Here is a 115,343-nt window from a genome sequence, read left to right as displayed (position 1 = left end):
ATGCTACTCTTCCTTTGGATGCTAAGGATAAAGAAAAATTCAAAAACATTACGGCTTATCAGATTGACTTTTTGAACAAAGGTGGACTGGTCATGCCAATTATCCTTGAATTTACTTTTGAAGATGGTTCAAAATTATATGATAAATCATCTGCACAGATCTGGAGACTGAATGAACAAAAAGTTTCCAAGACGTATTATTTTGACAAAAAATTGAAATCAATTCAGCTAGATCCAATGAGAGAAACCGCTGATATTGATACAAACAATAACTTATGGACCAGCAATGGTGCAGGTGGTGAGACTTCAAAATTCCAGCTCTTCAAACAGAAACAGGAAGGAGGTTCTGTAAGAGGAAGCTCTAATGGAAAAGTAAATCCTATGCAGGCAGCAGGAAAAATCTAAAAGGCATAGTTGTAAGCAATCAATAATTGAAAAGCTCACTGAATCAGTGAGCTTTTTATTTTTTACGTTAGGAATCTTTTAAAGTTTAATTTCTACATTTTAACCTAAATATTCTTTCAGATGTTTTTTGTAAGTTCTTCCCAATGGGAGCTGCTCTCCTCCTTTCAGATAAATCGTATTTGAATCATATGAACTGATATGAGAAGAAAGGACAATATAAGATTTATGAATTCTGATAAATCCTAAATTATGAAAATTTTCTTCAAAATTGGACATCCGTTCCAGGATCATATATTTTTTCAAATGGGTGATCAAAATGATATATTCCCCAAACCCTTGAATCCACTTGATATCCTGAAGAAGGACTTTATTCATGATATAATTAGATTTAAACATAATGAAATCTTCCTGTTTTCTATCTTCCGCAGATTGCTTAAACTGTAAAAAGTCTTTTGCTTTATAGACTGCTCTTTTAAATGTTTCAAAATCTACAGGTTTCACCAGATAATGCACAACATCCAACTCAAAAGCTTTTACAGCATACTGAGTTTCCAATGTAAGAAATATACATAATGGTTTATAGGGAAGCTTAAGTAAAAGGTCAATCCCATTCATATAAGGCATATTAATATCCAGAATAACAAGATCTACTCTATTCCTCTGTAAATATTGCAGTGCCTCTTCCGGGTTCTGAAATATCTCCAGCAAGTCTACATCTTCTATCTGATCACAATAGTGCCGGATAAGTTCTAACGCGGGATATTCATCATCCACTCCTACGATAGTCAGGTTAGCCATTATAGTTTTATTTTTAAAGTAGTTTCGTATGTATTATTCTCAGCCGCTTCCGATATAAAAGTAAATCTTTCAGGATAATATTTTTCCAGAATGCTGATGACTGCTTCATTTCCAAATCCATTATCATTAAAGTTATTCACTAGCTCCCGGTTCTTGGCTACAGAATTTTCAATTTCAAATAATAATTCCTGATCCTGTATTTTGTAAGACACCTTAATAAAGCTATCCTCTTCAATCCCTACTGCTGAATGTTTTAAAGCATTTTCAAATAAAGTAAGACAAACGGATGGCGGTACTTCAATAAGTTCCAGGGTTTCTTCATCTTTTATTTCAAAATTAATATCCAATAGGTTATTATACTTTAGCTGGTAAAGTCCAATCAATGATTTAATCGTTGAAAACTCCTGCATAAGCGTAACTTTCTCCTTATTGGTATCATAAATAACGTACTGCAGCAAGCGGCTTAACTGAAGGATAGATTCAGATGTTTTCTCAGACGGATTAAAACTTTTGGAATAAATATTATTAAGAGTATTCAACAAAAAATGAGGGTTTAGTTTCGATTTTAAAAGATCAAGATACAGCTGCTCTTTTTCTTCCCCTAAGTTTTTAAAGTCCTGCTCGATCAGAAATTTATCCTTCGTGATTCCCAGAAATGACGCCACCAGTATTACAATTCCCTGGGCGGTATAGACATTATAAAGGAATTTTGTATTGGAAAGGGTTTCATTAAATTTCATATGAAACACAGCAGGTTCCAGCAAAATTCTAAAAAGACTTGATACTAAAAAACAAATGAATGCATACAGAATAAATTCAGGATACTTATTGGAAAGATAAAACCTGGGGACAAGATAAAAATAGACCAGATAGTAAATCCCAACATTAAAAATAATCACAAATAATACAGACCAGATGAGCTCCGGAACATCCAAAAAGTAATTTTCGGTGAAAAAAGTGATGATAAAGAAGAAGAAAAAGAAGAAAATATGCTGAAACTTCAGCAAAAACCCCCAATGATATTCCATCAGTCTCTTTAAAATCTTACCACTAAGTAAAACCCTAAAAATCAATAATATAAATACAATATTTATAATAAAAAACATCTAAAATATCCAATTTTCAATCTTCCAAATATAAGACCTTTTTCTCCCCGGATTGCAGTTTACTGATAAAAACTGCTATTGATTGAAAAATAATTTCACGGCTCCTTCTTATAAATATATTTGAAAAAGCAGGATATTAATTCAGTTTTACATGAAAGTTAAATTATCATTAATCACCTTTTTTCTACTAGGTGCAAGTCAATTTGTTATGGCTCAAAGCCGGGACAGTTATAATATGTGGTTCCAGTACCTCATGTCTGCAAAACTTACAGACAAAAGTACATTGACAGCCCTTTCCCAATACAGGTCTTTTGACCTCGCCTATGATACCAGGCTCTTTCTGGTTTCGGCTTATGTAGACTACGAGGTAGCTCCTGAAGTAAGACCTGCTGTAGGAGCCATGTTTCTTATTCTGGACTCTTACAAATCTGATAACTCCAAAAAAGAAAGGTATGAAAAAAGACCTTTCCAGCAGGTAAGCCTGGGTGGTAATATCGGAAGAACTTCTATTTCTCATCGGTTTCGTGTGGAGGAACGGTTCATCAGTAATCCGAATGAATTTATCGTAAGGCTGCGCTATCTTATTTCTTTAAGAATCCCCTTCAATAAAGCCGGGGAGAAAGAAAGGCTTTATGGTATTCTGAAAAATGAAATCAGAATGAATGCCAGCAAAGAAGAAACATTTGACAGCAACCGTTTAACAGCTGGGATAGGAATAAAAACAGGGAAAAACTCAGCCATAGAAGTTGCTTTTATCAACCAGCTGGAAACCGGATCTACCAGTAACTATGCCTATATCGGCTATCGAAACAATTTTGACTGGAGAAAAAATAAAAATAAATAACCTCAAATACAACCACCTATGCTTACATTCCTTGGATTTTTGATGATCATCATCTTTATGGTGCTTATCATGAATAAAAAGATGACTCCTCTTACCGCATTAGTTATTATCCCTGTAGCCATCGCATTTTTAGCTGGTTTCGGACCTCAGTTAGGAGAAATGATGAAGAATGGAGTCAAGGAAATAGCCCTTACAGGGGTTATGCTTATCTTTGCCATTCTTTATTTCAGTTTAATGATAGACACGGGGCTTTTTGAGCCTTTAGTCAACCTTATTCTAAAAGCAGTTGGAGACAATCCTGTCAAAACAACCATCGGAACCGCTATTCTTACCACATTGGTTTCTCTGGACGGTGATGGCTCTTCCACATATATTATTGTTGTAGCAGCCATGCTTCCTTTATATAAAAAGCAGGGAATGAATCCTCTTACCCTTACTTGTATTATCATGCTTGCTGGAGGAATTATGAACATCTTACCTTGGGGAGGCCCTACAGCAAGGGTTATGAGTTCCTTAAAACTAGGACACACCGAAATTTTTGTGCCTATGATTCCTATTATGGCTTTAGGCATCATCTGGGTCATATTTGTGGCCTACATCCTGGGGAAAAAAGAAAAAAAAAGCATCGCAAAATATGGGAAGTATACAAAATACAGTACCGGAGACATTGCCGGAGAATCTGATCCTCAGCTTCTCCGTCCAAAACTGATCTGGGTGAATTTAATTTTGACTCTAGTTCTGTTAACGGTGATGATATTAGATATTGTTCCATTAGGTATAGCTTTTATGATTGCCTTTTGTATCGCCTCTGTCATCAATTACCCTAAACTTAAAGATCAGCAGAAAATTATTTCAAAACATGCCGGAAACGCATTGTCTGTGGCAGGAATGATCTTTGGAGCAGGAATCTTTACCGGGATTCTTAATGGAACCGGCATCATGCAGGCTATGGGAAATAGCATGATAGATATTGTTCCCAAAAGCTGGGGCAGTTATCTGAATATTATTACAGCCATTTTCAGTGTTCCTCTTACTTTCTTTCTCACAAATGATGCCTATTATTTTGGAATACTTCCAATTATTGAGGCAACAGGACGTCAGCTGGATATTGCTCCTGAAATATTAGGACGGGCAAGTCTTGTTGGTCAGGCATCGCACTTATTAAGCCCATTGGTTCCTTCCACGTATCTGTTGGTATCATTAGCAGGCGTAGAATATTCCGATCACCTGAAATATACTTTAAAATGGGCAATTGGATCATCAATTATCATGCTTTTAGGAGCATTACTTCTCGGAACCATATGATAAGAATTTAATGAATAATGAGTATCTTCAACTTCAGAAATAATAATACAGCTTAAAACTTGTTTTGTAAAAAAAACAGCTTATTTTTCCCGATGAACCCTTTACAACCTCAGAAAACATTTACCGGAAAATATCTTAAAAATCTTACATTGTATGTATTTACAGCAATGATAGGAGGAGTATTGGCCGGCCATTACCTTCCTGAGGAAAGTATAAGACTGGGAGTGGTGAGCCGGTATTTTTTCATGATCCTGGAAACCCTGATCCTTCCTGTTATATTTATGGCAGTTGCCTATGGAATCAGCCAGCTGTCTGAGCTCAAAAATGCCCGTAATATTGTATGGCAGACTATTTTATATTTTTTGGTGATCACTTCAGCCGCCATTATAGTAGGTTTTGCGTTTGGATTAATTATGCAGCCCGGCTCAGACACAGGAATTGACATTACCAGGATCAATACATCTTTACCCAAGACATTTGAAATCAAAAATGATAATCTCCCCAATCTTATCTATCTCAACAGGCATGGTATTTTTCTTTTCCTCTCAATAGTGATTGGTATTGCCATGAATCTTTCATCAAAAAAAGAAAAATTTCTGAATATATTGGATCAGGGAGTGAATATATTTTATACGATCATTAAGTACCTTTACATCATTCTTCCCCTCATTATTTTCTGCAATATCGCCTATGGTGTTGCCGTATATGGCATCAATACCCTTCTCCCTTTGAGTAAGGTAGTTGCCACGGTATATATTGCCGATATTGTTTTCATTTTTGGAATTCTTGGGGTTGTTTCTTGGCTCTTCAAATTTAATCTTTGGAAATTTTTACTGAACATCAAAGAAGAAATTATCCTGGTGGTCAGCACCTCATCTTCTAAAACAGCCTTTCCTCTCATTTTTGAGAAAATGGAATCTGAAGGATACAGCAGGAAAATCTTAAGGTTTATTATTCCTTTAGGATATAATTTTAACCTTGCCGGAGCATGTATCTATCTTTCTGTGACCTGTTGCTTTCTGGTTCAGTTTTATACGATCTCTTTAAACTTCAACGATTATCTGTGGCTTTTCATCATCATATCTATTACTTCAAAAACTGCTTCCGGTGTTCCAGGATCCGGATTTTTGGCACTTATTTTCACACTGAACAGATTCGGAAAAATTCCGTTGACAGATATTGCACTTCTTTATAGTGTGGATCGTTTTATGAATGAAGCCAGATCGGTAACCAACTTTATAGGAATTGCCGTTTCCGGAGCTATTATTTCAAAGATTAATCAACAGCAGAAAAGTAAAAAGGTTTCTGTCTAATGGTGTTTAAAAATTATTTTTCAAAATTCACCCAATCTTGTAACTTTTTGAATTTCAGAACAACTAACTAATAAAAAGATCATGAAAACATTCTTATTCCTTTTATTAGTAAGCAGCTTGAATCTTTTTTCACAGCAGCTTCTTACCCCAGAAAATGTACAGATCAATTCTAAATGGGTCAAAGATGAAACATCAGAATCTGTATGGTATGCAGAAAATGCCGGTACAAAAATAGAAATCGGAAGTATTATTACAGAAATCAAAAAGCTGAACAAAACAGATCTTCTTATCAAAACAACAGTGAAAATGAAACAAGCTCCTGATGCTCAATGGACAGATTCTACGATTGTAAAAACCTCAAACTTCACCCCGGAATATCATTCTTCTTACAACTCTATGCGAGATATGGTTCTAAAATCCGGTAAAGATAAAGTGACTGGATATTATCTGGATAAAAAGTCGCAGGAAAAAGATAATATTGATATACCTGCAACCCTATATTTTGACAGCAGCAGTTATGCGATGCTAATAAGATTTCTTCCATTAAAAGAACACTATTCTGCCGAAATTTCTATTTTTGACTACAACCCAAAATCCGAGAAAAAAGGAATGATGAAAGCTTATATTCTGGATACCCAAAAGTCAGAATATAAAGGAAAACCGGTCTGGATTGTGAAAACAAATGATGATATCAGTAACAAAACCACTACCACCACCTACTATATTGATGCTGTAACAAGAAAAATTGTGAAACAGGAAATGGATATGAGTGGTAGAAAAATGTTTATAGAAACAACCTCATAAAAAGCAGATATTCAAAATATCAATAACATTTCCCTGTCTACAAACAACTTAACAATCTGTATTAAAAACATTTACCTTTGAATCAAATAAAACACCAATTGTCAAAAAGCCTGATTGACATTAAATGTTCAGGAACCAGAAAAACAAAGGTATTATTTATGAAAAATGCAAAATTATTAAACAGAGATGCTCAGAAATCCATTCATGGAGGATCATTGGCAGCCAAACTTGTTTGTTGTGATTACGATGACAATATGAAATGTATCCGTTGGATCGGGCCGGGGCAATTTTGTCCATAGAATAAAAATATTTTCTTAGTACAATGAAAAGACTTGGAGATCGTATAAATTAAACATCATGATCAATGAAAAATGCAAAACCATTAAACAGAGATGCCCAAAAAGTTTTTTGCGGAGGAATTGTTACAGCCAAAATCAAATGCTGTGAAAAAGACAGAAATGGTAATTTTATCTTGTGGATTGGACCTGGACAATATTGTCCATAGATCAGTTTTAAGATAACCAATAATATTAAAGCCGGAAAATTTCCGGCTTTTGCTCTTTTATATTCTAAGGTATCAACAAGGCTTATCATTTAGCACTATAAAAAAATGACTAAAAGAACACCTATCAACTGATAACCAACTTATTAATTCAAAAAATACTTTTAAAATATATCACATATTGTAGAAAAAACTTATCTTTGATCTACTTTTTAACACCAAATGTCAAAATCCTGATTGACTTTAAACGTTCAGGAAGTAAACAAATTAAATATTATTAACTATGAAAAATGCAAAATTACTAAGCAGAGATGCTCAGAAATCAATCAACGGCGGTGCAGCAGGACGCTTTTGCTGCGAGTACAATTACAAAGGACAATGTATTTTATGGATCGGACCAGGACAATATTGCCCATAAAACAGGATCCATAAAAATTAAACACCAAAAATAAAAGCCGGAAATTTCCGGCTTTCTGTTTTTTATTTTTCTGCCAAATTTTCACATTCCGGCATAAAAGTCTGCCATTTCAGCCACCACCCTCTCATGGCATACATTTAGAGAATTACTAGTCAGAAATAATTAAAAAATAAATATATTATGTCAGTAAACTTTAAACCATTGGCAGACAGAGTTCTGGTAGAGCCAATCGCAGCAGAAACTAAAACAGCTTCAGGTATTATCATCCCGGACACTGCAAAGGAAAAGCCGCAAGAAGGTACTGTAGTGGCAGTAGGTCCTGGTAAAAAAGACGAACCTACAACTGTTCAGGTAGGTGACAAAGTTCTTTATGGAAAATATTCAGGTTCTGAATTGAAGTTAGAAGGTAAAGATTACTTAATTGTAAAAGAAGCTGATTTATTGGGAATCATCGGGTAAAATGCAGTAGGCATCAAGCTGTAAGCAGTAAGCAATGAGAGACTACAAAAAATATGACACTTGGAAAATTGCCCATCAATTGCTAAAAGAAATTTATATTATTTCTGAAAATTTTCCAAAATCAGAACTTTTTGGCCTTACTTCTCAAATAAGAAGAGCGGCAGTTTCTATTCCTACAAATATCGCAGAAGGTTGTGGAAGATCCACAGACAAAGAATTTGCAAGATTTTTAGAAATAAGTATAGGTTCAACCAATGAAACTGAATATCTTCTTTTACTTTCTTGTGATTTAGGTTTTACTTCTGAAGATAAAATAACAGACCTTAATGCTACACTGAATTTAACCAGACAAAAACTTATACAACTTAGAAAAAAATTATTAAATAATAATTAATTGCTAAAGGTAAAAAGCTTATTGCTTAAAGCCTATAGCCTAAAGCTAAAAAATTATGGCAAAAGAAATAAAATTCGATATTGAATCAAGAGACGCTCTAAAGAGAGGTGTAGATGCATTGGCAAATGCAGTAAAAGTAACTTTGGGTCCTAAAGGAAGAAATGTGGTAATCGAAAAATCTTTCGGTGCTCCACACGTAACTAAGGATGGTGTTTCTGTAGCAAAAGAAATCGAACTTGAAGATAAAGTAGAAAACATGGGAGCTCAAATGGTAAAAGAAGTAGCTTCCAAAACTAATGATATCGCAGGAGATGGTACTACTACCGCTACTGTTTTAGCACAGGCTATCGTAAGAGAAGGTCTTAAGAACGTAGCGGCAGGTGCTAACCCAATGGATCTTAAAAGAGGGATCGACAAGGCAGTAACTGCAGTTGTTGAAAACCTTAAAACACAGTCTCAGGCTGTTGGAGATTCTACAGATAAAGTAAAGCAAGTTGCTTCTGTATCTGCTAACAACGACGAAACTATCGGTGCTTTAATCGCTGAAGCTTTCGGAAAAGTTGGAAAAGAAGGGGTAATCACTGTAGAAGAAGCTAAAGGTATCGATACAACTGTAGATGTTGTAGAAGGTATGCAGTTCGACAGAGGATACCAGTCACCATACTTCGTGACTAACCCTGAGAAAATGTTAGCTGAACTAGAAAACCCATATATCCTTTTAGTAGAGAAGAAAATTTCTTCAATGAAAGAATTATTGCCAGTTCTTGAGCCAATTGCACAAGGTGGTAAGTCTCTATTAATTATTTCTGAAGAAGTTGAAGGTGAAGCTTTAGCTACTTTGGTAGTAAACAAACTAAGAGGTTCTCTTAAAATTGCTGCTGTAAAAGCTCCAGGATTCGGAGACAGAAGAAAAGCAATGTTAGAAGATATCGCGATCCTTACAGGTGGACAGGTGATTTCTGAAGAGCAAGGTTTCACTATGGAAAACATCTCTTTAGATATGCTTGGAACTGCTGAGAAAGTAACGATCGACAAAGACAACACAACGGTTGTAAACGGTGGTGGTGACGAAGCGAAAATCAAAGGAAGAGTAGCTCAGATCAAAGCTCAGATGGAAACTACAACTTCTGACTACGACAGAGAAAAACTTCAGGAAAGATTAGCTAAGTTAGCTGGTGGTGTTGCTGTACTTTACGTAGGTGCTGCTTCTGAAGTAGAAATGAAAGAGAAAAAAGACAGAGTAGATGATGCATTACACGCAACTAGAGCTGCTGTTGAAGAAGGTATCGTTGCAGGTGGTGGTGTTGCTTTAGTAAGAGCAATTTCAGCTTTAGATAACCTTACAGGAATCAATTCTGATGAAACTACAGGGATCAAAATCGTTAAGAGAGCGATCGAGGAGCCATTAAGACAAATCGTTGCTAACGCAGGTGGTGAAGGTTCTGTAATCGTTGCTAAGGTAGCAGAAGGAACAGGAGACTTCGGATACAATGCTAAAACTGACGAGTATGTAAACATGCTTGAAGCAGGAATCATTGACCCAACTAAAGTAACAAGAGTTGCTCTTGAAAATGCAGCTTCTGTATCTGGAATGCTTTTAACAACTGAATGTGTGATCACTGAAGTAAAGAGCGCTGAACCAGCTATGCCAATGGGTGGTGGAATGCCAGGAATGATGTAGTAGCAAGCCGCTAAGACAAATTTAATATATAAACCGCTCTGCTTTTGTGGAGCGGTTTTTTTATTATATTTGATGAGTAACTATGATATATGAAAATAATCAAATGAAAAGAATTATACTTTTATTATTGACCTTCTTTAATTTAGCATTAAGCTATGCCCAACATCTTTATCCTGAAAAATATAAAAATTGCAATTTAGGCTCCTTTTGTCTTGACTGTGGTGAAACTAAAGCCAAACCTGAAAACTCAATAATAAATGAACTGCTGAATAAATTTGATAAAAATAGTTTGAGTAAAATAGCAGGAAAAATTGAAGTACAAATTTTAATTGACAAAGATGGAAAACCTTGCCTTCTAAGTTCATTAAACCAAACTAATATCTCCTCAAAAAAATTAGGTTTACAGGATGCTATAAACTCAATATCAAATTGGGAACCTGCGATTTCAGAAAATAAAAAAACAAATAGCTCAGTTTCATTAATTTTTGAATTTGAAAACGGCAACTTTTCGGCAAAGCGTAGAGTCTTTGATTTTAAAAATCAATCCAATGCAAAATCTATTGGAACTCCTGATATAAAAGGAACAGATAAAGAAAAACTGTCAAAAGACTGGACTGTATTCACTCAGCAAAACTCAGAGCTACCCTGGGATATGACAAGAGCTGTTGCCAATGATTTGGATAATAATATTTGGATTGGAACAGATAATGGAATTGTAAAAATTAATAATGGAAAATGGGAACATTTTAACTCAAAAAACACATTAATCTCCTCTCCTCCTTATAATAAAAATGAAACTGTATCAGTACGGGATTTAGAAGTTGACAAAAATAACAATAAGTGGTTTGTTGCTGGTTACGATGTTTACAAATATGACAATAAAAACTGGACAAAATACGACTCAATAAATTCTCCTATCAATTGGGCAAGAAAAATATTTGTTGACCACTCCAATAATGTCTGGTTTACTTCTTGGGATGGCATAGCAAAGTTTGACGGAAAGAATTGGGCCGTAATTAATAAGCAAAATTCAAATCTGCCAACTGACAAAACCCTTGGTGTTTATGTAGACAAAAAAGATAGAATCTGGATTGGAACATTTGAAGGAAACGTAATGATTGAAAACGGTATAACGAAATTATTAAACGATAAAAATTCACCTTTATCAAAAGCGTACATCTCAAAAATCTATGAAGATAAAAAGGGAAATTTATGGTTTGACTTATACAACGATAAATCAGATGATGCTGGGATTTATGTATTAGATTTACAACAAAGATGGACAAGAATAAATCATTCAAATCCTAAAATGTTCAGTAAAAATTCAATCAATGATTTTTATTTAGATGAAGAAAGCAATTTGTTATGGATCACATTAAATGGAGTTGGTGTTTTAAGTTATGACACAAACTCAAAAAAATGGGAAACTTACACCAATGAAAACTCAAATATTCCAAGTGTTCATTGCGAAAGAATAACAAAAGACAAAGATGGTTCAATCTGGATTGCAACTTATGCCGGAGTAATCAAACTTAATAAATAAACATCTGCGAACAAAAAATCATTGCCCAACTAAAGTAACAAGAGTTGCCCTTGAAAACGCAGCTTCTGTATCTGGAATGCTTCTTACAACTGAATGTGTAATCACTGAAGTGAAGAGCGCTGAACCAGCTATGCCAATGGGTGGTGGAATGCCAGGAATGATGTAATAGCGAGTCGCTAAGACAAATTTAATATATAAACCGTTCTGCTTTTTATAGGGCGGTTTTTTTGTTTTTATGGTTTCCCGTAAGGAAGAATTAATAAAGTATTTTAACTTAGTATAAAACATTGCAAATATAAAAGGAACAGATAGATAACTCATTGATTATGACAAAAAAACAACCATATCATTATTCCGTTAGCTTTTATTATAAAGTTTCTTATATTTGAGACTTATGTGGTATCATTCCATAACTATTAATAACTATGAATCTAGAAGAACTTTATCACTTAAGAAAAGATTTTACAATAATTGGACTGACTGGAAGAATTGCTTCAGGTTGTTCTACTGTAGCTAAAACATTAACAAGTAATGATTACCAACTTGAATTCCCTTCTAATATAAATAGAGATAATTTAGTTGATCCTGAACAAATAAAAATCAATATTTGTGATAACTATCTAAAACTTAATTGGAAAGGATTTAAGATTATAAACTATGAACATGTTTTATTTCTTCATTTAATTTTTGAGTCACTATTAAATGAAAATCCTTCTAAGAAATTTTTAGAATTTTTCTTCCAAAATGGAAGTTCCACTGAAATTGGGAAACATGTTGGCTATGAAAATAGATTTGACCCCCAAGAGGACTCATCAATTAGTTCGGATATAATTAAGATATTTAAAAAACATACTTTAGTTATTGAAAGATTAAAAAAAGACATTTCAGATTCACAAATAACAAATCTTCATGATTTGCTTGATGCTAATAGAGCTAATGAAGATTACTGTAAATTATTATTTGATTCTTTTGAAAATTTTGCTTTTGAGTTTTACGGTTTCCTCCACTTATATAATATAACAAAAAAAACACGTCTAATCCATGACATAGCAAATCATTTAAGAAGCTATAAGACAGTAAAAAATTTAATTTTAGATGAGACAACAACAAGTTTAGATAATATTTATACAGTTGCAATAACTATAAATAAAATTATTAAAATTTGGAGATATAAAAATCCTAAACAATGCAAAATAGTTATTGACTCATTGAAGAATTCGCTTGAATTATCTTTTTTTAAAGAAAAATTTGCAGCTTTCTATATGTTAGCAGTTAAGAAAAATCTATCAGAAAGAAATCAAGAGTTAAAAACTATAATAGAAAAATTTGGATACTCAAAGACTGAAGCAAAAGAACATTTAAAAAAAATATTACTATTAGATGATAGTGAATATAAAGGTAATGATGTTAATAAAGGATTGTTTGTTTATCCCGATATTGAAAACTGCATCCAAAAAAGTGATTATCATATCTTTTTTTCTAATCATAGAAAAGGTAGTTATGAAGAATGTAAAGAATGTGACAATATAACACATGATTCTAGATATAAATATTTAAATTTAGATGTCCAATTGATGAAATTAATTGCACTTATTCATCAACCTGGTATTGTTACACCAACTGCAATTGAAAGAACCATGCAAATTGCATATAATGCTAAATATAATTCAGGATGTATATCCCGTCAAGTAGGAGCAGTTATAACCGATGAAAATTATTCTGTTAAATCAATTGGTTGGAATGATGTTGCACAAGGACAAATTCCTTGCTCTCTAAGGAATATAAAAGATTTAGTAGAAAATAAAAATCAACACCACTTTAGTGACTTTGAAATTGGAAATTATAGAACTAACAGAGAAGATGGATTAGAAGCGAGTATTAATGATTTAACATACCGTGATGGCGAAACTTTTAAACAAAAAACAAGTAAAATTACATCTTCCGCTACATTTAATAATCTTAATGGAAGAAACTGTTCTTTTTGTTTTAAAACATTTCACAATAGTTTTGAAAATGAAAAAAATCAAGTACATACTAGATCTTTACATGCAGAAGAGAATGCAATGATGCAAATCTCTAAATATGGTGGTAACAAATTAAAAAATGGATATTTATTTACCACAGCAAGCCCTTGTGAGCTGTGTAGTAAAAAAGCTTTTCAACTTGGAATTAAAAATATTTATTTTATTGATCCATATCCAGGAATAGCTTCAAAACATACATTAAAAAATGGGGCAAAAAAAGAAAACAACCCAAATCTAATTATGTTTCAAGGTGCATTGGGAAAAACATTTCACAAATTGTACGAACCTTTTATGTCTCAAAAAGATGAATTATCTATTTTAACCTTAATTAATCCTAAACCAGATGTAATAGAATCTATTAAAAAATTAAATATTGAGAAAGAAAAGTTTGAACAAATAAAAAAAATACTAGAATCTAAATGAAGTAAATTTTTATAATTTCTTCTAACCTTGCTGTATAAAATCTCCTGACTTTGAGACTTTGAATTAAGAAAAAAGCTAAAATCCAATAAAATTCAACATTAAAAAATGAGATTACTAAACATACAAAAAAATGAGCTTTTCAAAATAATTGAAAATAATAATCATTTTCAACCCAATCAATTTCAAATAGAAGAAAATGAATTAAAGGGTAACTGGAAAACAAAAATAAGTTTTGATAACAATTATTATTTCAAAATTTTTGAAGATTCTGAATATTACAATTCTTGTTACGCTAATTATTCACCAGGTGATAATAAATTTTTAGAAGTGACAAACAATATATCTTTTGAGACGATTAAAATACATTTTGCCAAGTGGTTATTATTTTTACATCAAGAAATATCAGAGTCAAACTTATGGGAAGCATTTAATTCACAAATAATTAAGTTTAAGGAGTCTGCAATTGCCGATAATTCAAAATTTTCAGCTCGTGAATATCTTGAATTGCAAGATAAGATGTCAATTTTATTTGAAAACATTTCTCATATCCCAATGCTGATTGAACAACGAAATGAAATTAGAAATGAACTAAAGAGAATTACTGATTTGGCTATTGATTTAGGTAAATTTGATTGGACGAATCTATTTGTTGGAACAATTATTAGTATAATCATACAATTGAAAGTTACTCCAGAAAATGCTAATCTTTTATTTCAATATATTAAAAATTTATTTTCAAATTTTTTATTCTATTATATAATAGGTTATACAAATCCTCACTTTCGGCAGGATTTCTACTCAATTTTAAAATCCAATAAATCTTTAGGTGATACATTTAGACCTCTAGCCAAATCAATTAATGTAGTAAATGCAAAGTTTCTTTTTCCATTTTCTATATCGCTTACTGTACCTTTAGTAATTTTGGAACTATTTAGAACGACATCATCTTGGGTAAGCCCAGATTTAAGTCTTAAATCTTTGACGTGTTCTCCAAATTTTTTTAGTATTTCATCTTGTAAAATGTCCATTTAGTAGCACTTTATACAAAGGGCGTAATTTTTTTTACAAATTTTGTTACAAGATCTTATAACAAAATGAAAATTTCTTATATTTGGAAAAGATTACTCATTAGAGTAATTTTGCGATACTTCAAAGAAATATAGAAGCTATTGCTTAGAATCTTGTAATAGAAAACTGGTAATTTTAAGAGACAAGAAGATAAGCAGGAAGCTCACGACCTAGGCGTGAGCTCTCCTTATCTGTCTCAAGGTATACCAGTGCCCCTATTACAGATATTGTAGAGTCTCATGCCATTTTTATTTTCATGTTGTTCTGCTTTTCTACAATCATCTTTTTCTAAGCCTGCTTTACCAAATAAAGTATCATGATACGGTACAATGGGGTGTACAATCCATTGCGGCTTTCGGGCTTTTAGAAAAACACAAATTCTACGGCTTGTATAGAAAGGAAGTTCAGGACTTCTCCTATACGGCCAGTAAAATCGTACAATAAAAAACAAAAAATTAAGACCATTAAGAAAAATGAAGAGAATAAGATAAGTTAAGATCCCTCAAAGATGGATGAAGCAGCCTGCTGAATATATAGTTTCAGCTATGATCTTAACTATTCTTAATGGCTTAAAAACTCTTAATGGTTTAAAAAAGGTAATTACATACAATCTTGCACTAACGCGGTTATCTTATTATTATGACTCTGTCATTCTGAATGTAACGAAGTGAAATGAAGAATCTAAGCCCTATTATGAGATTCCTCCTTCGTCAGAATGACAGTAATGTAAAATTGTATATAGCCATTAAAAAAAATTATTAAAAAACATCACCCATAAAATACATACTCATGAAAAAAAACAGAACAGACTTTCAATTCCGGCTTGGGAAAGGCCGGAAGAAGCTTTGTGGCTTACAGCAGATGGAAACATTTTTTCAACTCAATGATCTAACAGCCACCAAAGAGCTTTTAAACACCATTATGAGCTATGCCCTTAAAAGAAATAGCTGGATAAAAGAAGAACCTTCTGTCATTTATCACTTTCATCAGGCAATGCAGTCATTTATCCGTGCAGGCTACTGTTTAATGCTGAAGGAAAAGAAATTGTTTATCAATACTCAGTTGGAAGATGTTTCATCATTGGTTCTTGGCTTACTTACAGAGAAAGAATATCAAAATCCGCTGCTGGCCTTTAAAAAAGCTTTCAAAGAATACAGTGTTAAGTAATTTGATTATTTTATTTCCGGGATGGTCTATTTCTCAATGGGCATCTATGATAAGCTTCCGGAAAGGAATATGATAAACCCATATATTCATCTGATTAAAATGCTGGATGCAGCTTACCTTATTGTTGAAAGAAAAGGGAAAATATAAGGAATGTCCTTTTACATAAAACCTTCTAGTTTTGCACCCATAAAATAAAATCATCCGAAGCCTACCAACTTCGGATTTCTTATGACTGCATATTATCTTTTTCAATTGACCACCACCAAGCTTTAGCCAATATTACCGCCAGCACACCAATCGTTACAAAAAAACATGATGTTTTATGAAAAATTAACACATAAATAGCAATAAAATCAAAAATATATGTAAATTTGATACCTTTTAGTAAAAAAAAAATAAATAACCATATAAAACTTAAATAAACCATGAAGAAAATCATTCTAATGACTTTTTTAACATTCTCGTTGGCAAGTAAGGCCCAGGATTTAAAAAAAATTGAAAAGGAAAAAGCAAAGCTTCAACTTTTTGAGGAAGAAAAATTACCTGAAGCCTTCAATGAAATCTACAAAAAGAATGTTGGAAAAGTTTTGTTTTCCAATACTAAAACTGAACGAACACTTCCCGCTTCAGCATATATAACAACATTTACCTTAGGTGACAAATTATTTCTCCGAGGATTCTATGAGCACTCTATTTCAAACAGTATATTATTGCAATTGGTAGAAAGCGGCATGAAGACCAAGGACATGAATGGATGGAAAGATTCTTTTGATTCCCAGACCAGATTAATATCAAACCTTTATTTTGATGGTCAGTTCATAGCGTCTTCAGGGAGAGATGAATATTTAAATGGAGAGGATGTAACAAAGAAAACCTTATCAATGAAACATAGCCTCAACGACGGCACGGAAACCCTATGGGTGGGAGAAATTCCTTTTCAGGAATTGTTGGGTAGACAAGACTTATTGACCCCAGGGAAGCATACACTAAAGATAGTACAGATTCCTTTAAAGACCTTTGGGAGTGGTTCCGAATTTCAGTATAAACCGGTAGCTACAGGTGAAATTGAAGTCATTGTACCCAAAGAAATAAAATTCAATGAATCCGATTGTTTTCCAAAAGCAGCCATCAAGGATGGAAAGATGGAAGCAGAAACACTTAAGGCTATAAAAAAATTCTATAAGGACGGTGCCCCTAATGCATTCAAAGTAATCTTGACCAGCAATGAAATGAAGATCATCAGACAAGAACACACTGGTGTGATCCTTAGAAAAGCTTATGATGCAGCTGTGGTTTCGAAAAAAGGAGACGAGGTATGGTATAATTATTACACATTCCACAAAGAATATAATGGTTCAAAATATGAAGAGGCAGTTGTAAACGATGATGTAGCGACCTCCATACGAGGCGGTGGAAAAGCAGTGAATAAAGGTTGTCTTAAATTCTTGAAATAAGATAAACCAGTATTATATCGCGCTATATTTTAGACGGCATAAGCACCTTCAAACATACTCCAACACCAGATCTTGATGGAGCAGTTGATCCAGAAATAATGGGATGCCTGAAAATGATATATTGACTGGCAACCCAACGAATACCAAAACCGTTCTGAAAAGAGTGGTTTTGGTTTTTCAATACCTAGGAATCCCCGCTACGCACAGTCTCCCGACTTTGCGCCGATAACATAAAAATAGACCATAAAAAAAGGCTCCAAAGTCAGGAGACTTCGGAGAGCAAAGTCGTCTACGTGATTACATGTTGTGTTGTAAATTCGGATTGAACTGAATATTAAAATACTTTAAATAATCCTCTATTGGTTCCAATCCCATTTCTTTTCTTCTTTCGTTTACCGTTTCAGGATTTTCTAATTGATACAATTTACCATTTTCTATTTGTGAACCATATATTTGGGGTTTTCCTTCGTCCATTAACATCCTATCTTTCATCAATGCATATTGCTGTTTAGATAAGTCTCCATTTTTTACCACTTTCTCTATTTGTGGAAAATACTTTTTTCTGATTTCTTTAGTACTATGTTGCAGACCCAACCAGATTGCATCCATGTGTTTTTGATCCACCTCCTTTAATGTCGGCATACCACACTTTTCAATAATGCTAATCACTAATTCCTGATTCCTGTGATCTTCTTTAGCGTATTTGATGAGTTCATTTGATTTTCTAATCCTTTGGTCACTTTCTAAAACTTCGCTCAAGATTTGTTTTTTTTTGCTGCAATCGACTTCAATAATATCTACTGAACCTACATAGACAAATTTATCCCTATTCATATAAAGGAATATTGATATCATTACAACAAGAGCGGTTAATATGCTAAATAATATTTTTTTTATTTTCATTTCTATTTTTGTGTCATAATTCAAAATAGATTGACCATTTTTGGTTAAAAATTAATTGTAAAAATAAGAAAAAATAGAGCCATCAAAATCAAAAAAAATGATCTGATATAAACTCAGCTTCTTAATGATATAAAAATCACTTCTCCTTTATTTTCTTTCTATGCTTCAACCCAAAATTAATTAAAGCATTGACAACCTCTTCAGTTTCTTTGGCGTGTGTGGTAAGTGCATACGAAACGGTAACAGGTTTGGTGTTATTAACCGTTCGGGTGATCAGTAAATTATCTTCCAGCTCCTGCAGCACTTTGGATAAAACTTTTGGACTTATTCCCTGAGCTATTTCCTGCAAATCTTTGAACCGCATTGTTTTGTGATGATATAAATTATGCAGAATACAGAATTTCCACTTGCCGCCCAACAATTCAATGGCATCTTTAAGGGCCAATATTTGTTCTTTACTGATGTCATTTTTTTTAGTACTCATACATACAATAGTTACTTTCCAAAAGGTAACGGATAGTAAAGGTAAAGTTTCTTTCAGATAATTTTACACGGTAAAAAAATTAAAAATGAAAGTAACAGTAATTGCCAACATTTCAGCTAATGGTAAAGTATTATTATCCGACAATCCACACCATCAGCTACCATCAGAAGCGATGGAGTTTTATTTAACATTCGCAAAAAAAGTGGGAAACCTCGTCATAGGCTTTAAAACCTTTGAAAATTTTCTAACCTTCCCACAGGATGTCAAAGACCATTTCAACGGAATAGAAATCGTCATACTCTCTGAAAAATCTTACCCATCAAAAGACTATAAGACTGTGAAAAGTCCCGAAGAAGCTATTGAATATATGTCAGAAAAAGGCTGGCACGAAATGGCAGTTGGCGGTGGAACAAGTGCCTTTAATGCTTTTATAGACAAAGATTTGGTAACGGACATTTATTTTAATATTCATCCACTCATCACAGGAGTTGGAGGTGTTTTAGGAAACAACAGTGAACTGAACTCAAAATTTAAACATAAAGAATATACACTTAAAGATGGTTTCATTCAACTGCATCTAAGCAAAGAAGACTGAATAACAATAAGCTAAAAAGGTGAATACATTCTAGATGATTCTGGATGAAAAAATATGAATAGCAAAACCAATAAAGCCCCTACCAAGTAACAAACAGGACTAAAATAAATTTTACACAATTGTATATTGACACAATGCGTAAATTTGGATGTTAGCATTATCATAAAGCCAACCGCAACTATAGACAAACAAGAATTTATGACAGAGAAATTTCCGACTATAAACAGTACCCTTTCCCCCAATGAACTTGGCCAACTTATTCAACAAAAATATAAACTAAGCGACAAAACCGAATGCAGCATTTTCCGATTGGCGATGAATCATTTGTATATCGTTCAGGATGGCGAACAGAAATATGTTTTCAGAGTTTACACCCACAATTGGCGGACAAAATTAGAAATTGAAGAAGAATTAAGATTATTGGTTTACTTAAAAGAAAATGACAGACAGATTGCTTATCCAATTACCAACAAATCGAGCGAATATGTACAAGAAATTGAAGCACCTGAAGGAAAAAGATTTGGTGTTTTGTTTTCATTTGCTAAAGGAGCAAAGACTGCAAAATTTTCACCTCAAACAAGTTTTCTCATTGGACAGGCATTAGCCAAAGTTCATCAATCGACAAAAGGTTTTGAACTCAAAAGAATGTCTTACAATAGTCAGAACCTTCTTACAAAACCTGTTTTAAGAATAAAAGAATTCTTTAATAGAAACACCAGCGAAATTGAATTTTTAGAAAAACTATCTGCTTTTTTAACTCTGAAAATTGACAATATTGACCAACAGAACATGAGATATGGAAGTGTACATCTAGATGTTTGGTTTGACAATCTGCACATTGACGGTGAAAATGAAGTAACATTTTTTGATTTTGATTTTTGTGGCAACGGCTATTTATGTTTTGATATTTCTTATTTTCTGTTTCAGTTACTGACAACCCATTTAAACGAAGAAGAGTATCAAGAAAAAGCAGAAAGTTTTTTGAAAGGTTACGAAACGATAACTGAAATAAGTACTGAAGAAAAACAGTTTTTACCTTTTGCCTGTTTAGCCATTATGACCTATTATATCAGTGTACAGTGCGATAGATTTGATTATTGGACCAATATTTTTATGAACGAAGACCATTTTAAAAGAATGGTTGGAAACTTGAAACGATGGATTATTTGCAACAAAATTGAGATTGGATAATAAACCTACAATGAGAAAATAACAAACGGCTAACAAAAGTCGTGAAACCAAATATAAATTATATCTTTTACCCAAACACATCCTATGCATTTCAGAGGTATTTTAAAATTTTATTTATTATTTTTTTTCGTGGCTTGTTTTGAAAATAAATCTAAAACTGAATATTCAAAATCAGTTACAGAAACCATTTCGCAGCAAGATAATAGAAAATTTGAAAAATATCCCGCGCAATATGAATTACAAGACAGCATACACCTCACTTATATTAAAAATGAGTTTTATAGAAACCAATTTGGATTTCTCTATGAAAAAACGACTGCACAAAGAGATATTAACGGAAAATTAAAAGATGTGGAATATTTTAATGGTGTTATTTCACAGGAAATTGATCCGGATTCATTTCAACAGATCGGAAACTCCTGGTTTGCAAAAGACTATAAAAATGTATACTATTCCAGACCTACAAGTGGGGGAAGAGAGATTACAAAAGTAGAGCATGCAGATGTCAATACCTTTAAAATTATTGATGGAAACTATAAATATGCTGTTGACAAAGGTAATTTCTTTAATGCCACTGAAAAAATTGAAGGTTTCATTCCTTTAAAAACTGAACAGATAAAAAACAAAGAAGGAAAAGTGATTGAGTTAAAAATGAAAAATAAAAAACTCGATCTTGAACCTTAAAAAGTTCACACAACAAGAGATAAATAATACAGATTGAAACTATAATAGAGTTTAATCCGGTTAAAAAAGAGTTATAGTGCGAAACCTGAGCTGATCACAGATACTTTTTCAGAGGCAATATTCCTTTTACACTCAAACGCAGCTATTTTATATTGATACAAATGAGTACATATCACGCGATTATATTAATTCTTTTTTAGTAATATTACCATGGAAACTAATTTTATTTAATGAGTTACAGATTTTATGTTTTTAACAACAGACCTATTAGATCCTGACAGACAAAATACCATTCAAAATATTGATCAGAACCTTGTAGACTTTTTACCCAAAGACTATCTGCATTTTCTACTTGAATATGGAACAGGAACCTATTGTGACGAAGTTTATATAACTTACCCTGATGATAAAAATATTTCTTTGACCTTCAGCAGCTATACAGACCTATGGAAATTGAATGATTTATACAATGAAAATGATTTACTACAATCTGTTCAGATCGGCTCAACGGCCAACGGAGATATTATTTGCGTAACACAAAACAAAAAAGGTAAAATATTTGTTCTGCCCAGGCATTCCATGGAGATTATATCATTTATGGCTTTTGATGAAACCATACAATACTTTGTTCCAAAAATTTCAAAAACTTATTTTGACCCGATATTTGACAGCAAAACGGAATGCATAAGCCTAATAAAATCTGAGAAGGAGTTAATTGACATTTTTCCCATCCATGAAGAGTTTTTACGAACATTCACTTATGATTTTGTAATAAACGAAACAACCCAGCCCAAATACTTTTTTAAAAGTTTCGGCGGTTGGATTACTTTTGATCTCATTTACAAAAACGGAATTTATATCAAATTTCAAAACCGCTTTATTGAAAATATTCTTTCTATTCTGAACTTTTTCAAAAATTATTGAAAAGTATTTTACAGCTTCAAAGTCTCTACTTTGCACTAATAAAATAGATCATCCAAAGTCATCAGATTTCAGGAGTAAAGTTTCTACCCTCTTCAACTTTTTTCTATCTTTAAACCACGATTATTATATTCAAGCCTGGTATTAAGAAATAAACCTGAATTACTGAAGAAAATCAAATAGAAACAAACACTAAATCTCTTACCATTGAAGACAAAATTATTATTCCTTTCATTCTTGGGCACACTACTAGCCCACGCACAAACCCTTGATTTTAAAAATCTCGTCAATATGTCTGTAGGCAGAGGTGCTGCAACCAGTGTAATCGTAGATGATAATATCTATGTGAGCAACGGATATCAGGATAAGGGAGGTAACGCCAACTATATTGAAAAATATAATATTACTGACAACAAATGGAGTGTTCTCAATACTGCTCTACTCACAAAAAAATTTGCTAATTCTGAGACTTACGATAATAAAATCTATATTTTTAACGGTTGGGGAAACAGTCATCTTGAAATTGTAGATCTTGCAACCAATACCATAACGAAGGGAGCCGTTAATCGTTCCTATACAGGAAATGCAGGGTCTGCTATCCATAATGGCAAAATATATGTATTTGGCGGCAGCGGATTAAACGGAGTCAAAAGCACTGTATTCTCTGATAAATTCCAGTATTATGATATTGCTTCCAATACATGGCATCCATTACCCGACATGCCCACAGCCAGAGAAACAAGGGGCAAAATTGTGAATGATAAGCTTTATGTCATTGGTGGATTTAACGGTACCTCATCCCGCCTGATCAATGTCTACGACCTCAACACTAATCTCTGGATCAAACAATATACAATGCCTGCTGGTATATCCGGACATTCATTAGCGGTATCCGGTGATAAGATTTTTATTGCAGGAGGCTATAATAATCAAACTTTTCTGGCTTATTTTGATACCACAACCAATAAACTACATCAGCTATCATCCAATATGATTCCCAGAAGGCATGCCACAGCAGAAGTATATAACAATAAACTATACATCATCGGCGGAAGTACAACATCTGCAACCAGCTCAGCTATTAAAAGCATACAAGTGGCAGATATCAGCGAAAGTGTACTTGCTGCAAATACAACAACAAATGATAATAGGACATTGGAGAAAAAAGTGTACACCAATGCAGCCAAAGATGGCTTTGTAATCAGTAATAAAAATAACAACAATCAATTTGAATATACTGTTTACTCCACAGATGGCAGCCAGATCAGCAAAGGTTTTGCCTATTATAATAAAACGATAGATTTATCAAGAGTAAAGCGCGGAACTTATATTTTTATGTATAAAGACGAAAAAGGTCTTTTGCAGCAGATTAAAATTTTCAGATAATATCTCCTCGAATACTATTAAAGCCCAAACCCCTTACCTAAATACAAAAATAACCATGAATTTCATAAAAAATACTTCTCAGGATCAAAAAAAAAAGTAAGTATAATTTTAACCCTACAAGTGCCTGCATCGGATTTAAATATTCCTGAATATGCAAGTTTTAAAATAGTAGACTGCTCGGATATGCTTAAAAAGTATAATTATCGCTCGTCAAGAGATCATGGACAGAAGAAACTTGAATATATTTCTAATGAGATCATTACTTCAAAAGATAATATATTAATTTGTAATACCCGATTAAGCATTCCAGATTTTGATATGCTCTCTGAAATGCTGAGGCCATATGAATTAATTATCGACAAAATTTTAGTCCCCAACGAATCCAAAAGAAACAAAAAATTGGCTGAAGGACAGGAAGCGTATAGAAACCACAGTCGCTGGTTGCATTTTTATCCAGGAGAAATTGAGGATATATATAATGAATTTGAAATGGAAATTAAAAGCTTAAAAGCAAGGTGTGAAAATACCGAAACGAAAATATTGGAAATATAAAACCTACCCATAAAATTACAAAAAAATGAATGATACCTTTACAATTGATGACTTGCAGAATATATGGCAAAAAGTAAGTATCCTCCACAATGGACAAACTTATGGAGGCCAAAATAAAAACGAAAAAATTGAATACATCAATCACATCGGCAGTGTTGTATTTGAGGTAATGAATGCTGCTAAAAATACTCCGAACTTCAATGCAGAGCTCGCTATAAAATGTGCACTTCTGCATGATACAATAGAAGATACTAACCTGAGTATAGAAGATCTGGAAAAAGAATATGGCCCTGAGGTTAAAGAAGGGGTACTTGCACTCACAAAAAACACAAATCTTGAGAAGCAGCATCAAATGATGGATAGTCTAGACAGAATCAAGGTACAGCCAAAAGAAATATGGGCAGTTAAAATGGCCGATAGAATTTGCAATTTATATGCGCCACCCTATTTTTGGAAACAAGAGAAAAAAGAGAAGTATCTTGAAGAAGCAAAAGTTATTTATGAATATTTAAAAGAAGGGAATAACTATCTAGCAAAAAGGTTATTAGAAAAAATTGAAATGTATCCTAATAAATAGACCGTATTAGTATGATGCATCTCCAGATCGATAAAATTAAAGAGACATGGACAAGTGAAAACATCAAATTTAGCCAACCTGCAACACCAGAATCCATCAAAGCTACAGAAGAAATTCTCGAATTTCAGTTTCCGGATGATTTTAAAGAATTCTACTTACAACTGGATGGCTTCGCAGATTGGGACTGGACAAAAAATATGTTTTCCATCTGGCCACTAGCAAGAACCCTGGAGGAATACCATAATGAAAATGATAAGAGTTTCATTGTATTTGCAGACTATTTGATCAATGCCATTCAGTTCGGTTTTGTGAAAGGAAAAGATGGTGTGTTTAAAAATAGTGGTGAAGCCTATGAATGGATTGCTGATACTTTTTCTGATGTTTTAGCTTTTATCCATGCAGATGCCGATATTTTGTATTGATGTAAATCACCTATAGATAAGGATTCCCGTAAGGTATGCCCTGCCGCATGTTTTATTTTTGGCTTTCAATTTTGATTATTAAAAATAAAACAATGAAAAGATTAGTCGTATTATTTACCATCCTGATTTTTGGAAGTTCTTATGCTCAAAACACGCCAACATTTGAAAATGATACCCTCACCACTTCAACAGGTTTTAAGGTATATGAAGGTTTAGACCTGAAAATCGGTACAGGCTCTATGAATGATGGCGATTTTAAGTTTATCAGGACCAATGCCTCTTCCCTATTCAATTATACTTCAACCACAGGATATCAGGGACTGGCCAATCAGGCAAATTCATTTAGAAGAAGTAACTCCGGGCTGTCATTCAAGGTAAAAAAAATAATGTCGAGAGGGAATAAAAAAAATGGTTTTGTGTATTATGCTAAAATCGGAAGCGGTCTCATAAATTATGAAATAGATCTTGAAAATGCCATCAGATCAGGTGAACTGATCGTTCCTGATGAATTTTTACCCAAAGAAAAATCTCAGCGTCTGAATTCGGAAACAAAATATGACAGGCTGAAGAAAATTAAAGAACTAAAAGACTCCGGAGTGCTATCTGAAGAAGAGTTCCAGAAGGAAAAAGATAAAATAATGGCTGAAAAATAGCTTTCATGGATAACCGTTCTGTTTTCAGAGCGGTTTTTATTTTTTGAACTTAATATCTTCCCTTCATTATTCAAAGATTATGGGTAGATTTGTGACATCAATTATAATTCATGAATACTCAAGAAAAGGTAACTATTCTATAGAGTGCAATGAATTTATTTTTTAAAGAATGAAAACTAAATTTACTCTAAAAGCATTTTTACCACTGATACTCTCAATACTTATTCCCTCCTTATTCATAAAAACCATATTTCTGATCTTTAATGATTCTTATTATAATGGTACCATATTCCCTAAAATTTTTCTTACCGGAATCCTCATTCTATCTTTTTTAGCCATATTTTTTGGGGAAATTAAACAGAAGTTCATCAGCGTAGAATTTACACCACATGAAATTATTATCAAGCACTTCATGGGTCTTCAAACAAAATCATATAAAGTTTCTACAATAGAAGGATGGAAATACAGTTATATAAGTACTAGAGGAGGATCTTACGAATATTTATACCTGTATAAAGATGGCCAAAAAGTAGTAAAATTTTCTCAGTTTTATCACAAAAACTATGATGACGTGAAGTATTATGTAAGAACCCTATTCAAAAATTTAGGATATGAAAAATTTTCTTACAAAGATGAGTTTAAAGAAGCTTTCAAATAATAAAAAGCTACTAAGTTTTCTAAATTTTAAAACTGGACATATTTAAGGATGAGATAATGAAAAAAATGTAAATTGTTATTATACCTATAAATCCTATACAAAACCAAAGTTTTGTATATTTGAGATCTCGCGAAGATCTTATAAACAATGCCATGTATAAACATTTCATAATACTTTTTTTAATCATTTCAAGTATTGCAAAATCACAGATTGACATTCAAGAATTGCCAAATGAATGGATAAAAACTAAAATGAGAATGCTTGATGGAAGCAAAGATGTATCAGAACCATTTTTAGAATCAAAGTATCACCGTTGGAAATTCAATGGACAAAAATTATGTACAAGCTCTAATCCAATTAATAGAATTAACGAAAATTGCGTAGAGTATAAAACTGAAAAGAATTTCATTAAGACTTCTGATGAATCCGGCTACGAGATTCTAAAATTAACACAAGACTCGCTAATCCTAATACAAAGAATTAATAACATCGTTGAGAAAGATAAAGTAAGAAAATATTGGTTTGTAAAATCCTCTATCATTAGAAATAAACTTCTTGATACATTCAAAAAAGATTCTGTTATAATAGCAATCGAATCTTTTTCACCTGTATTTAATGGAAATTTATCCGCAGATATTTCAAAAGAATTTCGCAGTAAGAACAGATTTCCAGCTTTTAATCTGATAGGTAATATTGTTTTTTTTCCTAAAAAAGAAAAACTGGAATTTGAAATTGCTAATACTCGTGATACACAAGTTATTGAGAATCAAAAAAACATTGATTTCATTAAAGAAGCTTTTGGTAAGGCCTATAAAAATTGGAATCTTAATGATTTTAAAAATTTTGATAAAGTCTATTTACCTTTCATAATAAAATGTAATAATGAACAATTTAATAATGGTTTAAGAGTAACAGGATGCTCAATTTATTATCATATGAACACTGTTGATGATATTAATAAAACTTACAGTGTAAGTCTTCAAGATCTTGAATTATCTAATGAAAATTTTCTAAAAGGGCTTAAAGCCATTCAAAATAATAAATATGATAAAGCAATACAATATTTCAATAAATCATACGAAATAGATCATAGAAAGATTGATGCATTATACAATATTGCCAATATTTATTCCTTTCAAAAAGACAATATCAATGAATGTAAATATTTACAGAAATTAAAAGACCTTGAACAAACTGAAGGAATCAATAATTATAACTTAAAATGTTCTGCATTATAAAATCCGCTACGAATAAAATAATGGCTGAAAAATAGCTTTCATGGATAACCGTTCTGTTTTCAGAGCGGTTTTTATTTTTTGAACTTAATCATATCATCTATGACAACAAATCACGAAAACGGGTAATTGATTCATGAATTGATCTACAATAACTTTAGGTATTATAATTTTAGAAATTAACTAAAACCAATAGCCATGAAATTCAATTTAATAAAGTTATCAAAAACAAATACAGCCCCTTTTCTAATAGTAAGCCTGCTGTATGTAGTATTGCTTGGATCACCTTTCATTTATTTTTCAATATTAAAAGGAAATCCACATTCTTCTGTATCTGCAGAAATTAAAAGTCCTGCTCTTAATGCAGGAAATGCAAATGAAGAAGGATCAGAAATTACGGATGAAGATACAGATGTATCAGACAAACAGTCTACTTCTCAAACTCCTATTAATATTACAAATTGGGAAACAAATGCGGATTCAAGAGGATTCATCATGCTTACAAGGCTGGCTATATTCAGTTCCATATTAGCCATGGGAGCGCTGGGAGCTGCCGTAAGTTTAATTACAAGAACAAAAAACAATGCTTTGCTCACTCATGATGTTACCATTTTTGAAATTGTATCCATTCAAACTGTTGGAGCTATTTTTGCCTTAATTCTGGGATTTATTTTTATGGGAAACCTAATTTCCGGAACCTTGTTTCCTAATCCCATTATTTTCTATCGTATCATCTATGTTCCTGCTGCATTTGCCAAACTACTTGTATGGTCTTTTATTGCTGGTTTTTCAGAGCGGCTTGTTCCTCAGCTATTGAATAATCTGATCAATAAATCAAAAACCGATGAAATCAATAATGAAAGTTAAATACTATATATCCCAACCTTAAGCCTCTTTGATTTTTCAAAGGGGTTTTTATTTAGAAAAAACTAATGTAACTTCGGACCACCAATTGATACAGACAGACAATCTCCAATATTTGTAGAATACTATGAAAAAAACACTTGAATTCCTTACCCAATTAGCAAAAAATAACAACCGTGAATGGTTTACCAAACATAAAACCGAATACGACCTGATTACTAAAGAGAACAAAGTATTTTTCAATCAGATATATGCTGAGCTTCAGGAACATGATCATTTAAAAGGGATTCATATTTTCAGAATTTACAGAGATGTTCGTTTTTCTAAAGATCAGACCCCTTATAAAAACAATTTCGGGGTCGGATATTCCCGTTCCAAGCCGATGCTGAGAGGCGGATATTATATTCAGCTGGAACCTGGAAACAGTTTTGTAGGAGGCGGATTTTGGGGACCTGAAGCTAAAGATTTACTTCGTATCCGTAAAGAATTTGAAATCAGCACTACGGAAATTGAAAAGATTACCGCTGATGAAACCTTTGTAAAATATTTCGGAGAACTTAAAGGTGATGCTGTAAAAACAGCTCCACGAGGTTTTGACAAAAATCATCCGGCCATAGATCTCATCAGAAAAAAGCAATACATCGTTATGCGAAAATTTACAGATAAAGAAGTCGTATCTGATAATTTTCAAAAGGAAGTAGTTCTCACCCTACTGGCTATGCGTCCTTTCTTTGATTATATGAGTGAAGTTTTGACAACGGATCTTAACGGGGAACCTTTATTTTAAGTTGTAAGAAAACTCATTGGCATGAATAGCCTACCTGATTAAGATCATAAGATCAAATGTATTCTCACTTAAAAAACCAATTGATTATGATTAAATTATTTACCCTAACAGTAGCAACACTTCTCACTCTTTTAGGCTGTACAAAAAATGAGATGAAATACAGTGTAGGCCAGGAATGGAACTACAAAACCCGCCCTACAGAAGCAAACTCAACACTCACCATTTTAAAGATTGAAGACTATCCTAAAACAGGCAAAGTTATTCACATCTCTATCGGTGGTTTAAAAATGAGAAATCCTGATAGTCCTAATGGTTTTGCAGAAAAATTAACCCATATCCCTATATCGGAAGAATCCCTGGATAAAAGCGTAACCAAAGTGTATAAAGAAAATAGCAAAATGCCTGATTCTCTTGAAATGGATGGATATTCTTTTTGGAAAAAAGAGTTTGACAAAGGAGACGCCGGGATATTCACTATTCCCGTTTCTGAAATTGTAAGCTCTATGGAAAAATTAATTATCGAAGGAGATTATACTAAATAAGCACAGTATATATTGACAAAATACTCTAAACAAAAAACAAATATGCACTATCATAAAAAACTCTTCTTTTTCCTCACCGCCCTCCTACTCTTAACCAATTATACATTTGCCCAGACAAAAAAGCTAGCTCAAATAGATTCTTTACTAAACTCTGCAAATCAATCTGGAGCTTTTAATGGAAACATTCTGGTTTCAGAAAATAATAAGATCATCTACAATACTTCTTTTGGTTTTACAGATGCTTCAAAAACAAAAAAGCTAACCCCTGATTACAGGTTTAATATTGGCTCCATTACCAAAGAGTTTAGCGGTGTAGCATTATTGCAATTACAGGAACAAGGTAAGTTGAAAATTACAGATCCTATTTCCAAATATATTCCAGAGCTGCCCAAATGGGCCAATGAGGTTTCTATAAAAAATTTATTACAGTACACAAGTGGCATTCCCAATGTAAACTGGAAAAAAATTAAAAGTAATCAGGATATTTTTGATGATTTAAAGTTAATTGACAAACTTGATTTTGTTCCGGGCACTCAATACGATTACAACATGAATAATGTCTTCCTAAGACAGTTTATTGTTGAAAGAATTACTGGTATGCCTTACAAAAGCTATGCAAGTCAAAATATTTTTCAGCCTTGTAATATGAATTCATCTGAAATCACTCCTATTGTGGTTGAAAAATTGACTGCAAAAGGATTTAATAACAAACTAACAGAAGATAAACCCGATTTTTTGGTGGGCGGAACTTTTCTAACGACAACTGATTTACTAAAATTCGTGAATTGCCTTCATTCCAAAAAATTAATCAATGAAAATTCCTTATTTGAATTGGGACAACACTTTGATTGGCCGGATACGCAATCCTCTTTGGGAGAAGCCAAATTTAAAAACAAAAAATTAGTTGAGCACTCTCATGATGGAAGAGCTGGAAACTATGAAGCTCTTTTGGTTTCTGATCTGAATGAAAAAACTACTATTATTTTGTTGGGAAATAATTATAATGGAAAATTATTTGAAATTGCGGATGCTATTACAACCATTTTGAAAAAGAGAAACAAATAATAAATACAAATGTTTAAAATCAAAGATAAATTATTTGACATACAGCATGCTTACTTGGATGCTTTTATAAATTCTGATCATCAATTAGTTTTTGGACTGCAGATTAAAGCTGTAGGAAAAGATAAAGTTCCTGATAGCCAAGATGAAGATCCCTCTGATTTATTTTTTCCGGATGATGAATTATTTTTTAATTCAGAGATATTATTAAAGATTAACCCCAATGAGATAGAAAACTTGCAGGATATTGCCGGAAGAACAATTGAGTGGGAAAATTATCCGGAAGACGAGCAGGAGCCTCATGCTTTATTGTATGTTTACGAACACTATGGAATATATAATGCAAAGATTGAATTTAAAAAATCAGAAGAAAAAATCATAGTAAGTATCAAAGCAGTTTGTGATATGTATGCAGGAGAAATATTTTCCGACAATTTACCTTTAGAAGTTGAAACTGAAGTTGACTTTTACGGAATACTTTGTGGCAAGGGTACTACCGAAGAACAATGCAGAACTAAAATAGCTCCTTACTTAAACGGAGATACTTTGCAATATGCACTGAATAAGTATGGAGTATCTGTTATGGTTCCACATCATGCGAATATGGAAACCAATTTGCTCCTATTAGGAGACTATTAATTTTGTTTCATTAGCATTATTTAAAGCGGTATATTTAATCAATATTCACAATCATACAGAATATGGCTCTCAGATCTAAATTCGTCGTTATTCTCTCTTTCGTTAGTCAGTTGTTTTTCTCACAGAATAGCAAGAAATATATTGACTCCGTGAGACAGGCATTTCACATTCCTGAGGTAAGTTATGCCGTTATCAATGAAAAAGACATCAAAAGTATAGGCAGCCTTGGTCTTCATGCTGTAAATCTTAAAGATTCGGCTAGTTTCAATGACCGATTCCATATAGGATCCAATACAAAGGCAATGACTGCTTATATGATTGCAAAATATGTAGAAAAAGGAAAAATCAAATGGAGCACAAAATTTTTTGATCTTTTCCCGGAATGGAAAAAGACTTCCCAAAAAGAATATTACAACATTACATTAGAAGAACTCCTCTCCCACCGTGGATTAATCCAGCCTTTTCAGGGAGAAAATGATCTGCAGATTCCTAAGTTTAAAGGAGATCAAGCCTTAAAAAGAAAACAATTTGGAAGATTTGTTCTCACCTTAATTCCGGCAAACCCAGGTACTGACCATGCCTATGTTTACTCGAATGCAGGTTATACATTAGCTGCTTTAATGATAGAAAAAGTGACTGAAAAAACATGGGAACAATTAATGGATAAGGTTTTCAATACTGATCTGAATTTAAATATTAAATTTTCATGGCCCGAAAATCAGAAAGTAAAAGACACCTGGGGACATTCTTTTGAAAATGGACAGCTTGTTCCCGTTCCTTCTACAACAGACTATCGCCTTGATTATACTGAGCCTGCGGGAGACCTTAACATCAAACTTCCAGATTATATAAAATTCATTCAGATGAATCTGAAAGGATTGAACGATGAAAATAACTATTTAATGGCTTCTACCTATCAGTATATACATGATCATTTTTCACAGTATTCTATGGGCTGGTACAATATATCTGAAAACGACATACAATGGTCTAATCATTCGGGAACTGCCGGAACTTATTATACTTTGGTTCATATTGATAAAACAAATGGTGTTGCTTATATTATCTTTACAAATTCTTTCAATGAAGAAACAACTAATGGAGTAAGGCTAATAATGCGTTATCTAAAAAAAACAATTAAATAGACATGAATAATAAAAACTATGCTGCTGAAACAGATCAGAATGAATCGCCAAATAGCAGACAGGTTACACAGGCAATCATTGATAAACTGGCCTGGATAGAGCTAAAAGATAAATCTATTCTCTCAACCAGAAGCTTTGGTAAAGATAAATACTATATTCCGGGAGGTAAAAGAGAAATTGGTGAAACTGATGAACAAGCACTTATCCGGGAAATACAAGAAGAACTGAATGTTACTGTTGATGGCAAAACGCTTCAATATATAGGTACTTTTGAAGCTCAGTCCCATGGACATGCGGAAGGTATCATTGTAAAAATGACTTGTTATTCTGGGCAATACTCCGGAGAATTAAAAGCAAGCTCTGAAATTGAAGAAATAAAATGGCTTAATTATTCTGATAAAGATAAAATATCAGAAGTTGATAAATTGATTTTTGACAGCTTACATAAAAATAATTTATTGGATTAATATCAGTTATTCTTCAGTACAATTATGCATAGAATATCCGTCTTTATCTAAATTTGAAGAGTCCTGTATCTGATTACTATTGATTTAAATTACAGACAGAACTCATTTTAAAAATCATTGATATTGAAATTCATAAGGATTAGAGCCTATTTGAAAAAAATCGATGTAAATAAAAAAACATACACTACAACAAAAACCATGAAACAAAATTTTTTCGCACTATTTTTTTTATTGTCCTTTTGGGCGTTTGGGCAGAAAGTCAATTTCAATATTAAATATTCTGAGCAGTTGGCTGTTTTTGTTTTTGTACAAAATCTTTCTGATTATTATCCGGAAAATGTTTTTAAGACAGCATTTACTCAATCAAAGTATAATACCCAAAAGTATAAGGAACTTATTGTAAAGTTTGAACGGCTTCCTATTGATTACAGTTATTCATTTGATGAATATCCTTATGGCTCAAAAATACCAATGCAGTCCAGAGATATTTTGAAAAAAAACCTTATTGAAACTAATAATTTAAATGATTTTAAGCTCCGCTCCATCGGAATTCTGCCTAATACAACCTTACAGAGCATTTCTGAAATTATTACAGTATTTACCCCCATTTACAATGAGCTTATTTATGTTCCAAACAAAGTCCAGTTTGAACCACAGCTAAAGGAAATTAGCAAATATGCCAGTGAAAAAAACATGGAATATTATTTCCAGACAGGTTTATTGTTTTATAACACCCACTGGGATGCTTCTATTCCTTTTGAAATAGCCATGTACCCTTTACCTAATTCAATGGGATTTACAGCTCAGGCCTTTTATAATAACTTTATAAGCGCTGTTCAAACCAACTTAAAAGATTACAAAAGTTTTTTCAGTGTTATGCTGCATGAAACGTATCACATCATTCACGATGAACAGTCTCTTGTGGTGAAAAAAAGTATTGCAAAAAACTTTAAAGATAACCCATCAAAATACAGCAATTATGCCTATCAATTAATGAATGAAGCCCTGGCAACCGCTCTTGGGAATGGATATGTATATGAAAGTTTAAATGGAAGAACAGACACCAATGATTGGTATTACAGCAAATATGTTGATTTGATGGCAAAAAAAATATATCCAACCGTAAAGGAATATATTGCTCAGAAAAAACCTATTGATAAAAATTTTGTGGATACCTATATCAGGGTTTATGAGGAAAACTTCCCCGAATGGATCAATGAGCTTGACCATATTATGACTTACAGATATATCCTGTCTGAAAATAGAAGAGATTTTAATATGATAGGCCAAATGTATCCTATGCGTTCAAGTGAGGAGTCCGAAACACCAATTACCATGCTCAGTCTTGAAAAAATGAAGAAGACTCCGCTAACGAAAATAATCATTATCTCCAAAGATCATAACGAAAAACTTAATCTTGTTAAAAGCCAGTTCAAGGAATTGAGCCAATGGGACTTTAATCCGGACAAAGAATTTAAGTACAAGGTTCTTTTGGACGATAAAAGTCAGCTTTTGATCATTAATCAACAACAATCACCTATTGAGTCTTTTTTTGCCAATTCTAAATAAAAAGTAAAATATGAACATCGAGGAACAGATCAACGATTATATAACAACACAATCTGAACCTAAACGTTCTGATATGCTGAAACTACATCACATCATACTGGAACTTATGCCTGATAGTAAATTATGGTTTTTGGATGGTAAAAATGATGATGGTAAAACAGTTTCCAATCCCAATATAGGCTACGGATCTCACATCATGCAATATGCTGATGGAAAAAGCAAAGAGTTCTACCAGATCGGAATGAGTGCCAATACCACCGGAATATCTGTTTATATTATGGGAATAGGTGATAAAACTTATTTAAGCAGAACCTTTGGAAAAGAAATAGGGAAAGCCAGCGTAACCGGATATTGTATTAAGTTTAAAGCCTTGAAAGATATCAATGTTGAAATCCTTAAAGCGGCTATACAATCTGGCTACAATCAAAAATTTTAATTTTACTACAATTTTCATTAACACAAACCATGGAATCTTCAAATAGAATAGCTCATCAACTTACCTTATTTTTCATTTTAGGAATATTAACTCTTCTTGTCGGATTGTTTTTCTCCTACATAGCGTTCACCAGTGTTTCTGCGGCAGATGGTCTGGCAGGAATCTATATATTATTAGGATTAATTCCGGTTGTTCTCATCATCATTATAGACAGGATTTGTGTCTGGAAATTTGGTCCAAAGAAAGTGAATAAAGTACAGTTGTATATTGCAGGAATATTCGCCTTGCTTTTTATCCTGAACTGGATCAGATTGCAAAGTCAACAATAAACAGATTTAAAAAAATTAATAATCAATATGAAAAAAGCATTTAAAGTTATAGGAATAACCCTTGGAGTCCTTGTCTTATTTCTCATAGCCAGCAATTTTATACAAATCAATGAAAGAGAAAGCCTCCTTTATAAAATTCAACAGTATGTAACCTATAATGAAGAAGACTGGAGAAATTATGAAACCAATCAGAAATACCTGGCAGAAAGTCCTGCACCGGCCTCTACTACGGTAGTTGCCGAATCCGTAAAAGATTTTCACCCCTATAATCTTGATTTTTTAACGGGAAGTGCTAAAGAAGAAGAGCTAAAAAAGATTGAAAATGCTCATTTTGAGAAATTAGTACCTGCGAAAAAAAGTCCGGATGATGAAGATGCCCAGATTGCTCTGATTAAATTAACAGACAGACGTTTGACAGATGTTATCATCAATCAAAAACTAAATATCAAAATCGGGAAATGCTATGAAAACCCTGATAAGGGCGAGAACTACAACTGTGTAAGCTGTATGATCCTGCTATACAACAGAGAGAAAAAAGATTGGCAGGAAGCCCCGGACGGTGAAAACTTTCTTTCCAACTCTTATGATTTTTATCAGGTTGCTGAGGACGGAGAATGGCAAGCTAAAGATTTATCCATGTTCATCCCCTATGATAATGCTCTTTTTAAAAAATATGAAAAGAAGTAAACTTTACCAGTTTCATTATTCTTACTACTAAAAAATTCAAGACCATTCTACCCCACAGAATGGTTTTTTGCTTTCATTCCATATTTTTTTGTAGTTTTCCCTTACTAAAAAACGACAGCCATGAAATACTACAAACTTGAAACATTAGTCTATCATTCAAAAACACTCTTTAATTCTAAATCTATCATAGTTTCCAACAGTTTGATACACTATATTTATTAACCTATATTTTATACAGAATGTCCAGAGAACGGGTTATCAGTACTTTAAAAAAATATTTTACAGATTTTGTATTAATATTTATCAGTGTTATTCTCGCATTTATTTTAACAGAATGGAGTGCCAACCAGGGTGAAAAAGTTTCGCAGTCAAAAATACTTACAGAAATCCATAATGGGTTACAATCTGATACCAAAGATTTTAAAGCCAATATGGATAATCACAAAATAAGTATTCGGGGAGTTCAGGTTTTTAGAAACTGGACATCGGGAAAACCCGTTCCACAAGATTCCATTGTATTGTATTATTATGCCCTTTTCAGAAACTATACACCTATCATCAACAAAACGGGGTATGAATCTTTAAAAGCCAATAATTTAAAAACAATAACAAATGATTCACTTCGGTTTACTATTATTTCTCTTTATGATTACCATTATCAGATCATAGAAAAACTGGAAAATTCCAATTCGGAGATGCAGGATTTTATTAATTATTTTAAAGCGACCAATGATATTATTCATCCCTATTTAATTTTTGACGAAAAAGGCAATACGAAAGGGCTGCAGCCAACCCATAAACTTTCTGAAAATCAAAAAAAAGAACTGATGAGCTACTTCTGGAGAATGGAAGTCAATAAGAAGTTCAAAGTGATGCGATATAATGAAGTTATAAAAAAACAAAATGAACTTCAGAAAGCTATAAGTGAAGAATTAAGAAAGGATTAATAATATACATTCATCCTACATTTGAACGAGATAAACACTATTTTTAAGTGCTTTTTTTCATATCCAATTTTATATAATTTCACAGGATTTGCAAATAGAGCTTAAAAATCTTAAATAAATCAGTGGATTTATACATCATGAAATATACATTCCTTCTCTTATCTCTTTTTCTTCCATTACAAGTTTTTGCTTGTAAATGTGCTGCTGAACCTAACATAAAAGATTCATTTGAAAATGCTTCTCTTGTTTTTATGGGTGAAATTTATGATGTTTCAGAAGGTCCTAATGGCTTCAAAACATCTCAAAATACATTGAGTAAGGTAAAAATTAATACAATCTATAAGGCAGATCATTATGAGGATTTTTACAATATAAATGCAACACTTTTTCATTCTCCACTCCGCTCATGTGATATTTTATATACGGAAAAAGGAAAATATCTGATATTCGCCCGCATTGATAAAGGTACCGGGCTCCTATATTCTGATCACTGCTTCGTACAAAAAAGGATGGATCAGGTCACCCAGAAAGAATTAAAAGAATTGCAAAAACTGAGCAATGATTACCTGAATCAATTAAAAATTCCGAATACACAAACAATAACTGCTGACCTTATTGATGAAGATATTAATGTATCTGAAAATATGATAGGAAGGCATATGAAAGAACTTTCCGATATCCGTAGTGAGAATAAAACATTAAAAATGCTCGCCATTTTTTCTCTCATTGTTATTCTCATACTTCTCATTATAATTTTGTTGCTGCGTAAAAGAATAAGTCTACTAAAAAACTGATAAATTCATTATCTGATGCTGACAAAACATAAATATTTTTTATTTCCTCTTCTACTCCTTCTTTTCATCTCCTGTAAAGAAAAAATACGGGATGAAAATAACTTTGTTATTTATCAGGTAAATCCTAAAAGACAGGAGGTAAAATTATACTGGAAGAACAGTCAGAATGAGATTCTGAAAAGCATTCGTAATCTTAAATATGAAACAGAATCAAGGAATAAAAAATTACTTTTCGCCATGAACGGCGGAATGTTTGAAGCAGATAATACCCCCAAAGGACTGTATATTGAAAACTTCAAAATCCTTAAATCTATTGACACATTACAGGGATCTGGGAACTTTTATCTTCAGCCTAATGGAATATTTTATCTAACCCAAAACAATCAGCCAGGAATTTCTGAAACTAGAAAGTATAAACAAAATCCTTCTATCAAATTCGCTACTCAGTCTGGGCCGATGTTATTGATTGATGGAAAGATCAACCCCATCTTTCAAAAAGATTCTAAAAATCTGAATATCAGAAACGGTGTAGGTGTTCTGGACAATGGAGAAATTATATTTGCCATGTCTAAAAAAGAAGTAAATTTCTATACTCTCGCTCAGTTTTTTAAAGAAATGGGCTGTAAAAAAGCTCTGTATCTTGACGGTTTTGTTTCCAGAACTTATCTTCCTGAGAAAAACTGGACCCAGACTGATGGTAACTTCGGAGTGATAATAGGAATTACAGAATCTAAATAAAACACTTATTTATTAGCTTTTCTAAAACCTAAAAATAGACTATCTTTCATTGCTCTTTGAAAAAATATCAAATCATCTACTATTACTATGAAAAAAATTATTCTGGATTTAGCAACAACCTTAGACGGATTTATTGAAGGACCTAACGGAGAAATCGATTGGTGTATCATGGAAGATGATATGGATTTTGAGGGTTTTATCTCCGGAGTCGACACTATTTTTTATGGAAGAGTAAGTTATGACTCGTGGGGGAATTACCAACCTGATGAAAATGCAGCTCCGGAAGAACTTGAATTCTGGAAAACTATTCATGCAAAGGATAAGTTTGTTTTCTCCAGCCAAAACCGGGCAGATGAGAAAGCCACGTTTATTCACTCTGATCTTGTAGAAAAAGTTTCAGAAATCAAAAAACAGGGCGGAAAAGATATCTGGCTCTACGGTGGCGCAAGTCTTATTAAAACCTTTATTCAAAATAATCTGATTGATGTTTACAGAATATCTGTGCATCCTGTCGCTTTAGGAAGCGGCAAGCCGCTTTTTGAAGATTTAAAAGAAAGATTAAATTTAAAACTTATTAAAACAAATGTGTTCAAATCTGGCGTAGTACAGCTTATTTATCATCCATCACCTGTAATTATCAAATAAAGCACGCTCTTTAATCATGAATATAAAATTAGACTCCATTATCCTGTATGTACAGAATATCACATTACTCAGGAATTTTTATGTTGATAATTTTAATTTAAAAGTGATTGAAGAAGATTCCATTTGGGTTTTGATGAATGCCGGCGCAGTCAATATTGGACTCCATAAAATCGGGGAACAATACTTGGAGAGAATGGAAACAGAATATCAATTCGATAACAATACTAAACTTGTTTTTGAAGTAGATACAGATATTGAATCAGCAAGAAATGAATTGCTATCGAAAAAAGTTGAGATGAGAGCCATTAAAACTTTTGAGAACTATGATTTCTGGTTGTGTGATGGCACAGACCCTGAAGGAAATGTATTTCAGCTAAAGTGTAAAAAATAACCAATCAATTTACATTGAATACCATGAACATAAAGAAAATACTTGGATTTGCATGTTTAATCGCCGCTCAGTTTGTATTCGGCCAAAATATTTCCGTAATTGAAAAACAGCTAAATGAATCCTTTCAAAAAATTAATTATTGGTCTTCCGAAGGCAGAGATCTTAAAAATTCATATGATTCTTTGGCGGCCGCCAACACAAAATTTGAAAAACTATTAGTCCGGTATACCTCTTCTCAACCTCAAACCATCAACTATCATTTCAAATCTCTGGAGAAAAACGGACTTATTGTAACCACTTCAGAAGATGGTAAATTCCGGATCTATTCTTGGGATACGTGGACAGGGGGAACTATGCATTTCTTCAGAAATGTATTCCAGCATGAAGCTGGTAAAAAAGTATATTCTAAAGCCGTAGAAATCCAAGGTGAGGGCGATCCCGGATATTATTATTATCAGATCAATGATATTATTTCAGAAAACAAAAAATATTACCTTACTCAAAGTAAAGCGATACTAAGCTCCGGAATGAGCTACCATATCATCAAAGTATTTTCTATTGATAACCAACAACTAAATGATAAAGCCCAGCTCATCAAGACTCAAAGCGGGATAAAAAATCAACTGAGCTATGAAGTAGATCTTACAGCCTCCGCCAACAGAAACTATGAAGGCAGAGATTACGAGATTGAGTATGATAAAAAGAATAAAATAATCAGCATTCCTTTAATACAGGCAGATTCCAAGGTTACCCCTAAAAAAATAAGATATCAGTTTAAGGGAAAATATTTTGAGAAAATATAATATCATTTTGATGTATTAATATTTTATTTATTTCTAGCAATTGCTAGCACAACCTATGTCCGCTAAAATTCTTTTATCTTTTTTTATTATTATATCCACTTTCGGTTTTTCCCAGGAAATAAAGGAAAGTGAAAATTTATATATTTTCATTGGTAAAAAAATTAGCGTTGAAGAATTTAATCCCAATACAAAACAAGGAGAAAAAAGAACAAAGGAAGTAGATTCGGAAACAGGAGATACGCTGACTGTTATACATCATTCATATGTAATGGACAATGCATTTCATTGCAAATATTCTGTGATGAAAAATTTAATGAACCGACTTCCGAAAGAAAATGTTGAGTTTAATGCCTATGATCACTATGGTCGCCCAGATTTTGAAGAATATGAAAATGTAATCCTGTACATTTCTAAAAATAAAAACGGTGATTTTTTCCATCAGAAATACATCTATGATCCGGTTTATAAAATTGATGGCAAGTGGGTAGGTTTATTAACCACCCCCAATGGCCATAAAAAATTGAAAACATTCGATATCAACAAAGATGATATAATAAAAATAGCATTGGGGAGTTGTGATAAAATATGTCAGAAGATGTATTATCCTTCTCCTTATTTCAAAATTAAAAATGGGTTTGCTTATCCTAAAAAAGCTTTAGAAATCAATGATATTATTTCCTACAGAAAAACAGTTACATTTAAAATTAAAGAGAAAGAAAATCAAAAATGATCACCATGAAAAAGCTATTTTACATCTTAATTTTAATCATATTGAGCAGTAGCCTAACCGCCCAAACTGAAAACTACAGCCATAGCATCGACCAGTTTCGGAAGAACTTCAATACCGGGAAATATGATGAGATTTTCAACAGTTTTGCCCCAGAAATGAAACAATCATTACCCATTGATAAAAACAAACAATTTTTCTCTGACTTAAAAGCTCAGGTCGGAAATATGAAAAATACAGAATTCATAAATTATCAACAGTCAACCTATGCAGCTTATAAAACCCAATTTGATAAAGGAATTCTGATGGTTAATATTTCATTAGATTCTCAAAATAAAATCAATGGCCTATTTATTAAGCCTTATAAAGATCCGGAAAAAATAACCAATGCCCTCACCTCCTATCCAAAAGAAATAGCCGCTGCTATTTATTCTACAGCCCTCAAATTTCCTGAAAATACTCAACTCTCTATTGTAGTTATTCAAAACGGGAAAACAAATTATTATGGTATTATAAAAGACCATGACTCTATAAAGCCTGTTGAAAATCAAAATAAGATTTTTGAAATCGGTTCCATTTCAAAAGTATTTACCTCTACTGTTCTCGCTTCCCTGGTAGAAACTAATAAGATAAAGCTTACAGATCCTATCAATTTATATTATTCATTCCCTTTTAAGGACAATAAAAAAATCAGCTTTGAAGAGCTTGCCAATCATACCTCAGGGCTCCCTCGTTTACCTCAAAACCTGGATTTATCAGATCTAAAGAATCCTTATTTAAAATATCATACAAAAGACCTTGAGGATTATCTTAAAAACCTAATGACAATTGAGCATAAAACCTCTAAAGAATCTTCTTACTCTAACCTTGGTGCAGGATTATTGGGTTATACATTAGGACTATCCCAAAAAACTACATTTCAAAACTTATTGCAAAAAACAGTTTTTGATCAATATGGAATGTCTCAGTCTTTTACCTCTTCTCAACATTTGGGTGATGCACTTATCAAAGGACGTAATATCAATGGAGATCTTGTTTCGAACTGGGACTGGGATGTCCTTTTCGGAGCGGGTGGTATTTTATCCACAACCGGAGACCTTGCAAAATTTGCAAATGCACAATTTAATCCCAAAAATAAAGAACTGGCTTTAACCAGAAAGCCTACGTTTACAGTAAATGATAAAACAAAAATCGGTTTGGGCTGGCATATTATTACCACTAAAAACAATAAGGAAGTGTTTTTCCACAATGGCGGAACGGGTGGATATTCTTCTTCAATGACTCTTAATATGGAGGATCACACAGCGGTTATTATTCTTTCCAATGTTTCTTCAATCAATGAATCGATTGATCAATTGTGTTTTGAGCTATTAACCCAAACAACAAAAAAATAACTATTCGTTTTTCTTACCGTTGGATGTAACATTATCCCAGAAACAATTGTCTTATAATAAAAATTACATGAGATCTATTCTAATCTGCCTTATGGTACTACTGGCAGTCAATCCTGCTTTTTCACAAAAGACTAAGCAACTTGAACAATTATTAACGGCTTATGACCAAGCTGGCAAATTCAGTGGAACTATTCTGGTTGCTGAAAAAGGGAAAATTATTTTCGAAAAAAGTTATGGCTATAAAAACGGTCCTAAAAAAGAAAAAAATACCAATAATAGTCTTTATCGGATCTTTTCTACCACAAAAATGTTTACAGCTACAGTTATTCTGAAGCTGGAAGAGGAAGGAAAATTATCGATCAACGACAAGCTTTCCAAATATTATCCCAATTTTCCTAAAGGAGACAGCATCACCATCGCCAACCTCCTTTCCCATACCTCAGGAATTCCCAATGATACCAATTCAGAAAATACAATAGATGAAGAAACATTCATCAAATTTATTTCTGCAAAACCTCTGAATTTTTCGCCCGGTAAACAATGGGATTACTCCAACTCCGGATATTATATTCTTGGATATATTATCAAGAAAGCCTCAGGCATGGATTACGATAAAGCGATTGAAAGCTATATCCTAAAACCGCTGCAAATGAATCATACCGGATTCCATTTTAACAAGGTTACAGATGAAAATAAAGCGCTGGGTTATGATTTTTTATCAGATCACACGTTCAACGAAGCCTTTCGTTTTAAAACTGATCACCCTTTTGCTGCAGGAGCCATGTATTCTACTGTTGAGGATCTCTTCAAATTCAATGAATCTTTTAAAACCAATACCATTCTAAAAAAGGAAACCATTGAAAAAATGTTTACCCCTTATCTTAATGACCATTACGGATTAGGCAGTGATGTCTTAATTGTTGATGGTAAAAAAAGAATTGGGCATGGCGGCGGCGGGCCAGGTTACCGAAGTATCTATTACAGAATTCTGGATGATGATATTTGCTTCATTGCGATGTCAAATTCTACTTTATCTCACACAGATCTCATTGTACCGAAAATTGAAAATATAGTATACAATAAACCGAATAAGATGCCTGCTGTTCCAAAAGTTAATTCACAAGAGTTAAAAAAACTAGAGGGAGTTTATTCTACAGGAGACACTAAATTCTACGTAACCGTTATAGATGACCAAGTCCTTTTCAGGGAGAAAGGGTATCCAATATGTTCATTATTCCCTATCAGCAATACTTCATTTCAATTGGATGAAAACTTTGCATTCACCTTTAAACCAGACGCAACCGGAAAAATCAATACTATAACAGTTAAACTCCGCGATGGAAGTATAAAAACAGGGACAAGAACAGCAAACCAATATTTATGGGGAATCATTGGAAATGCAACACCAGGCGGATGGGACGGAAAAGACACCCCATTGCAAGAAGATCCCCAAAACCCAAATCATTATTTTCTTAAAAACTTCAATCTGAAAAAAGGGAATTTAAAATTCAGAGTAGATAACGATTGGAGCTATAATCTGGGGTTAAATAGTGATGGAAAAACCATCGCCCTTAATGCTTATGATTTCCCGATAGCGGAAGATGGCCGGTATGATATTATCCTGGATATGTCTGATCCTATAAAACCTCAATATAGCATTACAAAATCTGTGTTATAAAAAATTAATACGATAAAAACCGTTCAAAATAGAGCGGTTTTTTATTTGAAAATGGATTCATATTTTTCTTATTTTTACATGACAAAAATCATATTACCAAAGATTTCATATGCCTCATTTTATTATAGAATGCTCACAAGATATCCTCCAACAAAGAACTCCGGATGAAATCATGGATGCGGTATACAGTGTGGCTGAGTCAACAGGTTTATTTGCTGTAAATGACATTAAAATAAGGTTGCAGCCCTATCAATACTATCGACTGGGAGAATATAAAAAAAACTTTCTCCATGTCTTCGGATACATTATGCAGGGATGCAGTACTGAACAAAAAGCTGACCTTTCAAAGCAGATATCAATACGGCTTACAGAATTATTTTCTGACATTTCATTCCTATCAGTCAATATCAGTGAATTTGAAGCCGCAACTTATAGCAATAAAGCCCTTATCAATCCTGAAAATAAAAATCATGATCGACATTTCGGGCTTTGATTCTCATTGTTAAACCACAAAATATTAATACTATGAGCTTAAAAACTTTAATCGACAAAACCGTTCAGTACAACAATTGGGTAGTCAATAAATACATTGACTGGCTATCCACAAAATCTGATGAACAACTTAATCAGGAAGTAATTTCCAGCTTTCCGACGATTCTGAAAACCCTGCATCATATCTGGCAGACTCAGGAATATTGGTGGAGTTATATTTCTGAAAACAACGATTTCGATTTTGCCAAAACCGCCGCTGAAACCAGTAAAGAAGAAGTGTTCAACAACATAAAAAATAACTCGCAAAAGCTGGTTGATTATGTGGAAAGCTTATCTGAAGAAGATCTAGCCAAAAATGTAAAGATAGAGTCCCAATGGTTTCAATGCGATTTTTCAAAATATGAATATATCCAGCATGTCATTCTTCATGGAACTTACCATAGAGGCCAAATCGTTACAATGGGCCGGAATGTAGGAATAACAGATGCTCCTATGACCGATTTTAACTTCTGGAATATTTATAAAGACAAAGAATAAATTATTTTCATTGCATATAACACCATAACATCTGTCTGAATACATTATTAAATGGGAAAAATCTTCGAACTTATTTCCGATCACGCCCTTGAAAAACTTGATGAATATTACACAGAATGCCACGTCTGTGGAAAATCTGATATAGATTTATATCCTTACCAAGGAAAAGTTATTCTAGAAAACGGCGAGATTGATGAGGATATTTATGCTGCCTGCCAAGATTGCCTGCAATCTAAACCCATGATGCATACCTGTAGTTTTCTGTATGAAGAGACCATTGAAAGGTACCTAAATTTGCTTAACCTTCCTAATGCTCGAACCACTGAACTCAAAATGATGTTAACAGAAAAATATAATCGCACACCGGATATCCCATTATTTATGCAAAAACCTGATATTCCTCTCTGTTGTGAAAACATTACGGAATTTACGGGTTATCCACAAAATGAAGATGAGCTCTATAAAATCAGTATTCATTATATATATTGGGAAAACGGCATCAAAGAAAAAAATGAATATTATAATTTTAAAACCTATGGTGCTCCAGAGAGTTTAAGAGAAATAGCCACTTTCCAATGCTCACGTTGCAGAAAAAAATACTTTACCTTTCAATTTACTTAATTCATTTTCTAAACAACTAGATCAATTAATTCAACAAAGCTTTATCAATTACCATTCAGAAATAAAAATCTACCATTCGGTCTCTAAAATTTTTTTCCATTCTTTTTTTATAATATATTGGTTTAAAAATAACCCATGAAAAAAATTTTCAAATTCTTCAAATACTTTTTACTATCTGTATTTGTTATCATTTTAATTTCTATTCTTTATGTATTTATCAGTAATACAATTTTTATTGGTGGAAAAGATTCTGAATTTACAAGCTATCTGAAAAATAATCAGGTGTCCGTTAATGATAAAATAGATGGTAAATTATTTGATGATAGCTTCTATAGTTCACAGGTTATCCTTTTGGGTGAAATTCATGGATATGCTGATAATCAGAAGCTGGACCTTGATTTTCTGAAATTTCTAAATCAAAAAACGGGTGTCAAATACTATATTGCTGAGATGGACAGCACTTATTCACATAAGCTAAACCTCTTCCTTCATGGAAATACAAAGGATCAAAACCTGCTTAAAGAAGTTGTAGTCGCTGTAAAGAAGAGAATTCCACAACAATCCAGCAAAGAATTAATGGAAAAATGGAATACTATTTATGATTATAATCAAACCCTAAAAGATTCTTTGAAAATATCCGTCATTGGAATTGATACAGATTTCAATGATAATTCCCGTAAGATCTCCAGAGATTCGGTCATGATCATCAATTTTAAAAACTCGGTGAAAAAACTGAACATTGAACATGAAAAATTCTACGGACTTTTCGGATTTTATCATGTGCTTCAGCATGGGGTAAAAAAGAATGAAAAACCTTTTGCAGAAAGGCTTAAAAATTCAGGTTTTAAAACATCAAGTATTGTAAGTTATCCGCTGGATAGTGAAATGTATCTTCCAAAAAATCCGCAGTTCCCTACCCCTGAAGATGAAAAAATAGACTGGATGAATGCTGATGGCCCGTTGATGTTGGTAAAAGGAATTAATGATTTCAAAGATTTGGCCCAGCCCAATACCATAACAGTATTCAAACTCAATGGTAATCATTCTCCTTATCAAAAGGCTGATAAATTAATATCCATAAAATCCAGAATGTTTGGAGAAAGCTTCACACCACAACCCAACACTCATACATTGGATTATTTTCAATATGTTGCGATCACAAGAAACTCAAAAGCATTAACACCAATACAATAATCCTTTAATAATCGGAAACTCATTCAATGAAAAAAATTATTCTATTTTTATCAGCATTTGTCATATTCTCTTGTTCTATAAAGCCTTCATCCTCTATTGTTGATAAAAATTTTGATTATAACAGATTAGAAAAGGTTGCTGATAGTGTAAAAGTTGAAAACATTGTAATCAACAATCTCTTTAAGCATCAGCTTCTTGCTCATAAAAACCATCAATACGACTCCACAAGGATTCTTAAAAATGTTTATCTGCCTCATAAAAAATTATGGGACAGCTGCTATGCAGTTATTTTTGGGGAAGAGAATGCTCATCTTTTCAATAATCCTAAAGGCATGATAGCCTGGAACCAAACCTTTTATGAAAAAAATAAACCGGAGTTGGAAGATAAGGCCAATATTATTTTAAGTATTGATCTGAAAAAACATTTTCAAAATACTCTTACTCAATTCAACAAGCTGGTCCCCTATCAACCTAAGGCTAAAATAAGCTTACTCTTCACTCCGATCATAGGAATTTCATTTGGTGGATGCAATGCTGAACAATTTGCCTTAGAACTTAATAATAAAGAGGTAGATATTCTCTACACCCTTGAAAAAGGACTTCCTCATGAATTGAATCATCTGGTGTATGAACATTTCAGGAATACTGACAGCAACGGAGGAACTGCTTTGGCCCAGACCATAGACGAAGGTTTTGCCTGCTACTTTACCTATGTGTTTTTTAACCGCAAGATGGAGAAATATGAAGCTGTAGAGCATATGACAAAAGAGAATTGGAATTGGTATCTCAGAAACGAGAAAGAAATATTCACAAAATTAAAACCTTATTTTGCTGACCGTTCAGGGAATAATCCATTATTGAGAAATGATAGACTCAAACTATTTCCAGATGCTCCAAAATCTATGAACTATTGGCTGGGGTTCAGGATCATTGAAAAATATGTTGAAAAAAATGGTCTGGATTCATGGAAGGATATCTATCATTTAAGTCCTAACGACCTTCTGGAAAAAAGTGGTTACGAAAATTATATAGAAAACCTGTAGAAAAATACAATTTCAAAATAAACAAAAATTTCCACTTTTATTGCTATTCTTCTCAATGGAAGAATACAAAGTTTTACGGCTTATGAGTTTATGAATAAAATATGTGGATAACTTTTCAATCAGGCAATCAATACTCATTAATCAATGTGGATAACTTTTAAACTACAAATATAAATAGATCATAAAAACATATTAATCAATCATTTAAACATAATAAATATCCACATCAAGTTATTCACATTTATTTTTATTTGTTAATAACTTGATGTGGATAACTTTTTCAAAAGCCTATTATCAGCCTTATTTAGTCTATAATCCATTTATTTTCTATTAAAAAAATACCACAATTAATTAATCATAAACATTTATAACAATTTTTTATGTAATTTTAAAAGATCAATCAAATCACTATAGAAAGAAATATAAAAATGGTCAAATTCCATAAAAAAAAGGAAACAAAGATTTTCTAGTTAGATGTACATCACCAGCTTTACCTTCTCTCACTATTCTAAATCTGGTATATAGAAAAATAATGTCAATATCCTGTTGACATGACCAATCGCTCACAGCTACTATTGCTGGAAAAGTTATCCACAAAAAATGAAAACAACTTAATACCCTCATTCAATGACAACAACCGACATTCAAAAAAGCATCATCCCTTATATTGGGGAAACAATTCCTTACATTACGATTCCGGAAAATATTATTTTCAATGGACACACTATAGAAACAGAAATACCGGGACAGGATTTTAGTAATGAGAACTTTACCCATCTTCCAAAAACATTAGCATCATTAGGAAGTTACAGCCTGTACAGAATACTCAATGATTCATCCCAAGAAAAGATTTATTTTTTGGGAGAAAAATTAAGGATCAGAAAATTATCTTATAAGCCCACTCCAGATGTCATATCCATTACTGGTGCAAGTTATCTGGAATCTAATAGAAAAGGCAAGTCCTGTCTGAATGCAAAAGATAAGCAATCAGGAGAAATACTGTATTCTTTTGAACTGGATTATTATATCATTACTCAGGATTCATTCCAGCGTTTTTACAAAGATTTTTTTAACGACACTCCTGTTGAAAACTATGACGAGAAACTTCCGGACGGCAAAATAAGCAAAACTGAGGCCCCTCATCAGTTTATCATTTCCATCATGCCTTTTACCCCAAATCAATGCAAAGGCCATTTTGAAAACTACCCAATTGTTCCATTTGTTTTCATCGCCAATTGTGTACTCCGAGAAATCTTTAACTTTCTGGGAAACCGGGAAACTTATGAAGTTGATAACTTGGAAGGATATGCCTCAAAAGCAATGCCTATAGGAACAGAATTCCGGATTGAAGTTTTTCAGCAGAAAATTTTAAAGAACCTTATCTATTTCAAATGCGAAATAAAAGATATTTCCGGAAACTCTTACGCCGTTTTAATTATTAACATCAAGTCTGAACCCAAGAAATAAAAAACAATTTTAACTCTTCCACAATCCCTGAAAAGCGTCAATCTTTTCAGGGATCTTTTTATGAGTCACTACTGATAAAGAGCCTCAAGATATGTGAATGAGTTTCTTTGATAAATTTATGGATTGAGCGATAAAAAAATAATTCTTTGCTTAATTCCATCAGTTAATATTTTGTAATTTAAACTTCAGAACATCCTTTAAAAATAAAACATGAGAGTCATTAAAAGTTTATTCATCATCTTATTTTCTTCAACCATCTTAAGTTGCGGTTCTCAACACTCAAATAACTTTACAGCAAAGAAAATATATGCATCTAAAAACCTCATCATTACACAGATTTCAGAAAACGCATTTATCCACACATCATTTAAACAAACTCATGATTTCGGGAATGTTCCCTGCAATGGGCTTATTGTAAAAAACAGTGGAGAAACAATTGTTTTTGATACTCCTACCAATGACAAAAGTTCAGAAGAATTGATACAATGGATCAATACAACGCTTCATGCAAAAATCAACGCTATTATTCCTACCCATTTTCACGATGATAGTTTAGGTGGTTTACAAGCCTTTCATAATCATAATATTCCTTCATATTCCTATTCTAAAACCATTGAATTAGCCAGAGAAAATAATTTTGTCACTCCTCAAAACAGCTTTAACGATTCATTGATATTAAAAGTTGGGAATGAAAAAACAATTAGCAAATTCTTTGGGGAAGGCCATACAAAAGATAATATTGTAGGTTATTTCCCCACTGAAAATATAGTATTCGGAGGCTGTCTCCTAAAAGAACTGGAAGCCAGCAAAGGATATTTGGGAGATGCCAATGTTTCAACATGGTCTGCCACTGTAGAAAATGTAAAAAAAGAATATCCTAATGTAAAAATTGTGGTTCCGGGACATGGTGAATATGGAGATCAAAAATTGCTCGACTATACGATCAAATTATTCAAAACTCAATAAAAACACAGAGTTAAAAGGCCCTACAGAAATGAATCTTTTCAATTTCTGCCAGCTTTTTGTACCTTAGTTTCTTTAAAATTAGTCACACACCAACATAAAATAGAAGTTCAATGGAAAAATATGCAGTTTCTTCAGATAATCAGAAAATTCATTACAAAGAATCCGGAAACGGAAATACAGCGATCATTCTCATCCATGGCTGGCTTGGAAATGCCGAGTGGTGGAGTGACCAACAAAAATATTTCACCCCAAAGCATCACATTATCCAAATAGATCTTGCTGGACACGGAAAATCTGATTCTGCCAGAAAAAACTGGACCAGTTCCCAATATGCTGAAGATATAAAAGCAGTAGCTGATGTGATAGATGCCCAGGAAATTATTCTTGTTGGACATTCAATGAGTGGTGCTTATGTACTTGAAGCCTCTTTAAAAATTCCAAAAGTAAAAGCTTTGGTTTTGATAGACACCTTGAAAAACCTGGATGAAGCTTTTACTAAGGAACAGGTAGAACAAATATTATCCACTTATCGTTCTGACTTTAAATATGCTGTGGAAAACATTCTTCCCCAATATCTTTTTGCAGAACAAACTCCTTCTGCCGTAAAGGAAAGAGTACAACAAGAGTTCCTTCAAAATGAACCGGAAAAAGCAATCCATGCACTCAAACCTTTATATCAGACTGATTTCAGAAATATTGCAAAGCAGGTTCAGGTTCCCGTAATTGCTATTAATTCTGACGCATCCCCTACCCATATTGAAAACAACCGTAAGTATCTTAAGGACTACAACTATGTAACGATTACAGAAGTTGGACATTATCCTATGCTTGAAAAACCAGAAGAATTCAATACGATTCTTGAGGAAGTATTAGAAAAATTAATCTAAGCATCAGATACAAAGCCATGCAGAATACAAAAATCTTTACAACAGCTTTTGCCAGTGTTTATCCACATTATATTCAAAAAGCAGAAAAAAAGGGGCGGACAAAATCAGAAGTTCATGAAATTATCCATTGGCTGACCGGCTATGATGAACAAGCCATTCAGGAACAGCTGAATAGTAGAAATGATTTTAAAACTTTCTTTGAACAAGCTCCCCAGATGAATCCTAATGCATCATTAATCAAAGGAGTGATCTGTGGATACCGTATTGAGGAAATAGAAGATGAACTGATGAGAAATATCCGATATCTTGATAAACTGATTGATGAATTGGCCAAAGGAAAAAAGATGGAAAAGATATTAAGGGAATAATTTTAGCTATTCCTCCTTCATCACTAAATAATATTTTAAACTTAGCATCACATCCAATACAAATGACAAGAAAAGAAAGAACAGAGGACATTCTTAAAAAAGAAGGCATTAAAATCAATATTAACCTTCCTCATATAGAATCTGAAGAGGAAACCCAACTGAGAGCACCCAAAGAAATAGCTGCAAGGGTGGCTATACTCGCCATTACTAATTTTGTAGCTTTTAATACCATAGATTCAGAAACTGCGACGGATTATCTGATAGAATATGATCTTTGGGAATATGTAACCCCCAAAGAAAAAGACTTTCTCTCTGATCCTACGGAAGCAAAAAAGTTTCAGGAAACCTGGAAATGCGAATGCATCTGGGTTTTACTATGGGCTTTAAAAATAGTAGATATCTTGCCATTTCCTAATGAATTGTGTGATCTCAATAATATACCTTTTGAAAAATACCCTGTGGGTGGTGACAGGGATCCTAATGACTTTATTAATGCTCATCATGAAATTCGCTCCAAATCAGAAATCCTTGATGCCAGCGACCTATACTACAGATACGATTGGGCTTGTGTAGATGCCAGAATCAACAACAGGGAAATGACTCAGGTGCATCCTGGAATTGTCTATGAGAGACACTATGCTTTAAATTGGCTGACAAACTATATGGATCAGGAATGGGACCATATTTCCTGCGATACCTAATGAATTCTGATTCTATAAAATAATTGATTAACTATTCATTAGCACAGCAACCGACTGCCAATACCTTATACACTTTAAATGAAAAATATACAGAGAGAAGACATTCAAATTCTCAGCCGGCACAGCAATCTGAGTGAAGAAGATATCAACACTTTACTTAAAGATAATATATACAACAGTAAAGAAGCCTGGCAAAAATTTCTTAAATTATTTTTAATCAGCCTGGGAATTGGGTTTACCGTATCGGGAATCATTTTCTTTTTTGCCTATAACTGGGCAGAATTACCAAAGTTTGTAAAAATTGGATTAACGGAGGTTTTAATAATAATTACTACAGTTTTAGCATTACTTCCCAAAATCAATAACACTATCAGAAATACTATTCTCACCGGAGCTGCTGCCCTTGTGGGAGTTTTGTTTGCCGTATTCGGACAGATCTACCAAACCGGTGCAGATGCTTATGACTTCTTTCTCGCATGGACCATATCTATAACACTCTGGGTGATCGTTTCTGGTTTTGCTCCTTTATGGCTTTTGTATGTGGTTTTAATCAATACTACTCTTGTTCTCTATTCGGAACAAGTGGCTAAAGATTGGAACGAGAGCATCATTATCCTTTTACTTTTTAGCCTTAATCTTGCCATTTTGGTAGGATCACTCCTTCTTTCTTATTATAAAAAACTCAATATTCCCCATTGGTTTACCAACATTTTATCACTGGCAGTTGTCAGTTTATCAACCTTAGGGCTTTGCCTTGATTTTACTGACAGTCACAAAACTTTAATACTTCTTTTAATCCCGCTCAGCATTATCACATATGCTTCAGGTATCTGGTATGGACTCAAAACAAAGAACAGCTTTTATTTTGCGATTATCCCATTAAGTATTGTTGTTATTATCTGTACTTTATTATTCAAAACAGGGGATCACGAAGCCATGTTCTTATTGGTTTTCTTTTTCGTAGTGGTGAGTATCACACTCATTATTAAAAATCTGATGATCCTTCAAAAAAAATGGAAAAATGACAAATAGAGAAAATATTAAAAACCTGATGGATTTTCTTCAGGATAAAAGCAGCAGGGAAATTCATTTTGATGAAGAAACTATCATGGCGGCTTATGAAGAAAAAAACACTAATCATCAGTCATTATCTATCAAAATACTATCCATTTTTGGTGGAATAATGGCCTGTCTTGCCTTTTTAGGCTTTATTTTTACGATCCAAATTATCGATTCAGAGATAGGAGCAAGTATATTGGGGATGATCTGTATAGCAGTATCATCTTTTATCAGTAGGATATCAGGAAAAACACTTGTAGATACTTTGAGTGTCACTTTTTTTATTACCGGTTTTTCACTTCTTGGAATCGGGCTTGCTTCTGAAGGAGATAGTATTTATATAGCATTCATTGCTATTGCACTCTGTACTTTATTTTTGGTTCAAAGCTATATACTCTCTTTTATTTCCATATTTATTATTAACGGAACTATATTCGCATTTGCCCAGAACAATCATATCTTTAACTTAACCTCAGCGATTCTTATATTCCAGGCAGCCATCAACACTTATTTGTTTTTGCAGGAATCAAAAATAATAACCAAAAATAAAATTTTATCTAAATTGTATGATCCGATCCGAACAGGAATGGTATTTTCATTCATATTCGCCCTTGCATTTTTAGGATTCGCATCTTTTTTCCGCATTTCAGAGTATTATTATGACTGGATACCATCTCTTGTGATTGTAATAGCTATACTTTATGTGATATTTCTTCTATTCAAAACATTACAGATTACCAATACACTTGATCAAATCATTATTTATGCTCTTACAGTTCTGGTTTTATCACCTACTTTATTAACGCCTACCATAGCAGGAGCTATTCTCATTATGCTATTAAGCTTTTATACCAATTACAAAACCGGTTTGGTTGTATCGATCATAGCTTTAATCTCTTTTATCGGAAGGTTTTACTATGATCTTAATTTCACGTTACTAACCAAATCTATACTCTTGTTTGCATCAGGAATCCTCTTTTTGACCATTTATTTTTTTACTCACAAAAAACTGACCACCCATGAAAAAATATAAATGGCTTATCATCATTGTTAATCTTGTTCTCTTATTGGTATATTTCAATTATTCTATAATGGAAAAAGAAACTTTACTAAAGAATGGACAACCTATCTTGTTAAAACTGGCTCCAGTAGATCCCCGTTCCCTGATGCAGGGTGACTATATGAGCTTACGGTATGACATTGTCAATAATATTAATGTTGAAAAAATTCCAAACCGTGGCTATTGTGTTGTAAAGCTTGATTCCAAAGGGGTTGCTCAGCGGGTTCGCTTTCAAAAAAATGCAACTCCATTGAAATCCGGAGAATACCTCATCAAATATACTTCACCCAACAGCTGGAGGATTAATATCGGAGCAGAATCTTTCTTCTTCCAGGAAGGACATGCTGAAAAATACAGCAAAGCTGCTTATGGTGGAATAAAAACTGACAAAGATGGAAATAGCTTATTAATAGGGTTATACGATGATCACTTAAAATTGATTCAATAAAAATCTATTCATCTTAGAAAAATACATACAAAATCCACTCTTATCTGGATTTAAAACCCGTCAACTATTGATAAATCCTATCAAAAAACACTTTCTCATTTCAGAAAACTTTCCGAAATTAGCGACTTGTGCATTAAATGTATTCAATGAAATAAAAAATTTAAATTAATACATACAGTAAAACTTAGTATAAGTTTTCTTCGGGGCAGGGTGAAATTCCCTACCGGCGGTTACAGTCCGCGACTCCTTTCTTTTGAAGGGACTGATTTGGTGAAATTCCAAAACCGACAGTTAAAGTCTGGATGGGAGAAGAAAATGAGACATACGGTAAGATCCCTTGCGGGCTCTTATGGTATTGTATTTCATTTCCATGTACCGAAGACTATTTTAACTTTTAAAAGTAAAATAACATGGAAAAATTATTAGAACAATTTGGAGCAACCTCTAAAGAACGTGTAGAAAAAGCACTTTCAACATTACAACAGGGAAAAGGTATTCTTTTAGTAGACGATGAAAACCGTGAAAACGAGGGTGACATCATCTTTCCCGCTTCCACTATTACAGAACAAGACATGGCTCTTTTGATCCGCGAATGCAGTGGCATCGTTTGCTTATGCATTTCCGAAGAAAAGAGTAAGCATCTGAATCTTCGTCCGATGGTGGAAAACAACAATTCAAAAAACCAAACCGCATTTACCATTTCTATTGAAGCCAGAGAGGGCGTAGAATCGGGAGTTTCAGCAAAAGACCGTGTAACCACCATCAGAACAGCCGTTGCTGAAAATGCATTGGCTGAGCACATTGCAAGCCCGGGACACGTATTTCCTCTGATTGCTAAAAAAGATGGAGTATTTGAAAGACGTGGACATACAGAAGGAAGTGTAGACCTTGTAAAAATGGCTAATCTGGGAGACGACGCTGTACTTTGCGAGTTGACCAATGAAGATGGCTCTATGGCCAGACTTCCGGAAATCGTAGACTTTGCCCTTAAAAAAGGGATGAGTGTAGTCACCATTGAAGATATCTATGCGTACCGAAAAATGGTAATGAGCAACTAAACTTAAATTCATTTAATGCACAGAATAGCCACTCGACCTTGTTGGGTGGTTTTTTATTTAATTATTTCGTTAAAAGCTATTTAGCATAAAAATTATTTCATTTTTTTAACTAACTTTAATAAAAAATTGGCCATGAAAAAATCGATCCTTCTTCTGTTGGGGGCTTGTGCAATGTTTTCGGCTCAGATTACACTTACAAAAGCTTCCCATGACCCTATCCTCAATGATATTGTCGATAATAGAACTATCAACGGGACTGTGGATAACTCTGCAACCGGAGCGAACGCAACATTTTCAAATGGAAGCCTTACTATGGGAATACCTACACTTGTTAGCTATTTAACACCTTCAGCCAGTGAGATCAGTACTTTTCCCGGCTCTAATATTAAAATGGTTGATGGAGCAACTGCCATACTTTATAAAGCTTCCGCTGCAAAACTAGAGATCACTGGAATTGTAAATCCCCAGATCACTCTGAATTTAAGCATGGATAACGGGACTTACATCAACTATCCTACTACCTTCGGGCCGGCACAGACTGATACTGCCAAGGGAACTTTTATTTCTTCTGTACTCAATGGAATATGCGTGGGTACCACATCTGTTCAAGCGGATGCTTATGGTACATTACTCCTGAATGGGCAGACTTATAATAATGTTCTTAGGGTAAAATTTATCCAGAATTTCACCTTGCATTTACCTATTGATATAACATTTACTAATCCTTTGGGTACTGTTAGCAATACTGTATATTCTTATTATGATGCTGGTCACAGATATCCGTTGCTCAGTTCTACTAACTTAAATATTTCGGTACCTGCCTTGGCGATTAATCAGACGACATCCACAGCAATAGCTTTAAATATGGGAACACTGGCAGTAAGTAATCCCATCAAAAAAGAAAATTTCAGTGTGTATCCTAATCCCGCTCAAGATTTTATCGGATTCAAAGGAAATACAGAAAATTATTCAAAAGCGAACATTTACAGTTTGGATGGAAGGCTTATTAAAACAGCTGATGCAAATTCCGGAAACATACAGGTCTCCGATCTTCCGCCAGCGTCTTATTTTATCGAAATCACTGGAAAAAATTCCGAACCCAAAAAGAATATAAAATTTATCAAAAAATAATAAAAAATCTCGTTCAAAATAGATGAACGAGATTTTTTTGATGCAATTAATTTAAAGAAGAGCACAAGAAATCCCCTAAAGAACATTTCATCTATCTTATGCCTTCAAGTATTTTCCTGCCTCCTGCTTCCAACTTCCATCCTCTTAAAATGTCGCAGCCGGAGCTGTATCATTATTCAGCTTTTTCTGAAGCTCAGTTTTTTTACCTTTAGAGAAATCATAGCTTATTCCCAGTATAAACATCGACTTATTATTCATAATCTGCGTATGAAGCCTGTAATCTACTAGGCTTTCAGACAGACTTTTTGTTTTATATTCCGAAGGCATTCCTATCCAGTACATCCCTGTGGAAAAAGTTAGATTTTTATGTTTATATCGGATAAAAATATTATTTTGATTCTCATTGGTATTCAGGAAAGCACCGCTAAGACTATATGTTGGAATATTAAACTGATACTGTACAGTGAATTTTTTATATTCTGAAGACAGCAAAAAATAATTGGCGAGGTAATTATTTTTAATCACAGTACCGCTGCTGGTTTTTACCATTTCGGAAGTAGGTGATAAATTTGCCTTTATGACCAAAAGATTATTCCCGAAAGGCTTATAAGAGCCTGAAAGAAAAGCCCCAACCTGCTGAGAATATTTCCCATTTTCGTAAGTGAGTGCATACCCTCCAAATACATCATCCAATACGTAATATTGATTAATGATCCGATCTGTATATGTATAGAATAGGTTTGCATTAAAATCGAAATACTTATTATTCATTGAATAGGTAAGGCTATTCGACCATTTCTGCTGGGATTTAAGAAAAGGATTTCCTCTCTGTACAATATTGGGAGCCAGCTGCACAACATTACTGCTGAGCGCACTACTCCATGGGCTTATGGGCTTATAGCTGCTGGTGAAACGGAGGCTTTGATTATTTTTCAGCTGATAGGCCAATACTATTTTGGGAGTAAAAGACCATTCATCAAAGGTATTTTCTGCACTTTTATTATGGATATTGGTCAACCCCGCCCCAATACGATAGCTGAATTTATCTATTTTTCCTGAAAACTCAGTATAAAGATATTGTTCAAGATAGGTAACCTTATATTGAGAATATCCGGAAAGGTTACTCAGATCATTAGCTATTGAAGATCTGGAAATACGATATCCTGATGAAAGCTTTCCAGCTGCAAAATCGTGAATATGTGCCAGTTCACCTACAAAACTAGTCTGTTTTGCCTTCAAAATCATATCATTATCATACACAGAAACACCTGTTCCCGTCACCCATTCTTTAGCAGTTTCCCAAGTATTGGTAGTATAATCTGAACCTACAACATTAACGCTCAGTTCATCCTTTGTTCCTACTTTTTTAGAGTAGTAAAGATCAAGCTTAGGAATCACATAATCTGAACCATTATTCTTAAACATAGAATGCTCCTCACCAGTATTGTCTACAGTAAAAATACTCTGCCCAATCCCTTTTGAAAATCGGCTGAAAATATCCATATTCAATTTTGCCTGAAAAGCATAATCATCCGGAACCAAACGGGTATAGCGCAAGGCTACACTCTGGAAAGTATACCCAAAATGGTCTCTTCTGTCCTCATTAGAACGATAATGCTGATCATTCAACTGATAATCATAGATACTATTTACCCTTCTGTCTGTGTAATCTCTTAAATTAATAGAATATTCCAGCCCAATATCATTCTTACCTTTTGTATAATTAGCATAGGCAGAAGCATTCACAAAACCTGTATTGAGCGCTGAAGATCCCTCCGCTCCAAAAACATATCCTGTCTCTGTAGATCTGGTAAGAATATTCACCACAATATCTGCCCGTGTTGCCCATCTTGCCGGCGGAATATCATAATATTCCACTTTTACCACTTCACTTGGGGCAACACTTCTGATCTGAAGATCTGTAGCTTCAACTCCGTTGATAAGAAATAAAGTAGTTCCTCCTTTTGTGCTCATAATAGTGTTAGAAACGGGGTCCAGCTGCAGTTCAGGAAGTGTCTCGAGCAAATCCTTTGCATACCGTGCTCTTTCCAATGCTTCCTTATCAAAAGTATACACCGCTTTATCTGCAAACTGCTTCTTACGCTGTGCTTTTACAATGATTTCCTGTAGCTCTTTTGTTTCAGCAGCACCCACTGTATCATTCTTTATCTCCTGCGAAAAAGCCAGCGTTCCACAGAGAAAGCAAATGGTATATATCGTTTTTTTCATATCAGAACGGATTATACTTTTAGGACAATTCATTCATAAAATCCATTACATTCACTTTAATTTTAAAATTAAAAAACGCCACTATGATTGATATTTTTAATATTTTTTTCTTTAAATCTGAATTATTATGTTAAATTCTGCCCGTTTTTTGCTGTTATTTTTTGACACCATAAAATGTAAGATTATGAAAAAAGTAATCCTATTCACCTTATGTCTCCTGTTTCCAGTATTTAAAGCACAGGAGAACCAGAACGTTTCGGCTGAGAAGATGAATATCATCAAGACGAATGTTACCGCTTATGCATTCAGGAATATCAACCTGTCTTACGAACGCGCTTTTAACCAATGGTTTTCACTTAATGTTGGTTTTGGAACTATGCCGGAAGGAAAAGTACCTTTTATCAATGCTTTCCTGAAAGATAAAGATGAAAAAAGATTTGAAAATCTAAAGGTAAAAGCTACCAATTTCACCATTGAACCTAGGTTTTATATTGGAAAAGGGTATGGAAAAGGATTCTATTTTGCTCCTTATTATCGTTATTCCGATGTTTCATCCAATACTTTTGATTTCTACTATGATTATAATGGGCCGGATGGAGTTACTTATCAGATCCCATTGAAAGGGCAGGGAAATACGAAAGGAAATAGTGGCGGGCTGATGGTTGGGGTACAGTTCTTCCTTACCCGAAGCCAAAATCTGGTTCTTGATTTCTGGATTGCAGGTGCTCATTATGGAAGTGGAAAAGGTGATTTTACCATGACTTCAGATTATATTCTGACTCCGGATATGCAGGCACAATTAAAAAAAGAAATAGAAAATCTGGATATTCCATTTGTAAAGTACTCTGTGGAAACCAACGCTAATGGGGCCAAAATAAAAGTGGACGGACCATGGGCAGGTTTCAGAAGCGGACTTTCTTTGGGATACAGGTTCTAAAGATAACTATGAAAATAGCACAGCTGTTCTTTTGGAGGACAGCTTTATTTTTGGTGAAATTTGTATATTGGCGGCATTATAGACCAAGAAAATGATAGAATTGATAGAATTGATCCGGCAAAATAAACTTGCTGAATTTAAACAGGCTTTAAAAGAGCTTGAAGAGCTCCAGATTCATGAATACCTTTATGAAATATTAGATAACAACCCTGTTGAAATCAATGAGGAAAGTTTTTCTCCTTACGGTTATCAGATCGAATTTTTAGAAGGGCTCCAACTTTATAAGGCCCTTGAAAAATCTGAAATCGGTTTGGATCATTTAAAGCAATACTCCAATCTTTTGGTCCATCTGGCTTTCTTCATGAGTGCTCATATTCAGAATCTTGCTCATGAAGCCATGAGTCAGAATACTTATCTTACGGATCTTAACCATATATACCGTTTTAAAATTTATCCTGAGATCAGAGAAGGCATCCAGGAGCTGATCAATTTACTTAAGGACAGATCCGGTGAAGAAAAATCCATTGCCAATCTTGCTGCAGCAAAAGCCAAAGTAAGCAATTCCATAGACAACATTCTCGAAAAATATCAGATCGGAGAAGATATGCTCCAGTTCGCAGAGGCTTTTGAAAAGGTAGGTGAAACTGACACCGCTGTAAAAATCCATCAGGGAATTATGAACGATTTTGAATGTGAATCAGTAAAACTAAGCTCTGGTATTATTCCTGAAATGACTCATGTAGATGATACACCTGAAGCCGAAATTGAGATTTTCAATAAAGCTAAAATTAATTTTGAAAGACTAACCGGGCAAAAAGTACAGGAACCCAACCGGATTCATATTACAGAAAGCCGCCAGACCGAAAAAACAATGACCTCAACAATCGAAACACCCCAGTTTAATGAATCAATACATTCTCCTCAGCCTGATCATACTTCTTCTAAACCATCAGGATTATTGGATAAAGTAAAAAGATTTTTCGGTAAAAACTAATCCTTTTTTATACTTAACATGAACCCATCTCCTATTACCACAGGCCAAAGAATTAAAGCCATTGTAGGCGGATCTATCGGAAATCTGGTGGAATGGTATGACTGGTATGCTTATGCTGCGTTTGCCATTTATTTTTCCCATTCCTTCTTTCCGGATTCAGACCTTAATGCACAGCTTATGAATACAGCAGGAATCTTTGCCGTTGGATTTCTCATGCGTCCTATTGGCGGATGGCTGTTCGGAAGCATTGCGGATAAGATCGGAAGAAAAAGAGCCATGACATTATCTGTATTGTTGATGTCGTTCGGTTCACTACTTATTGCCCTCACTCCAACTTATAAATCCATAGGAATTTTTGCTCCGGCATTACTGCTGCTTGCCAGGCTGCTCCAAGGATTGAGTGTAGGTGGAGAATATGGAGTTTCGGCGACTTACCTCAGTGAAATGGCAACACAGGACAGAAGAGGTTTTTACTCCAGTTTTCAGTATGTAACATTGATTGGCGGTCAGCTTATCGCATTAGGAATTCAGCTTATTCTACAAAAATTATTATTAACAGAAGCTCAATTGGAAAATTGGGGCTGGAGAATTCCTTTTGTAATTGGAGCCATGCTTTCTATTATTGCCTTGTACCTCCGTGCTAATCTCCATGAAACCGAAGCTTTTGAAAATAAAAAAGAACTTAATGAAAAAAAGAAAGGAACTGTAAAAGAACTTCTGAAACATCCTAAAGCTTTGCTGACCGTGGTAGGGCTTACATTAGGTGGAACACTTGCCTTTTACACCTATACTACTTATATGCAAAAATTCCTGGTGAATACTGTACATCTTACCAAAGAAGAATCCACTCTTATTTCTTTTATCACATTATTTATATTTGCCTGTCTGCAACCTGTATTTGGAGGATTGTCTGACAAAATCGGAAGACGACCCCTTCTTTTGGGATTCGGGATTCTGGGAACTTTATGTACGGTTCCGCTTTTAACAGCACTTAGTATGACAACTTCCATGTGGAGTGCTTTTTTCCTTATTATGGCGGCACTCATCATTGTAAGTGGATATACTTCTATTAATGCAGTGGTAAAAGCTGAACTTTTTCCTGCCGAGATCAGGGCTCTGGGGGTAGGTCTTCCCTACGCTATTACTGTGGCTGTTTTTGGAGGAACTGCAGAGTATATTGCCCTTTGGTTTAAAAAAATCGGTTCTGAAGAATATTTCTACTGGTATATTACAGGCTGTATTTTATTTTCTCTGGTGGTATATATTGGAATGAAGGATACTAAAAATACATCAACGCTGAACAAAGATTAGATTTTTCATTTCTTATCTTCAAGTAAAGATTTAATCGCTCTATAAGAAACGTTCGCCGCAGAAAATCTGCGGCGAACGTTATATTTTTAATGATAAGCTTGTTTAAATTTTTCTATCATATTGTCCAGGTTATGACGCTGAACATATACGGTCTTCACCTCATCATATCGTGGTGATTTGTAGAAAACTTCATGAAAATCCATGCTTCCGTTTCCTACTTTTACTACTTTCTGTACTTCAATATTAAGTTTTTTCAGCTCGTCTTTAAAGACTTTAAATTCATCTTGGATACTATCGCTCATTTATATTTTTTAGTTTTTAGTTAAAAATTCCATTTTTGTCCATCCACCCCATCACTTCCCGGGGTAGCGACTTAAACTTTCAATAAATTTAATAATTATTATCAATATAAACACTATTAAGCCATTATTTTTTAATTATAAACACCAAAAACACAAAAACTTAATTTTTTTCATACCACTAATTAATCACGTATTAGAGAGGAAATATTCTAAAAATTGAGTAAACATCGAATAATTCATGATTTTTATCATACTTTTTCAAGACGAGCTTATTACATAGAAATTATTTACAAAAAAATATTCTGTGTTTTCCTTTGGTGATAAAGGTTTTCTAATGAGAAAAAATATTTTTTCAAAAAAAAATAAAAAAGAAGTGTAACATTTTAAAAAAGCTCGTCTCTAAAAGACAAATAAACCTTAAAACTTAAGAAATCATGAAAAAATTCACATTCCTTCTTATCATCATGTTATTTTTTGCAGCAGCATGTAATATATTTGGCCAGGAAAAAACATATCCATTTGAGGTAAAAAAAACCGGAAAGGGAAAACAGTCTTTAATTTTGATTCCCGGATTTGCTTCTTCTGGAGATGTATGGAAGGAGACCACTGCAAAGTTTGAAAAAGATTTCACCTGTTACACTTTAACTATGGCAGGATTTGCAGGAACAAAAGCTGATGCTGATGCCAGCTTCAAAGATTGGGAAACAGGAATTGCAGCTTATATAAAAACTCATAAAATTGAAAAACCCATTATCATTGGACATAGTATGGGAGGTGGCCTTGCCCTGGCTATCGCAGCAGATTATCCTGAACTCGTAGGTAAAATTGTTATTGTAGATACTTTACCTTGCCTGGCAGCAATCTCTAATCCTAACTTTAAGTCTAAAGAAAATAATGACTGCTCATCAACCATTAATAAATTGACCACTATGCCTGATGAAGATTTCCGTACAATGCAGACTCAATCTATCCCACGCCTTTTAGCAGATACTTCTATGCAGAGTACAGTAATTGACTGGAGCATGAAATCTGACAGAAAGACATTTGCTAAAATGTACTGCGATTTCTCTAATACCGATCTGAGGGAAACCATCAAAAATATACAATGTCCTTCTCTTATTCTTCTGGAATCCTATTTTTCATTTATGAAACCAGCGATTGAAGCACAATATGCAAATCTTAAAAATGCCAATTTTCAATATTCTACAAAAGGACTGCATTTCATTATGTACGATGATAAAGAGTGGTATTTTAACCAGTTAAATAACTTCTTATCTATAAAATAATGGTATTTGAAGATATTTACGACCTCTACTGGCAAAAGATATTCCGTTTGTGTATGGGATATGTGAATGATACGGACCTTGCTCAGGATCTTGCCCAGGAAACATTCATTATCGTATGGCAGCAGCTTCCAAAGTTCAGAAATGAATCCAGTATCGGAACATGGATCTTCAGAATTGCTTCCAATAATTGTCTCCGGCAGATTAAAAAGGAAAAAAAGTTTTCCAAAGCAGATCTCCCTATCAATCTGGAAGAAAAAAAACAGGAATCTATGGAACCGCAGATCCAACTGCTTTATCAGTTTATTTCAGAACTGCCGGAAACAGACAGAATTATTATCTCTCTAGAACTGGAAGAAGTAAAGCAGGCGGAAATAGCTCAGATCACAGGCCTTTCGGAAGCCAATATCCGGGTAAAAATTCACAGGATCAAAGAAAAATTAACACAAAAATTTAAACATAATGGATACTAATATTGATTTTAAAAATATATGGAAACAGCAGACGTCTCCAAAACCTAATATAGAGGAACTTCTTAATAGATTGAAAAAGTTTAGAAATGAAAACCTTCGCAAACTGATCCTCACCAACCTTTTACTGATTGCAACCAGCTTGTGTATTGCTTTTATATGGTATCGTTACCAACCTCAGCTTATCAGCACAAAAATCGGGATCGTACTTGTAATTCTGTCTATGGTTATCTTTTTGCTGGCCTACAACAGACTCTTGATGGTCTTTTATAAAATTGACAATACTCAATCCAATAGTGAATATCTCAATAATCTATATCTGGTAAAAAATAAGCAGAAGTTTATGCAAACCACCATGCTTAATCTGTATTTCGTGATGCTTTTTCTTGGAATATGCTTATATATGTACGAGTATGCTTCAAAAATGTCATCTTTAACCGGAATTTTGGCGTATGTATTAACTTTCCTTTGGATAGCTTTCAACTGGTTTTATATCAGACCTAAAACAATAAAGAAACAGCAAGGAAAAGTTGATGAATTAATTAATAAATTTGAAGAAATAAACAATCAATTAAAGGACTCATGAATTCTTCCACTAATAAAAACCACTGGGAAAATGTGTATGAAACAAAAAATCCTGACCAGGTAAGTTGGACACAGGAAAAACCTCAGACTTCTCTTGATTTTATTCATTCTTTCGGATTGGGAAAAGAAGCTAAAATCATTGATATTGGTGGTGGGGACAGTAATCTGGTTGATTTTCTCCTTGAAGAAGGCTATCAAAACATTACAGTATTAGACATTTCTTCCAAAGCTCTGGAAAAAGCAAAACAAAGATTGGGAAACAATGCTCACAAAGTGAAATGGATTGCTACAGATATTACTGCTTTTGAACCTACAGAAACTTACAATATCTGGCATGACAGGGCAGCCTTCCACTTCCTAACAACTTCGGAACAAGTTTCAAAATATATTGATATCGCAAAAAATAGCACTGATGGTTTTCTGGTTTTAGGAACTTTTTCCAAAAATGGACCAACTAAATGCAGTGGTCTAGACATTCAGCAATATGATGAAGAATCATTATCTGAAAAATTTGACATTGCTTTTGAAAGAATAAAATGTATTACTGAAGACCATATAACTCCTTTTGAGACTATTCAAAATTTTATTTTCTGCAGTTTTAGGAAGCGCCGATCGTTATAGTTTTTTTATTTAAAATCTTTAAAACTATTATCTCTGTCTACCACAACAAAATTAAAATTCTGATAATACCAACGATAACAAAAAAGAGAGCACTTGACTCTCTTTTTTATGCTATGTAATTTTTATTTTGACTCCTCCTCTTTTTCCAGTTCTACTTCATGACGCAGTTGGGCTTTATATAAAGTAGAGTAATATCCGTTTTTATCCAGAAGATCGAGATGCTTTCCTTCTTCTACAATTTTACCATGTTCCATCACAATGATTTTATCTGCTTTTTCAATCGTAGAAAGCCTGTGGGCAATAATGATAGATGTCCTGTTTTTAGTAATTTTTTCTGTAGCTTTCTGAATCAGCTTTTCACTTTTGTGGTCAATGGAGGAAGTGGCTTCATCCAGAATCAGAATTTTAGGATCAGATAAATAAGCTCGCAGGAATGATAATAACTGTCTCTGGCCTAAAGAAATTGATGAACCTCTTTCACTTACTACATAATCATATCCACCCGGAAGCTGTTCGATAAACTGATCCACTTCAATTTCTTTAGCCCCTGCTTTTATTTTTTCAAGAGTAATACTATCATCACCAAAAGAAAGATTTTCAAAAATACTTCCGTGGAAAAGGAATACATCCTGCAATACCACTCCGATATGACTTCTGAGGTTATAAAGCTCATAATCCTTTAAATCCACATCATCAATAAGGATATTTCCGGAATTAATATCGTATAATCTTGTAATCAGACTGATAATGGTAGACTTTCCTGCCCCTGTTGCCCCAACAATCGCGACCGTTTCGCCAGGATTAACTTTAAAATCAATGCCTTTAAGCACTTCCTGCTTTTCATCATAAGCAAAATGCACTTTCTGGAATTCAATTTTACCGGCAAAGTGATCTTTCTTCACAGTTCCTGTATTGGTCATCGAATTATCTTCATCCATTAATCCCAATACTCTTTCCGCTCCTACAATCCCTCTCTGGATATTATTGAAACGGTCAGCAATCTGCCTTAAAGGGCGAATCAACATGGAGATATACTGAATAAAAGCAATGACTACCCCGGCACTGATCGTAATATATCCCCCATAAAACAGGATAAATCCTATAAATAATGAAGAAATAAGTTCTACCACCGGAAAGAACAATGAAAAAATGAAAACGGTCCTCAATAATGCTCCTTTCAGGGTTATATTGATATCATCAAATTTTTTAAATTCGGATTCCTGCCTGTTGAATACCTGAATGATTGACATTCCTGCCAGCCTTTCCTGTACAAAAGAGTTTTGGGTAGATGTCCAGTTTCTTTCGTCACCAAAAGCTTTTTTAAGCCTTTTCTGAAAAAATCTTGTAATGACTACCATTAAAGGCAGTATCGCCAAAGTAATATAACTCAAATGAACATTGGTACTGAACATCATCACCAGCACAAACACGATTCTCAGAATATCCCCAAAAACCATCAGAAATCCGTCGGTATACACTGTTGCAATGGTTTCCACATCTCCTACAGCACGGGTCACCAACTGACCGATTGGAGTTTTATCAAAAAATGATGTTTTAAAATAGATCAGTTTGGAGTATAGTCTTTCACGAATATCACGAATGACATTCTGTGAGATAAAGTTTGAAAAATAAACCAGAAAGAAGTTTAAAACGGTTTCTGCAAACACCAGCCCTACAAGGATATAGATATGTTTCATCATCAAAGCCTTATCCTGAAGCTTGGTGATATCATTATCCACAACCTGCATGGTAAGGTATGGTCTGTAAGTAGAAACTATTGAAAGTATGATGGAGATTACTAAAGTAAGGATGAACCAGGAACGAAACTTCATTCCAATAAAGAACAGCCTTTTTACAATTCCCCAGGTATCTTGTTTTTTCATTATACGAATTGAAGAAAAGAATTAAAATTCTCTGCAAAAATAAGACATTATAAGTTGTTAGCCTTTACAACTTCAACAAATCGTTATAGAAAATATAAGATACCTATCATTTACAGAATGAATATCTTTCGCAGTTACCCTCATTTTTATCGAGTCTACCAAAAGGTTTATTTTTAATTCTGCTATTCTTCTGAACCCTTACCGATCTGTTGAATTTCTATAGAAGGCTTTTGCAGATTCTCCTTCTTATATTTCCTTTCAAGAAGCAGATAAACACCCCAAACCGCAAGAAGAGAGATTAACCAACCAATAAGATTAGGGGCAGAGAAACCTGTATAACTTACATTATTCACAGCCTCCGGATCGGTGGAAGCTAAATAAACACCATAAGACATTCCTAAAATAATCTGAGTTCCCAGATAAACTCCTATAGCCAGAAGCCCCAGATGCCATTTTACTTTTCCAAATTTTTCTGCTAGCCCTGCATAATATCGGTAAGCACCAATAAGAATAAAAATTGATAACATGATTATAGTTTTTTAGTTTTCTATTTAAAAGTCGTAGCCTACATCCACAAGATACAATCCATGGGCCGGAGCTGAGGTTCCGGCAGCATTACGGTTTTTATCTTCAATAACCCTGCGTAAATCTTCAGGTTTTAGTTTTCCTGTACCAATCTCCACCATTGTCCCTACAATAGCACGAACCATATTTCTCAGGAAACGGTTGGCAGAAACTGTAAATTTCAGTTCCGCTCCATTTTGTTCCCATTTTGCAATATACATTTTGCAGATATTGGTTTTATTATCCGTTTTCAATTTCGCAAAACTGGTAAAATCCTCATATTCAAAAAGGATCTTACAGGCTTCGTTCATTTTATCAATATCTAATGATCTTTTCCAGTGCTGCCAGGCAGATTCCTGGGTAAACGGATTTTTTTCCAACGAAATATAATATTCGTAGGTCCTATAGGTTGCATCAAAACGGGCATGAAAGTCATCCTTCACCTTGAAAATTCTATCAATGGAAATATCAGGTGGGAGAAAACTGTTCAGCCTCCGTGGGAGCTCAGCACTCAGCTCCTGCTTAGTATCAAAATGCGCAAATATTTTTTTAGCATGAACACCGGTATCTGTCCTTCCGGCTCCTGTCGTTTTAATCTCCTCTCTTAAAATGGTGGAAAGTGCTTTTTCCAATTCTTCCTGCACGGAAATAGCGTCGGGCTGTATCTGATAGCCAAAATAATTCTTTCCGTTGTAAGAAAATTCTATAAAGTATCTCAATGTATTGTAATAACTCCACAAAAATACTTTAATTTAACGAAATATTTGTTGAAAAGTCTTTGAGAATATTACTCTAATGCTTATGAAAATTCCTATTTTTGCAATCGTATGAAAAGATGGTACCTTTATCCTTTTTCCCTTGCTTATCATATGGTAACGGGTATCCGAAACACAATGTATGATTTGGGGATTTTTAAGTCTACAAAATTCAAGACACCGATAATCAATGTCGGGAATCTTTCTGTGGGCGGAAGCGGAAAATCGCCAATGGTGATGTATCTCGCTCAATATTTATCCAAACATTACAGAACCGGAGTCCTTTCGCGCGGCTACGGAAGGTTAACCAAAGGCTACGAGGTTACGAATTATGAAAGCAACTACAAGATTGTAGGGGATGAAGCCATGCAGCTTTTTGAACGTTTCAAAAACCGTTTTGTTATCGCTGTTTCCGAAGAACGTGTTCCTGGGGCTAAAAAAGTGATCGAAGATATGGATCTTGGCGTACTGATATTGGATGATGCAATGCAGCATCGTGCTATCAAAGCGGGATTCAATATTCTGATGACCGATTTTAATGATCCGTTTTTTAAAGACTACCTTCTTCCTGCCGGAGATCTTAGAGAATCCAGAGCAGGCTCAAAGAGAGCTGATATCATTATGGTCAGCAAATGTCCTGATGAACTGACGGAGGAAACCAAAAGATATTATATTTCAAGGATCAGACCTTCCTATAACCAAAAAGTATTCTTTTCATCCATTGGTTATGATGAGAATGTATACGGAAAGGATAAAATGCTTCCGGATAACAATCTGAACTATTACGATATTCTACTGATTACCGGAATTGCCAATCCAAAACCATTATTGGAACATCTGGCAAAATTCTCAAAAAGAGTTACCCACCTGAAATTTAGAGATCATCATAATTTCACGGAGGATGATATTAAAAAAATCCTTGCAGAGTATAAAAAATTAGGAGAATATAAACTGATATTAACCACAGAGAAAGATTACGTTCGTCTAAAAACTTTTGACTATCTTAGAGAAATTGTTTACTACTGGCCTATCAATGTCATTATTGATAAAAAAGAAGAATTCAATCAAATCATCTTAGATTATGTTAGAAAAAATTAAAGAGACAGCTGATTTCATCAGAAATATCATTCAGGATACTCCTGATTTTGCTGTTGTTTTAGGATCCGGACTTGGAAAACTGCAGAATGAAGTAGAACCGATCCATGTTTTAGAATACAAAGATATTCCTCATTTTCCACAGACTACAGTGGTAGGACATACCGGAAAGCTTATCTATGGAATATTAGAAGGGAAAAAAGTGTTGATGATGAGTGGCCGCTTTCATTACTATGAAGGACATTCTATGGAAACGGTGACCTTTCCTGTAAGGGTTTTTCATCTATTAGGCATTAAAAATCTTATTCTTTCCAACGCTTGTGGTGGAGTAAATCCGGCTTACAGCATTGCAGATATCGTTATTTTAAAAGATCATATCAATATGATGCCTGAACATCCGCTTCGAGGCAAAAATATTGATGAGCTTGGACCACGATTTGTGGATATGAGTGAGCCTTACAGCAAAAAAATGATCACTGTAGCAGAACAAACTGCCGCAGATAACAATATTAAAGTCCATCAGGGAATCTACGTTGCCCTTCAGGGCCCTACTTTTGAAACGCCTGCCGAATATGGAATGATTAAAGCCATTGGCGGAGACATGGTAGGAATGAGTACTGTACCAGAGGTAATTGTTGCCAGACACATGGGAATGGATGTATTCTGTATGTCTGTTATCACAGATCTTGGCGGACCGGATATTGCTTTTGCTGTTTCTCATGAAGAAGTTTTAAATGCAGCGAATAAAGCGATGCCAAATGTAATCACCATAGTGAAAGGCTTGATTAAAAACTATCACTAGAGACCACTGTGTCAATCTAAAAATATTTATTTCTTACCCGCGGAGGTAATTCATCTTCCATCAATATCTATACAAGATCCATAGAAATTGTCAATAATATAAATTTTTCCCAATTCATAAAAAAAACAATCCTGAATTGGTATTCATTGCTTAGTTTTGTGTAAATGAAATTGTAGAATGAGAAAGTTGTTATTAATTTTTATGGTAGGTTTGTTCGGCTTAAGCTATGCACAGAAAACGCCTACTGTTCTTAAGACCGGATTTTCCAAAGAAGCCTTAAAGCAAAAACTGGAAGATGAGGATGGAAAAGCCATTACCATCCAGGAAATTCTGGATCAGCATAAAGGAAAAGTTTTAGTGATTGATTTTTGGGCCGGATGGTGCAGAGATTGTCTTCAGGCACTCCCAAAAGCTGAAATATTAGAGAAAAACAATCCTAATGTTGACTTTGTTTTCCTATCACTGGAAAGATCTAAAGAAGGATTTGACAAGAGTCTTGTAAGATTCAATATGAAAGATAAAGATAATTACTGGTTTGCATCAGGCTGGAAAAATGATTTCAATAATTATGTAGATCTGAACTGGATTCCAAGGTATATGATTATTGATCAGAAATCAGCGATTGCAAAGTATTATGCGATTTCTCCGGAAGATCCAGAGATCCAGCAGACCATTGACAATCTTTTAAAATAATTTTTAAAACATCAAAAACCTTGAAGTTTAAACACTCTACTTTTTATGGAGGGTTTAAACTTCACTTATTTTTTACACCATGACTACAAGAGAAGCTACAACACAAGATTTAGAAATCCTATTAACCTTTGAACAGGGAATTGTTTCAGCGGAAAGACCTTTCAACAGTACATTAATTGATGGTGAAATTCATTATTACGACCTGAATGAATTCATACAATCACCTGATGCCACTTTAATTGTTGTAGAAAACGATGACGAAATTGTTGCTTCAGGCTATGCCCTGATCAAAAAATCAGAGAAAGATTATAATCAGTTTAAAAGCTATGCTTACTTAGGCTTTATGTATGTAAAACCAGAATACAGAGGAAAAGGTATCAATAAAATAATTACTGATGAACTTATCAACTGGTCAAAATCCAAAGGAATTTCAGAAATAAGACTGGATGTTTACGCTGAAAATGCATCTGCTATAAAAGCGTATGAAAAAGCTGGTTTTGAACCTCATCTTCTTACCATGAGACTGAAGCCGTAAAATGCGGGAGACAGGAAGAGGGAAGCTGGAAGTAATTAAAATGTTACCAACAACCAGATATCATTTTAATTACTTTTCAATCAATTGGTCATACTTTTCAATATCGAACTTGCTAACTTCCCTCTTCCAGCTTCCTTTCCATAAATACTTCACCATCAATACAGGAATCCATATCTTTGTAATATGGATTTTTCTTTGCCGCTTCGTAAAATTATTCACGTGGATATGGACGCATTTTATGCTTCTGTAGAGCAGCATGACAATCCTTCGCTGAAAGGAAAACCTATTGCAGTGGGCGGCCAGCATCGTGGTGTAGTGGCAGCAGCAAGCTATGAAGCAAGAAAATATGGAGTACGTTCCGCCATGCCCAGTAAAACGGCAAAGGAAAAATGTCCTGACCTGATATTTGTACCTCCTAGATTTGCCCGGTATAAAGAAATTTCGAAGATGATCCGTGAGATTTTCTATGAATATACTGATCTTGTGGAACCTCTTTCCTTAGATGAAGCCTACCTGGATGTCACCGAAAATAAAAAAGAAATAGAATCTGCCAATCAGATCGCCAGAGAAATTCGTCAGAAAATATTTGAGACGACAGGTTTAACGGCTTCTGCAGGAATTTCTGTGAATAAATTTCTGGCCAAAGTAGCTTCTGATATTAATAAGCCAAATGGTCAGAAAACCATTCATCCGGATAAAGTGGAAGGTTTTCTGGAAGAATTACCTGTGGAAAAATTTTATGGTGTAGGAAAGGTAACCGCTAATAAAATGTTTAGCTTAGGTATTTACAAAGGAAAAGATTTAAAGAAAAGGTCTTTGGAAGACCTTGTAAGAATCTTTGGAAAATCAGGAAAGCATTATTACAATGTCGTTCGTGGTATTCATACTTCTGAAGTAAAACCTCACCGGATTCAAAAAAGTGTAGCTGTGGAAAGAACGTTTTTCGAAGATCTTTTTGATGAGCAGCAGATCAATGAAAAGCTGGAAAGTCTGAGCCAGGAACTTCATCAACGTTTACAAAAAAACAATATTCTAGGACGAACTTTAACCTTAAAAATTAAGTATAAAGATTTTTCTCTTTTTACCAGAAGTATAACCAGAGAAGAATACTTCACATCTCCTGAAGAATATTTCAGTACTGGGAAAAAACTCTGGGAACTTCGCCCTTTTGACAAAGCAGTCCGTTTACTGGGATTGTCACTTTCTCATCTGAATACGGAAGAAAAAAAACTGGTTTCCGTTCAACTAAAAATCCCGTTTAAAGAATTCGAAAACTAAAAGATTATATTTTTTTCGCTAACTTGTATACACCAAATAAGCAAAATTATATGAACCCAACAATGATTCAGTTTTTCCACTGGTACTCTGAAGGTGATGGAAAGCTATGGAAAGATGCCGAGAAACAGTCTAAATATCTAGCTAAACTTGGAATAACTTCTGTCTGGTTTCCACCTGCCTACAAAGGAACAAATGGCGGATATTCGGTAGGATATGACACCTATGATCTTTATGATCTTGGAGAGTTTGATCAAAAAGGAACTATCCCAACCAAATATGGCACTAAAAAGGAATATGTAAAAGCGATCAAAGCTTTAAAAAAACAAAATATTGAAGTCATTGTAGATATTGTATTGGGACACAAAGCAGGTGGTGATGAACTGGAAAAATTCAATGTTGTAAAAGTGGATGAAGACAATAGGGAAAAAGTAATCTCAGATACATTTGAAATAGAATCCTATACAAAATTCACCTTTCCCGGAAGAAAAAAAAGATATTCAGATTTTGAATGGAATTTCACATGTTTCAGCGGTGTAGATTATGCAGAAGGTATGGAGTCTCATATTTATAAAATACAATCTGAATATGGCGACAACTGGGAAGAGATGATCCATGATGAAAAGGGAAATTATGATTATCTCATGTATAATGACATTGAGCACAGAAATCCTTTTGTGAGAGAAGAACTCAACAATTGGGCAAAGTGGTATTTTGATGAAACAGATTTTGATGGTGTCCGTCTTGATGCTTTAAAGCATATTTCCTTTGATTTTTATAAAGAATGGCTTACCCTACTTCGCTCCAACACTGGAAAAAATATTTTTGCTGTTGGAGAATACTGGGCTCCCGGATATCTTCATCTGCTTCAAAAATATATTGAAGTAACTGAGGGCTGTATGAGTCTTTTTGACAGTTCACTACAGAATAATTTTCATAATGCTTCCAAAGAAGGAGATTCTTATGACCTGAGAAGAATTTTTGATGAAACCCTTACCCAGGCTGACCCTTTACATTCGGTGAGTATTGTTGCCAATCATGATACCCAACCTCTTCAGGATCTGGAAGCGCCGGTTGAATCATGGTTTAAACCTATTGCTTATGCTTTGATCTTATTACGAAAAGATGGTTATCCCTGTGTTTTTTATCCGGACTTGTATGGTGCACATTATATCGATAAAGACAGAGCAGGAAATGATCAGGAAATCTTTATGCCGAAAGTAGATGGTATTGAAGAGCTTCTGAAAGCCAGAAAGGAGTATGCTTATGGGGAACAACGGGACTATTTTGAAGATGCCAACTGTATTGGATGGATCCGTGAAGGAGATGACCATCATACAGGCTGTGCCGTAGTGCTGAGTAATAAAGATTCTTACAACAAACCAATGGAAATAGGAAAACGTTATGCCGGTAAAAAGTTTAAAGACCTTTTGAAAAGATTTAAAAATAAAGTAACCATTGATGAAAATGGTTGGGGAGATTTTCCTGTGCCTGCCGGAAATGTAAGCGTTTGGATTTCAGAATAAATAAAAAAGCGTACTTCATTAAAAAGTACGCTTTATATTTATATTTCGGTATTAGCATTTGATACCTCTACAACTCCATAGATCGGGAGCCCACTCACAACAGAAATTATCTTCGTTATAAAAGCAGCAAGTATTGCCTCTGATAATGATTCCGCCATTTACATTTTTAAGTTCCTGACGATTCATTTTTCTTGCACTGAAAGATTTCTTGATTTTCATAATTATTATTTTTTTGAATTTGTAACTCAAATATAAACAATATATTATAATTATTATTCAATATAATCTATCAACACCTTAATATCATCTACCTAATGATCAAATCATAAAACAGCAAGAAATGAATCGTTGAAATATTAAATTCTATGACTCAATTAAACCTCAACTTTACTGATTTCCAGAATTTCAGGACGTTCTGAAGAGTCGGATATGTGTCCTGTTCTTGCAAATTCTGCCCAAAGTGCTCTTAGTTTCTTTCCATTGTCGTGAATACGTTCCCAGGGGATATTTTTCAGTAGTTCAGAAGATTTCCAGGCAGATTCATTTCCAAAAATAAGAGGAAGATCAATACAGTGTGGTGCTCCAATATGATTATCTTCTAATCTGGAATGGAGTCTGAACAGATAAATATTTCCACCGCCTCTGGCATAATTTTCTGCAAATTGTCTGGCCGGAGCACCATAGATCATGTCTGTTGTTTTTTCAACGGTTTTATCCAAGACCTTTAATCCAAATCCTTTCCCAAAATATTTGTTTAAAGCCTCTGAAGTTTTGAGATAAAATGCAGTCTCATCATTATTCAAGCCAATCAGAACATCATATTTTTTAGCATTTTCACGCCATTTCTCAATGGACTCTTCTTCTTTGCATAAAGGCATATAGCCGTACTGGGTTCCAAAGGGCATTGCTGCTTTCAATCCATATTTTATTACAGATGGAACAAACTTTCCGTATTCTTCCATCATTTTATAAACATCTGCTTCATCTTTAATCTCTTCTGTCTTCTTTAAAAATTCAGCAGACATTTTTTGTCTCTTATGCCGTAATCCCAAAGGCGCACTCTGAATAATTACCCGTTGAAATAAATCGTCGATTCCTTCTGATATCATCAAATGTGCTATTGCATCTCCTCCAGAAGACTGCCCAAACAGGGTAACATTTTCCGGATCTCCACCAAAGTCTGCAATATTACTTTTGATCCATTTTAACGCTTCAATTATATCCAACAGACCTAGATTAGGAGGTCTTTTTTCACCTCCGCCCAAAAAACCAAAAAGCCCTAAGCGATAGGAAACTGTCACCACAATGATATTTTGTTCTTTTACCCACTCTGCAGGATCAGCGGTAGGCAGATCTCCGCAACCGATCTCATGGGAACCGCCATGGATCCAGACGATCACAGCAAGTTTTTCGTTTTCAAGAAATTTATCCGGACGAATTACTGAAAGATATTGGGTAGATTCTTCAGGTTCAAATTCTTCAACGGGTGTTGCTCCTATCATCTTTTCCACAAGCGGACTAAGTTTCTGAGGGCAAACCGGAACTTTATATTCAAGTCTGCTATCAAAAATAAAATGCTCAACCGGGACAGGTTTTTGAAACCTTTCGGAACGGGCATAACGAATACTTTTAGCTCTTATTACTCCTTCTTCCTTCCATCCAGTAATAACACCAAAACGCGTGTTGAATATATGGCTTTCTTTATGTGGTGATTTCATTTTGAAATGGTGAATGCTTTTATTCTTAAAGATAACCTTGTTTTTCGGAAAAATAAAATTTATACAGCTAATTAAAACTCAAGATATTAATAAAAACACAAAATTTTATAATGATATTTCTAATGTGATCTTATATCAATTCAGCGTTTTGTATTCACTTGGAGAAATACCTACTTTCGTTTTGAATAATCGTGTAAAGTGCTGTGGGTATTTAAAGCCTAAATCATAAGAAATTTCACTGATCGATTTTCCTTGTTCCAGTATCTGTTCTTTGGCAATATCTATGAGTTTATTATGGATCAGTTCCTGGGGAGAAATTCCTAATTCTTTTTTAATAAGGTCTCCGAAATAATTCGCTGAAAGGTTCAGTTTTTCTGCAAAGTAATTTACCATGGGAAAGCCTATATTTTTTGGATGATCTGATTTTAAGTACTCATCAACAAGATTTTCAAATTTCCCGATCAGTCCCTGATTGATATGGTCTCTGGTAATAAACTGACGGTCATAAAAACGCATACAGTAATTTAGAAACAGTTCAATATTATTTACAATTAATGATTTACTGTGTTTATCTATTGACTGCCCAAGTTCATGCTTTATATTTTTAAAGCAGTCCAGAATAATCTCTCTTTCTTTTTCCGAAAGGTGTAAGGCCTCATGCACATCATAGGAAAAGAAATTATAATCTTTTATATTTTTTCCAAGATTGGTTCCTTTTAAAAGGTCAGGATGAAAAATTAAAGCAAAGCCTGCCGGCTGAACAGATTTCTCCCTATTATAAATCCCATATGTCTGACCTGGGGCGATGAAAACCAAAGTCCCTTCCTGATAGTCGTAACTATGTTTTCCATACTGCATGTCTCCACACATCACATCTTTCAGGAAAACGGTATAAAAACCAAATTTTCTTCTATATTGACAAATGGGATCTGATTTGGAGAAATCAATTACACTTACCAATGGGTGCAGTGTTTCATGATTTGCCATTTTATTGTACTCTGAGACTGTATTATAGATCTCAACCTCCTGATTTTCCATGAAGTCTATTTTTTTCACAATTCAAAATTACCAATTTCTGATATAATAGATATCGTGTCTGTAAAATTGGTAAGTAATCCCGTAATCTGTATAAGTCAGATTTACAGGAAAGTTTCGACTTTTGTATCGTTATGGAAAACTTTAATACAACTATTTTTCCAAAAGGTGAAAAGGCTCCATCAGACTATTTCTCAGGAGGAACTGCCTGGATTCAAATCCTTAAACCTAATGAAAATCAACTGAATTGCCAGATCGGAAATGTAACTTTTGAACTGGGGTGCAGAAACAATTGGCACTCCCATGGGGGCGGACAGATTTTAATTGTAACTTCAGGAACCGGTTTTTACCAGGAGAAAGGAAAACCAGTACAGGTCTTACATGCCGGAGATATCGTAAATATATTACCCAATGTAATCCACTGGCATGGGGCTGCACCTGATAGTGAATTCACGCATATCGCCATCAATACCAACACGCAAAACGGTATTGTGGAATGGCTGAATCCTGTAACGGATGAGGAGTATAACAATTTATAGCAACAATATATTAAACCAAATAAATTAAATAATCAAATGAGCACATTTACAGTAAAAGCTTATGGGGCAGAGTCCACCACAGCAGACCTGAAAGAAATGAATATTGAGAGAAGAGAGATTACTTCCAAAGATGTAGAAATTGAAATTCTATATTGCGGAGTATGTCATTCTGATCTTCATACAGCAAGAAACGATTGGGGCGGAACCCTCTACCCTGCTGTACCCGGACATGAAATTGTAGGAAGAATTACAAAAGTGGGAAGTGAAGTGTCCAAATTTAAAGTAGGTGATCTTGCAGGAGTAGGATGCATCGTAGATTCATGTGGACATTGTAACAGCTGTCAGCACGATCTTGAACAATATTGTGAAAATGGATTCACAGGAACTTATAATGGAAAAGACAAGCATTCGGGAGGTCATACTTTTGGAGGGTATTCCCAAAAAGTAGTGGTAGATTCTCATCACGTACTAAAGGTTCCTGAAAACCTTGACCTTGCTGCCGTTGCACCGCTTCTTTGTGCAGGTATTACAACATGGTCCCCTCTAAGACATTGGAATGTAGGGCCAAATTCTAAAGTAGCTGTTGTAGGACTAGGTGGATTAGGACATATGGCCATTAAACTAGCCAAAGGATTAGGGGCTGAAGTTACCTTATTTTCAAGAACTCCAGGAAAAACTGAGGATGCTAAGCAATTGGGGGCCGATCATGTTATCATTTCCACAGATGAAGAACAGATGAAGTCGGTAAAAGGAAAATTTGATGTGATTATTGATACGGTTCCTTATGTACATGATGTAAATCCTTATGTAACGACCTTAAATATTAGTGGAACCCACGTTCTTGTAGGATATTTAGGAGGGCTGGAACCTATTTTGAATACTGTTCCTATGATCTTGGGAAGAAAATCAGTGGCAGGATCTGTGATCGGAGGTATTGCAGAGACCCAGGAATTACTGGATTTCTGCGGAGAGCACAATATTGTTTCAGAAATTGAAATGATCAAAATGCAAGACATCAATGAGGCCTATGAAAGAATGCTGAAAAGTGATGTGAGATATCGTTTTGTAATTGATATGCAATCGTTATAATTCTTTCTGTAAGATATAGCAAAAAAGGGTATTCAAATTGAATATCCTTTTTTTATTATTTTAGGTTGTTACTAAAAACATTCTGATTTTTATCAACCCGATATCTGTTTCCTTCAGCACATTGATGATCATTTCTTTCCATATCCTGAAATGCCCACTCTGCCATAGCATCAATAACAGGAGCCAGTTCGTTTCCAGCGTCACTTAATTTATAAGTAACATGAGGTGGAACTACAGGCTTTGCAGTTCTTATAATCAATCCGTCTGCTTCAAGCTGTTTCAGATGTTGAATTAACATTTTTTCTGTAACAGCAGGAATTGCTTTCTTCAGTTCACTATATCTCTTCTCTCCTGTGGAAAGATTGAACAGGATAATTGGCTTCCAAAAACCTCCAATCCGTTCCATAACATACATTACAGGGCAATCCTGCACTATTTTTTTGTTTTCCTGAATGGTTGAACTTTCTTTAATTGCTGCCATGATGATACATACTTTAGGGTAAGTACTTGTATAAAAGTAAGTACAAATATAACTTTGTATCAGGAAATAAAAAAATATTTATCAATGAAATTGCAGTCATTTGATCATTGATCAAGACGAGTCAGTACTCAGCAATAGCATGATCATTAAAAACAATAAAAAATCTACATATGAAAATTATTATCACAGGATCACTAGGAAACGTTGCCAAACCTTTAACACAGCAATTGGTAGAACAAGGACACGACATCACTGTTATCAGCAGTAGTGAAGGAAGAATACAAGACATTGAATCTTTAGGAGCGAAACCTGCTATCGGCTCTATTACAGATCTTGATTTCTTGACCCAGACTTTTACCGGAGCAGATGCTGTATTTGTGATGACACCGCCTGCCATCAGTACCGAAAATATTGTTCAAAACACCATCAATGCCGGAAAGAACTATGCGGAAGCATTAAAGAAAACCGAGGTAAAAAGAGCGGTCATGTTAAGCAGTGTGGGAGCAGCATCACCTGTAGAAAATGGTCCTATCAAAGGACTTCACCATATCGAAAAGCTTTATAACGAAATTGAAAACACGTCATTTACCTTTTTAAGAGCAGGTTATTTTTATACAAATTTCTTCAATGATATCCCATTGATTAAAAATGCAGGAATTATGGGTGGAAATTATTCTGAAAACACAGAAATTCCTGTAGTACATCCAACAGATATCGCCAAGGCAGCTGCTGAGGAATTGGTAAAAAATGAGACGGGTAAAAATATCAGATATATTGTAAGCGACTCCCGAAAAGCATCTGATTTTGCAAAAGTATTAGGAGCATCAGTTGAAAAACCTGAACTTCCCTGGGTAGAATTCTCAGATGAAGATTCTTTGCACGGAATGCTGCAAGCCGGTTTGCCACAAGACATGGCCAAACTCTATGTTGAAATGGGGCTGGGAATGAAAACAGGAACTGTACAAAAAGATTTTATTGAGCACGGATCTCCAGTAAATGGAAGTGTTAAACTGGAAGATTTCGCTAAGGAATTTACTGCTCAGTTTCAGGCTTAAATTGAAGGATAGAACCGAAAATTTGCTAGTATAAAATAAAAGACCTTCCAGACAGGAGGGTCTTTTATTTTTTTAATAACAAGCAAACCGTAAAGTACAGCCTGTAAAAAATAAGGGTAATAATTAGTTTTTGATTAATTTCAATGCCTTATTCTCTGTCCCTGTTTTTACAAGTACCAGATAAAGACCTTTTGTCAAGCCTTTTACGTTCATTTCAATTTTTGGTCCCTTCTGCTTCTTCAATGACATTACTTGTCTTCCGGAAGCATCATATACATAAACATCTACATCACCTTTATTATTAGACGGAAGCATAATGCCCGAGACATCGTCTGCCGGATTAGGAACTAATCTTATTCCTTCTTCCGATTTCACTATATCTTTTACTCCAAGAGAAGAAGTAGGCACAATAGATTTAATAAGCCATCCATAAGAAGCAGCCTCCGGATCACTTACCAAACGGAGTCTCACTGCAATTTCATCTCCAGAAGCAAATGGCCCTAAATTTAAAGAACTGTTCTGAAATAATGTTTCGTTTACATTGGCTGCAGAAAGAGCTGCCCCTCCATTATTCCAGTTACTGAATGATGCTTCATCATAAACACCCATTGTACTCCAATTCACAAGATCCTTAGATCCTTCCACATAAGCAAAGTCGTATCCTGCTTCCGTAAGAGCCATATGTCTCATTGTCATTGCAGAAGCTTGTCCTACAATAACAGGTGTTTTGATATAGGTTTGATAAGTAGTATTGTTTGCATATGGATGTCCAACATTATTCAATACATTATAAGTAAATTTATTTGATACATTATCTACTACAAATTTACCTGTACCAACATATACATCATTGGAAGTAAAGGCCGGAACATTAATGGCAGCAGCTCCACTATTAAAATTGATAATATCAAAAGATTTTGTATCCTTGATGGTTTCTTTTGTTCCGTTAGCATATATTCCGGTTACAGATACAGAATGCATTCCTTCCGATAAAGTTGAAGTGGTCGTAAGTGTATAATCTGTATTAGGCTGAGTACTCGATATTGTTGACACATAAGCATTGTCAACATAAACCTTCAGGCTTGTAATTTGCGGGTTTGTATAATTAAAGACAGCCTTCGCATTCATGTTGTGAATAGCTACCTGATTTGCACTCTTGATTATTGGACGTGCAACATATTCAGGAAGTACATAGGTTGCCAATTCAGGAATAGTAGCTGTCCAGACTCCTCTGCCATGAGTAGCAAGAACTACCTGGTCATTTACAATTTTCATCTGCCAGATAGAAACTGGCGGCATTGTAGTTACCAGAGACCAAGTTGCTCCACCATCTACTGTTTCAAATATTCCTATATCTGTTCCTGCCCAAAGAATTCTGTCATCAAAAGGCATCTCAATTAAGCTATGTACCGGTACATCTGGGAAACCTGTAGATGCAGACCCTGTGCTGTATCCAGAAATGTCCGTCCATGTTGCTCCAAAATCATTGGTTTTTACCACTTTCGGCTGAGCTGCTACAGAAAACAGCACATATGCTCTGGCTTCCGTTGTATTTGATGGTGAAATTCCACTGATATAGTAATTGCCTGTGGTTGGGAGATTACCTGTTGTTTTTACAAAAGTAGATCCATTATCTTTTGAAACATTGATTTTATATGTTGTTCCTGTTCCTCCTGAGGCTGCAGATCCGGCCCAAATAACATCAGGATTTGCTACTGATACTTTTACAGTGGCAAATGAAGCGTTTCCATTCCACGTTCCGTTGTTTGCTGCCGTAAAAGTTGTCAAACCCCATGTTCTCCCAAAATCCGGGGACTTCCAAACTCCTTTAGAAGATACTGTAAATATAACATCCGGATTATTATTAGCATTGGCTAGTTTAGAATAGAATGGAGATGATGCTGATCCATAGTCTGTATTTCTGGCTGTAAAGCGACCGTTAAGACTTACCCCCTGTTCTGTTCTTACAAAGTTATTGTATTGTGAACCAAATATCATTTCGTTAGGCTTATTATAGTTCCAAAGGGCTTCAAACCCATCTCCACCTAATAAAGATAAGTAGTTTGAAGTGCTTGATGACGGAGCTGTAAGGGTAGCTGATGAACCATTATCCTGAGCTCCTGTGACATAAACATCTGCACCATTCTTTTTGTCTGCACCGTAAAACTGTGTGGTATTAAGTCCTGTAACAGGATTTCCCCAATCTCCCTGGGTTTCCCCCGGGTTTGTTTTGTATTGTGTAGAATATACACCACCATCATTGGTAAGTAAAAGCCTGAATTGAGCAGGGTCTGCAGGATTAATTTGGCAAACAATACCATGTTGGTCAGGATGTACAGCTGTGTTCAGATATGCTGTATTATAACCACTTGCAATAGAAAGTACATTGTACGAATTATCTGTAGTATCTACAGTAACTTTTGCAACAGAAACCCCGCCTATATAAATGATATTTTCATTAAAAGGATGTGCCGCAATAGCATTGTCATACCATCCCTGATCGCCCAAAATCTCCTTACTGTTTCCAGTTTTATAGGTTAAAGCTTGAAAACTGCCTCCTGCATTGGCAGACATATACACTCCTGTAGTTGATCCTTCCTGGCAGCTTAAGTAAATTTTATTCTGATTAACCGGAGATACAGCAATTTCCATTCTTTTTATTGCTTTATTAAGTGCCAAAGCATCAAACACTTTTGTCCAGGTCACTCCACCGTCTGTAGATTTAAGAATCCCTAAAGTATTAACAGAAGCATATATTGCACTGAAATCGCTGGTTGCTACAAGGTCCTGTGTAGAGGTATAAGTGGTACCACCTACGGTTGATCCTGTAAATGTCTGATTCCAGGTTGTTCCGCCGTCCTGAGTTACATAGATTCCTTTTGAAGTAGCTGCTAATAGGTGATTTGCATTGGTAGGGCTCACCAGTAATCTTCCTACATCCCCAAAAGCAGCAGTATTCAGTAATCTTGTCCAATGTTCTCCTGCATCTGTAGATTTTATAAGCCCTGTTCCTGTAATTTTATCTAAATTTCCAAAAGGTTCTCCTGTTCCTGCATACACAACATTAGCATTCTGAGGAGAAATGGCAATAGTAGAAGTAGCCAGGTTAGGAACCGCAAAATCTGTTGTATTTTTCCAGGTTGTTCCCGCATTGTCAGTAATCCAAACGCCACCTCCTACTGATCCTACATACCATTTATTAGGATCCTGAGGCGAAACTACAATACTTCTGTCCCTCCCCGGAATATTATTAGGACCTCTTTCTGTAAACACAACATTATTAATAGAATAAGCTCCATTTTTAGCGGCAATAGAAGATTTTTGCTTAGCTTGTTTAAGAGTAGCACTATTGAGAGCCTTATTATACTCCTTCAGTAAATTTCCATCTTCATAAAGCATTTTGTTTGTACCAATAGGCATTGTAATCTGACGTCTATACTCTGCCATCTCTTCAATTCCTTTTTTCTCTTTAGCCCCAGCTTCCTGTTCTCTTAATTTTTTATCTGCACGGTGTCCCAATACCATTTCACCAGGTTTTGCCATACTGATCAGTAATTCTTTTCTAAGCTGAATTTCTTCAGTTCCATCACCAAAATTTTCAAAAACCTTATTAAATTTTGGATCATTATAAGCCAGTATCTTTTTTAGGTTTTGTTCTTTTTGTACCTGAGCATAGACTTTTTTTTCATCCGAAACTTTAATGTTATCCTGTTCCGTGGATTCTTTTTCTTTCTTTTTCACCATCCCGTCAGTGGTTGATGATGACGGCGGGCGGCTGGTGTCTGCTTGTGTATTGAAATGCTGACAGGCATCCAATAAAAAAACAGCGCTTATCACCATTACTCCGTTTCTGATGTAGTTTTTTTTCATGTCGTGGTTATTTTATAGGTATTACAATTTGATTGTCATTTTCTTTTTTGTCTACTTCCAGCTCAGATTTTATCATTTTACGATAAGGTATTATGACCAGCATATTGTCTGTCTTCCAATAAATAGAATCTGCAAGTAACTTTGTTTTTTCTTTTTTAAGAATATTCGTTTTGGCCTCTGTTACATAATAGGTAAGCCATCTGCCCGGTTCAAGAGGGTTATCTTCGAATTGGTAAAAGAGAATAAACCTGTTGTCTGGGCTCAGTTTTCTGGAGTACATATTTTCCATGTCATTACTTAAATAACTTGTTTGAGCAGAGGGTTTACAGCAAATCAGGAACATTATTATTATACTGGCAAGAATCTTCATAAAATTCGAAATAATTCACTTTTAAAGATATAAAAATACAATATAGGAATTATAAAAAAAAAGCACAAAAAGCAATAATTAAACAATCTGTATTTAGTTTAAATAATATTTATGCATTTATTTCTTGCAATTATTATATTAAAATCAGTTTCGCCGCACCTTTGGTGCGGCGAAACTGATTAAAGAATCAATAAAAAAAATCGCAATACATTTTGCATTGCGATTCTATTAAATTAAAATCTATTTTTTATCTTTTAAAATCTTTCCTAAAACATTCAACTTTCCATCGATCGGCTGATCAATTTTTAATCCTAAAACCTCAGCAACTAAAGGATAAACATTGACATTAGCAAATTCATCAATCCTTACATTATTTTTGAATTCCGGTCCCCATGCGTAAAAAGTTGCTTTCATTTCAGGAACTGCTCTTGGATTGTACCCATGTTTCCCTACGGAAGTTTTCTTGCCTTTTTCCAGAAATATTTTCGGAGCTTTCGGAAGAAGAAGAATCTGTCCTATTCTATTGTATTGATCATCTCTTGTTGCAAAGTGCAGATATTTTGGTAATTTTTTATCTAAATACACATCGTAGTCTTCTGTTTTATGAGCTTTTAGTTCTTTATAAACAGCCTTTACCTCATCCGGATTTTTAACATACACTCTCAACAGCGTCTGCGAGTTGTAAAAATCAAATCTGTTTTTATCAAAAAGAAGAGCCGGGATTTCCAATGGTGTTCCACCATCTACTTTAATCATTCCGTGATCTGAAACAAAAACAAAGTTGACATTTTTTAATCCTAAATCATTGACCTTTTTCACTAAATCTCCTATTGCCTGATCAATCAGGTGAACGGCTACCTCTGTTTCTTTGGTATCTGGACCAAAATGATGTCCACTTCCATCTACTTCTGGGAAATACAGTGAAATAAAGTGTGGTCTTTTATCTTCCGGTAATTTTAGCCAGTTCACTACTTTTTCTACTTTCTCTGAGGGAATAAATTTTTCATGATATGGATAATAATAAGAAGGTCTCATTCCTCCTGCATCGCTGGCAGATCCTACCCACATTAAAGAGGCAGATACCATTCCCTGCTTTTCCGCTAATCCCCAAAGAGGGGTTCCGCCATACCAGCTTCCATCTTCTGCATTTTTTTTATTGCTCATCGCGTAGGTTTCTTTTCTCTTATAATCGTAGAAAAAGTTATCGATTAAACCATGATGAGATGGATAAAGTCCGGTAATAAGACTCCAGTGATTGGGAAAAGTAATACTTGGATAGCTTGGAATCATAGCTTCTGCTTTCACTCCATTCTCAGAAAGTTTCAGCAGATTTTCAGCATTGTATTTTTTAGCGTAATCATATCGAAAACCATCTGTGGAAATCATAATAACATAAGGTTTTGACTGATTTTCAACGCTATTATGACGGCCCGGCACTACTATCTGAGCAGTATCTGCAATTCCTTGCTGACCAAAAATAGTTAAAGAAATAAACAGCAGTAAAAAATGGATTCCTCGCTTCATTATTTTAAAATTTTCGGCAAAGTTACATTCTCTACTGCTCCCTGAAAAGTTTAGGGGATTAAAAGTATATTAAAACCAATTATTCTTAAATTGAAATAAAAAAGTGCCTGATTAAATATCACGCTTCATTTCAAACTGTGATAACCAATTTTGAAGGCCTATCTTTTTCTCAAGAAATACAGCGGTTTCATTAGACGCTTCATCTACATTATTAATAGCAATGGGCTGTCCGTCTGCTATAGCTGCAAAAAGTCCAGCACCTATTCCCTGGTTTCTATACTCTTTATGCACTGCAATCTGGTGTACTTTTCCAGATGTAGGATTGTAAATGATGTAACCTACCAGATTCTCACCAGCATAGGCTCCTAAAGCTTTAAAGTTTTCCGGCATTGGATTCAGTACAAAAATGGCACCTTGCCATGAAGGTTCTATATCCCAGAAAGACTGAAGTTCTTCCCATTGGAAATCTTTCATTTCTTTGATTGTAACATTGATTTTTACTGCCCCTGAATTGATATTTCCTTTAAAACAAAGTAATCTCCTGATCTTTGTAAATCCTAAGTTTTCATACGCTCTGATTGCGCCCTGATTTCCTTCAATCACTTCCAGCAGTAATACATCTGCATTTTTTTCTTTTAAAACAGGAATGATAAAATCATACATTTTTCTTACTAAGCCATTCCCTCTACTTTCTGGTATTACTCCGGTTCCGCCATTGTAAATAATCTTCTGCCCATCTTCCATTTTTTCTGCCTGAAGAATGAAGCTTACGAGTTGATCATTTTCAAAAGCACCTACTGATAGATTCATATCTAATTTTTCAGTGGCAATTTTAGCAATAAGTACTTCTTTGGTCAAATGAAAAGGAACAATATAATCAGAAAAAGAATAATTAAATACGGCTAAAAGCTCTTCTATATCTACATTCGCTAAAGTTTTAAATTCCATGGATCTTTATTTTTTAATTTATTGATTCTATAACTACCATTCTCTTCCAAGGTCTTCTTTCCAATCATAGGGCATCAATTCTTTTAAAGTCACAAAAATCCCATTCTTAACTTCTATGACAGCATTAAGGTTTTCTTTAGATAACTGACTCATTAGTTCTCTGCAGCGTCCGCAAGGCGGTACGGCATTTCCATCACTTCCCACCGCTACTACTGCCTTAATGTAATGTTCTCCATTCTTCAACATTTCCGCTACCGCACTATGTTCGGCACAAAACCCCATAGAACATGCTGTATCAATACTGATTCCCGTATATATATTTCCATCTGCTGTTTCAATAGCAGCAGCTACTCCTCCATACTCTATAAAATCATTTAATATTTTGGATTTCGCCAACTGGCTGGCTATTTCCTTTAAATCTTTTCTCATGGTAAAGTATTAAAGTTTTTTATTGTTTAAATACCATTGGACGGCCTTCTTTTCTTCTCTTTTGATAAACGGATCTTTTCCTTCATTATAATCATTACCATCAAACCATTCCATGGTACTAAGCTTTTCTTTTAACTGCTGATATTCCTCTCTTATCTCAGGATGAGTACGAAGATAGTCCCGAAACGCAATATGGCGAAGCCAATGTTCTGATGAAACAGGAATTGTATGAATATGGGCTATGCGATGATGATGATTGTGAAGTTCTTCAGGAATTTCAGATTCTGAATAAATAATTTCCGGAAATCCCAGATTATGAGGTTCATCTGTAAGCTTAATGAAAAAACGACGATATGGCATATCTTCATTGTACTTTTGATAATATACATAATCTTTTCCTTGTAATAATGGAGGAACTTTATCGAGTTCTGATTCATTTTTCAATCCAATCATAATATCTATAATGGGTTTGGCTGATAATCCTTCTACTGATGTACTTCCAATATGCTCTATGATTGGATGCAACAAGCCGATATTCTTCTCCAGTTCATTTTTAATGGATTCAAACTGTTCTTTCCACGAAGGATTGTATTTTTCAAAGGTAATTTTCATGACGTTCCAGTTGTACACAAATATATGGAAATTCAACGAGTCCCTTTAGAATAAAGCATTTCAATAATTTTCAAATTGATCAATAAAAAAATACCTCTGAAAAATCAGAGGCATTCTTTTGAATATTTAGATGTGTTTTTTTACGATTATTCTTTAATAAGTTTTTCGTAAGATGTACTTCCGTCTTTCAACAGAATTTCAAAATAATAAATTCCGGATTTCAGATCTTCAATGTTGATTTTTTCCTGGTTTGGTTTTAATGATCTTACTTTTCTTCCTGTACTTTCATAAATATCAATAGATTTTACGTTATCGAAATTCTTAAGACTTACCGATGTTTTGGCAGGGTTAGGATAAAGAATCATTTTTTTAGACTCTGCTACCGTTTCATTTACAGATAAAGTACTGGCTGTCATTGTTAATACTGCGTATCCTCTTCCTGCATCGTGATAACCCAAAGCAGAACCTCCGCTTTTACGAGAGTAAAAGATATTGATTGTTCCTGCGGCATTAGCAATTGCAAAATCTCCCGGCCCTCCAGAAAGTGATCTCGTAGCAACAACTGTTCTGGTACTTCCTGAAACGGTATTGGATGTTTCAGTCCAATCTTGTACAGGATCGGGATTAGGGGTGGTTTTTCCTATAAATGTGTAGTCTCTGCTGGCAGACGCATTATAAATAAATCCATCTGAACCCGATGCCATACCACCGGTATCTACACCGTTTCCTCCAAAACCAATTCCTAACATAGAATTGCTGTCACCTGTTACTGTCATGGTTAGTCCCGATGGGGTAGTATCTAATTTCACCGTCATACCAGTAGCTGAAAGAGGCACCGTTCCTGACGAAAACTGAGCCCAGGCAAAGTTTGCAAGGACCATACTGAGTGTAAGTAAAGTTTTTTTCATATTAATTTTTTAAAAGATTTATAATTTCTTTATTGTCTGCTTTTAAAGCATATTCGAAAGGAGTCATTCCCATTGAATCCTTTAATGTCTTATCTGCCTTGTATTTCAGCAGTAGCTCTATCAACTCTTTATTCCCGAATTTTACAGCCCAGAACAAAGGGGTATACCCTGTGGGGTCTGCAATATTGGGATCTGCATTTTTCTTTAATAAATCTTCTACCAGCTTTTTGTTATATTTTACAGACAGTCCTGCCAAAGCAGTTCCTTCTTTACTTTTATAGTTGACATCTTTAACATGATTAATCAGAAATTCTGCTACTTCTACATTTCCTCTGTAACAAGCCAAAATAAGGGGAGAGAAACCATTTTCATTAATCTGGTTGATAATATCCGGATTCTTTTTCATCAGTTCTTTTACTTCTGTTACCGTTCCACTTCTGGCAATATCAAATATTGATTTTTCTTTTCCCTGCCCCCATAATAGAGAGTTTAGGAATATACTCACTATGATGATCAGGCTTTTCATTTTATCAGTATATAGTTATATTCAACATTTACATTTTCAGCAATTTTTTTAGTAACTACCTTAGGTATTGTTACTTTATAATCTGCCGGTTTTGCTACAAAGCTTCCCTGCATATAAATCTTTCCTTCTTTTATATATATTGAAGCAGCAGAGGCTATTGTTTTATCTACTCCATGGAAGTTTAAAGTTCCCTGAACTGTATATTTTTGCGGGCTGGCTGTTAATTTTGACTTGTCAAACCCTACAATTTTCCCCTTGAATGTAGTCTTAGGAAATTTAGCAGACTCTGCATAACTTTCATTGAAGTGTTCTTCCATCAACTTCGTTTTAAAATGGAAATTTTTAACTACAGAAACAGATGCCATTTCGCCTGTATCAGCATTAAGAATGACCATATTATTATCATCCTGGGCATAGATATCATCAAATAGAGGTACTGATGCTTCAAATGTTAGTTTACCTGTTTTTGAACTATATTTCTGGGCTGAAGCATATCCGGCAAAAAGCAGGACTGCAGTCAATAGTGTTAGTTTTTTCATATCAAATATTTTTAGTTTTCATTTAATCCATCGGCTTTCCATTTAATAAATATATTAATCTGAGTTGCAGATAATGAACCTCCTTTAGGCATTTTTCCTGGATCTCCATTTGGTCTTTGAATGCGATCTAAAATTCCGTCTATGTTACTTTTAACTTGGTCATAAGTGGCTAAAGGTTTAAAACTTCCTGCAGAATGGCAACCGATGCAGCTGTTATCCATAATCGGCTTTATATCTGTTGTATATTTTACAGGTAAGATGATGGGCTTATTTTCTGAAACTTCTTCGTAAGTTCTGCTTTCACAGGCAATGATCACCACAGCTAATGATAGGGTCAGTATGTATTTTGCTCTTTTCATATTAAAAAACTCTGTAAAGATTAAACCCAAAGAAAATATGTCCTTTCCCCCAATTTCCGGTTGCATTCGTAAGATATCCTATATCTGAATTGATCTGGGAATTTGTAAATAAAAGCTGGAAGACATGCCCTCCGGTTTCTATATCCATCCCTAAAGACAAAGGATTTTTATAGAAACTGTGATTATCGAAATTCACAAAATATTCTGCATTTACAGAAATTCTTTTTGAAATTTTATAGCGCCCGCCAAGACCTGCTAAAAACTGATTTTTATCTTCAATAGAAGGTTCGTAAAGATTTTTATGTACATATGAAGGAGTAAGCTGCAATGAAAACTTATCACTAAACCTTCTGGAAATTAAAGCTTGTGTAAGATAAGATAACCTGTCACTAAACGTAAGGTGAGGATATGTATCTTTATCAAGGGCTGTATTCACCCCCATCACATTGTAGCCGGCAATATCTACCGGAAAGTTTTCGTTTTGTCTTACTAATTTATATTTTATGCCGCCTTCAAAGGTTTTCATATTTGTTTCTCTGGAAAGACTTAGGGATATGGCATCTGTAACACCATAGATTACTCCGAGTTTAGTAGAAGCATTATCCAGTCCAAAAAAATCTTTAAACCCTGCACTTACATCACCAAACCGGTGTGCAACAACCATATACCATTCTTTTTTGGCAGCAAGTTTAGTGGATTGCCCTGTTACAATCTGCAATGCTTTGAATGCAGGCTGCGAGGTATCCGAATTGGTTTTAATAGTATCAATATCTTTCAGCAGATCTTCCTGTGCAAAAGCAAAAACTGATGAAAATACCGACAAAAATAAGAGAGCTTTTGTCATATAACAATTTGTATTAAATTATGATATAACAAATCTATCGTCTTATCAATTCAAAAATGTGTGATAAAAGTCACCAAGAAGATCGTTTTTATCAATCATAAGGTAAAAAGTTCTAAAACAATATAAATTAGATAAATCTAACATTTTCATTTACAGCAACTTTGATTCCTTCTTTAGTTTGTAAAATATCTCCATCACTTTCAATTTTTTTCAACACTCTGCTTACTACTTCTCTGGAAGTTCCAAGATTATTGGCAATTTCTCTGTGGGTAATCTTTATGGGATTATTTCCGGTAGCGGAAATCTGTTGTTTGATATAATTAAGAACTCTTTTATCCAGGCGATGAAAAACAGCATCGTTTACCATGCTCATTACTTCAGAAAAACGTCTGTCATATTCATGATAAAACAATTTATTGATCTCAGGAAATCGCAGCAACCAATTATGCATAATGGACACTGGAACAAGCAACGCTTCGGAATCTTCCTCAGCAACAGCATATACCCTGCTTATGTAATCTGTAAAAATAGAAGAAAAAGTCATCAGGCAGCTATCACTTTCTTTGATATAATAATAGATCAATTCTCTTCCATCATTAAGTGTAAAAACTTTTATGGATCCTTTAATTAAAAAAGGTACATATTTATTCTTTTGTCCTTCTCTTATAATTTCGGTTTTAGACTTTATTTCTATTAAAACAGCATGCTTATTAAGCTCATCCATAAAGTCGTTTCCCAGAAAACCGAATTTCTGAATTATAAATTGATTGCTCATATCCTTTCTGTCAATATTTTATAACAAATATAAACATTAGGATATATTATTCATTAATAAAATAAAATTTTACAGTTATCCATATAAAAACAACATAAAAAGACATAACATAATAAAAAATTTACTACAAAACAATACAAAACATTAAGAATATATAACAAAAAACTGTTCCATAAAAAATGAAACAGTTTTTATCAGAATTCTTATTTAAGATCAGAACCTGTATTTAAGATTTACTCCATAAAAGAAGTACGATTTGTTAGGCCCTGGATTAAGATCTGTGGCGACTCCTTTAGGATACCCACTTCCTGTATCGGAATCATTAATATTATTCCCTAAGAATAAAAAGGTATAATTGATCTGATTAGTAAGATTATTACCCATTACATAAACATCAACATCCAGTTTATTAAAGGATTTCTTAAAGCCTAATTTTGAGTTTAGCAATCCAAAACCTTTTACAAGATTGGAATTTCCGAAATCTGAGTATACATTTCCAAGATAATTATAGGTATTTACAAGATAGAATCCTGGTTTCGTAAAGATATCTAACCCTACCGCGTATTTATTCCTTGGAACTCCTACCACAGTCTTATGATCGTATACCATTAATTTCCCTACCGTCTTTCCTGTAACAGGGTCTATATATTTCGGATCATACATGGAAAAGTCTTTATACTTCGTATCATAATAAGAAAGGTTTACAAACGGAACAATTCTTTCAACAAAAGAATTTTCTGTTTTGTACTGATATCCTACACTCACTTCCAAACCAGTATTTTTCTGGCTTCCGGTATTAGCCCAATACGTCTGATTAGCTGCATTTCCTGGAATTAACAACTGAGTAAGTTTATCTGAATAGTCTATTCTGAATGCTGAAATACGATAATCTATTTTAGTATTCATTAAAAGCCCATGCACACTGAAATCTATCATTCTTGCACGCTCAGGTTTTAAATCATCATTCGTCATATTCGTACCGGTGATATATGATGAAGCTGCTGTAGGAGAATTATACCCTTCACTATAGCTCAAATTAAAGATCTGATGTTTCCATTCTTTCTGTAAAGCAAAATGAGGCATATACGCCATATCATATTTTTTGTTGAATGATTGGTCCTTACGCCCGGCAATCAAGCCTGGTAGTGCATAAAGATCTTTTCTATCATAATTTGTTCTATTAGCGCTTACACCTGCCAACAAGGTAAGTCCCCAGGGCTTATAAGTAAGATAATCAATCACAAAATATGTGGATTGATTGTTATTATATTTAAAATAAGAAGCTCCACTCATCCCCGTTGTCTGCAAAGGCTCAGTTTCAGAACCTGTAAATCGGTAGCTTGAAGTAGTAGATACTGAATTTTGTATTTCTGCTCCAAAGTCTAAACGGTTTTCAAAATCTTTAAACTCATTCTTTAATGTAAAAGTGGAACGTAGTCCTACATTCGGAGCACTTGTAATTCCATAGGCTCCAGCTGAAACACTTTCCGTATTTGCATTATAATAAAACAGGGTAGTATAGTTTCTCAAATTGGAAGTAAGACTTACCATATTACTTAATCCTACTCTTGTTGATTTTATTTTCGTTCCTGAATTTTTTCGGATGTAAGCCGGATTTCCATTATCTATTCCTGCATAATAATCATCATAGGAAATCTGCCCAGAAGTATGTTCATAGGAGTACGCCTGGCTTGCAAAGAAACTTAACTGGTCTTTTTTCCCCAGCTTAACGGTACCATTTATATTAAAAAAATTCTTCAATCCACCACCATTAGGTCTATATCCATCTGTTTCAAGATGTCCGTATGCTGCACTTATAGAATAATTTTCATCAGCGACATTCAACTGCGTTCTCGACTGGAATGTTTTAAAAGCGCCAAACATAGCATTTTCTGAAACAGAAACTCCTTTTGTAAAATCAGGACGAGTGTAAAAACGGACTGCTCCTCCAACTCCGCCGCCATACATGGTTGCTGCAGGGCCTTTGATAACTTCAACATTGGTTACATAGGCAAAATCAACATCATCAAGAACAGTTACCCCTTCAGCGTTGGTTAATGGCATATTGTTCCAATAAGCCTTCACTCCCCAGTTATTAAATTTCTGGTCATTTCCATATCCACGAAGAACAAGCCTCTGCCCACCAAAATTAGTTCGTTTATCTACCTGAAGTCCTGGCATTGTTGACAATGTTTGGTCAATGGCAGCAGGGTTATTCCTGTTAAGGTCTTCTTCAGAGAGTGTTTCTACGGATTGTGCATGTCTTTTGAATTCTGCGCGTTCCTGTTTTATTTTCTTTCTACCAAGGATATTAACTTCATCAATTGATCCTTCCTGCACCTGTTGGGCATGAGCTATAGCGCAGCCTAACATTGCTGCTATGCATATATATTTTTTCATTATTTAAAAATTAGTTATCATTAATATTATATTCACTTTAGACAAAGTGCTGCTCCGGAGGCGGAATACTAATGGATAAATAATGAGTACTTTCTAATAGGTAATAGTGAATGGGTATTGCATTTAGATCCGATATTAAAAGAAGAGGAAACTCTTTTCCATCAAGAATGGTAAAACAGGATGTTTTGAGCAAAACCTTCTTATGCCCCGGGAGATCGATCTGAGTTCTCAGGTTTCTTTTTTTAACGGTTAATTTTTTAGAGAAATCCACCAATGAATTAATGATGATATCTTTTTTATCAAGGTAACAGAAATAGATTTTTTTACCATTTATTCTATTCACATGAACCACATCATAAGAAAATCCATTGAGCACAAATTCTTGATCTTCTTTCCATTCTGCTTTGGTAAGATCTTCTTCTGTAAAGCATACAGTTTTTGATTTCTTCAAAGGATCCCGGGAAATATTATATTGTGTATGCTCGTATAATTTTCTTTTTACATGAGAAACAAACTTATAAGCCACATTATTAAATAACATGATGACCGGAATACATAAAAAGATAAAAAATAATTTTTTATTCAAGAATGAGTAATATTTTAAGGAGCCAGTTCTTCCTTCACTTCTACTGAAGTGAACTTTGGAATACTGATTCTATAGGACTTATTAGAATTTTTCAAGGTGTATTCTATCCAACTTTTTTTGAAGTTGCCGTTCAGCCTTGTACTTTCTACTGAGGCTCCTACCGGTAAATCTTCAACATTTGCATCATTATTGTTTTTATATTGCAGATTGCCTTGTATCACAATACTATTCCCCGCGATATTCTGACTAAATGAAATTTTGTTTCCTTCTGCCATCAGGGATTGTATCACAACATTATTTTTTTTACTCAGTTTTACAGTATACATTACCCCTTTTATCCCAGCTCTTCCACCGGACCATTCTGTTTTTTCAGCAGAAATAACGGAGACTGATCGATCCTGAAAATTAGATACTGGCATTCCACAGGAAGCCAGTACCCAAAATAGTATTAATAATAATGGATTATTCATTTTAATCATCATCACCTCCGGTACGGCCGATTACTAAAAAGTTACCGCTATACACAATTTCACCTTTATCTTCAGCTTTCAGAATATAATTACCAGGTTCCATTTTCTGACCAAATTCTTCGTCAGATTTTACATTCTTTTTGCTGTACACCAATCTTCCGGCTTTATCAAAAATACTGATGTCTACCATACTATGATTAGAAGTATTAAATCTTAAACGAGCAATTCCCTTGGATGGATTAGGATATACCCTATTCATTGTTCTTGGTGATGTCGCCGAATTTTCTGAAGTTGCCAGAGTTGCTGTATTCTGGGTTGTCCATGCTCCTCTTCCGTAGGTTGAAACCAGTACGGTTTTTGTAGAAGGCCTGTAATCAAGGTTAGTTACTCTTACATTTCCGATATTTCCCGTTACCGATGCCCAGATAGGTGATGAAGAAAGAAAATTGGTTGTTCCCCATACTCCTAATTCTGTACCTACCAATACCTCATTAGGATCATCTGGATTTCTAAGAATAGTTCTTACAGGCATATCTGGTAGATTCCCTTCTTTATTCTGCCATGTTACCCCTCCATCCGTTGAGTAAAATACACTGATTTGGTTATAGTTGGATAATGTTACCAGAATTTCATTTTCATTAGCACCAAACTCTATATCAGAAATCGTTCCTGTAGCAGGAGATTTTAATGCTGCCACAGTATAAGATGTTGTATTGGCATTGCTTACTTTAAAGATTTGTCCTAAATTGGTTCCTACAAAAAGTGTAGAAGATGCAGTAGTATAAGGAGAAACTTTTAACCATGAGATCTCTTCGCCACTCTGTGCTGTCCCTACACTCACCTGGTTGTTGGTAAATGTAGTTGAAGTATTCGTAAGTCCACTTGTTCTGAAAAGCGTAAGCCCGGAACGGAAAGAAAAAAATACATTATTGATTCTGTCCAAAGCAATTTCATTTACAAAATGTCCTGTATTTCTATTGGCAGAAGTTGTAATCAGATAGCTAGTAGTAGGAGATTCATTGAGTAAATAATGATTATTATTGGTATAACTGGAAATTTCATACAGATCCTGATCATCGTATTCAGGATACATTCCGTCTCCTCCTGTAGCGGCTTGGGTGGTAAGAAAATTATTAGCCTGAGGTACCCCATACAACCACCATGAACCATTATCCTGGGCTCCAGCCAATAATTCTTCGTTTGCTGGAGTTTTGGTTGGATTCAATACAGCTCCATAGAATTGTGTCACATTATACCTTGTATTTCTGGCAACCATTCCCCCAACTGCACCAATACTTTCTTTATTAGCCGCAAAAAAGATTCCCCCATCGTTACCAAACATCATTTGATTGGTACTATAATTTTGGAATGGATTAAAAACAATAGCATGCTGATCAGCATGTACTGTAGAAACAGATAAATTAGCCATGGCATTATTGTTGGACCATTTTGAAATCTGTGTCCAATTTACACCTCCATCGATAGATTTAAATAAATCTATTCCTCCGATATATAGTGTATTATCATTTAAAGGATCTGCTGCAATCACCAGATCATAGAAAGATTGTCCTCTTGTAAAGTCATTAGTAGGAATGCTGGTATCTGTAGCTTTTGGTAATTTAATGACTTGCGGAGTATCGGAAGTGGACTGCCATGTAGCTCCACCATCTGCTGTCTTTACAATTCTGATGGGCTCTGCTGATCCAACGCCCTGCATAAAAGCATAAGCCTTATTAGCATCTGTTTTGGAAAGTGTAAAGTTTACCCTTGATCCACTACTTCCTACATTGTACATCTGATTGAAAGTATTTCCATCAGTAGATTTAAAAATTCTACCTCCTGAATCTATATTTGAAAAACGCGAACTTCTTGTGGAAAGCCATATCGAATTATCAGCACCTATTTCTATTTGCTGGATAGAATATCCTGTTGTACTTACTACATTGGTAGTTGTATTCATTGCAAGTAAGTTCGTATTCTTAGTAAAAGTAGCTCCACCATCTACAGATTTATATAAACCAGCCTGGCTAAGTCCCTGCCATCCGTCATTAAATGAAATTCCAACATATGAACCGCTTACGCCTGCATATATTTCTGAAACACCATTATTGTTTCTTACTTTAATATCATTAATGTAGAAATTTCCATTTCTTACACCATTAGTAGCATAGGTAACCGGAACGGTAAAAATCTGAGTCCATGTAGCACCTCCATCTGTAGTTTTCCAGATACCGGAACCTACCACATCACTTGTAGATGACTCTCCTGTTCCTACATAAAAGGTTTGAGAATTGTTAGGATCATAAGTAATACATACTACAGAGGTATTCGCCCAAAATGTACTTAGCGGCTGCCATTCGTTTGTACTCACTGAAGGATCCTGATTTACCCAAAGCCCGCCGGAAACTCCACCTGCAAAAACTCTTTTACCCGTAGGATCATTTGGATCATACATAATTGCTCTTGTTCTTCCTCCTACATTATAAGGTCCTCTTTCAATCCAGGGCTCATTAATTATTTTCCCTGCTGCAAATCCTTGGTTACCGGTAATAAAAGACATTGGCTGAGCAGCTTTATACTGCCCCATCAAAATTTCCTTATTTACTTTTACTAATTTCTCAAAATTAACATTTCCTGTTACAGGATCCATGGTTCTTTTGTAATCCTCCTCATTATACAGGTCTGGAGGAGTTCCCATTAATTTTGCATTCTTATGAGACTTTTTAAGACCTTTCTCATATTTAGCATAAAGTTCTTGCAAATGCTTCTGATTGGCTTGTGTCGTATTATGCTGTTGTGCATAGACATTAATGCAGAGTAGAGCTGCTGCAACAGGGTAAATTTTCATTCCTTTCAATTTTCAGCAAATTTAATTAAGGAAAATGAAATATTTTAATATTAATTAACTAAATACAAATAATTTATAATTAAAATCAATAAAGCTAAACAAAATTAAATTCAAAACATTTTATTCGCCAAAATAGCGGACTGAATTATGAAAAACATAATAAAATATAAAAGGAACATATCTGTGAATTAATTACACTCAAAGAATATTAATTTTTAAATATAGACATTCCCTTCCGGGTAAATATCATATAAAAAAATGCCCTGGTTTTCACCAGGGCATTCTTATTTTATTGTAAGAAAAATCTTAAGCTTGTACGTTGTTTCCTCCTAATACGAAAGGCTCAACTTCTTTGATTTCTCCAAACTGCTGCTCGTAGTTAGCGATGTTCTGTTGAAGAGCGTTTAATACTCTTTTAGCGTGAAGTGGAGCAAGAATAACTCTTGATCTTACTTTAGCTTGCTGAACACCTGGCATCAACTGAATAAAGTCTACTACAAATTCAGATGGAGAGTGGTTTACTAAAGCTAGGTTAGCATAGATACCAGCAGCTACCATTTCGTTTAATTCGATGTTGATGTTTCCGTCTTGTGGATTTTGATTGTTGTCCATTGTTATAAATTATGTTTTTAAAATTCGAAATTTGAGATTGTGAAAATATAAAAATAATTTCAAATCCCAAATTTCAAATCATTAATTTTAGTTAAGGTCTTCGAATTCTTTCTTAGAACCTACGATAACATTCTGATACTCTTTAAGACCTGTACCTGCAGGAATTCTGTGTCCTACAATTACATTTTCTTTAAGACCGTTAAGATCATCAATCTTACCAGCTACTGCTGCTTCGTTAAGTACTTTAGTTGTTTCCTGGAACGATGCTGCAGACATGAACGATTTCGTTTGAAGTGCCGCTCTTGTAATACCTTGTAATACAGGAGTTGCTGTAGCAGGAAGAGCTTCTCTTACTTCTACTAACGCTAAATCTTCACGCTTCAATTTAGAGTTTTCATCTCTTAATTCTCTTGCAGTAATCATCTGACCTGGCTTAAATTCTTTAGAATCACCAGCGTCTACTACTACTTTAAGACCGAATACTCTATTGTTCTCTTCCAAGAAGTCATACTTGTGCTCAAGAGCTCCTTCTAGGAATTGAGTATCACCTCCATCCACGATAGATACTTTTGTCATCATCTGTCTTACGATGATTTCGAAGTGCTTGTCGTCGATTTTTACCCCCTGTAGACGGTAAACTTCCTGGATCTCATTTACTAAGTATTCCTGAACAGCTGTTGGACCTTTAATTCTTAAGATGTCGTCTGGAGTAATTGAACCGTCAGAAAGTGGTGAACCAGCTCTCACGAAGTCATTCTCCTGTACTAAGATCTGGTTAGATAATTTAACTAAATAAATTTTTCTTTCTCCAGTTTTAGCCTCAACGATCAATTCACGGTTACCTCTCTTAATTTTTCCGTAAGAAACTACCCCGTCGATTTCAGTAACAACTGCTGGGTTTGAAGGGTTTCTTGCTTCGAATAATTCGGTAACTCTCGGAAGACCTCCGGTGATATCCCCTGCTTTTGCAGATTTTCTTGGGATCTTGATTAGGACTTTACCAGCCTTAATTTTCTCACCATCGTTTACCATTAAGTGGGCTCCTACCGGTAAGTTGTAAGCTTTTTGCTCAACACCTTTAGAGTCTACCACCTTTAGGGTAGGTACGGCTTTCTTATTTCTAGATTCAGAGATTACTTTCTCTTCGAATCCTGTTTGTTCGTCAATTTCAAGTTGGAATGAAATACCCTGGATGATATCCTCGTATTCTACCTTACCTGAAGTTTCAGCAATGATTACCGCGTTATACGGATCCCATCTACAGATTGTATCTCCTTTCTTCACTTTATCACCTGGTTTCACAGATAAGATAGATCCGTAAGGTACGTTAGCTACCATTAATGGAGTTCTAGACTCATTATCAGCAACTAATCTGAATTCTGTTGAACGAGAAACTACAACCTCAGCTGTATTACCGTTTTCATCTTCAGAAGTAATTGTTCTTACTTCATCCATTTCAACGATACCATCTCTTCTTGCAACGATAGATGGGTTTTCTGATACGTTACCTGCAGTACCCCCTTGGTGGAAGGTTCTCAACGTAAGCTGAGTACCTGGTTCCCCAATTGACTGTGCTGCAATTACACCTACCGCTTCACCCATGTGAATCACTTTACCAGTTGCTAAGTTTCTACCGTAACATTTCGCACAGATACCTTTCTTAGCCTCACAAGTAAGTGGTGAACGAACTTCCACAGCTTCTAATCCAGCTTCTTCAATTCTCTTCGCCAATGATTCAATGATCACCTGATCTGCACTAGCAATAAGCTCGTCTGTCTCAGGATCATAAATATTATGTAAAGATACTCTACCTAAGATTCTTTCAGAGATTCTTTCAACGATCTCGTCATTTTTCTTAAGTGCAGTAACTTCTGTTCCTCTCAATGTTCCACAGTCATCTTCTGTAACGATAACGTCCTGTGCAACGTCTACCAATCTTCTGGTTAGGTAACCAGCATCGGCAGTTTTAAGAGCGGTATCCGCAAGACCCTTACGAGCACCGTGGGTAGAGATAAAGTACTCTAAGATGGAAAGACCTTCCTTAAAGTTCGCAAGGATCGGGTTTTCGATAATCTCCGCACCGGTAGAACCAGCTTTCTGCGGTTTCGCCATCAAACCTCTCATCCCCGATAACTGACGGATCTGTTCCTTAGAACCCCTCGCCCCAGAGTCAAGCATCATGTATACAGAGTTGAAACCACCTTGGTCAGTTTTCATTCTGCTCATGATCATTTCAGTTAATCCAGCGTTGGTATTAGTCCAAACGTCGATTACCTGGTTATAACGTTCTGTATCGGTAATTAGACCCATGTTATAGTTAGCTCTAATTTCGTCAACAGTTTCAATTGAACTAGCAATCATCTGCTTTTTCTCCACAGGTACTACGATATCTCCAAGAGAGAACGATAGACCTCCTTTGAATGCGTTTGAATACCCTAGATCTTTCATTGCATCCAAGAACTTCACCGTTGTAGGGAAATCCGTATCAGCAAGGATCTTACCGATAACGTTTCTCAATGATTTCTTCGTAAGAAGTTCATTGATATATCCTACCTGCTTAGGTACAATTTGGTTGAATAAGATTCTACCTACAGAAGTTTCGATCAGTCTTGTTACGATTACACCGTCTTCTTTGATTGGTAGTCTACATCTTACCTTAGCATTTAATGAAACTCTACCTTCTGCATAAGCGATTTCCGCTTCTTCAGGAGAATAGAAAGCAAGACCTTCACCTTTTACTTTCATATCTTCTGTAGAACTTAATTCTTTAGTCATGAAATAAAGACCAAGAACCATGTCTTGAGAAGGTACCGTAATTGGAGAACCGTTTGCAGGGTTCAAGATGTTTTGAGAACCTAACATCAATAACTGAGCTTCAAGGATCGCTTCTGGTCCTAACGGTAAGTGTACCGCCATCTGGTCACCATCGAAATCGGCGTTGAATGCTGTTGTTACTAACGGGTGTAGTTGGATCGCTTTACCTTCGATCATCTTAGGTTGGAAAGCCTGAATACCCAATCTGTGAAGCGTAGGTGCTCTGTTCAATAGGACAGGGTGACCTTTCATCACGTTTTCAAGGATATCATAAACTACTGGTTCTTTTCTATCGATAATTCTCTTCGCAGATTTTACTGTTTTTACAATTCCTCTCTCGATTAGTTTTCTAATGATGAATGGTTTGTAAAGTTCAGCTGCCATATCTTTAGGAATACCACATTCGTGAAGCTGTAAGTTTGGTCCTACAACAATTACCGAACGCGCAGAGTAGTCAACCCTTTTCCCTAGTAAGTTCTGACGGAAACGACCTTGTTTACCTTTCAATGAATCAGAAAGTGATTTCAATGGTCTGTTTGATTCAGATTTTACTGCAGAAGATTTTCTTGTGTTATCGAATAATGAATCTACTGATTCCTGAAGCATACGCTTCTCGTTTCTCAAGATTACTTCAGGAGCTTTGATCTCCAATAATCTCTTCAAACGGTTATTTCTGATAATAACTCTTCTATAAAGGTCATTTAAGTCAGAAGTTGCGAAACGTCCTCCATCCAATGGAACCAATGGTCTTAGTTCTGGTGGGATAACAGGAAGAACACGCATAATCATCCACTCTGGTCTGTTGATCATTCTTGTATTAGCACCTCTTAATGCTTCTACAACGTTCAATCTTTTAAGAGCTTCAGTTCTTCTTTGCTTAGATCCTTCATTGTGAGCTTTATGTCTCAAGTCGAAAGACAATGCATCAAGATCAATTCTCTTTAATAATTCTTCAACAGCTTCAGCACCCATTTTAGCGATGAATTTGTTTGGATCAGAATCATCAAGATATTGGTTCTCGATAGGAAGAGTTTCCATGATGTCAAGGTACTCTTCTTCTGTAAGGAATTCCATGTTCTCGAAATCAGAACCGTCTAATTTCTTAGCAATACCTTGTTGAATCACTACATATCTTTCGTAGTAGATGATCATATCTAATTTCTTAGAAGGAATTCCAAGAAGGTATCCGATTTTGTTTGGTAATGAACGGAAATACCAGATGTGTGCAATTGGAACTACAAGATTGATGTGCCCGATTCTCTCTCTTCTTACTTTTTTCTCAGTAACTTCTACTCCACAACGGTCACAAACGATTCCTTTGTAACGAATTCTCTTGTATTTACCACAAGCACATTCGTAATCCTTTACAGGACCAAAGATTTTCTCACAGAATAGCCCGTCTCTTTCAGGCTTGTGAGTTCTGTAGTTAATAGTTTCCGGTTTTAAAACCTCCCCTCTTGAGTCCTGTAAAATAGACTCCGGTGAAGCTAAACCGATGGTTATTTTATTAAATCTACTTGATTTATTTTTATTTGACATAATTTTATTTTTGATTAAAAGATTAAAGATCGAAAGGTTACTTTCTCTCTTATATCTCGGAGTTGATTAATTCTTTAATTGTTAGTAATTAAATCTTTAATTTACTCCTCCAATCTTACGTCTAATCCAAGACCTTGTAACTCGTGAAGTAGTACGTTGAATGATTCTGGAATACCTGGTTCAGGCATAGATTCACCCTTAGCAATTGCTTCATAAGTTTTTGCTCTACCAATCACGTCATCCGACTTCACAGTAAGGATCTCTCTCAGGATGTTAGATGCACCGAATGCTTCAAGTGCCCAAACCTCCATCTCTCCGAATCTCTGACCACCGAACTGAGCTTTACCTCCTAACGGCTGCTGAGTAATCAATGAGTAAGGACCAATAGAACGTGCGTGCATCTTATCATCAACCATGTGCCCTAATTTCAGCATGTAGATAACACCCACTGTAGCTGCCTGTGTAAATCTTTCTCCGGTACCACCATCATAAAGGTGAGTGTGACCGAATTTAGGAAGACCTGCTTTCTCAGTATACTCAGTAATCTGATCAAGACTAGCTCCATCGAAGATCGGTGTAGCGAACTTCATCCCTAACTTCTGACCAGCCCATCCAAGAACTGTTTCATAGATCTGTCCGATGTTCATACGGGAAGGTACCCCAAGTGGATTCAATACGATATCTACTGGTGTTCCGTCTTCAAGGAATGGCATATCTTCTTCACGAACGATTCTTGATACGATACCTTTGTTACCGTGACGTCCTGCCATTTTATCCCCTACATTCAGTTTACGTTTCTTAGCGATGTAAACTTTAGCTAACTTCATGATACCTGCTGGAAGCTCATCTCCGATTGAAATTGCGAATTTCTCACGGTTTTTAACTCCCTGGATGTCGTTATATTTGATTTTGTAATTGTGAATCAATTGTTTGATCAATTCATTCTTGTCAGCGTCTACTGTCCAATCTGAACCGCTAACATTTACATAATCTTCAACTGAAGTTAATAACTTGTGAGTGAACTTCACACCTTTACCGATGATCTCTTCATCAAGGTCATTTTGTACCCCTTGAGAAGTTTTACCGCTTACCAGTGTATTTAATTTTTCAATTAAAGTGTTTCTCAAGTCATCAAACTTAGCCTTGTAAGTGTTTTCAATTTCTTCAAGTTTAAGTTTTTCTTCAGTTCTTTTCTTTTTGTCTTTAATGTTTCTAGAGAACAATTTCTTGTTGATAACCACTCCTCTTAATGAAGAGTCAGCTTTTAATGATGCATCTTTTACATCACCAGCTTTATCACCGAAGATTGCTCTAAGAAGTTTTTCTTCAGGAGTCGGGTCAGATTCACCTTTTGGAGTGATTTTACCAATCATGATATCTCCAGGCTTCACTTCAGCACCGATTCTGATCATACCGTTCTCGTCAAGATCTTTAGTAGCTTCTTCAGAAACGTTTGGAATATCTGCTGTAAGTTCTTCCATACCTAATTTAGTATCACGAACTTCTAGTGAATATTCATCTACGTGGATTGAAGTAAACCAGTCTTCACGTACAACTTTTTCGTTGATTACGATCGCATCCTCGAAGTTGTATCCTTTCCAAGGCATGAACGCTACTACTAAGTTTCTACCAAGAGCTAATTCTCCTTTTTCAGTAGCATACCCGTCGCAAAGTACCTGTCCTTTTTCCACTACATCACCTACTCTTACGTTTGGTCTTAGGGTAATGGTTGTACTCTGGTTAGTTTTTCTAAACTTAGTAAGGTTGTATGTTTTAGTAGCAGACTCGAATTGTACTAAATCTTCGTCTTCACTTCTTTCATATTTGATGGTAATCTTGTCAGCATCTACGTACTGTACTGTACCTGTACCTTCAGCGTTAATTAAGATTCTTGAATCTCTTGCAACTTGCTGCTCAAGCCCTGTACCAACAACTGGAGCCTGTGGCTTCAATAGAGGAACGGCCTGACGCATCATGTTAGATCCCATCAATGCACGGTTCGCATCATCATGCTCCAAGAATGGAATTAGTGATGCAGAAATACCAGAGATCTGGTTAGGTGCAACGTCGATAAGGTTAACCTGAGCCGGTTCAACTACTGGGTAGTCACCATCTAGTCTTGCAATAATTCTGTCTGTTAAGAAATCTCCATTATCACTCAATTCAACGTTTGCCTGAGCAATTACTTTGTCTTCTTCGTCTTCTGCATTCAGATAAATAGGATCTGCGTTAAGATTAATCTTACCATCTTCTACTTTTCTATATGGAGTTTCGATGAAACCAAGGTTGTTGATTTTTGCATAAATACCTAAAGATGAAATCAAACCGATGTTTGGTCCTTCCGGAGTTTCAATCGGACAAATTCTTCCGTAGTGCGTATGGTGAACGTCACGAACCTCGAAACCTGCTCTTTCTCTTGATAAACCACCAGGCCCTAGTGCAGATAATCTTCTCTTGTGAGTAATCTCTGATAGAGGGTTGGTTTGGTCCATGAACTGAGATAGCTGGTTGGTACCGAAGAATGAGTTAATAACAGACGTTAAAGTCTTAGCGTTAACAAGGTCAAGTGGAGTAAAGATTTCGTTATCTCTAACGTTCATTCTTTCCTTGATTGTTCTTGCAATTCTTGAAAGACCTACTCCGAACTGTCCTGCTAATTGCTCACCAACAGTTTTAATTCTTCTGTTTGATAAGTGGTCAATATCATCAACCTCAGCTTTAGAGTTTACAAGCTCGATTAAGTGTCTTACGATTGCAATAATATCTTCTTTTGTAAGAACTTCAGTGGTAGTTGGAATGTTAAGACCTAACTTTTTGTTTAGTCTGTAACGTCCTACTTCACCTAAAGAGTATCTCTGCTCAGAGAAGAATAATTTTTCAATAATTCCTCTTGCAGTTTCCTCATCTGGTGGATCTGCGTTTCTTAACTGACGATAGATGTACTCTACTGCCTCTTTTTCAGAGTTTGTAGGGTCTTTTTGTAATGTATTCTGGATGATAGAGAATTCATTGCTATTTTCTTTGTGAATCAGGATAGATTTCACACCTGCATCCAAGATAAGATCTAAGTGTTCTTTTTCAAGGATTGTTTCTCTATCTAAGATGATTTCGTTTCTTTCGATAGAAACTACTTCACCTGTATCTTCGTCTACGAAGTCTTCGAACCAAGTGTTCAATACTCTCGCAGCCAATGTTCTCCCTTCTACTTTTTTAAGGGCAGCTTTAGAAACTTTCACTTCTTCAGCAAGATCGAAGATCTGAAGGATATCCTTATCAGATTCGTAACCGATAGCTCTTAATAAAGTTGTTAATGGTAACTTTTTCTTACGGTCGATATACGCGTACATTACGCTGTTGATATCTGTTGTAAATTCCATCCAAGATCCTTTGAAAGGGATAATTCTTGAATAGTAAAGTTTGGTTCCGTTAGCGTGGTAAGTTTGTCCGAAGAATACACCCGGAGATCTGTGTAACTGAGTTACGATTACACGCTCTGCTCCATTGATAATGAATGAACCAGAAGGAGTCATATAAGGAACCGGACCTAAATATACATCCTGAACCACTGTTTGGAAATCTTCGTGTTCCGGGTCAGTACAGTACAGTTTAAGTCTTGCTTTTAGAGGAACTGAATAAGTAAGTCCTCTTTCCACACACTCATCGATTGAATAACGTGGAGAATCTACCAGATAGTCTAAGAATTCTAATACGAATTGGTTTCTTGAATCCGTAATTGGGAAATTCTCTTGGAAAGTCTTGTAAAGAGCTTCTGTCTTTCTGGCTTCAGGAAGTGTATCAAGCTGGAAAAATTCTCTGAAAGACTCAATTTGGATGTCCAAGAAGTCTGGAGTTACAATTTTTCCTTTCGCTGATGAGAAATTAATTCTCGGATTTCCTTGAGTTGTTGATTTTGTTTTACTCATAAAACTTTTAAGAAAGGGTTAAAAAATATTTTGATTCATTTAAAAATATCAGAAAAGAACAAGAAACAATGTAAAAGTAAAAAGGTAAAAGTGTTTTTGGCGCTCACGAAGGACCTTAAAGTCTTTTAACTTTGCACTTGGCTCTTTCTAACTGCAACACTGGTATATCTTTTCACAGCGTAATGCAAAATATTTTTCTTACTTTTGAGACGGTATCACCGTAATATCTATAAACACGAAATCCCCTTCACGCTATTACACAGTGAAAGAGTTGATTTTCAGTATTTTATAAATTTACAAACAATTTTTCGCGCCAAAAGAGGTGCAAAGTTACAAAAAGTTATCCACAATAACAAATAAATCATCTCATTTTTAAGATGTTAAATAAAAAAGGCTGCCACAAACGGGCAGCCTTCACCTTATTATGAAGCTACAAAATTATTTCACAATAACCTTATAAGATTTCACTGTTGATTTGGTTTCTACATTAATAATATAAATTCCTGTAGGCAACGCAGAGGTATCAATACCTGTACGAGCAGAGAATTTACCAGACTTCACAACCTTTCCTTCTGCAGAGAATAAAGTATAAGTTCCTTCCTCAGCCGATGTAACCATAAGGCTTTCTCCAGCTTTTACAGGGTTAGGATAAATCTTCACATCATTTGCTGTCTCTCTTATTTCTGAAGTTCCGTTCATTTTTGAAGAACTATTCAAACCATTTTTAAGTAATGAAGCATACGGAGAAAGCGGAGAGTTTGGAGCTCCTCTTTTTACAAGATCTGTATCTACTACAGCCTGAATACCATCCTTATCACTATCATTAATTGTAGAGATAAATCCTCCACCTAATGTGTCAAGGTTACCTTTTCCTATCTGATACAGATCAAAGTCTGAACCATTAGAAGTAACATCAAGGAAGTCAGGTAAATTATCTCCATCTGTATTTTTGATTGGATATTTCAACGTTCCAGAGTCCGGATACGTTTCCAGAATATCCGCTAACCCATTTTTCCCTACTGCAACACCACTATCAATAATACCATTATGATCTGCATCAATCTGATTAATTACAGAGATTGGAATACCTGATTCAAACAGATCTAAAATTCCATCATTGTCGGAATCAAGATCACGATAATTTGGAATAGCATCTCCCAAAATAGGAGTAATCAAGATATCACCTTCTAAATCATCATCTTCAAATTTTGTGTTTTTATCAAAATCTTCTATAGAATCTGGAATACCATCATTATCTGAATCAAAATCACATGCATCAACAATTCCATCTCCATCTGTATCTAATGTTGGCGACTTATCATTCACTACTGTACAGCCTTCTGCACAATCCGGAATACCATTTCCATTATTGTCTATACTATCATCACCATTAGGGCAACGGTCGAAACAATTCGGAACACCATCATTATCATCATCTTTACTAGCAAATGCATTATAGATATAATAGCTCTGAGGAATACGAACAGCTGTACCACTGTTGAAAGTAATCTTCATTCTGTTAAAAGGCTTTGTAGCTTTCCCTCCTACATAAAATTTATTAGAATTGGTGGTAAAGAAATTTCCACTGATAAGGCTTCCAGAGCTTGTAAAGGTATCTGTTACAGAATTTCCGTTATACAATGTTACTGTAATATTTTCGAGCACACTTACTCCCAAAAGGTTTCCAGCCTTTTCTACTGTGAATCCAGCCATTGTGTTAGCAGGAAGCATACTATTGCTGCTTACTGTAGCAAATGCTGAGAAAATACTGAAAAGAGAAGCAGCAGGAACTGTTGCTGTTGCATAATTAGATGGATTGTTATCCACAATAGCTTCCGGACTTGTCATTTTGGCCAAAATAAGACCCAAGAACCCAGGTCCTGATGTCCAGCTTGATCCTGTCACTAAATTTCCAGGGACTGCTGAGCCGCTAGTTTGAATTTTATCATCACATTCACAAGAGATCGGCTCCTCAAAAGCATAATACACTTTAAGCGCTCCAAGATTGAATCCTACTGTCTGAGTAATTTTTAATCTTACTTCATTGAAAGGCTTAGTAGTGGTTAAAGTCACTTTTTGTTTCCCTGAACCATATCCAAGAACTTTAATATTGATCAAACCTCCACCATCTGAAAGTTGTTTAGAATCCTGAAGCTGCCCGAACAAGTAAGTTTCAATAGTAATATTTTTTAAGAACTCAGCACTTAACAATTTTCCCTGATCATCAGGTTCAATGACAAATCCTGTTCTGTTTCCCGCAGGATATACCTGGTTTTTATCCAAAACTCCCACGGAATAAGATCCTAACAATCCTATAGGAAGAACAATTTTCCCGAAAGAGTTTTTATTTCCATCTCCGATATTTTCTTTATTCTGAACATAGGAAAGCGGAGCAAGGAAACTGCTGCTTCCAGATACGTTACCATCCACACCACTTCCTGCAATGATATCATCGCAAATTCCGTTGTTATCTACTGGCACTCTGGCAGGATCAAATGCAAATGCATAATACACATTCATCGCACTAAATACGGAAAGAACATTAGTTTGGTATAATCTTACTTCATTAAACTCTTTAGAAGTCTTAAAGTGTAAAAATATCCTATTCTTGCTCCCTCCGAATGCCGGCACGGATAAAAGTGTACTACTTGTTGTTGTTTCCTGAAGCACTCCATTTTTATACGTACTGATTCTTAAAGAGCTTAAAAGATCAATCGTAATAAAGCTTGTTCCAAGATCCACATTAAATCCTGTAATATATCCCGCCGGATAATTGGTATTATTATTTTTCACAGAAATTCCGTTCCCACTTATCAAAGAGGCGAAATTCCCCATATTCACACTATTATCCAGATTAGCATCCACTACCGGATTCATACTTCCGTTATAACATGCAAGGCAAATCCCAGAGTTATTTACAGGCTTTGCTTCTACTCCCATCCCTCGGATAGGCTCGTAACCCTGTTGGGCAAAAACTACAGCAGACATTATCAATGTCATAAGAGCTGCAGTTAATTTCTCGAATAATTTTTTGGTCATTTTTTTTATTGTATAAAGTTTGTGTTTATTTGAATTAGTATAAAGCTTTCCATGCTGTACCATTACATCCTTCATGTACTTTGGCAGTAGAATTATAGCGGATCGCTCCTTCTTCCTTACTGGAGCAGGTAGTTCCTGACGTAGCGATACCTTTCAGCTGAAGAGCAGCTCCTGTTGCAGTATCGGCCGTAGGCACCATATTAATTCCTAGAATTGTATCCGTTCCGTTCGTTATATTAAAAAATACATGTGATTTATTAGCATAGACTGATTGCCCAGACACTGCTGTTCCTGAAAAACCAATAGCCATAGCCTGCCCACCAGTTGCTGAACTTGCAGAACCTACTGCAATACTATTTAAATCTACTGTATTGCCACTGCCTATAGCAATCCCTCCTTTATTGTTATGTAAGTTCCCCAATGTAAGCCCTGCTGTACCCGAGATTGTATTAGAGTTTCCAAATACAAGATGATTGGCTCCTGATGCGCTATTAGAATTTCCAATAATTTTGGCACCATTCGTAGCGGAGTTATTAGCACCAATAGCTACAGCTGGAAAATTAGCATTAATGGCAGTTGCTGTATTATTTCTCCCTATGGCAACATTGGAAGAGGTGGAATTGGTTGTATTATTTGATCCCCAGGAAAAAGCAGCATAAGCCCCAGTGGCATCATTGGAATTTCCTCCCTGAATTGTTCCATTTACATCAAGTATTGCTTTTACATTTTTCTGAGTGGCTAATACCAGATTCTGTCCATCGCTTGTTCCTAAATAATTTCCGCCAGAAATGTCTGTGCCTAGCTTTGAAGAAGTAGCTACAGTACCGTTATTTCCTACAGTACGCCAATTAGCATTTAAGTTCCCCCATTTTGTGCCATCAAAATAATAATAGCCAGGTGTTATAACATCTACAGTTTGGCCTGTAGGAGCTGTTTCAGCAGAAATAACATAGACTATCGCTCCTGTTTGAGCAGTGGTATAAGTCTTAGCTTTCAGCTGTACACCCGTAAGTCTTGGGGCAATAACTCCATCAAGCTTATTAGCATCTGATGGAAAGCCCACCACATCAAGGCTAGCCTGAGGCTGACCTATATTAATCCCAACCTGTGCAGACAAAGAAAGTCCTACAGATAAAAGTGTGAGTGTGAATAATTTGCTTTTCATTCTTAGTGATATTTGTTGTTTTTTTTGTGTTTGTTTTTATAAAAGGACAATCCGATGGCTATTTCATTTAAAATGATAAATGAAACGAGTTAAAAAACTACTTAGAATCGGAAAAGTCGGAGATATATTAAGAAATAGCGTTCAGCTTATCAGGGATCTTAATGATAAACTTAAAACCATCAATTAATTTAACAGAATTAATGTAAAACCTTTTTACTTTTTTTACTACATTCAATACATTGATATGTTCACCAAAATTTACCATTCTCCATTTATTCCATACAGAAATAAACTTTAAATTTTTTGTAGAAAGAAGAAAAAAATCCCTGTCATTTGCAATGGGCAAATTACTTTGTAAAGATTGGTTAAAAACAATATACTGAAAACCATCATTGTTTTCTGTATGATGATTAGGACCGCATACTGCAGTACTCACAGTTTTCTGTGAAAAAGTATCAGATAAGTATGGGAAGTGATCAGTATCATTTATATCTGTGCAGCGCAGTAATTCAGACCTACCTGCTGCAGAAGATATAATTCTTGCGTTTAGTTTTCCTATAATCGATAGCAAAAGAATAAGTGCTACTTGACTATAGGAAAGAAAATAATTTCTATCCAATGTTGTGTTTTTTATTAGTACAAATATAATACTTTTTCAAACAAAACAACATTTTAATAAAAAAAATACATTAAAAATATTCAATACAAGAAATTTAAACAAAACATTATGTTAATCATTAACAAATATTCAATAATAATAAAATATAAGACAATATGCAGCAAAAATATTTAAATACACTTATAGATAAAATGCGTCTTTTTTAGTTAATGATTAAAAAAAAGCCTGAGCATAGGCTCAGGCTTCTTATATTTATAATAAAATTGAAATTATTTCAATTCTACTTCAGCACCAGCTTCTTCTAATTGCTTCTTAAGAGCTTCAGCTTCGTCTTTAGAAACACCTTCTTTGATTGCAGAAGGAGCACCGTCTACGATATCTTTAGCTTCTTTAAGACCAGCACCAGTTAAATCTTTTACTAATTTAACGATAGCTAATTTAGAAGCACCTGCAGACTTAAGAATTACGTCGAATTCAGTCTTTTCTTCAGCAGCTTCACCTGCAGCTCCACCTGCAACTACTACAGCAGCAGCAGCTGGCTCAATTCCGTACTCATCCTTAAGGATAGCAGCTAATTCGTTTACGTCTTTTACAGTTAGGTTTACTAGCGTTTCAGCTAAATTTTTTAAATCTGACATTGTTGTAATGTTTTTGTTGATTATTTATTTAATTTTTTGAGTATAATTATTCAGCACTTGTTTCTTCAGTGCTTTCTGCAGCAGCTTCTGGAGCTTCAGCAGGAGTTTCTTCTACCGCAGGAGCAGCTTCTTCAGCTTTAGCTTCTACAGTTTCAGGCTTGTTTTGAAGAGCAGAAACAACTCTCTGGATTGGAGACTGAAGTAATCCGATGATTTCACCGATCATTTCTTCTCTAGACTTGATGTTAGCCAACATATCTAGGTTGTTATCACCAATATAGAAAGTTTCTTGAACGAAAGCAGACTTTAAAGCTGGCTTTTCTTCTTTCTTTCTGAATCCTTGGATAAGTTTCGCAGGAGCATTAGCTGTATCAGCGATCATTAATGCTGTGTTTCCTTTGAAAGATGGGAACATTTCAGAGTAATCTACTCCTTCGATTTGTTCCATCGCTTTTTGTAAAAGTGTATTTTTAACAACTTTCACTTTGATATTTTGCTTGAAAGCTTGTCTTCTGAAATCAGAAGATTTACCAGCGTTCAAACCGTCTAAATCTGCTACGTATACTACTTTTGCATCCTGAAGCAAATCTTTGATCTCTTGTATTGCTACAACTTTTTGGTCTTTTGTCATTGTCTTGAGGATTATTATTAGTTAACAGATTTAGTATCAATTGCAATACCTGGGCTCATTGTAGAAGACAAATAGATAGACTTCACATAAGTTCCTTTAGCAGCAGTTGGCTTCATTTTGATCAATGTAGAGATCAATTCCTGCGCATTTTCTTTGATCTTAGCAGCATCGAAAGATACTTTACCAATACCAGCGTGGATGATACCATACTTGTCTACTTTGAAATCAATTTTACCTGCTTTCACTTCAGTTACTGCTTTACCAATTTCCATAGTTACAGTTCCTGATTTAGGGTTTGGCATTAAACCTCTTGGACCTAATACTCTACCTAATGGACCTAATTTACCCATTACAGCTGGCATCGTAACGATAACGTCAACGTCTGTCCAACCTTCTTTAATTTTTTGTAAATATTCGTCAAGACCTACATAGTCAGCACCAGCAGCTTTAGCTTCTGCTTCTTTATCTGGAGTTACTAAAGCCAAAACTTTAACATCTTTACCAGTACCATGAGGAAGAGATACAACACCTCTTACCATTTGGTTTGCTTTTCTTGGGTCTACACCTAATCTTACAGCGATATCTACAGAAGCATCAAACTTTGCAGTGTTCACTTCTTTTACAAGAGCTGAACCTTCTTCAAGGTTATAGATTCTTCCTTTTTCTACTTTGCTTAAAGCTTCCTTTTGCTTTTTAGTCAATTTTGCCATTTCTAATAGTTTTAAGCGTTAAAAGTTGGTTTAGTTCCTGTTACTCTTAATCCCATAGATCTAGCAGTACCTGCAACCATAGAAACAGCAGAGTCCATTGTAAAACAGTTAAGATCCGCCATTTTATCTTCAGCGATTTTCTTTACTTGTTCCCAAGTTACAGCACCTACTTTGTTTCTGTTTGGTTCACCAGAACCTCCCTTGATCTTAGCCGCATCCATTAA

The 115,343-nt window shown here is 34.7% G+C and carries 117 protein-coding genes and 1 riboswitch (2 of these 118 running past the window's edge); of the genes, 77 read left to right on the top strand and 40 right to left on the bottom strand.

Features of this window, described 5'->3' with window-relative positions; genetic code table 11:
- Positions 1–404: the 3' end of a M1 family metallopeptidase gene (locus AC3HD6_RS12915; RefSeq protein ID WP_488896700.1), read on the top strand. Its footprint begins 1,981 nt before the window's first position; 404 of the gene's 2,385 nt are visible here — the last part of the coding sequence; the start codon falls outside the window, past its left edge; it ends in the stop codon at positions 402–404.
- A gap of 99 nt (positions 405–503) precedes the next feature.
- Here the strand turns inward: AC3HD6_RS12915 and AC3HD6_RS12910 are convergent, their stop codons facing one another.
- Together AC3HD6_RS12910 and AC3HD6_RS12905 are read right to left on the bottom strand one after the other, a co-directional pair.
- Positions 504–1,202, bottom strand: coding sequence for a LytR/AlgR family response regulator transcription factor (locus AC3HD6_RS12910; RefSeq protein ID WP_488896699.1), 699 nt, complete (start codon positions 1,200–1,202; stop codon positions 504–506).
- Positions 1,202–2,230, bottom strand: a complete 1,029-nt coding sequence (locus AC3HD6_RS12905) for a sensor histidine kinase (protein WP_488896698.1) — start codon at positions 2,228–2,230, stop codon at positions 1,202–1,204. Before AC3HD6_RS12905 ends, AC3HD6_RS12910 begins: the two co-directional genes overlap by 1 nt.
- A 229-nt stretch (positions 2,231–2,459) precedes the next feature.
- Here AC3HD6_RS12905 and AC3HD6_RS12900 point away from each other — a divergent pair, with 229 nt between their 5' ends.
- From AC3HD6_RS12900 to AC3HD6_RS12855, 10 genes are all read left to right on the top strand, one after another.
- A complete protein-coding gene (locus tag AC3HD6_RS12900; protein ID WP_488896697.1) occupies positions 2,460–3,152 on the top strand; it encodes a DUF2490 domain-containing protein in 693 nt (230 codons plus the stop codon).
- A gap of 18 nt (positions 3,153–3,170) precedes the next feature.
- On the top strand, positions 3,171–4,457 hold the full coding sequence (locus AC3HD6_RS12895; RefSeq protein WP_488896696.1) for a CitMHS family transporter: 1,287 nt from the start codon (positions 3,171–3,173) through the stop codon (positions 4,455–4,457).
- Positions 4,458–4,549: 92 nt separating this feature from the next.
- A complete protein-coding gene (locus AC3HD6_RS12890; RefSeq protein ID WP_488896695.1) occupies positions 4,550–5,770 on the top strand; it encodes a cation:dicarboxylate symporter family transporter in 1,221 nt (406 codons plus the stop codon).
- Positions 5,771–5,851: 81 nt separating this feature from the next.
- Entirely contained in the window at positions 5,852–6,574 is a 723-nt protein-coding gene (locus AC3HD6_RS12885) for a DUF3108 domain-containing protein (RefSeq protein WP_488896694.1), read from the top strand.
- A 77-nt stretch (positions 6,575–6,651) separates the two neighbouring features.
- Positions 6,652–6,873: a hypothetical protein gene (locus AC3HD6_RS12880; RefSeq protein WP_488896693.1), complete on the top strand. Its 222-nt coding sequence runs from the start codon at positions 6,652–6,654 to the stop codon at positions 6,871–6,873.
- Positions 6,874–7,359: 486 nt separating this feature from the next.
- Complete coding sequence (locus AC3HD6_RS12875; protein WP_262484685.1) at positions 7,360–7,494, top strand: hypothetical protein; 135 nt, start codon at positions 7,360–7,362, stop codon at positions 7,492–7,494.
- Between the two features lie 180 nt (positions 7,495–7,674).
- Entirely contained in the window at positions 7,675–7,953 is a 279-nt protein-coding gene (locus tag AC3HD6_RS12870) for a co-chaperone GroES (RefSeq protein ID WP_045500963.1), read from the top strand.
- A gap of 34 nt (positions 7,954–7,987) precedes the next feature.
- Positions 7,988–8,347, top strand: a complete 360-nt coding sequence (locus tag AC3HD6_RS12865; protein ID WP_488896692.1) for a four helix bundle protein — start codon at positions 7,988–7,990, stop codon at positions 8,345–8,347.
- Positions 8,348–8,402: 55 nt separating this feature from the next.
- On the top strand, positions 8,403–10,028 hold the full coding sequence (gene groL / locus AC3HD6_RS12860) for a chaperonin GroEL (RefSeq protein ID WP_488896691.1): 1,626 nt from the start codon (positions 8,403–8,405) through the stop codon (positions 10,026–10,028).
- Positions 10,029–10,131: 103 nt separating this feature from the next.
- On the top strand, positions 10,132–11,571 hold the full coding sequence (locus AC3HD6_RS12855; RefSeq protein WP_488896690.1) for a ligand-binding sensor domain-containing protein: 1,440 nt from the start codon (positions 10,132–10,134) through the stop codon (positions 11,569–11,571).
- 18 nt (positions 11,572–11,589) lie between these two features.
- Here the strand turns inward: AC3HD6_RS12855 and AC3HD6_RS12850 are convergent, their stop codons facing one another.
- Positions 11,590–11,892, bottom strand: coding sequence for a hypothetical protein (locus AC3HD6_RS12850; RefSeq protein ID WP_488896689.1), 303 nt, complete (start codon positions 11,890–11,892; stop codon positions 11,590–11,592).
- Between the two features lie 104 nt (positions 11,893–11,996).
- Here AC3HD6_RS12850 and AC3HD6_RS12845 point away from each other — a divergent pair, with 104 nt between their 5' ends.
- The 4 genes from AC3HD6_RS12845 to AC3HD6_RS12830 all read left to right on the top strand — a co-directional run bounded on the left by AC3HD6_RS12845 (position 11,997) and on the right by AC3HD6_RS12830 (position 17,707).
- Positions 11,997–14,018 carry a hypothetical protein gene (locus tag AC3HD6_RS12845; RefSeq protein WP_488896688.1) on the top strand — a complete coding sequence of 674 codons (2,022 nt, stop codon included), beginning with the start codon at positions 11,997–11,999 and terminating at the stop codon, positions 14,016–14,018.
- Positions 14,019–14,123: 105 nt separating this feature from the next.
- Entirely contained in the window at positions 14,124–15,050 is a 927-nt protein-coding gene (locus tag AC3HD6_RS12840) for a hypothetical protein (RefSeq protein WP_488896687.1), read from the top strand.
- Positions 15,051–15,875: 825 nt separating this feature from the next.
- Positions 15,876–16,253, top strand: coding sequence for a hypothetical protein (locus tag AC3HD6_RS12835; protein WP_488896686.1), 378 nt, complete (start codon positions 15,876–15,878; stop codon positions 16,251–16,253).
- Positions 16,254–16,678: 425 nt separating this feature from the next.
- A complete protein-coding gene (locus AC3HD6_RS12830) occupies positions 16,679–17,707 on the top strand; it encodes a hypothetical protein (RefSeq protein WP_488896685.1) in 1,029 nt (342 codons plus the stop codon).
- Positions 17,708–18,004: 297 nt separating this feature from the next.
- On the opposite strand, the gene AC3HD6_RS12825 is transcribed toward AC3HD6_RS12830, so the two are convergent.
- The gene (locus AC3HD6_RS12825) at positions 18,005–18,610 is read right to left on the bottom strand and encodes a DUF6624 domain-containing protein (protein WP_488896684.1); all 606 of its coding nucleotides are present in this window, start codon (positions 18,608–18,610) and stop codon (positions 18,005–18,007) included.
- Between the two features lie 136 nt (positions 18,611–18,746).
- Positions 18,747–19,094, bottom strand: a complete 348-nt coding sequence (locus AC3HD6_RS12820) for a winged helix-turn-helix transcriptional regulator (protein ID WP_488896683.1) — start codon at positions 19,092–19,094, stop codon at positions 18,747–18,749.
- Between the two features lie 85 nt (positions 19,095–19,179).
- Between AC3HD6_RS12820 and AC3HD6_RS12815 the strand changes: the two genes are divergently transcribed.
- The 46 genes from AC3HD6_RS12815 (at position 19,180) to AC3HD6_RS12590 (ending at position 57,644) form a co-directional block, all read left to right on the top strand.
- On the top strand, positions 19,180–19,689 hold the full coding sequence (locus tag AC3HD6_RS12815; protein ID WP_488896682.1) for a dihydrofolate reductase family protein: 510 nt from the start codon (positions 19,180–19,182) through the stop codon (positions 19,687–19,689).
- Positions 19,690–19,887: 198 nt separating this feature from the next.
- Entirely contained in the window at positions 19,888–20,880 is a 993-nt protein-coding gene (locus AC3HD6_RS12810) for a phosphotransferase (RefSeq protein ID WP_488896681.1), read from the top strand.
- A 129-nt stretch (positions 20,881–21,009) separates the two neighbouring features.
- Positions 21,010–21,564: a DKNYY domain-containing protein gene (locus AC3HD6_RS12805; protein ID WP_488896680.1), complete on the top strand. Its 555-nt coding sequence runs from the start codon at positions 21,010–21,012 to the stop codon at positions 21,562–21,564.
- A 246-nt stretch (positions 21,565–21,810) separates the two neighbouring features.
- Entirely contained in the window at positions 21,811–22,488 is a 678-nt protein-coding gene (locus AC3HD6_RS12800; protein WP_488896679.1) for a hypothetical protein, read from the top strand.
- Positions 22,489–22,692: 204 nt separating this feature from the next.
- Positions 22,693–23,871, top strand: a complete 1,179-nt coding sequence (locus AC3HD6_RS12795) for a Kelch repeat-containing protein (protein WP_488896678.1) — start codon at positions 22,693–22,695, stop codon at positions 23,869–23,871.
- Positions 23,872–24,054: 183 nt separating this feature from the next.
- Positions 24,055–24,423 carry a hypothetical protein gene (locus AC3HD6_RS12790; RefSeq protein ID WP_488896677.1) on the top strand — a complete coding sequence of 123 codons (369 nt, stop codon included), beginning with the start codon at positions 24,055–24,057 and terminating at the stop codon, positions 24,421–24,423.
- 25 nt (positions 24,424–24,448) lie between these two features.
- Positions 24,449–25,000, top strand: coding sequence for a bifunctional (p)ppGpp synthetase/guanosine-3',5'-bis(diphosphate) 3'-pyrophosphohydrolase (locus tag AC3HD6_RS12785; RefSeq protein ID WP_488896676.1), 552 nt, complete (start codon positions 24,449–24,451; stop codon positions 24,998–25,000).
- 11 nt (positions 25,001–25,011) lie between these two features.
- Complete coding sequence (locus tag AC3HD6_RS12780; RefSeq protein ID WP_488896675.1) at positions 25,012–25,422, top strand: SMI1/KNR4 family protein; 411 nt, start codon at positions 25,012–25,014, stop codon at positions 25,420–25,422.
- 92 nt (positions 25,423–25,514) lie between these two features.
- Positions 25,515–26,075: an SHOCT domain-containing protein gene (locus AC3HD6_RS12775; RefSeq protein WP_488896674.1), complete on the top strand. Its 561-nt coding sequence runs from the start codon at positions 25,515–25,517 to the stop codon at positions 26,073–26,075.
- Positions 26,076–26,244: 169 nt separating this feature from the next.
- Positions 26,245–26,733 carry a hypothetical protein gene (locus AC3HD6_RS12770; RefSeq protein WP_488896673.1) on the top strand — a complete coding sequence of 163 codons (489 nt, stop codon included), beginning with the start codon at positions 26,245–26,247 and terminating at the stop codon, positions 26,731–26,733.
- A gap of 152 nt (positions 26,734–26,885) precedes the next feature.
- Positions 26,886–27,971: a tetratricopeptide repeat protein gene (locus AC3HD6_RS12765; protein ID WP_488896672.1), complete on the top strand. Its 1,086-nt coding sequence runs from the start codon at positions 26,886–26,888 to the stop codon at positions 27,969–27,971.
- A gap of 195 nt (positions 27,972–28,166) precedes the next feature.
- Positions 28,167–28,835 (top strand): hypothetical protein, encoded by a 669-nt coding sequence (locus AC3HD6_RS12760; RefSeq protein WP_488896671.1) that lies wholly within the window; start codon positions 28,167–28,169, stop codon positions 28,833–28,835.
- A 124-nt stretch (positions 28,836–28,959) separates the two neighbouring features.
- Positions 28,960–29,619 (top strand): DUF2461 domain-containing protein, encoded by a 660-nt coding sequence (locus tag AC3HD6_RS12755; RefSeq protein ID WP_488896670.1) that lies wholly within the window; start codon positions 28,960–28,962, stop codon positions 29,617–29,619.
- Between the two features lie 86 nt (positions 29,620–29,705).
- Positions 29,706–30,161 carry a hypothetical protein gene (locus AC3HD6_RS12750; RefSeq protein WP_488896669.1) on the top strand — a complete coding sequence of 152 codons (456 nt, stop codon included), beginning with the start codon at positions 29,706–29,708 and terminating at the stop codon, positions 30,159–30,161.
- A gap of 42 nt (positions 30,162–30,203) precedes the next feature.
- The gene (locus AC3HD6_RS12745) at positions 30,204–31,226 is read left to right on the top strand and encodes a serine hydrolase domain-containing protein (RefSeq protein WP_488896668.1); all 1,023 of its coding nucleotides are present in this window, start codon (positions 30,204–30,206) and stop codon (positions 31,224–31,226) included.
- Positions 31,227–31,235: 9 nt separating this feature from the next.
- Positions 31,236–31,862, top strand: a complete 627-nt coding sequence (locus AC3HD6_RS12740; RefSeq protein WP_488896667.1) for a hypothetical protein — start codon at positions 31,236–31,238, stop codon at positions 31,860–31,862.
- A 62-nt stretch (positions 31,863–31,924) separates the two neighbouring features.
- Positions 31,925–33,007, top strand: coding sequence for a serine hydrolase domain-containing protein (locus tag AC3HD6_RS12735; RefSeq protein ID WP_488896666.1), 1,083 nt, complete (start codon positions 31,925–31,927; stop codon positions 33,005–33,007).
- 2 nt (positions 33,008–33,009) lie between these two features.
- On the top strand, positions 33,010–33,474 hold the full coding sequence (locus tag AC3HD6_RS12730; RefSeq protein ID WP_488896665.1) for an NUDIX hydrolase: 465 nt from the start codon (positions 33,010–33,012) through the stop codon (positions 33,472–33,474).
- A gap of 198 nt (positions 33,475–33,672) precedes the next feature.
- On the top strand, positions 33,673–35,043 hold the full coding sequence (locus AC3HD6_RS12725; protein ID WP_488896664.1) for a hypothetical protein: 1,371 nt from the start codon (positions 33,673–33,675) through the stop codon (positions 35,041–35,043).
- Between the two features lie 10 nt (positions 35,044–35,053).
- Positions 35,054–35,479: a DUF1801 domain-containing protein gene (locus AC3HD6_RS12720; RefSeq protein ID WP_488896663.1), complete on the top strand. Its 426-nt coding sequence runs from the start codon at positions 35,054–35,056 to the stop codon at positions 35,477–35,479.
- A gap of 29 nt (positions 35,480–35,508) precedes the next feature.
- Positions 35,509–35,808 carry a hypothetical protein gene (locus tag AC3HD6_RS12715; RefSeq protein ID WP_488896662.1) on the top strand — a complete coding sequence of 100 codons (300 nt, stop codon included), beginning with the start codon at positions 35,509–35,511 and terminating at the stop codon, positions 35,806–35,808.
- A 27-nt stretch (positions 35,809–35,835) separates the two neighbouring features.
- The gene (locus AC3HD6_RS12710; RefSeq protein ID WP_488896661.1) at positions 35,836–36,495 is read left to right on the top strand and encodes a hypothetical protein; all 660 of its coding nucleotides are present in this window, start codon (positions 35,836–35,838) and stop codon (positions 36,493–36,495) included.
- Between the two features lie 239 nt (positions 36,496–36,734).
- A complete protein-coding gene (locus AC3HD6_RS12705; RefSeq protein ID WP_488896660.1) occupies positions 36,735–37,442 on the top strand; it encodes a hypothetical protein in 708 nt (235 codons plus the stop codon).
- 137 nt (positions 37,443–37,579) lie between these two features.
- Complete coding sequence (locus tag AC3HD6_RS12700) at positions 37,580–38,236, top strand: hypothetical protein (RefSeq protein ID WP_488896659.1); 657 nt, start codon at positions 37,580–37,582, stop codon at positions 38,234–38,236.
- A gap of 15 nt (positions 38,237–38,251) precedes the next feature.
- Entirely contained in the window at positions 38,252–38,974 is a 723-nt protein-coding gene (locus AC3HD6_RS12695; protein ID WP_488896658.1) for a phosphodiester glycosidase family protein, read from the top strand.
- An 87-nt stretch (positions 38,975–39,061) separates the two neighbouring features.
- Positions 39,062–39,619 (top strand): dihydrofolate reductase family protein, encoded by a 558-nt coding sequence (locus AC3HD6_RS12690; RefSeq protein WP_488896657.1) that lies wholly within the window; start codon positions 39,062–39,064, stop codon positions 39,617–39,619.
- Positions 39,620–39,635: 16 nt separating this feature from the next.
- Complete coding sequence (locus tag AC3HD6_RS12685; protein ID WP_488896656.1) at positions 39,636–40,010, top strand: VOC family protein; 375 nt, start codon at positions 39,636–39,638, stop codon at positions 40,008–40,010.
- Positions 40,011–40,033: 23 nt separating this feature from the next.
- A complete protein-coding gene (locus tag AC3HD6_RS12680; protein WP_488896655.1) occupies positions 40,034–40,813 on the top strand; it encodes a hypothetical protein in 780 nt (259 codons plus the stop codon).
- Between the two features lie 55 nt (positions 40,814–40,868).
- Entirely contained in the window at positions 40,869–41,543 is a 675-nt protein-coding gene (locus AC3HD6_RS12675) for a hypothetical protein (protein ID WP_488896654.1), read from the top strand.
- Between the two features lie 5 nt (positions 41,544–41,548).
- Positions 41,549–42,934, top strand: coding sequence for a serine hydrolase domain-containing protein (locus AC3HD6_RS12670; protein ID WP_488896653.1), 1,386 nt, complete (start codon positions 41,549–41,551; stop codon positions 42,932–42,934).
- Positions 42,935–43,001: 67 nt separating this feature from the next.
- Positions 43,002–44,612, top strand: a complete 1,611-nt coding sequence (locus AC3HD6_RS12665) for a serine hydrolase (RefSeq protein ID WP_488896652.1) — start codon at positions 43,002–43,004, stop codon at positions 44,610–44,612.
- A gap of 109 nt (positions 44,613–44,721) precedes the next feature.
- Entirely contained in the window at positions 44,722–45,105 is a 384-nt protein-coding gene (locus AC3HD6_RS12660; protein ID WP_488896651.1) for a 5-carboxymethyl-2-hydroxymuconate Delta-isomerase, read from the top strand.
- Positions 45,106–45,137: 32 nt separating this feature from the next.
- Positions 45,138–45,641: a DinB family protein gene (locus AC3HD6_RS12655; RefSeq protein ID WP_488896650.1), complete on the top strand. Its 504-nt coding sequence runs from the start codon at positions 45,138–45,140 to the stop codon at positions 45,639–45,641.
- Positions 45,642–45,692: 51 nt separating this feature from the next.
- On the top strand, positions 45,693–46,262 hold the full coding sequence (locus AC3HD6_RS12650) for a hypothetical protein (protein ID WP_488896649.1): 570 nt from the start codon (positions 45,693–45,695) through the stop codon (positions 46,260–46,262).
- 135 nt (positions 46,263–46,397) lie between these two features.
- Entirely contained in the window at positions 46,398–47,456 is a 1,059-nt protein-coding gene (locus AC3HD6_RS12645) for a hypothetical protein (protein WP_488896648.1), read from the top strand.
- 26 nt (positions 47,457–47,482) lie between these two features.
- Positions 47,483–48,499 carry a DUF2268 domain-containing putative Zn-dependent protease gene (locus AC3HD6_RS12640; protein WP_488896647.1) on the top strand — a complete coding sequence of 339 codons (1,017 nt, stop codon included), beginning with the start codon at positions 47,483–47,485 and terminating at the stop codon, positions 48,497–48,499.
- A 627-nt stretch (positions 48,500–49,126) separates the two neighbouring features.
- Positions 49,127–49,966 (top strand): hypothetical protein, encoded by an 840-nt coding sequence (locus AC3HD6_RS12635; RefSeq protein ID WP_488896646.1) that lies wholly within the window; start codon positions 49,127–49,129, stop codon positions 49,964–49,966.
- A gap of 210 nt (positions 49,967–50,176) precedes the next feature.
- The gene (gene blaCHM / locus AC3HD6_RS12630; RefSeq protein ID WP_488896645.1) at positions 50,177–50,932 is read left to right on the top strand and encodes a CHM family subclass B1 metallo-beta-lactamase; all 756 of its coding nucleotides are present in this window, start codon (positions 50,177–50,179) and stop codon (positions 50,930–50,932) included.
- A gap of 110 nt (positions 50,933–51,042) precedes the next feature.
- Positions 51,043–51,819 (top strand): alpha/beta fold hydrolase, encoded by a 777-nt coding sequence (locus AC3HD6_RS12625; RefSeq protein ID WP_488896644.1) that lies wholly within the window; start codon positions 51,043–51,045, stop codon positions 51,817–51,819.
- A 17-nt stretch (positions 51,820–51,836) separates the two neighbouring features.
- Positions 51,837–52,187: a DUF2200 domain-containing protein gene (locus tag AC3HD6_RS12620; protein ID WP_488896643.1), complete on the top strand. Its 351-nt coding sequence runs from the start codon at positions 51,837–51,839 to the stop codon at positions 52,185–52,187.
- A gap of 62 nt (positions 52,188–52,249) precedes the next feature.
- Entirely contained in the window at positions 52,250–52,888 is a 639-nt protein-coding gene (locus AC3HD6_RS12615; RefSeq protein WP_488896642.1) for a DUF4272 domain-containing protein, read from the top strand.
- Positions 52,889–52,966: 78 nt separating this feature from the next.
- Positions 52,967–53,920, top strand: a complete 954-nt coding sequence (locus tag AC3HD6_RS12610; RefSeq protein WP_488896641.1) for a DUF2157 domain-containing protein — start codon at positions 52,967–52,969, stop codon at positions 53,918–53,920.
- Positions 53,910–54,980 (top strand): DUF4401 domain-containing protein, encoded by a 1,071-nt coding sequence (locus AC3HD6_RS12605; protein ID WP_488896640.1) that lies wholly within the window; start codon positions 53,910–53,912, stop codon positions 54,978–54,980. Before AC3HD6_RS12610 ends, AC3HD6_RS12605 begins: the two co-directional genes overlap by 11 nt.
- Positions 54,967–55,455, top strand: a complete 489-nt coding sequence (locus AC3HD6_RS12600; RefSeq protein ID WP_488896639.1) for a GDYXXLXY domain-containing protein — start codon at positions 54,967–54,969, stop codon at positions 55,453–55,455. Before AC3HD6_RS12605 ends, AC3HD6_RS12600 begins: the two co-directional genes overlap by 14 nt.
- A gap of 192 nt (positions 55,456–55,647) precedes the next feature.
- A riboswitch (FMN riboswitch) is annotated at positions 55,648–55,773 on the top strand.
- Between the two features lie 92 nt (positions 55,774–55,865).
- The gene (gene ribB / locus AC3HD6_RS12595) at positions 55,866–56,513 is read left to right on the top strand and encodes a 3,4-dihydroxy-2-butanone-4-phosphate synthase (RefSeq protein WP_488896638.1); all 648 of its coding nucleotides are present in this window, start codon (positions 55,866–55,868) and stop codon (positions 56,511–56,513) included.
- 132 nt (positions 56,514–56,645) lie between these two features.
- Positions 56,646–57,644 carry a T9SS type A sorting domain-containing protein gene (locus AC3HD6_RS12590; protein ID WP_488896637.1) on the top strand — a complete coding sequence of 333 codons (999 nt, stop codon included), beginning with the start codon at positions 56,646–56,648 and terminating at the stop codon, positions 57,642–57,644.
- Between the two features lie 144 nt (positions 57,645–57,788).
- Here the strand turns inward: AC3HD6_RS12590 and AC3HD6_RS12585 are convergent, their stop codons facing one another.
- Complete coding sequence (locus AC3HD6_RS12585) at positions 57,789–59,873, bottom strand: TonB-dependent receptor plug domain-containing protein (protein WP_488896636.1); 2,085 nt, start codon at positions 59,871–59,873, stop codon at positions 57,789–57,791.
- A 184-nt stretch (positions 59,874–60,057) separates the two neighbouring features.
- On the opposite strand from AC3HD6_RS12585, the gene AC3HD6_RS12580 reads away from it, so the two are divergent.
- From AC3HD6_RS12580 to AC3HD6_RS12570, 3 genes are all read left to right on the top strand, one after another.
- Positions 60,058–60,810, top strand: a complete 753-nt coding sequence (locus tag AC3HD6_RS12580) for a DUF3575 domain-containing protein (RefSeq protein WP_488896635.1) — start codon at positions 60,058–60,060, stop codon at positions 60,808–60,810.
- A gap of 91 nt (positions 60,811–60,901) precedes the next feature.
- A complete protein-coding gene (locus AC3HD6_RS12575; protein WP_488896634.1) occupies positions 60,902–61,804 on the top strand; it encodes a hypothetical protein in 903 nt (300 codons plus the stop codon).
- 18 nt (positions 61,805–61,822) lie between these two features.
- A complete protein-coding gene (locus AC3HD6_RS12570) occupies positions 61,823–63,115 on the top strand; it encodes an MFS transporter (protein ID WP_488896633.1) in 1,293 nt (430 codons plus the stop codon).
- Positions 63,116–63,201: 86 nt separating this feature from the next.
- On the opposite strand, the gene AC3HD6_RS12565 is transcribed toward AC3HD6_RS12570, so the two are convergent.
- Positions 63,202–63,417, bottom strand: a complete 216-nt coding sequence (locus tag AC3HD6_RS12565) for a hypothetical protein (RefSeq protein WP_488896632.1) — start codon at positions 63,415–63,417, stop codon at positions 63,202–63,204.
- Positions 63,418–63,851: 434 nt separating this feature from the next.
- Between AC3HD6_RS12565 and AC3HD6_RS12560 the strand changes: the two genes are divergently transcribed.
- The 4 genes from AC3HD6_RS12560 to AC3HD6_RS12545 are packed head-to-tail and all read left to right on the top strand — an operon-like array spanning position 63,852 to position 66,376.
- Positions 63,852–64,703, top strand: coding sequence for an alpha/beta fold hydrolase (locus AC3HD6_RS12560; protein WP_488896631.1), 852 nt, complete (start codon positions 63,852–63,854; stop codon positions 64,701–64,703).
- Positions 64,703–65,173 (top strand): RNA polymerase sigma factor, encoded by a 471-nt coding sequence (locus tag AC3HD6_RS12555; RefSeq protein ID WP_488896630.1) that lies wholly within the window; start codon positions 64,703–64,705, stop codon positions 65,171–65,173. The genes AC3HD6_RS12560 and AC3HD6_RS12555 overlap by 1 nt, the downstream gene beginning before the upstream one ends.
- Positions 65,163–65,756, top strand: coding sequence for a hypothetical protein (locus AC3HD6_RS12550; protein WP_488896629.1), 594 nt, complete (start codon positions 65,163–65,165; stop codon positions 65,754–65,756). The genes AC3HD6_RS12555 and AC3HD6_RS12550 overlap by 11 nt, the downstream gene beginning before the upstream one ends.
- Positions 65,753–66,376 (top strand): class I SAM-dependent methyltransferase, encoded by a 624-nt coding sequence (locus AC3HD6_RS12545; RefSeq protein WP_488896628.1) that lies wholly within the window; start codon positions 65,753–65,755, stop codon positions 66,374–66,376. The genes AC3HD6_RS12550 and AC3HD6_RS12545 overlap by 4 nt, the downstream gene beginning before the upstream one ends.
- 122 nt (positions 66,377–66,498) lie before the next feature.
- On the opposite strand, the gene AC3HD6_RS12540 is transcribed toward AC3HD6_RS12545, so the two are convergent.
- From AC3HD6_RS12540 to truA, 3 genes are all read right to left on the bottom strand, one after another.
- Positions 66,499–68,259 carry an ABC transporter ATP-binding protein gene (locus AC3HD6_RS12540; protein WP_488896627.1) on the bottom strand — a complete coding sequence of 587 codons (1,761 nt, stop codon included), beginning with the start codon at positions 68,257–68,259 and terminating at the stop codon, positions 66,499–66,501.
- A gap of 182 nt (positions 68,260–68,441) precedes the next feature.
- On the bottom strand, positions 68,442–68,786 hold the full coding sequence (locus AC3HD6_RS12535) for a hypothetical protein (protein WP_068944745.1): 345 nt from the start codon (positions 68,784–68,786) through the stop codon (positions 68,442–68,444).
- Between the two features lie 24 nt (positions 68,787–68,810).
- Positions 68,811–69,563 carry a tRNA pseudouridine(38-40) synthase TruA gene (gene truA / locus AC3HD6_RS12530; protein ID WP_488896626.1) on the bottom strand — a complete coding sequence of 251 codons (753 nt, stop codon included), beginning with the start codon at positions 69,561–69,563 and terminating at the stop codon, positions 68,811–68,813.
- 87 nt (positions 69,564–69,650) lie between these two features.
- Between truA and lpxK the strand changes: the two genes are divergently transcribed.
- The 6 genes from lpxK to AC3HD6_RS12500 all read left to right on the top strand — a co-directional run bounded on the left by lpxK (position 69,651) and on the right by AC3HD6_RS12500 (position 75,504).
- On the top strand, positions 69,651–70,676 hold the full coding sequence (lpxK, locus tag AC3HD6_RS12525; protein ID WP_488896625.1) for a tetraacyldisaccharide 4'-kinase: 1,026 nt from the start codon (positions 69,651–69,653) through the stop codon (positions 70,674–70,676).
- On the top strand, positions 70,660–71,475 hold the full coding sequence (locus AC3HD6_RS12520; RefSeq protein WP_488896624.1) for a purine-nucleoside phosphorylase: 816 nt from the start codon (positions 70,660–70,662) through the stop codon (positions 71,473–71,475). Before lpxK ends, AC3HD6_RS12520 begins: the two co-directional genes overlap by 17 nt.
- Before the next feature lie 177 nt (positions 71,476–71,652).
- A complete protein-coding gene (locus AC3HD6_RS12515) occupies positions 71,653–72,168 on the top strand; it encodes a TlpA family protein disulfide reductase (protein ID WP_488896623.1) in 516 nt (171 codons plus the stop codon).
- Positions 72,169–72,247: 79 nt separating this feature from the next.
- A complete protein-coding gene (locus tag AC3HD6_RS12510) occupies positions 72,248–72,703 on the top strand; it encodes a GNAT family N-acetyltransferase (protein ID WP_488896622.1) in 456 nt (151 codons plus the stop codon).
- Between the two features lie 183 nt (positions 72,704–72,886).
- Complete coding sequence (dinB, locus tag AC3HD6_RS12505; RefSeq protein ID WP_488896621.1) at positions 72,887–73,981, top strand: DNA polymerase IV; 1,095 nt, start codon at positions 72,887–72,889, stop codon at positions 73,979–73,981.
- 50 nt (positions 73,982–74,031) lie between these two features.
- Entirely contained in the window at positions 74,032–75,504 is a 1,473-nt protein-coding gene (locus AC3HD6_RS12500) for an alpha-amylase (protein ID WP_488896620.1), read from the top strand.
- Between the two features lie 51 nt (positions 75,505–75,555).
- Here the strand turns inward: AC3HD6_RS12500 and AC3HD6_RS12495 are convergent, their stop codons facing one another.
- The 3 genes from AC3HD6_RS12495 to AC3HD6_RS12485 all read right to left on the bottom strand — a co-directional run bounded on the left by AC3HD6_RS12495 (position 75,556) and on the right by AC3HD6_RS12485 (position 78,260).
- Positions 75,556–75,723 carry a hypothetical protein gene (locus AC3HD6_RS12495; protein WP_488896619.1) on the bottom strand — a complete coding sequence of 56 codons (168 nt, stop codon included), beginning with the start codon at positions 75,721–75,723 and terminating at the stop codon, positions 75,556–75,558.
- A gap of 155 nt (positions 75,724–75,878) precedes the next feature.
- Complete coding sequence (locus tag AC3HD6_RS12490) at positions 75,879–77,222, bottom strand: carboxylesterase family protein (RefSeq protein WP_488896618.1); 1,344 nt, start codon at positions 77,220–77,222, stop codon at positions 75,879–75,881.
- A 135-nt stretch (positions 77,223–77,357) separates the two neighbouring features.
- Positions 77,358–78,260: a helix-turn-helix domain-containing protein gene (locus AC3HD6_RS12485; RefSeq protein ID WP_488896617.1), complete on the bottom strand. Its 903-nt coding sequence runs from the start codon at positions 78,258–78,260 to the stop codon at positions 77,358–77,360.
- Between the two features lie 131 nt (positions 78,261–78,391).
- Between AC3HD6_RS12485 and AC3HD6_RS12480 the strand changes: the two genes are divergently transcribed.
- Positions 78,392–78,796 (top strand): cupin domain-containing protein, encoded by a 405-nt coding sequence (locus tag AC3HD6_RS12480; RefSeq protein ID WP_488896616.1) that lies wholly within the window; start codon positions 78,392–78,394, stop codon positions 78,794–78,796.
- Positions 78,797–78,832: 36 nt separating this feature from the next.
- Positions 78,833–79,885: an NAD(P)-dependent alcohol dehydrogenase gene (locus tag AC3HD6_RS12475; protein ID WP_488896615.1), complete on the top strand. Its 1,053-nt coding sequence runs from the start codon at positions 78,833–78,835 to the stop codon at positions 79,883–79,885.
- Positions 79,886–79,940: 55 nt separating this feature from the next.
- Here AC3HD6_RS12475 and AC3HD6_RS12470 read toward each other — a convergent pair whose 3' ends face one another.
- Positions 79,941–80,366, bottom strand: a complete 426-nt coding sequence (locus tag AC3HD6_RS12470; protein ID WP_488896614.1) for a winged helix-turn-helix transcriptional regulator — start codon at positions 80,364–80,366, stop codon at positions 79,941–79,943.
- Between the two features lie 170 nt (positions 80,367–80,536).
- Between AC3HD6_RS12470 and AC3HD6_RS12465 the strand changes: the two genes are divergently transcribed.
- A complete protein-coding gene (locus AC3HD6_RS12465; RefSeq protein ID WP_488896613.1) occupies positions 80,537–81,421 on the top strand; it encodes an NAD(P)H-binding protein in 885 nt (294 codons plus the stop codon).
- A 123-nt stretch (positions 81,422–81,544) separates the two neighbouring features.
- On the opposite strand, the gene AC3HD6_RS12460 is transcribed toward AC3HD6_RS12465, so the two are convergent.
- The 26 genes from AC3HD6_RS12460 to rplK form a co-directional block, all read right to left on the bottom strand.
- Positions 81,545–85,291 carry a WD40/YVTN/BNR-like repeat-containing protein gene (locus AC3HD6_RS12460; protein WP_488896612.1) on the bottom strand — a complete coding sequence of 1,249 codons (3,747 nt, stop codon included), beginning with the start codon at positions 85,289–85,291 and terminating at the stop codon, positions 81,545–81,547.
- A 7-nt stretch (positions 85,292–85,298) separates the two neighbouring features.
- Positions 85,299–85,580 (bottom strand): hypothetical protein, encoded by a 282-nt coding sequence (locus AC3HD6_RS12455; RefSeq protein ID WP_488896611.1) that lies wholly within the window; start codon positions 85,578–85,580, stop codon positions 85,299–85,301.
- A gap of 321 nt (positions 85,581–85,901) precedes the next feature.
- Entirely contained in the window at positions 85,902–87,185 is a 1,284-nt protein-coding gene (locus AC3HD6_RS12450) for an alkaline phosphatase family protein (RefSeq protein ID WP_488896610.1), read from the bottom strand.
- 111 nt (positions 87,186–87,296) lie between these two features.
- Positions 87,297–88,133, bottom strand: coding sequence for a GNAT family N-acetyltransferase (locus tag AC3HD6_RS12445; RefSeq protein WP_488896609.1), 837 nt, complete (start codon positions 88,131–88,133; stop codon positions 87,297–87,299).
- A gap of 33 nt (positions 88,134–88,166) precedes the next feature.
- Positions 88,167–88,562: a cytidine deaminase family protein gene (locus AC3HD6_RS12440; protein WP_488896608.1), complete on the bottom strand. Its 396-nt coding sequence runs from the start codon at positions 88,560–88,562 to the stop codon at positions 88,167–88,169.
- A 9-nt stretch (positions 88,563–88,571) separates the two neighbouring features.
- Positions 88,572–89,174: a GrpB family protein gene (locus AC3HD6_RS12435; protein ID WP_488896607.1), complete on the bottom strand. Its 603-nt coding sequence runs from the start codon at positions 89,172–89,174 to the stop codon at positions 88,572–88,574.
- 146 nt (positions 89,175–89,320) lie between these two features.
- Positions 89,321–90,082: a DOMON domain-containing protein gene (locus AC3HD6_RS12430; RefSeq protein ID WP_488896606.1), complete on the bottom strand. Its 762-nt coding sequence runs from the start codon at positions 90,080–90,082 to the stop codon at positions 89,321–89,323.
- Between the two features lies 1 nt (position 90,083).
- Positions 90,084–90,608, bottom strand: a complete 525-nt coding sequence (locus AC3HD6_RS12425) for an ankyrin repeat domain-containing protein (RefSeq protein ID WP_488896605.1) — start codon at positions 90,606–90,608, stop codon at positions 90,084–90,086.
- Entirely contained in the window at positions 90,605–91,147 is a 543-nt protein-coding gene (locus tag AC3HD6_RS12420) for a YceI family protein (RefSeq protein WP_488896604.1), read from the bottom strand. The genes AC3HD6_RS12425 and AC3HD6_RS12420 overlap by 4 nt, the downstream gene beginning before the upstream one ends.
- An 11-nt stretch (positions 91,148–91,158) precedes the next feature.
- Positions 91,159–91,506 carry a hypothetical protein gene (locus AC3HD6_RS12415; RefSeq protein WP_488896603.1) on the bottom strand — a complete coding sequence of 116 codons (348 nt, stop codon included), beginning with the start codon at positions 91,504–91,506 and terminating at the stop codon, positions 91,159–91,161.
- A gap of 1 nt (position 91,507) precedes the next feature.
- Positions 91,508–92,350: a DUF5777 family beta-barrel protein gene (locus tag AC3HD6_RS12410; RefSeq protein WP_488896602.1), complete on the bottom strand. Its 843-nt coding sequence runs from the start codon at positions 92,348–92,350 to the stop codon at positions 91,508–91,510.
- A gap of 127 nt (positions 92,351–92,477) precedes the next feature.
- Positions 92,478–93,125, bottom strand: a complete 648-nt coding sequence (locus AC3HD6_RS12405; RefSeq protein WP_488896601.1) for a Crp/Fnr family transcriptional regulator — start codon at positions 93,123–93,125, stop codon at positions 92,478–92,480.
- A 213-nt stretch (positions 93,126–93,338) separates the two neighbouring features.
- Positions 93,339–95,525 carry a TonB-dependent receptor gene (locus tag AC3HD6_RS12400; protein ID WP_488896600.1) on the bottom strand — a complete coding sequence of 729 codons (2,187 nt, stop codon included), beginning with the start codon at positions 95,523–95,525 and terminating at the stop codon, positions 93,339–93,341.
- 37 nt (positions 95,526–95,562) lie between these two features.
- A complete protein-coding gene (locus AC3HD6_RS12395; protein ID WP_488896599.1) occupies positions 95,563–96,066 on the bottom strand; it encodes a hypothetical protein in 504 nt (167 codons plus the stop codon).
- A gap of 59 nt (positions 96,067–96,125) precedes the next feature.
- Positions 96,126–96,581 carry a hypothetical protein gene (locus tag AC3HD6_RS12390; RefSeq protein WP_488896598.1) on the bottom strand — a complete coding sequence of 152 codons (456 nt, stop codon included), beginning with the start codon at positions 96,579–96,581 and terminating at the stop codon, positions 96,126–96,128.
- A 1-nt stretch (position 96,582) separates the two neighbouring features.
- A complete protein-coding gene (locus tag AC3HD6_RS12385; RefSeq protein ID WP_488896597.1) occupies positions 96,583–99,429 on the bottom strand; it encodes a T9SS type A sorting domain-containing protein in 2,847 nt (948 codons plus the stop codon).
- A gap of 306 nt (positions 99,430–99,735) precedes the next feature.
- Positions 99,736–100,041, bottom strand: a complete 306-nt coding sequence (locus tag AC3HD6_RS12380) for a DUF3467 domain-containing protein (protein ID WP_002976436.1) — start codon at positions 100,039–100,041, stop codon at positions 99,736–99,738.
- A gap of 87 nt (positions 100,042–100,128) precedes the next feature.
- Positions 100,129–104,394: a DNA-directed RNA polymerase subunit beta' gene (rpoC, locus tag AC3HD6_RS12375; protein WP_488896596.1), complete on the bottom strand. Its 4,266-nt coding sequence runs from the start codon at positions 104,392–104,394 to the stop codon at positions 100,129–100,131.
- A 101-nt stretch (positions 104,395–104,495) separates the two neighbouring features.
- Complete coding sequence (gene rpoB / locus AC3HD6_RS12370) at positions 104,496–108,317, bottom strand: DNA-directed RNA polymerase subunit beta (protein WP_488896595.1); 3,822 nt, start codon at positions 108,315–108,317, stop codon at positions 104,496–104,498.
- A gap of 438 nt (positions 108,318–108,755) precedes the next feature.
- Entirely contained in the window at positions 108,756–111,356 is a 2,601-nt protein-coding gene (locus tag AC3HD6_RS12365) for a T9SS type A sorting domain-containing protein (RefSeq protein ID WP_488896594.1), read from the bottom strand.
- A gap of 34 nt (positions 111,357–111,390) precedes the next feature.
- A complete protein-coding gene (locus AC3HD6_RS12360) occupies positions 111,391–112,521 on the bottom strand; it encodes a hypothetical protein (RefSeq protein WP_488896593.1) in 1,131 nt (376 codons plus the stop codon).
- A 127-nt stretch (positions 112,522–112,648) separates the two neighbouring features.
- A complete protein-coding gene (locus AC3HD6_RS12355) occupies positions 112,649–113,140 on the bottom strand; it encodes a hypothetical protein (RefSeq protein ID WP_488896592.1) in 492 nt (163 codons plus the stop codon).
- Positions 113,141–113,409: 269 nt separating this feature from the next.
- On the bottom strand, positions 113,410–113,778 hold the full coding sequence (gene rplL, locus AC3HD6_RS12350; protein WP_488896591.1) for a 50S ribosomal protein L7/L12: 369 nt from the start codon (positions 113,776–113,778) through the stop codon (positions 113,410–113,412).
- 46 nt (positions 113,779–113,824) lie between these two features.
- On the bottom strand, positions 113,825–114,409 hold the full coding sequence (gene rplJ, locus AC3HD6_RS12345) for a 50S ribosomal protein L10 (RefSeq protein WP_488896590.1): 585 nt from the start codon (positions 114,407–114,409) through the stop codon (positions 113,825–113,827).
- Positions 114,410–114,426: 17 nt separating this feature from the next.
- Complete coding sequence (gene rplA, locus AC3HD6_RS12340) at positions 114,427–115,119, bottom strand: 50S ribosomal protein L1 (protein WP_068944773.1); 693 nt, start codon at positions 115,117–115,119, stop codon at positions 114,427–114,429.
- An 11-nt stretch (positions 115,120–115,130) separates the two neighbouring features.
- Positions 115,131–115,343, bottom strand: the final stretch of a protein-coding gene (rplK, locus tag AC3HD6_RS12335) for a 50S ribosomal protein L11 (RefSeq protein ID WP_045501113.1). Its footprint extends 234 nt past the window's final position; 213 of the gene's 447 nt are visible here — the last part of the coding sequence; the start codon falls outside the window, past its right edge — the gene reads right to left on this strand; the stop codon is at positions 115,131–115,133.

It is taken from the genome of Chryseobacterium sp. II3a (genome assembly GCF_057815135.1).
This window is presented reverse-complemented; position numbering and strand designations above follow the sequence as displayed.

What these genes read in the sequence shown, in the direction of transcription:
- AC3HD6_RS12755 (WP_488896670.1), top strand. Translation starts at nt 28,960, where the DNA reads ATGAAAAAAACACTTGAATTCCTTACCCAATTAGCAAAAAATAACAAC.
- AC3HD6_RS12910 (WP_488896699.1), bottom strand. Translation starts at nt 1,202, where the DNA reads ATGGCTAACCTGACTATCGTAGGAGTGGATGATGAATATCCCGCGTTA.
- AC3HD6_RS12590 (WP_488896637.1), top strand. Translation starts at nt 56,646, where the DNA reads ATGAAAAAATCGATCCTTCTTCTGTTGGGGGCTTGTGCAATGTTTTCG.
- ribB (WP_488896638.1), top strand. Translation starts at nt 55,866, where the DNA reads ATGGAAAAATTATTAGAACAATTTGGAGCAACCTCTAAAGAACGTGTA.
- dinB (WP_488896621.1), top strand. Translation starts at nt 72,887, where the DNA reads ATGGATTTTTCTTTGCCGCTTCGTAAAATTATTCACGTGGATATGGAC.
- AC3HD6_RS12405 (WP_488896601.1), bottom strand. Translation starts at nt 93,125, where the DNA reads ATGAGCAATCAATTTATAATTCAGAAATTCGGTTTTCTGGGAAACGAC.
- AC3HD6_RS12815 (WP_488896682.1), top strand. Translation starts at nt 19,180, where the DNA reads ATGAAAGTAACAGTAATTGCCAACATTTCAGCTAATGGTAAAGTATTA.
- AC3HD6_RS12510 (WP_488896622.1), top strand. Translation starts at nt 72,248, where the DNA reads ATGACTACAAGAGAAGCTACAACACAAGATTTAGAAATCCTATTAACC.
- AC3HD6_RS12825 (WP_488896684.1), bottom strand. Translation starts at nt 18,610, where the DNA reads ATGAAAATAAAAAAAATATTATTTAGCATATTAACCGCTCTTGTTGTA.
- lpxK (WP_488896625.1), top strand. Translation starts at nt 69,651, where the DNA reads ATGAAAAGATGGTACCTTTATCCTTTTTCCCTTGCTTATCATATGGTA.
- AC3HD6_RS12400 (WP_488896600.1), bottom strand. Translation starts at nt 95,525, where the DNA reads ATGAAAAAATATATATGCATAGCAGCAATGTTAGGCTGCGCTATAGCT.
- AC3HD6_RS12705 (WP_488896660.1), top strand. Translation starts at nt 36,735, where the DNA reads ATGTCCAGAGAACGGGTTATCAGTACTTTAAAAAAATATTTTACAGAT.
- AC3HD6_RS12690 (WP_488896657.1), top strand. Translation starts at nt 39,062, where the DNA reads ATGAAAAAAATTATTCTGGATTTAGCAACAACCTTAGACGGATTTATT.
- AC3HD6_RS12390 (WP_488896598.1), bottom strand. Translation starts at nt 96,581, where the DNA reads ATGAATAATCCATTATTATTAATACTATTTTGGGTACTGGCTTCCTGT.
- groL (WP_488896691.1), top strand. Translation starts at nt 8,403, where the DNA reads ATGGCAAAAGAAATAAAATTCGATATTGAATCAAGAGACGCTCTAAAG.
- AC3HD6_RS12840 (WP_488896687.1), top strand. Translation starts at nt 14,124, where the DNA reads ATGAGATTACTAAACATACAAAAAAATGAGCTTTTCAAAATAATTGAA.
- AC3HD6_RS12455 (WP_488896611.1), bottom strand. Translation starts at nt 85,580, where the DNA reads ATGGAAAATATGTACTCCAGAAAACTGAGCCCAGACAACAGGTTTATT.
- AC3HD6_RS12585 (WP_488896636.1), bottom strand. Translation starts at nt 59,873, where the DNA reads ATGAAAAAAACGATATATACCATTTGCTTTCTCTGTGGAACGCTGGCT.
- rplA (WP_068944773.1), bottom strand. Translation starts at nt 115,119, where the DNA reads ATGGCAAAATTGACTAAAAAGCAAAAGGAAGCTTTAAGCAAAGTAGAA.
- AC3HD6_RS12615 (WP_488896642.1), top strand. Translation starts at nt 52,250, where the DNA reads ATGACAAGAAAAGAAAGAACAGAGGACATTCTTAAAAAAGAAGGCATT.
- AC3HD6_RS12785 (WP_488896676.1), top strand. Translation starts at nt 24,449, where the DNA reads ATGAATGATACCTTTACAATTGATGACTTGCAGAATATATGGCAAAAA.
- AC3HD6_RS12635 (WP_488896646.1), top strand. Translation starts at nt 49,127, where the DNA reads ATGACAACAACCGACATTCAAAAAAGCATCATCCCTTATATTGGGGAA.
- AC3HD6_RS12715 (WP_488896662.1), top strand. Translation starts at nt 35,509, where the DNA reads ATGGAATCTTCAAATAGAATAGCTCATCAACTTACCTTATTTTTCATT.
- AC3HD6_RS12750 (WP_488896669.1), top strand. Translation starts at nt 29,706, where the DNA reads ATGATTAAATTATTTACCCTAACAGTAGCAACACTTCTCACTCTTTTA.
- AC3HD6_RS12810 (WP_488896681.1), top strand. Translation starts at nt 19,888, where the DNA reads ATGACAGAGAAATTTCCGACTATAAACAGTACCCTTTCCCCCAATGAA.
- rplL (WP_488896591.1), bottom strand. Translation starts at nt 113,778, where the DNA reads ATGTCAGATTTAAAAAATTTAGCTGAAACGCTAGTAAACCTAACTGTA.
- AC3HD6_RS12710 (WP_488896661.1), top strand. Translation starts at nt 35,836, where the DNA reads ATGAAAAAAGCATTTAAAGTTATAGGAATAACCCTTGGAGTCCTTGTC.
- AC3HD6_RS12555 (WP_488896630.1), top strand. Translation starts at nt 64,703, where the DNA reads ATGGTATTTGAAGATATTTACGACCTCTACTGGCAAAAGATATTCCGT.
- AC3HD6_RS12745 (WP_488896668.1), top strand. Translation starts at nt 30,204, where the DNA reads ATGCACTATCATAAAAAACTCTTCTTTTTCCTCACCGCCCTCCTACTC.
- AC3HD6_RS12380 (WP_002976436.1), bottom strand. Translation starts at nt 100,041, where the DNA reads ATGGACAACAATCAAAATCCACAAGACGGAAACATCAACATCGAATTA.
- AC3HD6_RS12605 (WP_488896640.1), top strand. Translation starts at nt 53,910, where the DNA reads ATGACAAATAGAGAAAATATTAAAAACCTGATGGATTTTCTTCAGGAT.
- AC3HD6_RS12450 (WP_488896610.1), bottom strand. Translation starts at nt 87,185, where the DNA reads ATGAAGCGAGGAATCCATTTTTTACTGCTGTTTATTTCTTTAACTATT.
- AC3HD6_RS12765 (WP_488896672.1), top strand. Translation starts at nt 26,886, where the DNA reads ATGTATAAACATTTCATAATACTTTTTTTAATCATTTCAAGTATTGCA.
- AC3HD6_RS12550 (WP_488896629.1), top strand. Translation starts at nt 65,163, where the DNA reads ATGGATACTAATATTGATTTTAAAAATATATGGAAACAGCAGACGTCT.
- AC3HD6_RS12610 (WP_488896641.1), top strand. Translation starts at nt 52,967, where the DNA reads ATGAAAAATATACAGAGAGAAGACATTCAAATTCTCAGCCGGCACAGC.
- rpoB (WP_488896595.1), bottom strand. Translation starts at nt 108,317, where the DNA reads ATGAGTAAAACAAAATCAACAACTCAAGGAAATCCGAGAATTAATTTC.
- AC3HD6_RS12775 (WP_488896674.1), top strand. Translation starts at nt 25,515, where the DNA reads ATGAAAAGATTAGTCGTATTATTTACCATCCTGATTTTTGGAAGTTCT.
- AC3HD6_RS12625 (WP_488896644.1), top strand. Translation starts at nt 51,043, where the DNA reads ATGGAAAAATATGCAGTTTCTTCAGATAATCAGAAAATTCATTACAAA.
- AC3HD6_RS12360 (WP_488896593.1), bottom strand. Translation starts at nt 112,521, where the DNA reads ATGAAAAGCAAATTATTCACACTCACACTTTTATCTGTAGGACTTTCT.
- AC3HD6_RS12495 (WP_488896619.1), bottom strand. Translation starts at nt 75,723, where the DNA reads ATGAAAATCAAGAAATCTTTCAGTGCAAGAAAAATGAATCGTCAGGAA.
- AC3HD6_RS12430 (WP_488896606.1), bottom strand. Translation starts at nt 90,082, where the DNA reads ATGAAAAAAACTTTACTTACACTCAGTATGGTCCTTGCAAACTTTGCC.
- AC3HD6_RS12470 (WP_488896614.1), bottom strand. Translation starts at nt 80,366, where the DNA reads ATGGCAGCAATTAAAGAAAGTTCAACCATTCAGGAAAACAAAAAAATA.
- AC3HD6_RS12420 (WP_488896604.1), bottom strand. Translation starts at nt 91,147, where the DNA reads ATGAAAAAACTAACACTATTGACTGCAGTCCTGCTTTTTGCCGGATAT.
- AC3HD6_RS12685 (WP_488896656.1), top strand. Translation starts at nt 39,636, where the DNA reads ATGAATATAAAATTAGACTCCATTATCCTGTATGTACAGAATATCACA.
- AC3HD6_RS12700 (WP_488896659.1), top strand. Translation starts at nt 37,580, where the DNA reads ATGAAATATACATTCCTTCTCTTATCTCTTTTTCTTCCATTACAAGTT.
- AC3HD6_RS12445 (WP_488896609.1), bottom strand. Translation starts at nt 88,133, where the DNA reads ATGGAATTTAAAACTTTAGCGAATGTAGATATAGAAGAGCTTTTAGCC.
- AC3HD6_RS12515 (WP_488896623.1), top strand. Translation starts at nt 71,653, where the DNA reads ATGAGAAAGTTGTTATTAATTTTTATGGTAGGTTTGTTCGGCTTAAGC.
- AC3HD6_RS12600 (WP_488896639.1), top strand. Translation starts at nt 54,967, where the DNA reads ATGAAAAAATATAAATGGCTTATCATCATTGTTAATCTTGTTCTCTTA.
- AC3HD6_RS12680 (WP_488896655.1), top strand. Translation starts at nt 40,034, where the DNA reads ATGAACATAAAGAAAATACTTGGATTTGCATGTTTAATCGCCGCTCAG.
- AC3HD6_RS12490 (WP_488896618.1), bottom strand. Translation starts at nt 77,222, where the DNA reads ATGAAATCACCACATAAAGAAAGCCATATATTCAACACGCGTTTTGGT.
- AC3HD6_RS12440 (WP_488896608.1), bottom strand. Translation starts at nt 88,562, where the DNA reads ATGAGAAAAGATTTAAAGGAAATAGCCAGCCAGTTGGCGAAATCCAAA.
- AC3HD6_RS12850 (WP_488896689.1), bottom strand. Translation starts at nt 11,892, where the DNA reads ATGAGTTATCTATCTGTTCCTTTTATATTTGCAATGTTTTATACTAAG.
- AC3HD6_RS12565 (WP_488896632.1), bottom strand. Translation starts at nt 63,417, where the DNA reads ATGAGCGATAGTATCCAAGATGAATTTAAAGTCTTTAAAGACGAGCTG.
- AC3HD6_RS12865 (WP_488896692.1), top strand. Translation starts at nt 7,988, where the DNA reads ATGAGAGACTACAAAAAATATGACACTTGGAAAATTGCCCATCAATTG.
- AC3HD6_RS12790 (WP_488896677.1), top strand. Translation starts at nt 24,055, where the DNA reads ATGCTTAAAAAGTATAATTATCGCTCGTCAAGAGATCATGGACAGAAG.
- AC3HD6_RS12620 (WP_488896643.1), top strand. Translation starts at nt 51,837, where the DNA reads ATGCAGAATACAAAAATCTTTACAACAGCTTTTGCCAGTGTTTATCCA.
- AC3HD6_RS12415 (WP_488896603.1), bottom strand. Translation starts at nt 91,506, where the DNA reads ATGAAAAGAGCAAAATACATACTGACCCTATCATTAGCTGTGGTGATC.
- rpoC (WP_488896596.1), bottom strand. Translation starts at nt 104,394, where the DNA reads ATGTCAAATAAAAATAAATCAAGTAGATTTAATAAAATAACCATCGGT.
- AC3HD6_RS12770 (WP_488896673.1), top strand. Translation starts at nt 26,245, where the DNA reads ATGAAAACTAAATTTACTCTAAAAGCATTTTTACCACTGATACTCTCA.
- AC3HD6_RS12665 (WP_488896652.1), top strand. Translation starts at nt 43,002, where the DNA reads ATGAGATCTATTCTAATCTGCCTTATGGTACTACTGGCAGTCAATCCT.
- AC3HD6_RS12900 (WP_488896697.1), top strand. Translation starts at nt 2,460, where the DNA reads ATGAAAGTTAAATTATCATTAATCACCTTTTTTCTACTAGGTGCAAGT.
- AC3HD6_RS12895 (WP_488896696.1), top strand. Translation starts at nt 3,171, where the DNA reads ATGCTTACATTCCTTGGATTTTTGATGATCATCATCTTTATGGTGCTT.
- AC3HD6_RS12835 (WP_488896686.1), top strand. Translation starts at nt 15,876, where the DNA reads ATGAAAAAAAACAGAACAGACTTTCAATTCCGGCTTGGGAAAGGCCGG.
- AC3HD6_RS12885 (WP_488896694.1), top strand. Translation starts at nt 5,852, where the DNA reads ATGAAAACATTCTTATTCCTTTTATTAGTAAGCAGCTTGAATCTTTTT.
- AC3HD6_RS12460 (WP_488896612.1), bottom strand. Translation starts at nt 85,291, where the DNA reads ATGAAAAAAAACTACATCAGAAACGGAGTAATGGTGATAAGCGCTGTT.
- AC3HD6_RS12480 (WP_488896616.1), top strand. Translation starts at nt 78,392, where the DNA reads ATGGAAAACTTTAATACAACTATTTTTCCAAAAGGTGAAAAGGCTCCA.
- AC3HD6_RS12485 (WP_488896617.1), bottom strand. Translation starts at nt 78,260, where the DNA reads ATGGAAAATCAGGAGGTTGAGATCTATAATACAGTCTCAGAGTACAAT.
- AC3HD6_RS12395 (WP_488896599.1), bottom strand. Translation starts at nt 96,066, where the DNA reads ATGTTATTTAATAATGTGGCTTATAAGTTTGTTTCTCATGTAAAAAGA.
- AC3HD6_RS12570 (WP_488896633.1), top strand. Translation starts at nt 61,823, where the DNA reads ATGAACCCATCTCCTATTACCACAGGCCAAAGAATTAAAGCCATTGTA.
- AC3HD6_RS12425 (WP_488896605.1), bottom strand. Translation starts at nt 90,608, where the DNA reads ATGAAAAGCCTGATCATCATAGTGAGTATATTCCTAAACTCTCTATTA.
- AC3HD6_RS12855 (WP_488896690.1), top strand. Translation starts at nt 10,132, where the DNA reads ATGAAAAGAATTATACTTTTATTATTGACCTTCTTTAATTTAGCATTA.
- AC3HD6_RS12520 (WP_488896624.1), top strand. Translation starts at nt 70,660, where the DNA reads ATGTTAGAAAAAATTAAAGAGACAGCTGATTTCATCAGAAATATCATT.
- AC3HD6_RS12660 (WP_488896651.1), top strand. Translation starts at nt 44,722, where the DNA reads ATGCCTCATTTTATTATAGAATGCTCACAAGATATCCTCCAACAAAGA.
- AC3HD6_RS12645 (WP_488896648.1), top strand. Translation starts at nt 46,398, where the DNA reads ATGAAAAAAATTTTCAAATTCTTCAAATACTTTTTACTATCTGTATTT.
- AC3HD6_RS12500 (WP_488896620.1), top strand. Translation starts at nt 74,032, where the DNA reads ATGAACCCAACAATGATTCAGTTTTTCCACTGGTACTCTGAAGGTGAT.
- AC3HD6_RS12640 (WP_488896647.1), top strand. Translation starts at nt 47,483, where the DNA reads ATGAAAAAAATTATTCTATTTTTATCAGCATTTGTCATATTCTCTTGT.
- AC3HD6_RS12655 (WP_488896650.1), top strand. Translation starts at nt 45,138, where the DNA reads ATGAGCTTAAAAACTTTAATCGACAAAACCGTTCAGTACAACAATTGG.
- AC3HD6_RS12740 (WP_488896667.1), top strand. Translation starts at nt 31,236, where the DNA reads ATGTTTAAAATCAAAGATAAATTATTTGACATACAGCATGCTTACTTG.
- AC3HD6_RS12580 (WP_488896635.1), top strand. Translation starts at nt 60,058, where the DNA reads ATGAAAAAAGTAATCCTATTCACCTTATGTCTCCTGTTTCCAGTATTT.
- AC3HD6_RS12870 (WP_045500963.1), top strand. Translation starts at nt 7,675, where the DNA reads ATGTCAGTAAACTTTAAACCATTGGCAGACAGAGTTCTGGTAGAGCCA.
- AC3HD6_RS12560 (WP_488896631.1), top strand. Translation starts at nt 63,852, where the DNA reads ATGAAAAAATTCACATTCCTTCTTATCATCATGTTATTTTTTGCAGCA.
- AC3HD6_RS12540 (WP_488896627.1), bottom strand. Translation starts at nt 68,259, where the DNA reads ATGAAAAAACAAGATACCTGGGGAATTGTAAAAAGGCTGTTCTTTATT.
- AC3HD6_RS12385 (WP_488896597.1), bottom strand. Translation starts at nt 99,429, where the DNA reads ATGAAAATTTACCCTGTTGCAGCAGCTCTACTCTGCATTAATGTCTAT.
- AC3HD6_RS12760 (WP_488896671.1), top strand. Translation starts at nt 28,167, where the DNA reads ATGAAATTCAATTTAATAAAGTTATCAAAAACAAATACAGCCCCTTTT.
- AC3HD6_RS12695 (WP_488896658.1), top strand. Translation starts at nt 38,252, where the DNA reads ATGCTGACAAAACATAAATATTTTTTATTTCCTCTTCTACTCCTTCTT.
- AC3HD6_RS12830 (WP_488896685.1), top strand. Translation starts at nt 16,679, where the DNA reads ATGAAGAAAATCATTCTAATGACTTTTTTAACATTCTCGTTGGCAAGT.
- AC3HD6_RS12575 (WP_488896634.1), top strand. Translation starts at nt 60,902, where the DNA reads ATGATAGAATTGATAGAATTGATCCGGCAAAATAAACTTGCTGAATTT.
- AC3HD6_RS12845 (WP_488896688.1), top strand. Translation starts at nt 11,997, where the DNA reads ATGAATCTAGAAGAACTTTATCACTTAAGAAAAGATTTTACAATAATT.
- AC3HD6_RS12675 (WP_488896654.1), top strand. Translation starts at nt 40,869, where the DNA reads ATGTCCGCTAAAATTCTTTTATCTTTTTTTATTATTATATCCACTTTC.
- AC3HD6_RS12535 (WP_068944745.1), bottom strand. Translation starts at nt 68,786, where the DNA reads ATGTTATCAATTTTTATTCTTATTGGTGCTTACCGATATTATGCAGGG.
- AC3HD6_RS12905 (WP_488896698.1), bottom strand. Translation starts at nt 2,230, where the DNA reads ATGGAATATCATTGGGGGTTTTTGCTGAAGTTTCAGCATATTTTCTTC.
- AC3HD6_RS12670 (WP_488896653.1), top strand. Translation starts at nt 41,549, where the DNA reads ATGAAAAAGCTATTTTACATCTTAATTTTAATCATATTGAGCAGTAGC.
- AC3HD6_RS12820 (WP_488896683.1), bottom strand. Translation starts at nt 19,094, where the DNA reads ATGAGTACTAAAAAAAATGACATCAGTAAAGAACAAATATTGGCCCTT.
- AC3HD6_RS12890 (WP_488896695.1), top strand. Translation starts at nt 4,550, where the DNA reads ATGAACCCTTTACAACCTCAGAAAACATTTACCGGAAAATATCTTAAA.
- AC3HD6_RS12800 (WP_488896679.1), top strand. Translation starts at nt 21,811, where the DNA reads ATGTTTTTAACAACAGACCTATTAGATCCTGACAGACAAAATACCATT.
- AC3HD6_RS12650 (WP_488896649.1), top strand. Translation starts at nt 45,693, where the DNA reads ATGGGAAAAATCTTCGAACTTATTTCCGATCACGCCCTTGAAAAACTT.
- AC3HD6_RS12410 (WP_488896602.1), bottom strand. Translation starts at nt 92,350, where the DNA reads ATGACAAAAGCTCTCTTATTTTTGTCGGTATTTTCATCAGTTTTTGCT.
- AC3HD6_RS12875 (WP_262484685.1), top strand. Translation starts at nt 7,360, where the DNA reads ATGAAAAATGCAAAATTACTAAGCAGAGATGCTCAGAAATCAATCAAC.
- AC3HD6_RS12725 (WP_488896664.1), top strand. Translation starts at nt 33,673, where the DNA reads ATGAAACAAAATTTTTTCGCACTATTTTTTTTATTGTCCTTTTGGGCG.
- AC3HD6_RS12735 (WP_488896666.1), top strand. Translation starts at nt 31,925, where the DNA reads ATGGCTCTCAGATCTAAATTCGTCGTTATTCTCTCTTTCGTTAGTCAG.
- AC3HD6_RS12475 (WP_488896615.1), top strand. Translation starts at nt 78,833, where the DNA reads ATGAGCACATTTACAGTAAAAGCTTATGGGGCAGAGTCCACCACAGCA.
- AC3HD6_RS12780 (WP_488896675.1), top strand. Translation starts at nt 25,012, where the DNA reads ATGATGCATCTCCAGATCGATAAAATTAAAGAGACATGGACAAGTGAA.
- AC3HD6_RS12720 (WP_488896663.1), top strand. Translation starts at nt 35,054, where the DNA reads ATGAACATCGAGGAACAGATCAACGATTATATAACAACACAATCTGAA.
- AC3HD6_RS12545 (WP_488896628.1), top strand. Translation starts at nt 65,753, where the DNA reads ATGAATTCTTCCACTAATAAAAACCACTGGGAAAATGTGTATGAAACA.
- AC3HD6_RS12730 (WP_488896665.1), top strand. Translation starts at nt 33,010, where the DNA reads ATGAATAATAAAAACTATGCTGCTGAAACAGATCAGAATGAATCGCCA.
- rplJ (WP_488896590.1), bottom strand. Translation starts at nt 114,409, where the DNA reads ATGACAAAAGACCAAAAAGTTGTAGCAATACAAGAGATCAAAGATTTG.
- AC3HD6_RS12435 (WP_488896607.1), bottom strand. Translation starts at nt 89,174, where the DNA reads ATGAAAATTACCTTTGAAAAATACAATCCTTCGTGGAAAGAACAGTTT.
- AC3HD6_RS12365 (WP_488896594.1), bottom strand. Translation starts at nt 111,356, where the DNA reads ATGACCAAAAAATTATTCGAGAAATTAACTGCAGCTCTTATGACATTG.
- AC3HD6_RS12465 (WP_488896613.1), top strand. Translation starts at nt 80,537, where the DNA reads ATGAAAATTATTATCACAGGATCACTAGGAAACGTTGCCAAACCTTTA.
- blaCHM (WP_488896645.1), top strand. Translation starts at nt 50,177, where the DNA reads ATGAGAGTCATTAAAAGTTTATTCATCATCTTATTTTCTTCAACCATC.